The sequence below is a fragment of the Pseudarthrobacter sp. MEB009 genome (assembly GCF_030208875.1).
Classification (GTDB): domain Bacteria; phylum Actinomycetota; class Actinomycetes; order Actinomycetales; family Micrococcaceae; genus Arthrobacter.
The window spans coordinates 56,415-167,460 of the sequence record NZ_JARVTC010000013.1 but is presented as its reverse complement, the minus strand read 5'-3'; the positions used below and the strand labels follow the sequence as shown (position 1 = coordinate 167,460).

Below are 111,046 nucleotides of genomic sequence, written 5' to 3'. Positions count from 1 at the left end.
GTTCCGCCGTCGTCGAAAACCTCCTGGGCGGACTTGCTGTCCAGGCCCGGGGCGACCAGGTCCTGGCCGTTGCCGGCGCTGCCGTCTGCCTGGAAGTCCGCGACGCCGACAACCAGTTGCTGCGGACGCCAGCCCTGCACACACCTTTTGCCCTGCTCGACGGCGAGACGCTGAGCCTCGGCGCCCCCGGAACCGGTGTGCGGAGCTACTTGGGCGTCCGTGGCGGGCTGGCGGTGGAGCCCGTGCTGGGCAGCCGGTCCAGCGACTCGATGTCCGGCATCGGACCGCCGCCGCTTGCTGCCGGCATGTTCCTGCCCATCGCTCCGGTGACCGGCGTCCATCCCGTGGGCCCGGCGGAAAGCACCCTGCTGCCCGTCGCGGACGGCCCCACAGAGCTGCGCGTCACCCTCGGCCCCCGCGATGACTGGTTCGGTCCGGCCGCCTTCACGGCCCTGGCCGGGCAGGACTGGCTGGTCAGTGAACAATCCAACCGGATCGGGGTCCGGCTCACGCCCGGACCTTCCGGCGGGGCCTGGCCGGCTGGTGAAGCAGCCACGCCGGGAGCTCCCGGCGCCGCGCTGGTCCGGACCCGCGAGGGTGAGCTCCCCAGTGAAGGAACGGTACCCGGCGCGTTGCAGGTCCCGCCCAACGGCCACCCCGTCCTTTTCCTGGCCGACCATCCGGTGACCGGCGGCTACCCGGTGATTGCCGTGGTTGTGCCCGGCGACCTGCCGTTGGCGGCGCAGCTGCAGCCCGGCCACCCTGTCCGGTTCACCGTTGTGGACCCCACCACCCTCGCACCGGCAAACCAGGAACCTCCCCACCATGGTGAACCGGACCAGACCGCTTCAGAAGGAACCCAGCCATGAAAAAAGTCCTGATTGCCAACCGCGGCGAGATCGCCGTGCGGATCGCCCGCGCCTGCGCCGACGAGGGGCTGCAGTCCGTGGCCGTCTACTCCGACCCGGACGCTGACGCCCTGCACGTGCGGCTGGCGGACGAGGCGTACGCACTCGGCGGCAGCACAGGCGCCGAAACGTACCTGGACATCGGCAAGATCCTGGCGGCCGCCGGCCGCGCCGGTGCCGACGCCGTGCACCCCGGCTATGGCTTCCTGTCCGAGAACGCAGAATTCGCGGAAGCTGTGATCGGGGCCGGCCTCACCTGGATCGGCCCGTCACCGGATTCCATCCGCTCCCTGGGCAACAAAGTCACCGCACGTGCCATCGCCGTACGGGCCGGGGCGCCGCTGGTGCCCGGCAGCGACGGCCCGGTGGAAAACGCCGAGGACGTGCTCGCGTTCGCCCGGGCACACGGACTTCCGGTGGCCATCAAAGCAGCATTTGGCGGCGGCGGCCGCGGCCTGAAGGTGGCGCGCCGGATGGAGGACGTGGCGGATGCGTTCGAATCGGCTGTCCGCGAATCCACCGTGGCTTTTGGCCGCGGCGAGTGCTTTGTGGAGCGGTTCCTGGACCGGCCGCGGCATGTGGAAGCCCAGGTCCTGGCCGATACCCACGGGAACGTGGTGGTGGTGGGGACCCGGGACTGCTCACTGCAGCGCCGGAACCAGAAACTGGTGGAGGAAGCCCCCGCGCCGTTCCTGACAGCAGGGCAGCGCGCGCAGATCCACGAATCGGCCAAGGCCATCTGCCGCGAGGCGGAGTACCACGGCGCCGGAACCGTGGAATACCTGGTGGGCACGGACGGGATCATCTCCTTCCTGGAGGTCAACACCAGGCTCCAGGTGGAGCACCCGGTCACCGAGGAAACCTCCGGCGTGGACCTGGTCCGCCAGCAGTTCCGCATTGCCGCCGGCGGCGCCCTTGACCTTGCGGCGGACCCCGAACCGAAGGGCCACGCCATCGAGTTCCGGCTCAATGCGGAAGATCCCGCCCGGGGGTTCCTGCCCGGGCCCGGCACTGTGGTGGCCTTCGAACCGCCCACCGGCGCCGGCATCCGCGTGGACACCGGCGTCCGCTCCGGGTCGGTGGTGCCCGGCGAATACGACTCGCTGCTGGCCAAGCTCATTGTCCACGGTGAAGACCGGCCGCAGGCGCTCCGGCGGGCAGCGGCTGCGCTGGCCGAGATGCGGATCGAGGGCCTGCCCACCGTCCTGCCATTCCACCGGGCAGTGGTGCGCCACCCCGCGTTCACGGCTGAGGAGGGACTGGGCATCCACACCACCTGGATCGAAAACGACTTCGCCGGAGAGCTGGCGGCGTCCCCCGAGATCGCCCGCACCAACCCCGGTGCGGCACGGCGGACCCTGACCGTGGAGATTGACGGCAAAGCCGTGCAGTTGGGCCTGCCGGAGCAGTTTTACGCGGCGCTCCTCACCGGCGGCGGCGCGGGCGGCCAGGCAGCGGCGGACGCTGCGGAGCAGGACGACGCCGGCCTGGCCTCGCCAATGTCCGGGTCACTGGTGAAATGGGTGGCCGAAGATGGCCAGGTCGAAGCCGGCCAGGCCGTCGCCGTGCTGGAGGCCATGAAGATGGAAACCGCGGTAACGGCCCACCGGAGCGGCACCTGGACGCGAGGCGCACAGGAGGCGGGTGCCGCCGTCGGACGTGGTGATCTTCTGGGCCGGATCTCGTAGCCGGCCTTCGACGGCCTGGCGGTCCCGGAACGTTGAGTAGATTGGACGGATGCCCATGAACGAAGCACTCCAGGGGATCGCCGACGGCGGCCACGCAGCCCACGCCCATACCGGGGCGTGGGTTGCCGGCGTGCTCCGCGCCCGGATTTCGGCCGGCCAGTTGCCGCCCGGGTCAAAACTGTCCGAACAGAAGCTCTCGGAGGCCCTCGGGGTTTCCCGCAACACCCTCCGTGAGGCGTTTACGGTGCTGGCCGGCGAGTCCGTGGTGCAGCGGATCCCGAACCGGGGCGTCTACGTTGCGGCCCCGGGGCCGGACGATGTGCGCGAGATTTACCGGGTCCGCCGCCTGATCGAACCCGCCGCCGTGCTGTGGGGCGATATTGACGAAGCCGCTTTGGCCGGCCTCGAAGCCATTATGGCCAAGGCGCAAGCCGCCAGGGTTACGGCTTCGGTGCAGGGGATGGCGGACGCCAACCAGGACCTCCACAAGGCGCTGGTGGAACTTTCCGGCAGTGCATCCCTCAGCGATCTGATGGAAAAGGTCCTGGCCGAGATGCGGCTGGTCTTCCACGCCATGGGCCCCACGCCGGACTTCCACAGCCACTACGTGGACAGAAATGTGGCCCTGGTGGCGCAGCTTCGCGCAGGGCAGCGGGACGAGGCGGCGGCCGGGCTCCGGCGGTATCTGGACGATTCCGAACAGGAACTGCTGGTGCACCTTGGGGTTGCACCGTCATCCGGCAGGTGAACCCGGATTAAAGCGATGTGTGCGGCGGCCCTTCCGGGGCCACCGCACACATGCTGACAGGCTGGTGCTGGAAAATCAGTTTTTGAAAACGTCCTTGACGTTCTCGCCGGCCTTCTTCGCCGAAGCACCGGCCTGATCGGCCTTGCCCTCGGCTTCAAGCTTGTCGTTGTCCGTTGCCTTGCCGGCAGCTTCCTTGACCTTGCCTACAGCGCTCTCGGCTGCGTTCTGGATCTTGTCTCCGATACCCATGTCTGCATTCCTTCCTGTTGCTGCGTTTACTTTTCCATTTGGCCACCCATTGCTGGGAGGATCCTGGACAATCGTCATACGTTGTCCAGAAATTTTGTGGGACCGTGCTGTCCCGGTCAGGGCCGTCCGGGCGGTCTGGTGTTTTTCCTTGCCGACAGGCGGCCACGGAGCCACCCGGCCACGGCGGTGACGACGACGGTAATGATCTTGTTCCTCATACCAGGTTCCTTCCTATGACGTTGGGCGGGGTGTTGACAGGCAGGTGTGGGGCTACAGAACCGCGGCTTTGTCGTTGCCCCGCTGGGTGCTGATGTTGAAAAGTACTGCCACTTTGCGGAGCGGAACCTCAAGGGCCGTCTCGAGGTTTGCTGTTACCTCGCCGTTGATCCGGGAGATGACGTCCTGGATGTCTGCCCGGTCCTCGACTTTGACGTCCAGGTTCAGCTCGGGCTGGTTCGCGCTGCCACGGATCAGTGCTGATGCCGAGGTGACGCCCGGCAACGCCTCAACTTCGTGGGCGACCGCGTCGGCCACAACCCGGGGTTCACACCTGGTATACCCGTCCCGGCCATGGTCGGAGTGCAGCCGCAGGGTGGAAGCCTGGTGGCGGCGGGGGATCTGGGCGCCGAGCCAGGAGAGCGCCAGCAGGGCGATGAGTGCTGCGCCGGCCAGGATCAAGGCTGCACCAACGGGATTCGACACAGCGTCGAGCGGGGGGCCGGCGAAGACCGGGTTTTCCGGTGCGGCAGGGACCAGTGCAAGGTTCGCGGCGGCGGCCAGGTCCTTACCCAGCCCACTGGCGAGCAGGACACCGGCACCGCCGGCGAGGAGCAGCACTACCGCGATGACCGCCAGCCATGCCCGGTTGAGCCTGCCTGCTGTTTCCCTCATGGTGTGTCCTTTTCTTTCTGCAACGGGGCCTCTGTTCTGCCCCGCCTGCCGACCTTGGCTGGCATCGAGTGGTTCGTGGTCCTGACCGGGCCAGGCGCTAATGCCTGGGAAAGTGGAGGGTTCATCCACTGCTCCTGACCCGGACGCTGACCCGTGGAGTCGGCGTCAGACCCACGGTGCGGAACTTCTCCTCCAGGGACTCCTTGATGTCACGGGACAACGATCCGGGTTCATTCAGGCTGGTGGATACCACGACGGAGACCGATTTACCGCTGGCCGTTGCCGAACTGGACTCGACGCCGTCGGTTTGGTCAGCATGTGCTGCCGCGAGCCTGGCAAGGCCCCGGCGGCTGATGACCGTCTCTGTCAGGCCGGTGGAGGAAGAGCCGGTGATGGCTGCTCCCGTGCGCCGGCCCGGAAGCACCGCAGCAAAGAGCAGGAACACCCCTGCCAGCAGTGCCACGACCGATACTGCCCACACGCCTGGGTTGTTCCAGGTCAGCCCACGGACGGCATCGCCGGACGCCACGATGAAGCCAGGCCAGGCCCCGCCTGCCAGGTAGGCAACGGCGCCCCAGATTGCCAGCCCCGCGAGGACCAGCAGGACAAGGGAGGTGGCGGCGGCAGGGACCGTGCGGCTGGACCGCCGCTGCAGCGACTGGGATACGGGTTGCGTGCTCATAGGAGTTCCCTTCGCCCGGAAGCGCCGGAAGTGGAGGTCAGTGATTCGAAGTCGATATCCACTTGCCGGACATCAATGCCGCAGGCGGCGCTGACTTTCTCCCTGACCTCGCTGCGGAGCCGGTCAGCCGTTGCCCGCAGCGGTGCGGGGTAGCGCACCCCGGCGCTGATGTGCAGCGCAGCGACTTTCCCGCTGAGCCGGACCTTGACCTTGGGCCGGGCATCGTCATCCCGGTGCGAGCCGATCCCAAGGAAACCGCCGGCCGTGCCGTTAATGCCGGGAACCCCCGCCGCTACCTGGCCGGCAATTTTTTCGATGGCCTTCTCCGAGATGGTGAGCGATCCCCGTACTGCGGGTTCCGCCAATCCGCCCGGATGGCTGTTAGTTGCCGCGCTCATCTGCGGGAGCTGGCTCGGCCGGTCAATGCGCTGAGGTCCAGCTTGCCCTCAATGATGCGGGCTGCGGCCAGTCCAAGGGCGCCGAAGACGGCAACCAGGAGGAACGCGGAGAACCCGCCGAAAGCTGCTGCGAATCCGAGGGCCAGGCCTGTCATCAGGCCAAGGGCTGTGGTGTTCATGGAATGCCTTTTCTGCTGCGGGGCTCCTGCACCTGACTGGCTTGCAGGAGGAGTGGCGGGGCGGCGGGGAAGACGCGGGGGCGGCGCCTTCCCCGCCTGTGGAGATCCGGCCGGCTCGGGGGGCCTGCCGGATCAGCTGGGTCCGGGACTGCTACTGGAGATCCTTGTGGTTTGAATCGTCCTTGTCCTGGTCGTCCTCGGGGAGGTGGACGTCGGTGACGTTGATGTTCACCTCAATGACCTCGAGGCCGGTGGCGTCTTCCACTGATGCGATGACGTTCTTCCGGATCATCTGGCTGACTTCGACGATGGAGGCGTCGTGCTCCACCACGATCGTCAGGTCGATCGCGGCCTGCCGCTCACCCTTTTCCACGCTGACACCGCCGCTGACGTTGGTCTGCGAACCGGGAATGCGTTCGGTGAGGCTGCTGAACGCCCGGCGGCCGGCGCTGCCCATGGCGTAGACGCCCGGGACTTCGCGGGTGGCGATACCGGCGATCTTCTGGACAACCGTTTCGGCGATGGTGGTGTTGCCCTTGTCGGTCTGCAGCGGGCCGACGTTCCTGGCCTTCTCGGTTTCCTTGGAGTGCTGCTCTGCGCGGCGTTCCTGCTCTTCGCCCGTAGCGGGGACAACTGCTGCGCGGCGGGAGTTCTGTTCGTCTGCCATGGGAATCCGGTCTCCTTCAAAGTTTTTTGCGTACACAGATAAAGACGCAACCGGTGGGCAATCCTCACGGCCTGTTTGGTAAATTTCTCAAATTCTTTTTCCGGCCCCGGAAGGGGAGCCCCGGAATCCCCTCCGGTGCCCGTTGAACCGGTCCGGCCGGTTAGGCAGGCTGCTTACCTTATGCTGGTGGTGGCCTGCTGCCTGCTGATCAGGGAACGCCGGCCACGGGGGATCGTTTAGCGGCAAGCGGTCGAGGAAGAGAACACATGGACGAGACAACGGAGCCGGACCTGCAGGCTGACCTGCATCCCGTGCCGCCGGAAGTGCCCGCCCCCTTCGGTGCAGAACCGCGGGACCCGGCGAACGGCTGGGACGACGGGGTGTGGACGCCGCTGGACGAACTTGATGCCCTGACGGTCGTTTCCAGGGCGCAGGACGGGGACGTTGAAGCCTTTGAATGGCTTCTGAACGCCTATCAGGGTGGCCTGTTCCGGTTGTGCCTGCGGATGCTTGACGACAGGACCGAAGCGGAGGACCTGGTCCAGGAGACGTTCATCAGCGCGTGGCGGGCCCTGCCCAACCTCACGGTCCCGCAGGCGTTCGTTCCCTGGCTGTACCGGACGGCCACCAATAAATGCCTGGACCTGCTCCGCCGCCGGAAGGGCCGCCCACCCGCGGGAACCGGCCAGGCCGGCGTGGCCGGGGACCGGGGCGACGCGGGACAAGACACCACTGCGGGCGCCCACGCTAGTATCGGACAAGGGGCCGGCGCCGATCCTGCGAAGGAGTACGAGAACCAGGCGCAGATGCGGGCACTGTCGGATTTGCTGCAGACGGTGCCGCCCGGGCCCAGGGCTTGCTGGCTGCTCAAGGAAGTCCATGAATTCTCATACCGGGAGATTGCGGCAATAGTGCAGCTCCCGGAGAGTACCGTCAGGGGCCGGATTGCACGGGCCAAACGCTTCCTTGCAGAGGGGATGGAACCATGGCGATGAACAGTGACCGTCCCCGGCTGGGATGCGGACGTGACCTTGATGAGTTCTGGGCCACCATCGACGAACCACCCACCAGCCATGAGCTCTCCTGCCCGGACTGCCAGAGCGCACGCAACGCCCTCTACCACCTGGCCAGTGTCACTGAATCAATGCGCGAGCGTGACCGGACGGAGCCGTCACTTCAGCCGGGTAACCGGGTGAAGGAGGCGGTGATGATGGTTGCCCGTGCGGAAATCCGGCGCGGCCGCAAAACAGCCCTCAAGGACACCCCGCTCGGCAGGATCGACATCAGCGAGCAGGCGTTGACAGCGCTGATCCGTTTCGCCGCGTCCACCCTTCCCGGGGTCCGCGCCCGGCGGTGCTCCATAGCCCCCATGCAACCAGGGACCACCGGTGTTCCGGTCCCCGAGGGAACCCAACTTACCGTCGAACTGCAGGTGGCGTTGGCTTCGACAGTGCGGATCCCGGACACCCTGGCGCAGGTACGCGAACGCGTCGGCGCCGTGGTGGAAGCCCAGACAGCACTGCTCGTCGGCTCGATCAATATCATTGTGGAGGACCTTTATGATCTCTGACCAGCCACTGGACGCCCGGGTGGTCAACCTCGATGTCCTCGCGGATGCGCTGACGGCTGCCCTCCTCAGCCAACCCGGGCTGCTCCGGCTCGAACCTACGGTGCGCAGCGTTATGCAGAAGTTCAAAATCACCTCGAAGGTGTTGCGCCAGGATACCGAAGCCGCGGGCGGCCAAACATCAACGGCCACGAGGGACGGGCTGCACATCACTGTTGACGACGGCCTGGTCCACGTCCAGGCCGATATCGCCACCGCAATTGACCACCGGGCCCTTGGCCTGGCGGAACACGCCCAGGAAATCATCGCAGATACGATCCGCCGCAACGGGCTGCGCGTGGGCGGCGTGGACGTCACCATCCTGGCCATCGAAGCCAGCCCCGGACACTGACCCCGGTCAGGGCACCAGGTAGGAACTGTCCCGGGCATCGGTGATCAGCATATGTCCCGGCGCGTGGCCGATCGCCAGTGGTGGCCCTGATTCCATCACGGCAGCCTGTGGGGTGACGCCGCAGGCCCAGAAGACCGGGATATGGCCCTCGGGGATCTCCACCGGATCGCCGAAGTGGGGCCGGGAGAGGTCGGTAATTCCCAGTTCCGCGGGGTTGCCCACGTGCACCGGGGCGCCGTGGACTGCCGGATACCGGGAGGTGATCCTCACGGCGTCGGCCACCTGGGAAGCGGGGATGGGCCGCATCGACACCACCATGGGCCCGGACATCCCGCCGGCAGGCTCGCATCGGAGGGACGTCCGGTACATTGGCACGTTGACCCCCTGATCGATGTGGGCCACGCGGATGCCACCTTCCTGCAGGGCGGCTTCAAACGTGAAGCTGCAGCCCACAATGAAAGTCACCAGGTCCTCGCGCCAGTAATCGAGGAGATGGGTGGGCTCGGCTGTCTTGATGCCGTTTTGGTACACCACATACCGGGCAACGTCGGTGCGGATGTCTCCGCCGGCAAGCAGCGCGCCGCTGGTTTCACCGGCGTCCAGCACCCCCAGGATGGGGCAGGGCTTCGGGTTCCGCTGCGCAAACAGCAGCACGTCGAAGGCCTGGGCCTTGGGCACGATAATCAGGTTGGCCTGCGCATAGCCGGCGCTCCAGCCGGCCGTGGGTGCCACCAGGCCGGCCCTGAACAGGGCGCGGGCTGCGGCAGGGGCCAGGCCGGCGGGATGCTGGGGGACGGCGCTGGCCAGGGAGGCGGTTGCGGCGGGCTGCGTGCGGTTCATGGTGTTCCATCCAGCTGGCGGTGATCCGGGTCACGGTGCCATTCCAGCTTAGTGACTGTCTGCAAAGCACGCAATAGATTGTTGAACAATATTTGAACGCCGTGACGCGTCGGCAGAGAGAACGACGGCGGCAGGGTACCCGCCGTCGCCGCCCTCCCGTCCTGCTTAGGCGTCCACGGCGGCCTTTTCCGCCAGTGTGGGTTGGCCGTTGATGAGGCGGTTGAGGTGCCAGGGGTTGGTGTTGTGGAGGGGGGTGGGGAGGAGTTCGGTGGGGAGGTTTTGGTAGGCGACGGGGCGGAGGAAGCGGTTGATGGCGAGGGTGCCGACGGAGGTGGTGCGGGTATCGGAGGTCGCGGGGTAGGGGCCGCCGTGGACCATGGCGTGGCCTACTTCGACGCCGGTGGGCCAGCCGTTGACGATGATGCGGCCGACTTTTTGTTCGAGGGCGGGGATGAGGGGCGCGGCGGTGGGGTAGTCGTGGTCGGTGAGGTGAAGGGTGGCGGTGAGTTGGCCTTCGAGGCGGGTGATTGCGTCGAGGAGGTCTTCGGTGGTGGTGTAGCGGATAACCAGGGAGGCTGCGCCGAAGATTTCCTGGTGCAGGATTTCGTTGGTGAGGAAGTCCTTGACCTGGGTCGCGTAGATGGCCGGGGCGGGGGCGTTGCGGGTTTGGCCGTCGGCGCCCTGTCCGAGGACGGTGACGCCGTCCGCAGAGCCCAGGGCCTGGGCTCCGGTGTGCCAGGATCCGGCGATGCTTTCGGTGAGCATGGTCTGCCCGGCGCAGGTGGTGATGGCGCGGCCGACGGCGGCGGCGAACTTATCGCCTGCGTCGCCGGTGGGGGCGAAGAGCAGTCCGGGGGAGGTGCAGAGCTGGCCTGAGCTGCCGGTGACCGCGGTGACATACTGCTGGGCGAGGGTGTCGATGTCGGCGGTGGGGCCGGTGAGGGCGCCTTCGAAGACGATGACGGGGTTCAGGGAGGACATTTCGGCGTAGACGGGGATGGGTTCGGGGCGGTTGGCGGCGGTCCGGGTCAGGGCGGTGCCGGCGGCCTGGGAGCCGGTGAAGCCGACGGCTTTGATGTTGGGGTCGGCCACGAGGGCTTGGCCGATGCTGGCGCCGGGGCCGTAGATGAGGGAGAACACGCCGGGGTGCAGGCCGGTGTCCTTGACGGCCTTAACAATGGCCTGGCCCACGAGTTCGCTGGTGCCGGGGTGGGCGTTGTGGGCCTTGAACACCACGGGGCAGCCGGCGGCGAGGGCGGAGGCGGTGTCACCACCCGCCGTCGAGAAGGCGAGCGGGAAATTGCTGGCACCGAAGACGGCGACGGGGCCCAGCGGGATTTGGCGTTGGCGGATGTCCGCCCGGGGTGCGGGGGTGCGGTCCGGAAGGGCCGGGTCGATGCGGATGCCGCGGAAATCGCCCTGGCGGACCACTGCAGCGAAGAGCCGGAGCTGGCCGGTGGTGCGGGCGCGTTCGCCGGTGAGGCGGACGGTGGGGAGGCCGGTTTCCTGGGTGGCGCGGGTGATGAGGTCTTCGCCGATGGCTTCGATGTTGTCCGCGATCGCTTCGAGGAAGGCGGCGTGGGTTTCGGGGTCCAGGGTGCTGAAGGAGGGGTACGCGTCAGCGGCGGCGGAGGTCGCCGTCGTCAGCTGTTCCTCGGTGATCAGCGAATACGCGGGCTCGAGCTGCTCATTCGTGGCGGGATTGAAACCGAAAGCGGTTTTGCCGCCGCCGACGACAGGCCGGCCGGCGATCAGGGAATGTCCGGTGAGTGTCACGGTATTTACTCCTAGAAGGAAGGTGGTCAGGAGAGGGTGGCGATGAGGGCTTTGAGGTCCGCGAGGTCCTGCGGCGCCAGGTTCTGCAGCGGGGTGCGGACCGGGCCTGCCGAACGGCCCACCGCGTCCAGGCCGCCCTTGACGATGGACACGGAGTAGCCCTTCACGCGGTCCCTGATATCCAGGTACGGGATAACAAAGTCGTTGAGCTTCCGGTTCACGGCGGCACGGTCGTTGTTGCGGACGTCCCGGTAGAAATCCAGGGCAAACTGCGGGACAAAGTTGTACATGGCGCTCGAGTAGGTGCTCATGCCCAGCTGCAGCAGGGGAAGTGCGAACGTCTCCGCCGTGGGGAGTCCGCCCAGGTAGAAGAGCCGGTCGCCAAGCTTGGCGTAAACCCGGGCGTCGTGCTCCAGGTCGCCCACGCCGTCTTTGAAGCCGATCAGGTTCTCGTGCCGGTCCGCCAGGAGGGCCACCGTGGTGTCCTTGTAGATCGCGTTGGCGCGGTTGTAGATGATGACGCCCAGTGAGGTGGACCTGCAGATGGCGCTGACGTGCTCGGCCAGTCCAGCCTGGTCCGCCTCGGTGAGGTAGGGGGGAAGCACCAGGATCCCGTCGGCCCCTGCGGCCTCGGCGGCTTGCGCGTTCTCGATGGCCTGGGCCGTGGAGCCGCCGGCCGAGGCGAGGACGGGAACCAGTGAACCCACTTCGTCGACGGCGGTACGCACCACGCGTGCCGATTCCGCCGGGGTCAGGGAGAATCCTTCGCCCGTGCCGCCTGCAGCGAACAGGCCGGCAACGGGAAAGCTGGCCTGCCAGGCAAGGTGCTTACGGTAGTTTTCCTCGTCGAACGCCAGCTCGGCGTCGAAGGACGTGACGGGGAAGGAGAGCAGTCCCTCCTTGAGTGTTGCGGCGAGTTCCTGGGGGGTGTACTTGGCCATGGTGTGTTCCTTTGATTGCGGCGCCGGCTGGCCGGCGGAGGGCTGTTTTCTCCCTTCAGCCTAGGAATGCTTTTGATGCCTGTCCAAGATTTTTAATGGATAGATTGATACCTTGCAGGTATCTACGATGTCAGACGGCTTAGCTGACCAGGACTGGGCGGTGCGGCCCGCGCTGGGCTACGGGCCGGCGTCGAACTCCAGGTCCTGCAGCAGCCGTGACAATGCCGGATTGCTGACCTTCCGGTTCCACAAGGCGTACAGCTCCACCTGGTTGCCGGGTGCGGGCGCCAAGGGAAGGAACTCGACGCCGCTGATGCCCAGCACCGTGGCGGAGGAGGGGACAAGCGCCACCCCGCGCTTGGCCGCCACCAGCGAAACCATCGTCACAATCTGGCTGACGGTGTGCACCACATTGCCGTGGCGGATGGGCAGGAGCCGGACCACCAGGTCGTAGAAGTAGCGGGCTTGCGTGGGGGAGTGCATGATCAGCGCCTCGTGACTGAAGTCTTCCGGCCCGATGGGCCGGTCCAGCGCCGTCAGGGGGTGCCCGGCCGGGACCGCCAGCATCACGGCTTCGTGGGAGAGCAACCGCGAATCGAAGGTCCGGCTGTCAAAGGGCGGGCGCGCCAGGCCCAGGTCCAGTTCGCCGGTCAGCAGTCCGTCCAGCTGCTCGCCGGTCACCAGTTCCTGCAGTTCGATGTCCACGTCCGGAATGATGCCGGAGATCTGCTCCAGGAGTGGGCCCAGGACGCTGAAGCCGCCGGCCGCCGTGAACCCGATCCGCAGGACCCCGGAACGACCGGAAGCGATTCTCCGGGCTGTGGCAGGAGCCCGCTCAGCCAGCGTGATCAGGCGGCGCGCCTCGTCAAGGAACGTCAGCCCGGCGGGGGTCAGCTGCACCTTCCGGTTGTCCCGCTCCAGCAACTCGGTGCCGACGATCCCCTCCAGTTTCTGGATCTGGCGGCTCAAGGGCGGTTGCGTCATGTTCAGGCGTTCGGCGGCCCTGCCGAAGTGCAGTTCCTCGGCGACGGCGACGAACCCTGCCAGCTGGTCGAAGGTGAACATAATGCCTTCCGGGTATCAACGGTGTACGGCCAAATCCTTGGAGGCATCATATCTGGCGGCGGCGGCGGCGGCGGCGGGCGGGCGGGCGGTCCGCGCGTCAATCCAGCCGGGCCAGCTCCACCAGCGCATCCAGGACCTGAAGCTGGCCCTTGACCAGCTTCAGCCGGGCCTCTTCGAGGGAAAACCAGCGGGCATCGTCGATCTCCGGGAAATCCCGGATGGTGCCCGAACCCCTGGGCCATTCCAACGGGAAGGTGTTGCTGGCGATAATTCCGGGGTTGAAGTCATGTTCGGCGACAAACACGGTGATGATCTTCCCGCTGGACTGGCGGAATTCCCCCAGGAGGCGGTACTCGGCGTCCGGTGCGTCCGTCCCCATCTCCTCCGCAAATTCCCGCAGCGCGGCCGCCAGCGGGTCTTCGTCCGGGGTGTATTCGCCTTTCGGGATGGACCAGGCATGGGCGTCCTTCCGGGCCCAGAAGGGGCCGCCCATGTGGCCGATCCAGACCTCCAGGCCGGCGGCACTGTCCCGCCGGTAGAGCAGGATCCCCGCACTTCGGACCGGCATCTGGCTCCTCCCTGTGCCGGCGCGCGGCCGGCCCTGATCCGCCGTCCGGCGTTAACCCCGAATTCATGGCGCTGATCTAGGTTAAGCCCTCAGGCACTTTGCTCGAAGGGACCCATCATGGCCAGCATCGAGAACGTATTGGGCCGGCTGACGCCGGAGGAGCACACCGAGCTCCGCAACCTGGGCCCGCAGGGGCACCTGCCGCGGCACCTGCTTGAAGCCATCGACCGGGCGGCCGGGGGACCGGGCGCCGGGCGCGGCTACTACGTGTCCACCGGCAACGTGAGCTCCACCGGTGGAACCCTGGTGGTGCTGCGGGACGACGTCTCCGGTTGGCTCTTCGCGGACGAATCCCCGGACCAGCCGCGGCAGTCGTGACGGCGTGGGCGGCCGGACACCAGGCTGCCGCTAGCCGATGAGCAGGCTCAAGGCCTCGGTCAGGTGCTCCACTTCCCGCACGGAGAAGCCCGGCGGTACAGGACCGGGCCCGTTGTGGCTTGCCGGCACCACGGCATGCGTGAAGCCCAGCCGGTGCGCCTCCTGGATCCGCTGGTTGATACCGGGAACAGGGCGGACTTCACCCGCCAACCCCACCTCGCCAAAGGCAATCAGCCGGATGGGCAAGGGTTTCCGGGCCTTCGCCGACGCCACGGCCAACGCCACGGCAAGGTCCGTGGCAGGCTCGCTGAGCTTCACGCCACCCACGGTGGCCACGTAGGAATCGTCCTTGTGGAGCAGGCAGCCGGCGCGTTGCTGGAGGACGGCAAGCAGCATTGACACCCGCGAGCTGTCCAGCCCGCTGGTGGCCCGGCGCGGCTGGGAGTTGGGGCTTTCGGCCAGCAGGGACTGCACCTCAGCCAGCAGCGGACGCCTGCCTTCCATGGTGACGGTGATGCAGGTGCCGGACACGGGTTCCTTGGTGCGGCTGACAAACAGTCCGCTGGGATCGGTGAGGCCCTCGATGCCGTTTTCGTTGAGGTCGAAGCAGCCGACGTCGTCCGTGGGGCCGTAGCGGTTCTTGACGGCGCGCAGCAGCCTCAGCCGGGAATGACGTTCACCTTCGAACTGGCACACCACATCCACCAGGTGCTCCAGCAGGCGGGGGCCGGCGATGGAGCCGTCCTTGGTGACATGGCCAACCAGGAGGGTGGTCATGTTGCGCCGTTTGGCTGCGGCGATGATGGAGGCTGCCACTTCGCGGACCTGGGACACGCCGCCGGCGCTGCCGTCCACGTCCGCACTGCTCAGTGTCTGGACCGAGTCAACAATCAGCAGCCGCGGCTCGATTTTCTCGACCTGTCCCAGCGCCTGGCCAAGGTCCGTCTCCGCCGAGAGGTACAGGGATTCGGCGACGGCGTCGATCCGCTCCGCGCGGAGCTTCACCTGCGCCGCGGACTCCTCACCCGTCACGTACAGGACGTCCTGGGCGGTGCGGGCAAATTTGGCCGCCACGTCCAGGAGCAGGGTGGATTTGCCGACGCCGGGCTCGCCCGCCAGCAGGATGACGGCGCCCGGAACCAGGCCGCCGCCCAGCACCCTGTCCAACTCGTCCACGCCGGTGGGGAGGAACGCGGCAGTGGTGGCATCGACGTCGGCGATGCGCCGTGCCGGTTCCAGAACCGTGGTGGCGGCCGTGGTCCGGGCCACCGCCGCGCCGGTTTCCTCCACGGATCCCCACGCCTGGCATTCGCCGCAGCGACCCACCCATTTGACGGTGGTCCAGCCGCATTCGGCGCATTTGTAGGCTGGCGCCTTGGACGCCCGGGAAGTCTTTGTTGCCATGCGTCCAACCCTAGCCGCGGGCACCGACATCCCCGTACCTGCAGGACGTCACCGCGAGCCCATGATTGGCCGGATGGAGACTGCACCGGCGGGTAAAAGAGCCGCTAATCTATTCCTTGAAGTTCGCGGTCCAGCAGGGGCCGGGACTAAGCCCGTCGAATGGCCCATCAGTGACATCCAGCAGCGAAACAGCAGACCAGCGGACCCCCGTGACGCCGCACAACACTTTCCTGGACTGCCCCACAGGGACCGTCAGGTATTACTTCGCGGAAGGCGTCTTCCACTGGTCGGCCGGGCTGTACCGTATCTATGGATACGAAAAAGGGGAGATTGTTCCCTCGATGGACATGGCGCTCGCCCACATCGAGCCTGCAGACCGCCCGACAGTCCTGGCGTATTGGGATCATGTTGCCTCCGTGGGGGGACCCGCATCGATTTACCTCTCCATCCGCGACGCCAAAAACCGTCAGCACAAGTTGTTGTTTTCCGCGGACTACATCCTTGAGGGAGATGCGCCGGTTGGCGTGTGGGGCGTTGTGGCGGACCTGACCCAATCGATTCACACGGACCGTCACCAGCTCGCCACGGAGGCCGTTGCCGCATCAGCCCGCAGCAGGGCGGCGATTGAGCAGGCCAAGGGCATTCTGATGGGCCGCACCGGCGTCGATGCGGACGGGGCATACGCCCTCATGAGCCAGTTGAGCAACGAATCAAACCGCAAGGTGTCCGTGATCGCCCTCGAAATCATCGAGCGTGCCACCGCTTCCGCCGCAAGCGGGACAACACCGGATCACCCGCTGCTCCAGTAGGGCCCACACGTCAACGCAGCAAACCAGCCCGCCTCCGCAGGAACTAGGGTCGGACGCCAAGGCCCGCCAGGTCCGGGACCAGCCACCGGTCGCCGGCCCGCTCCAGCGGAACCCGGGCCACCACTGCCGCGGACTCCGTGGGAATCGCGCCGAGGAGGCGTGGCACCGGGGGTGTCCCGCCGTCGGCCGGCCCTTCCGGATCCCAGGCGACGGCGACGCCCTCCGCGGCCAGCGCTTCCTCGTCGAGCACCACCAGGACCAGCGGAATGGCCAGGTCCGCATAGGTCCCCGTCAGTGCCCAGGCCAGCTGCGAGGCGGTGGCGGCGTGGATGAAGCCGGTGTCATCAAACATGGTGGCGCGGGTTGCCACGTCGTATTCGCCGAAGCGGGCGCAGGCCTCCCAGTCATCCTCGATGGCCACATGGACCAGGCGCTGTCCGCTCATGATGAATCCTTCCTCGTAATGAAACGCCATCGTGTCATTAAGTGCGTAGAATCGCTACTGCAGCCAAAGTGAAGGAGCGGTGCATGGAACTGGAACGCAAGCGCGGCAGGCCGAGCGCCGGCGAACGGGCAGAGCGGCAGCAGCGGATCCTCGATCTGGCCATCCGGCTCTTTGGCCACTGCGGTTTTGCGGGGACATCCCTGGACGCGCTGGCGGATCAGGCCGGGGTTACCAAGCGCACCATCTACGCCTATTTCACGGACAAGGAGGGGCTGTTCACCGCCGCGGTGGACCGCCAGCACGCGTACCTGGCGCAGGCGCTGGAGCCGGAAACTTCCCTGGCGGAGGCGGCCGCGCGGATTGTGGAGAGCCTGCATTCGGATGACGCCGTGACGCTGCACCGGATGGTCATCGCGGAGGCACCCCGCCTCCCCGGATTGGCTGCGGCCTTCTACCGGCACGGTCCGCAGCGGTCCATCAGCTTCCTGGCCGCGCTGATTGAGCGGACCCCATCGCCAGCCCCCCGGGAGGCCGCCGAAGCGCTCTACACGCTGCTGCTTGGCGAGGCGCACCGCCGGCGGCTCCTCGGCCTGGCGCCGGCACCCGACCAGGAGCAGGCGCGGGCCCACGCGCGCCGCGCCCTGGCCCTCATCTGCCCGGACGCCGCATAAACCGTATTCCAACCGGAAAAGCACTTGCCCGCAGCTTCCGCCAGCCTGTATAGTCAGGTCCCGAAGGCGATTTCGCCTACAGGATTGTTACTCGGCAACGAGGCAAGACCTGAGAAGCACACTCCGTGCATCTCGGGTCTTTTTTTGTGCCCAAAAATAGACAGAGAGGTCTGAGATGGCAAATGTGGACTACCGGTCGTTGGCCGGAGATATCCTCGAGGGGGTGGGTGGCGAAGCCAACATCGCCAGCGCCACGCACTGCGCCACCCGGCTCCGGCTCAAGCTGCGGGACGAATCCAAAGCGGATACCCCGGCAGTGGAGAAGCTGCCCGGCGTCATCACGGTGATGAAGGCCGGCGGCCAGTACCAGGTGGTCATCGGCGACAACGTCCCCACCGTCTACGCGGAACTGGGCAAGCTGACCCGGCTCGGCGATGACAGCGCGCAGGAGCAGGAAGCCGCCCCGCAGGGCAACCTGTTCAACCGATTCATCGACATGATCTCCGCGATCTTCTCACCCATCATCTGGCCCCTCGCCGGCGCCGGCCTGCTCAAGGCCTTCCACAGCCTGGCCACCCAGCTGGGCTGGCTGGACCCCGTTTCGCAGACCAGCATCGTCCTGGCAGCGGCAGCGGATTCCTTGTTCTACTTCCTGCCGGTCTTCCTGGCCGTCACCGCAGCCAAGCGGTTCAAGGCCAACCAGTTCACCTCCATGGCCATCGCCGGCGCCCTGGTCTACCCCAGCATCGTGGCCCTCGCCGCCGCGACGGAACCCCTGAGCTTCGCCGGCATCCCCATGGTGATGATGAACTACACCAGCTCCGTCATCCCCATCATCGTGGCCGTCTGGCTGCAGGGCTACCTGGAGCGTTTCCTGATCCGCGTGCTCCCCGCCGCCATCCGGAACTTCACCACCCCGCTGCTCACCATCGTTGTGATGGTCCCGCTGATCCTGCTCACCGTTGGCCCCGTCACCACCTTCGCCGCGCAGGGCCTCTCCTCCGGCATCAACGCCGCCTTCACCTTCGCCCCCTGGCTCGCCGGCGGCATCATGGGCGGATTCTGGCAGGTTTTTGTCCTCTTCGGCCTGCACTGGGGCCTGGTTCCGGGCATGCTCAACGAAATCAGCACCCAGGGCTACTCCCTCCTCATGGGTCCCCTGGTGGCCGCGGTCCTGGCCCAGGCTGCAGCCACCCTCGCGGTAATGTTCCGCACCCACAACAAGGCCCGCCGCGCGGTAGCCGGCCCCGCAGCGCTCTCCGGTTTCCTGGCCGGTATCACCGAACCCGGCATCTACGGCGTCAACCTGCCGCTGAAGAAGCCGTTCTACTTCGGTATCGCCGGCGGTGTGGTGGGCGGCGCCATCGCAGCAGCAGGCGGCAGCGGCGCCACCGCGTTTGTCTTCCCGTCACTGCTGGGCCTGCCCGCGTTCGGAACGGTGGGCAACTTCGGCCTGCAGCTCGCCGGCACCGGCGTCGCCGTTGCCATCGCCTTCGCCCTGACCTTCTTCTTCGGCCCCCGCGAAGCAGCGGCGCCTGAATCGGCCGACGCCGGCACTTCCGGCCCGTCGCCCGCAGAGGCTGCGCTGGAGGCGGCTTTGCCCGTCCCGGCTGCAGCGGTCACCGGCGCCGTGGATATCATCGCCCCGGTCGCCGGGCAGGCAATCGCCCTGGCCGACGTGCAGGACAAGGTCTTCGCCTCCGGCGCCATGGGCAAGGGCCTGGGCATCATCCCGGCCGACGGCCGCATCTACGCCCCGATCTCAGGCTCCATCAAGGCGGCCATGAAAACCGGCCACGCCTACGGCATCAAGTCGGACAGCGGCGTGGAAGTCCTGGTCCACATCGGCATCGACACCGTCCAGCTGGACGGCCGCGGCTTCGAAGCTGCCGTGACCCGCGGCCAGCAGGTCCGCGCCGGCGACCTGCTCGCCGTCGTCGACCTCGCCGCCGTCGCCGCGGCCGGGTACGACACCACCACCCTGGTGATGGTCACCAACACCGCCCAGCTCGCCAGCGTGGACGCCGTCACCGGCGGCACCCTGGCCCAGGGCGACACCGCCATCACCGTCCAGGTCTGACCGGCACCTGCCGGCTTCCCCATTCCCGCACTGCAAAGGAAACGTACTGTGACCACCACATTCCCCAAGGGCTTCCTCTGGGGCGGCGCCACCGCCGCCAACCAGATCGAGGGCGCGTACAACGAGGGCGGCAAGGGCCTCTCCATCCAGGACGTGATGCCCAAGGGCATCACCGAGACCCCCACCGAGGGCCCCACCCCGGACAACCTCAAGCAGGTGGCCATCGACTTCTACCACCGCTACGAGGAAGACATCGCAGCCTTCGCCGACCTGGGGTTCAAGGTCTTCCGCTTCTCCATCGCCTGGAGCCGCATCTTCCCCCTCGGCGATGAGGCCAGCCCCAACGCCCAAGGCCTCGCGTACTATTCGCGTCTCCTGGACGAGCTGGAAAAGCATGGCATCGAACCGATGGTCACCATCAGCCACTACGAGACGCCCCTGCACCTGGCCCGGAAGTACAACGGCTGGACCAACCGGCAACTGATCGGCTTCTACGAAAACTACTGCCGCGCCCTGTTCGAAAACTTCGGCGCCCGGGTGAAGTACTGGCTGACGTTCAACGAGATCAACTCGGTCATCCACGAGCCGTTCCTCTCCGGCGGCATCCCCACGCCCAAGGACCAGCTCACCCAGCAGGACCTGTACCAGGCCATCCACCACGAACTGGTGGCCTCGGCCCGCGCCACCAAGCTGGCCCGCGAACTGATGCCCGCCGCGCAGGTGGGCTGCATGATCATCGCGCTGCCCACCTACCCGCTGACCCCGGACCCCTCGGACGTGGTGGCAGCCATGCACACCGCCCAGGACAGCTACGCGTTCGGCGACATCCACTGCCGCGGCGAATACCCGGGCTACCTGCTGCGCAGGTTCCGGGACCAGGGCATCGAGCTGGAGATCACCGTCCAGGACAGGGAAGACCTCAAGCACACGGTGGACTTTGTCTCCTTCAGCTACTACATGAGCATCTGCGAGACAGCGGACCCGGCCAAAAAGATCAAGGGCGCCGGCAACATCATGGGTGGCGTCCCCAACCCCACCCTCAAGGCCTCCGAGTGGGGCTGGCAGATCGATCCGCAGGGCCTCCGCGTGGTCCTGAACGACTACTGGGACCGCTGGCAGAAGCCGCTGTTCATTGTGGAGAACGGCATCGGCGCCGTGGACACCCTGGTGGAGGTCGACGGCGGGAAGACGGTGGTTGACGACTACCGGATCGACTACTTCAACGACCACCTGGTCCAGGCCGGCGAAGCCATCGAGGACGGCGTCCAGCTGCTGGGCTACACCTCCTGGGGCTGCATCGACATTGTCAGCGCCTCGACGGCGCAGATGAGCAAGCGCTACGGTTTCATCTACGTGGACCGGAACGACGACGGCACCGGCTCGCTGGCCCGCTACCCCAAGAAGTCCTACGGCTGGTACAAGGAAGTCATCGCTTCGAACGGCGCCAGCCTGAAAAAGTAGTACCCCGCTGAAACCCGCTCAACGAAGAATGGAGGACGACATGGAAGTGTTGCGCGTATTCAACAACAACGTCGTCCTCGCCCGCGCGGCCGGTAAGGGCGAAGTCATCCTTACCGGCCGCGGCCTGGGCTTCCAGGCCAAGCCCGGCCAGCAGGTGGACGAGGCCAAAGTGGTTCAGGTGTTCGTCCCGGAGGATGGGCGCAACGCGGACAACTTCGGCGCCCTGGTGGCGGCCATCCCGCCCGAACACCTGGCCCTGGCGGACCAGGCCCTGGAAATAGCCCGCGCCGGAATGTCCGGGCCGCTGAACTCCACCACCGTGGTGGCGCTCGCGGACCACCTGAGCTTCGCCATCAAACGGCTCCGCCAGGGCCTGGCCATGGACTACCCGCTGCGGGCCGAAGTGGCCCACCTGTACCCGGACGAACTCCGGATGGCGCAGCAGATTGTTGACTACGTCAACCGGCAGCTGGCGGAGAACCTGCCGCCGGAAGAGGCCATCGCCATTGCCTTGCATCTGGTGAACGCCGGTTTTGCCAGTGGCGACCTCTCCCACACGTACCAGATGACAGGGGTGTTCGCGCAGCTGTTCGAGGTGCTGGAACAGGCTTACGGGCGGGCTTTCGACCGGGAAACGGTGAACGCGGCCCGCTTTATCACGCACCTTCGGTATTTCTTTGTCCGCGCCCACACCGGCAGGCAGCTCGCCGAAGGCGCCACCGGACTGGGCCTGGCCATCCGGCAGGCGTACCCGGATGCCTACGGCACGGCCCTGAAGCTCCAGGCGGTCCTGGAACTGCGGCTGGGGGAGCCGCTCACCGAGGACGAAGTCACTTACCTCACCCTGCATGTGGCCCGGATGGCGGACGATCTCCGCCTGTCCCAGCAGACGGCCGGCTAGAGCGCCGGCAGCACGTCCCGGGCTTCCTGCGCGTCCATTCCCGTGGCCTCCAGCAGGTCCACCATCAGCGGCCGGAACAGCATCACCACCGTTTCGCCCTCCAGCCGCTGCACCTGGAGCAGCTTAGGATGCAGGCGCAACGCGATTTCGCTCAGGTCGCGGCGGGCAGTGCGCAGGTGTGCGCGGCGGGCACCGTCCTGCTGTTCAGCCAGGCCAAGGGAGAGTTCCTCGATGGCGGCAGCGGTTTCCTGCAGCACCTCGGCGATGTTTTCCGTGGCCTCGTCGGAGAGGGCCGCGTGGTTGATGGCGCTGGTGAGCCTGCGCGCGAACACCCGGCTGTTGCGCAGCGCCAGGTCGATGAAGTCCAGCGATTCCTTCAGCCGGTCCAGCTCGTCGCGGTGCCTGCGGTAGGCGGGGGCCAGGGTGGCCACCTCGCCGGAGGTCCGCAGCGACTGGCGCATTCCGTCCACCAGCGGCTGGCAGTTGCGGCCCCGGATGAGCGCGTGCCAGGCCTGCGTGGAATCGCTGTTGGCCAGCGCGTCACCGCATTCGCGCAGCACCTCGGCCAGTTCGTGCAGCAGTTTCCGGACGTCCTTGCGCGGTTCCCGCCGGGGATCCTTGGGAATCAGCACCGTGATCAGCAGGGCGAAGAGGCCGCCCACTACGGCGTCGATGCTCCGGGTGAACGGTCCGCCGTCGGGCGCCGGCAGGAGCACCACCAGCAGTGACTGCAGCCCCAGTTGCGTGGTGAAGATGGTGCCGCTGTCCAGGAACCGGGCCAGGAGGATGGAGAAAAGAAGCACGACGGCGGCCTGCCAGATTCCGCCGCCCAGCCAGTGCAGGAGCAGGTCACCCACGGCGATGCCGATGGTGCAGCCCAGCCCCACCTCCACCACCCGACGCAGCCGGGGTTCGCGGGAGAAGCCCAGGGCGAGCAGCGAGGACGTGGCAGCGAACAGCGGCCCGGAATGCCCCAGCACGTATTCGGCAAACGCGTAGGCGCCCACCGCGCAGACCGTCATCTGGATGGCCGGGACCAGGGAGTTCCTGCTGCGGATCATCCCGGTCCTGATGCGGCCGTGCAGGAACCGCCTGCCTGCTGAAAGTCCTGCTGCGGAAGCCATGCGTTCCAGTCTATGGCGGGGGCGTGTACTACGGCCCGAAGTGTGATCTGCGCAATGGTGACCCGGCAGTTGTAAGCCAATATCCCGCGGTCGTTAATTCTCCGTTCACTTTGGGGCGCCCGTCCCGTTACCTGCACCCCATAGCTTTCTTGAAGGTACTGAACGTACGCATCGCGCAGCAGGGCTCTCCGTTCCCTGTCCGCACCTGAATCACCCTGGAAGGGGTACATCCTGTGAAGGCACTTCGCTTCGGCCGCCACGCGGCTCTCGCTGTTATTGCAGCCGGCGCTCTCGCGCTCACCGCCTGCGGTTCTGACAACGCCACCGGAACCACGCCCGCCGGCGACTCCACCTCAGCCGGCCCCAAGGTCACCGGCACCCTGACCGGCATCGGCGCCTCCTCCACCGGCGCAGCCATGGACGCCTGGAAGGCCGGCTTCACCGCCGCCAACTCCGGCGCCACCGTGCAGTACTCCCCGGATGGCTCCGGCGCAGGCCGCAAGGCCATCATCGACGGCTCCGCCCAGTTCGCCGGTTCCGACGCCTACCTCAAGGACGAAGAGCTCGAAGCCTCCAAGGCCCAGTGCGGTCCCGACGGCGCCATCAACATTCCCGTCTACATCTCGCCGATCGCCGTGGCCTTCAACGTCCCGAACGTCACCGAGCTCAAGCTCGACGCCGCCACCGTCGCCAAGATCTTCCGCGGCGAAATCACCAACTGGAACGATCCGGCCATCGCCGCCCTGAACGAGGGCACCACGCTTCCGGACCTCAAGGTCACCCCGGTGAACCGCTCCGACGACTCCGGCACCACGTCCAACTTCACTGACTACCTGGCCGCAGCAGCCCCCGAGGTCTGGACCGACAAGTCCGCAGGCGTCTGGCCCGCAGCCCTCCAGGGCGAAAACGCCAAGGGCACCTCCGGTGTGGTCAAGACCGTCACCGACACCCCGGGCGCCGTGACCTACGCCGATGACTCCGCCGTGGGCGGCAAGCTGGGTACCGCCGCCATCAAGGTCGGCGAGGAATTCGTCAAGATCTCCGCCGAAGCAGCAGCCAAGGCCGTTGAAGCAGGCAGCCCCGTCGAAGGCCGCTCGGCCACCGACGTTGCCATCAAGCTGGACCGCAAGACCACTGAAGCCGGCGCCTACCCGGTGGTCCTGGTTTCCTACCACGTGGTCTGCAGCACCTACGCCACCCAGGAAACGGCTGACCTGGTGAAGGCCTTCGAAAACTACGTGGTTTCCGACGCCGGCCAGCAGGCAGCAGCGGACTCCGCCAAGTCGGCGCCGCTCTCCGCCGCCCTCGCGGAGAAGGCCACCAAGGCGATCGAGTCCATCAAGGTCAAGTCCTAACCAAGCATTGACCCCACGTTCCCCGCTCCGCCAAAAAGCGGGGCGGGGAACGTGGTTGTGTCCGCTTCATCCGCCAGCTCCATTTCCCGATCGAAGGGCCGTCGAATGACCGCCACCTCCCTGACCAGCACCCAGGGCGCAGGCCGCGCCGGGGATAAAGTCTTCTCCGGCGCCGCGCTCGCCGCCGGTTGCCTCATCCTCGCCGTCCTTTTCGGCGTCGCACTCTTCCTTGTGGTCCAGGCCATCCCGGCCCTGACCGCCCCCGCCGACGAAATACAGGGCGGCGCAGGCTTCTTCACCTACATCGGGCCCATCGTGGTGGGCACGCTCATCGCCGCTGTCATCGCCTTGGTGATCGCCACCCCGATCGCCATCGGCGTGGCGCTGTTCATCTCGCACTTCGCCCCCCGCGGCCTCGCCGCCGGCCTGGGCTACGTGGTGGACCTGCTCGCTGCCATCCCCTCCGTGGTCTATGGCGCCTGGGGCGCAGCGTTCCTGGCCAAGGAAATCTCGCCGATCTACAACTGGCTGGCCGACAACATGGGCTGGCTGCCCATCTTCCAGGGCCCGGCGTCCGCCACCGGCAAAACCATCCTGACCGCAGGCATCGTCCTGTCCGTGATGGTGCTGCCCATCATCACGTCCCTGTCCCGCGAAATCTTCCTGCAGACCCCCAAACTGCATGAAGAGGCCGCCCTGGCGCTCGGCGCCACCCGCTGGGAAATGATCCGGATGTCCGTCCTGCCGTTTGCGCGGCCGGGAATCATCAGCGCCATCATGCTGGGCCTGGGCCGTGCCCTGGGCGAAACCATGGCCGTGGCCCTGGTGCTGTCCTCCGGGGCACTGACCGCCAGCCTGATCCAGTCCGGAAACCAGACCATCGCAGCGGAAATCGCCCTGAACTTCCCCGAGGCGAGCGGACTGAAGGTCAGCACGCTGATCGCCGCAGGCCTGGTCCTGTTTGTCATCACCCTGGCCGTGAACATGCTCGCGCGCTGGATCATCAGCCGGCACAAAGAATTCTCGGGAGCCAACTAAATGACCTCCACCCTCACCCCCGTGCGCAGCAAGCGCTCGGCGCTGACCAAGGGCCAGTTGCCCAAGTACGCCCCGCTGGTGGTCCTGGCGGCCGCATTGATCGTCGGCGCCGCCATCCTGGCACTGGTGGGCTTCAACGCTTTCGGCTGGGGCATCGTCTCGGCCGTCCTGTTCGCCGTGGGCCTGGTGTCCTGGAGCGCCGCCGTCGAAGGCAGCCGCCGCGCCAAGGACAAACTGGCCACCTGCCTGGTGGTTGGCTCGTTCCTCGTGGCGCTGCTGCCCCTGGTCTCGGTCATCTGGACTGTCCTGGTCAACGGAGTCCCCGGCCTGCTGGCCCCCGGCTTCCTCACCAGCTCCATGAACGGCGTCACCGGCGTCTATGACAACCGGGCGGTGGAGGACGGAGCCCCGGTGCTGGGCGGCATTTACCACGCCCTCCTCGGCACCATCCAGATCACCCTGCTGGCCACCATCATCTCCGTTCCCGTGGGCCTGCTCACCGCGATCTACCTGGTGGAATACGGCAATGACGGCCGGCTGGCCCGGGCCATCACGTTCTTTGTGGACGTGATGACCGGAATCCCGTCCATCGTTGCGGGCCTCTTCGCGGCCGCCTTCTTCTTCGCGGTGGTGGGGCCGGGCACCAAGACCGGCGCCGTGGCCGCCGTCGCGCTTTCCGTCCTGATGATCCCCGTAGTGGTGCGTTCCAGCGAGGAAATGCTGAAGATCGTGCCCAACGAACTCCGTGAGGCTGCCTACGCCCTGGGCGTGCGCAAGTGGCGGACCATCCTTAAGGTGGTCATCCCGACGGCGATCTCCGGCATCGCGTCCGGCGTCACCCTGGCGATCGCCCGCGTCATCGGCGAGACGGCCCCCATCCTGGTGACGGCCGGGTTTGCCACCAGCATCAACTCCAACGTTTTCGGCGGGTGGATGGCCTCGCTGCCCACCTTCATCTACACGCAGATCCTGAACCCCACCTCGCCGGCCAACCCGGACCCGTCCTCGCAGCGGGCGTGGGGCGCCGCCCTGGTGCTGATTATCCTGGTGATGGTGTTGAACCTCGCGGCCCGGCTGATCGCCCGCGTCTTCGCGCCCAAAGCCGGCCGCTGACCTCCAGCCGCCCCGCCCGGGCCACCCCCCATCAATTCATCCCAGTCAGTGAAGGAATACCATGTCTAAGCGCATCGACGTCAAGGACCTGAACGTGTACTACGGCGATTTCCTCGCCGTGGAGGACGTCACCATCAACATCGAGGCCAAGTCCGTCACCGCCTTCATCGGGCCTTCCGGCTGCGGCAAGTCCACGTTCCTGCGGACGCTGAACCGCATGCACGAGGTGCTCCCCGGCGCCCGCGTTGAAGGGGAAGTGCTGCTCGACGGCGACAACCTCTATGGCCCCGGCGTGGACCCGGTCACGGTCCGCTCGCAGATCGGCATGGTGTTCCAGCGGCCCAACCCGTTCCCCACCATGTCCATCCGGGACAACGTCCTGGCCGGCGTGAAACTGAACAACAAAAAGATCTCCAAGGGCGAAGCCGACGTCCTGGTGGAGCGTTCCCTGCAGGGCGCCAACCTGTGGAATGAGGTCAAGGACCGCCTCGAGAAGCCCGGCTCCGGGCTTTCCGGCGGCCAGCAGCAGCGACTCTGCATCGCCCGCGCCATCGCCGTGGAACCCCAGGTGATCCTGATGGATGAGCCCTGCTCCGCCCTGGATCCCATCTCCACGCTGGCCATCGAGGACCTCATCAACGAACTCAAGGACCAGTACACGGTGGTGATCGTGACCCACAACATGCAGCAGGCCGCGCGTGTGTCCGACAAAACCGCGTTCTTCAACATCGCCGGCACCGGCAAGCCCGGCAAGCTGATCGAGTTCGGCGAAACCCAGGGCATCTTCAGCAACCCCACCCAGAAGGCCACCGAAGACTACGTCTCCGGCCGCTTCGGATAAACCTCTGGTGCCGGCGGACCCAGGAGGCAGTTTTCCGTTTCCGGCAGGCCGTCGCCCGGGGGCCTGCCGTTATTCCGGGACCTCCAAGTGGAACCCGCAGCGGCACTTCAGCACCCGCGTTGGCAGCGAAATGGCGCTGAGCCCGGCGTTGGTGTTGGCGTTGCGGTAGCTGAGCCGTTCCACCTCGTGGTCCGTCCCTGCCATGGGAAATCCGCAGTGGATGAAATCCTCGCCAAAAACCATCACGCCGGCTATTCCGCGCACCTGGTTGAGGGCTGCTGAGACGTCCGCCGAGTATGCCGGGTGTTCATGGAACAGCCGGCAGCCGTCGCAGGTGTAGGACACCGTGACCAGGTCCCCGTCGGAACTGCCCAGGGCAATGACGGCGTGGATGGTCAGGTGGTGTTCGGTGCCGCAGTTGCCGCACCGGAGCTGCCGGGGTTGGGGCGGGAGCCGCCGTTGATTCGGGATGGACAAGGCGTGCGCTCTTTTCCATGTGGTGCATACGTAGCCGCCGATTCGCTGCAGCGGCACCCGTCCGCTGCCCTGCATACGACGTCGAACGGCAGTTCCGGCCCCCTTGCGGAACATATGCTCGAATTTACGTCACCCCGGATGCCCTGTACAGGGTCCCGCGGGTGTTCAGTGCTCCAGCGGCGTCAGCGCCAGGGCCAGCACGAACCCGAGGGCGGCCGCCGCCACGGGGGTCAGAAGCCACAGACCCAGGATCCGGATCACCAGGCGGCGGTTGGTGACGGAGAAGTTCTGGTTCTCCCCGGCGCCGAGGACCGATGCGGTCACCAGGTGCGTGGTGGACAGCGGCCAGTGCAGGCCGATGGCACCCACAAACAGCATCACGGCGCTGAAAATCTGCGCGACTGAACCCCGTAGCGGATCGATCCGGGTGATCTTGTGGCCAATGGTGTAGGAGATGCGCCAGCCGCCAAAGAGGGTCCCCGCGGTGATCATCACCGCGGAAAGCAGGGCAACCCACACCGGAATGGAGCCGCCGTCGGCATAACCGGCAGCCAGCAGTGCCAGCAGGAGGACGGCACTGACGCGCTGGCCGTCCTGGAGACCATGCCCAAAGGCCACCGCGCCGGCCGCAATGGCCTGGCTTCGCCGGAAGCGCTGGTTCACCACATTGGGCTGGGTGTAACGGGCGCCCCAGGTGGCCGGATAAACCAGCAGGAAAGCTCCGCTGTAAGCCACCACCGGCGACAGCAGCAGCGGCAGGATCACCTGGAACAGCAGCGACTGGTCCACCCCTCCCACGCCACCGCCGCCGACGGCCAGGCTCGCGAGCCCCGCGCCGGCCAGGCCGCCCACCAAAGCGTGGGTCGACGACGCCGGAATTCCGCGCCGCCACATCAGCAGCCCCCACGCACAGGAACTGACCAGGCCTGCAGTCAGGATCCCCAGGCCCTCAGGGCCGGGTGGAAGGCTGATCCAGGTCCTGGCGACAGCCACGGCGAGGCTGGCGCTCAGGAGCGCCCCCACCAGGTTGAAGAAGGCGGCCAGCAGCACGGCGACGCTGGGGGTCAGCGCCCTGGTCCGGGTGGCCAGGGCCACAGAGGTGGAAACATCGCGGAAGCCGTTGAGGAAAGCAAACGCGGCGGTGAGCACCACCACCGCGCCGAAGATAACAGCTGTCACTTCAGGATTCCTTGACGATGATGCTACCCACCTGGGTAGCGATGCGCCGCATGTCCTTGGTGACTTCCACCAGCTGGTTGGCAATGTCACGGTTGCGGGAGTACTGGGCCCACTTCATGTCGGCGATCATGTCCGCCACCCATACCCGGTGGGTCCGTTCCGCACGCTTGGCCAGCCGCAGGATCTCGATCCAGTAATCCTCGAGGTCATCGAGGTTGTTCAGCCGGCGCATGGCGTCCACGGTGAGCTCCGCCTGCCTGCTGATGATTTCCAGCTGGTCCGCGGCGCGCTTGGGCAGCCGGTCCAGCTTGTAGAGGCCCACCAGGTCCGCTGCCGCGTCCATCTTTTCCATGGCTTCGTTGAGGTAACGGGAAAGGGCGTACATGTCTTCGCGGGGGAGCGGGTTCACGAAGCTGGTGCGCATATGGGTCAGCAGCGCAAAGTGCAGTTCCGCGGACCTGGCTTCATGGTTATGCATGTCGTCCACGAGTTTGCCGTGCTCGGAGGCCGGAACGCCGAGGATTTCCGCCAGGGTGGCCGTGGCCAGCACAATCTGCTGCGCCATCTGGGAGAGGAGGTTCAGCCCGGCGGGCTCCTGGGGGAAAAGGCGCAGCTTCACGTGTTTACCGGTCTCCGGGGAAAGTACAGGGCAGGGTTTGCTGCCGTGTGACTTGACGCCGGCGCGCAACTGGGGCTAACTCTACCGGCCCGGGTCTGGTGCCTTGGAACGGGACCGGAAGAGGACAGAAAAATGGTGCCGAACCGGATACGCCTCTCGGCGGTAGGCCGCTCTAGGCGGCTGAATGTTGAAGCCCGGGGGTTTCGCGGCTCGGCACCGGTTTCAGTGTTCTACTTTGATTCGCGCAAGTCAACCTTGACAGATCCGGCGGCCCGGGTGCGGGCGGCCGTCAGTCCAGTTCGCCCAGCCGCCAGGCGTTGGCAGCGTGCTCTAGGTCCTCGGCCGTCTTCACCAGTTGGTGGGAATTGCGGGTCAGCTTGCTGGCATGGGCTTCGTTGGAGTGCTCGGCACCGTCGGCGATCGTGGCCTGGCCCAGCGCCACGACGCGGCAAAACGCGGCGGAACGTTCCAGCGCAACGTCGAACTCGCCGTCGAACGCCCCCGAAAGGATGGCGTCCGCCATGGCCGTCATTTCCTCGGCTCCGGGCGGCTCGGCAGCACCTGCCACCACGTTGGCCACCTGGGCCGTGTCCTTGCCGGCCCGGAAGTACACGGAAATCCGCTCGGGATCCTGGACCGTTGCCGCGCGGAGGGCGTAAAGCCGCCACAAGGCGCCGGGCAGGGACCGGGCGGGGCTTTCGGCCCACATTTCGGCGATTGCTTCCAGGCCCTGTTCGTCGGCGAGGCGGACCAGCCGTTCGGTGATGACGGGGTCGTCGCTGTCGCGGCCGTGCCGGACCAGCGCCTGGGCTGCAAGGTGGGCGGCCTCGGAGACCCGCGCCGGATCCGCGCCGCCGGCAAACGGCTCGAAATCGATGGGGGCGAAAGGCTTCGGCTTGTGGTGCCGATTTGCGCCGCCATAGGCAGTAGGTGCTGCTTGCTCGCTCATGCCCCCACGCTACTCCTGTGCCGCCGCTGAAATCGAGCGCCCCCCCGGCCTTCAGGCGTGGCGGGAGAGGCACGACGGCGGCGCCCGGGTCGCGTGCCCAGGCGCCGGATTCATGGGTTAGAGTATTAACGTCCAGAAATGGACTGGGCCGGAAGGTGCCGACGCTCTGCGTTTGGACCTCCGGTTGGGGCCTTTAGCTCAGTTGGTAGAGCATCGGACTTTTAATCCGTGGGTCGTGGGTTCGAACCCCACAGGGCCCACCCGCGAACGTGGAAATCCCCCGGCAGCCGCTCTGGTTGCCGGGGGATTTCTGCATTCCGGGACTACATGCCGGCAACCCGCGGCCCAGCGGAGGCCGGCAGCCACGCGGCACCCGCCGCAACGTCCGTGAAGCGCCGGCCGATCAGGGCGTACCCCGCCGGGTCCGGATGCAGCCGGTCCGGCAGGTGGGCGGCGTCGGCGGCGCCGAAGAGTTCCAGCCCGTCCACGTAGTGGAGGTTGCCGTCGTCGGCCTGCCGCTGCGCCACGGCGCCGGCGATGATGTCCCGGGCATCCTGCAGGGTGAGCAGCCCGTCATTGGGCCGGCGGGGAAGGTCCGTGGCCAGGAAGGCGCCGTCCACCAGCCGGGACGGGCCCGGTCCCTGCTCGTGCTCCGGGCAGTGAATGGGGGAGATCAGCACCAGCGGCGTCTCCGGGTGGCCGTCCCGGATGGTGTCCAGGAACCCGTGCAGGGCCGGGGCGAAGGTCCGGCGCCGCAGGCTGGCGCTGTTGATGATGTTGATGCCCACCTTCAGTGTGATGAGCCCGGCAGGCTGGTCCCGGATGGTCCGCGCCACGAACTGGTCGAGGTGCGCGGAGCCGGCCAGCCCCAGGTTGAACAGGTCCAGGCCCAGGTTCCGGGCGGCGATCACCGGCCACACGCCCAGTGGCGTGTCCGCATGCGAGGCCTGGCTGATGGAACTGCCGTAGTGGACCCATCGCGGTTCCCGGCGTGGCGCCGGCCGCAGCGGCTCCCCGGCGCGGACAGCATGGATCCTGAGCCGGCCGCGGTGCGGCAGCCAAACGGAAACGGTCCGGCGGCGGCGGGGGCCGGGGAGCTCGAACCGCAGCACTGAGGGGGCGCCCGGCGTCAGGACCGGAGGGCGGTCGGGAAAGGTTTCCACCACGTCCCCGTCGCTGACCAGGCGGCTTTCCTCGAACCCGTCCGGGCCGGTGACGCTGATGGCTGCGGGCTGCAGCGGACGCCACCGCCAGGCGGCGGACTCCCGGATGAAGGTAGCCTCGATTTCCAGCCAGGCCGCCTCCGTCTCAAAGTCGAGCCGGACCCCGGAGGCTGTGGAATTGGCGTTGTGCAGGGCAACGTCGCCACCGAACTGCGCCTGCGCCCAGGCCGGCAGCCGGCGGATCACGGTCCCCCCGGGCCCGTGGCTGACGTCCAGGGCGCCGCGGACCGCCACTGCCACGGCGGCGGGGGACAGGTCGGAGCTCACGCGCGGCCCCGCAAGATGGCGACGATGGCTTAGCTCCCCTGCCCGGCGCGGTACACGTGGACCAGCGCATTGGCGTGGCCGTGGCCCATGCCGTGCACGGACTTCAGCCAGGTCACCTGTTCCGCGTGCTTGAGCCCGGCCACGGCATCCAGCGCCGCCAGCCAATGCTCAGCAGGCTGGCCGTACTTGGCTTCAATGGAAGGGAAGTAGGACCGCGGGCCCTTGACGTTTTCGCTCATCCAGCCATTCCAGCACGGTCCGGCGGGGCGCGGGGAGCACCACGCCCCGCCGGCACCGGCAGAATAGGCACATGGCAAACAGCAGCAAGGGCAGGATGCCGCGTCTCGAGGACGTGGCTGACATCGCCGGGGTTTCGCACCAGACCGTCTCGCGGGTGGTCAACAACCACCCCAACGTCAGCAGCGCCACGCGGGAAAAGGTGGAAGCGGCAATAGCCCAGCTGGGCTACCGGCGGAACACGGCCGCCCGGAGCCTGGTCACCCGGCGCTCGCAGACCATCGGGGTGCTGGCCAGCGAGCTGTCCCAGTACGGTCCGGCCAACACGTTGCTGGGGGTGGAGCAGGCCGCCCGGGACGCCGGATATTTTGTCAGCATCGCCGCGCTGCGGGAGGTGGGCCGGGAGGCCATTTCCGACGCCGTGAACCACTTTATGGACCAGGCAGTGGATGGCATTGTGGTCCTGGTGCCGCACGCGGATACCCTGCTGACGCTGGAGGAACTGAACCTGCCCGTCCCGGTGGTGGCCGTGGGATCCGCGGGCAGCGGCGCGGTGAGCGGCGCCATGGTGGACCAGCGCCGGGGCGCCAGGATCGCCGTCGAGCATCTTATTGCGCAGGGGCACCGGCGGATCGGCCACGTGTCGGGGCCGCAGGACTGGACAGATGGGTCCGAACGCGCGGAAGGCTGGCGGGATGCCCTGCGCGACGCCGGCCTGCCGGACAATCTCCTGCTGGAGGGGGACTGGAGTGCCGGCAGCGGTTACGGGATCGGCCGGACCCTCGCTGCCGGGCTCACGGCGACGGCCCTTTTTGTGGGGAACGACCAGATGGCGCTGGGCCTGCTGCGTGCCTTCGCGGAGGCCGGGGTGAAAGTGCCCGACGACGTCTCCGTGGTGGGCTTCGACGACCAGCCCGAAGCGGGGTACTTCACGCCGCCGCTGTCCACCGTCCGGCAGGACTTCGAGGAGTTGGGCCGGCGCTGCATCGACGCCATGCTGAAGGAGATCGAAGCCGGCGCCGGCGTCAGCTCCATCGTGGTGACCCCCGAGCTGGTGCTGCGGGCCAGCACGGCACCTCCCGCCTGACCCGTTCCGGCAGCCCTGCCGCTGATATCCCCACCTTTGAGGCGGCCGACGGCGTGTCCCGGCGACCCGCCGTCGTCACCGGGGTGCCAGGCGGCAAAGGTGGGCAGATTCAGCGCCACCGGGCGCCCGATGCCCTTGACTCACATCTTGTTAGCGCTCACAATAGTTTCAGGCCGCGAAGTGGCGGCAGCAACTGAAGGAATCTTCTTATGGACGCTGTGGAAGGCCGGGACGCTTACGTCGTCGGCGTGGATTATGGGACCCTTTCGGGCCGCGCCGTGGTGGTCCGCGTGCGGGACGGCAAGGAACTGGGCAGCGGCGTATTCGACTACCCGCACGCGGTGGTCACCGACGCCCTGCCCGCAAGCACCGGCGGATCCGCCAGGCTTCCCGGCGAGTGGGCCCTCCAGGTCCCCAACGACTACCGCGATGTCCTGCGCAACGCCGTCCCGGCAGCCGTGGCCGACGCCGGGATCGATCCGGCCGCCGTCGTCGGAATCGCCACTGACTTCACTGCCTGCACCATGGTGCCCACCAAGGCCGATGGCACGCCCCTGAACGAGGTGGCCGGTTTCGCCAACCGGCCACACGCCTACGTGAAGCTCTGGCGGCACCACGCGGCCCAGCCCCAGGCGGACCGGATCAACCAGCTCGCCGCGGAACGCGGCGAGGCCTGGCTGCCGCGCTACGGCGGACTGATTTCCTCGGAATGGGAATTCGCCAAGGGCCTGCAGCTGCTGGAAGAGGACCCCGGGGCCTACGCCGAGATGGACCACTGGGTGGAAGCCGCCGACTGGATCGTATGGCAGCTCTGCGGCCAGTACGTCCGCAACGCCTGCACCGCCGGCTACAAGGGGATCTACCAGGACGGCCGCTACCCCTCCGGGGACTTCCTGGCCGCCCTCAACCCCGGGTTCGAGGACTTCGTCAGCACCAAACTCGAACACACCATTGGCCGGCTGGGTGACGCCGCCGGCTACCTCACCGCCGAAGCTGCGGCCTGGACCGGACTGCCGGAAGGCATCGCCGTGGCCGTGGGCAACGTTGACGCCCACGTCACCGCGCCCGCAGCCAGGGCCGTTGACCCGGGCCAGCTGGTGGCCATCATGGGTACCTCCACCTGCCACGTGATGAACGGCACCGAACTCCGCGAAGTACCCGGCATGTGCGGGGTGGTGGACGGCGGCATAGTGGACGGGCTCTGGGGCTACGAGGCAGGCCAGTCCGGCGTTGGCGACATCTTCGGCTGGTTCACCAAGCACGGCGTCCCGCCGGCCTACCACCAGGCCGCCGCGAAGGCCGGCCTGGGCATCCACGAATACCTCACCGAACTGGCCGCCGCACAGGCCATCGGCGGGCACGGGCTGATCGCCCTCGACTGGCACTCCGGCAACCGCTCGGTCCTGGTGGACCACGAACTCTCCGGCATCGTGGTGGGCCAAACCCTCGCCACCAAGCCCGAGGACACCTACCGGGCACTTCTTGAAGCCACGGCCTTCGGCACCCGCACCATCGTGGACGCCTTCCGGGACTCCGGAGTACCCGTCAAGGAGTTCATCGTGGCCGGCGGCCTGCTGAAGAACCGGCTCCTGATGCAGATCTACTCCGACGTCACCGGCCTGCAGCTCTCCACCATCGGCTCCACCCAGGGCCCGGCCCTCGGCTCAGCCATCCACGCCGCCGTGGCTGCCGGAAAGTACCCGGACATCCGCGTGGCCGCCGCCGCCATGGGCGCCGAACCCGGCGAGGTGTACACCCCGATCCCGGAAAACGTGGCTGCCTACGATGAGCTGTTCCAGGAATACCGGACCCTGCACGATTACTTCGGCCGCGGCACCAACAACGTGATGCACCGGCTCAAGGCCATCCAGCGGCGGGCCGCCGGCTCGCTCCCGGCAGCCGGGGCGGACACTGAGGCAGTTGCCGGGGTGAACGCATGAGCGCCGCCGGAATCCTGGACGCCATTGCCAAAGTCCGCGCCGACGTCTGCACCCTGCACGCCGAGCTGACCCGGTACCAGCTGGTGGTCTGGACGGCGGGGAACGTCTCCGCGCGGGTCCCCGGCGAGGACCTGATGGTCATTAAGCCTTCCGGCGTCTCCTACGACGGGCTGGCCCCCGAGCTGATGGTGGTCACCGACCTTTACGGGGTGCCCGTGGCTGGCAACGCCGGGGCGGAATGGGGCAACCCGGCGCTGTCGCCGTCGTCGGACACGGCAGCGCATGCCTACGTCTACCGGCACATGCCGGAGGTGGGCGGCGTGGTCCACACCCACTCCACCTACGCCACCGCCTGGGCCGCCCGCGGCGAGGCGATCCCGTGCGTACTCACCATGATGGGTGACGAGTTCGGCGGGTCCATCCCGGTGGGCCCCTTCGCGCTGATCGGCGACGACTCGATCGGGCAAGGCATCGTGGACACCCTCCGCGGCTCCAGCTCCCCGGCCGTGCTGATGCAGAACCATGGCCCGTTCACCATCGGCAAGGACGCCACCTCGGCCGTGAAGGCAGCCGTGATGTGCGAGGAAGTGGCACGCACCGTGCACATCTCGCGGCAGCTCGGCGAGCCGGTGTCCATCGACCAGGGCCACATCGACTCCCTTTACGCCCGCTACCAGAACGTTTACGGCCAGTAGTGGCCCGGCACCAACTTCCAGGAGAATCCATGTCCAACGCAGCAAGCACCTCCCTCAACGGCTTTGAGGTCTGGTTCCTCACCGGCAGCCAGCACCTCTACGGCGAGGATGTCCTCAAGCAGGTGGCGGCCCAGTCCCAGGAGATCGCCAACCAGCTCAACGCCAGCTCTTCGGTGCCGGTGCGGATCGTCTGGAAGCCGGTCCTGACCGATTCCGACGCCATCCGCCGGACCGCGCTGGAGGCCAATTCGAACGATTCGGTCATCGGCGTCACCGCCTGGATGCACACGTTCAGCCCCGCCAAGATGTGGATCCAGGGCCTGGACCTGCTCCGCAAGCCGCTGCTGCACCTCCACACGCAGGCCAACCGGGACCTGCCCTGGGCGGACATTGACTTCGACTTCATGAACCTCAACCAGGCCGCCCACGGCGACCGCGAGTTCGGCTACATCCAGTCCCGCCTGGGCATCGCCCGCAAGACCGTGGTGGGGCACGTCTCCAACCCCGAGGTGTCCCGGCAGGTGGGGTCCTGGCAGCGCGCCGCCGCCGGCTGGGCCGCCGTCCGCACCCTCAAGCTCACCCGATTCGGCGACAACATGCGCAACGTCGCCGTCACCGAAGGCGACAAGACCGAGGCCGAGCTGCGCTTCGGCGTCTCGGTCAACACCTGGTCCGTCAACGAACTCGCCGACGCCGTCCACGGGGCAGCGGAGGCCGACGTCGACTCCCTGGTGACGGAATACGAGGAGCTTTACGATGTGGTCCCGGAACTCCGCGCAGGCGCGGCCCGGCACGACTCGCTCCGCTACGGTGCGAGGATCGAACTTGGGCTGCGCAGCTTCCTGGAAGCCAACGGGTCCGCGGCGTTCACCACGTCCTTTGAGGACCTGGGCGCCCTCCGCCAACTGCCCGGCCTGGCCGTCCAGCGGCTGATGGCCGCCGGCTACGGCTTCGGCGCCGAGGGTGACTGGAAGACAGCCATCCTGGTCCGCGCCGCCAAGGTGATGGGCGGGGAACTCCCCGGCGGAGCCTCCCTGATGGAGGACTACACCTACCACCTGGAGCCGGGCTCGGAGAAGATCCTCGGCGCACACATGCTGGAGGTCTGCCCGTCGCTGACCGCCACCAAGCCCCGCCTGGAAATCCACCCGCTGGGCATCGGCGGCAAGGAAGATCCCGTCCGCCTGGTGTTCGACGCCGATGCCTCCGCTGGCGTCGTCGTCGCCCTGTCCGACATGCGCGACCGGTTCCGCCTGGTGGCCAACGCCGTGGACGTGGTGCCGCTGGACCAGCCCCTGCCCAACCTGCCCGTCGCCCGTGCCCTCTGGAAGCCCCAGCCGGACTTCGCCACCTCCGCCGCGGCCTGGCTCACGGCCGGCGCCGCGCACCACACGGTGCTGTCCACGCAGGTAGGGATGGACGTGTTTGAGGACTTCGCCGAAATCGCCAAGACCGAGCTGTTGACCATCGATGAGGACACCACCATCCGCCAGTTCAAGAAGGACCTGAACTGGAACGCCGCGTACTACAAGCTCGCCGGCGGGCTTTAGGGTCCGGTTTCGGCCCGGACGCCTAGCACCTCACCGGTGTGAGAGCGTCCGGGTGTCCGGCCAGTCGGCCAGGATCTCCGCGGCCACCATGGCTCCGGCGTTGTGCAGGTCGAGGGCCAGCTGCAGGCTCCTGCCGGCAAGGACCGCAAACGCGCGCGCCGCCGCTATCGCCGGCAGGGGAAACGCGGCGGGATCCGGCACAAAGAAAACCAAGGCGGCCGAAGCGCCCGGCCGGAGCCTGAGCCGGACCGCCAGCATGCTGCCGAACCCCGCCCCGGCCAGGCGGGTGGAGTAGCCGGGCCAGCGGATGTCGGCGGCACCCTGCAGGACCACCACCGGCGGCCCGCCGGCCAGGACCTCCGCCACCGGCCCCTCGCCCGTTCCCGTTCCGGCGGCGGTGGCGGGAACGCCCCGGTCCAGCAGCGCCGCGGCCCTGGCTGACGTGCCGTGGCGGGCAACCGGACGGCCGGACCCGCTTACCACCAGTCCGCAGTCGAGCGCCGTCACGGACGCGGGATGAGCGGAAGATCCACCACCAATTTCCAGGATCACGGCGCGGGCAGCAGCCGCCACCAGCAGCTCGATGGAGCCGGTTAGATCATCGGCATCCGCCACCGGGTCCAGGAGCGCTTCCATGCGCTGGGCGTCCGTGACGGTTGGGGCCGGACGAAAAAGAGGGCCGGCGACGGCTGGGGGAGAAGCCTCGGTCTCAAAGGCTTCCTCGTCGCCGGCCCCGTTCAGCACCCGGGCCAGATGGTCCGGGAAATCTGCGCGTACGTAGTGAGTCTGAATGGACCCCCACACCCCCTCGTGAGCCAGGTACTCAGGCTGGGGAAACATCCCTGCCCTGAGATAGAACCTAATGCGGTATCCGGCGCCGGTGAATGGGTAAGCGGTACTCGACTTTGCTGCGGGGGACTACTTGGTGCGTGTTCCGCCGGGCAGTGCTTGACTCCGTGCCGGGGACCGTCAACAATATTTCTATAACGTTGTAAAACACAGACAAGGAAGTTTTTTCGTGACCACAGCAGACCAGTCCGCAGCGAAGATCACCATGGATCCCGCGTTCGCGGTGGGACCCGTCCGGCGGCGCACCTTCGGATCCTTCGTCGAACACCTGGGCCGGTGCGTCTACACCGGCATCTTCGAACCGGAGCACCCCACCGCGGACGAGGACGGCTTCCGCGGCGATGTCCTGGACCTGACCCGCGAGCTGGGCGTCTCCACCATCCGCTACCCCGGCGGAAACTTTGTCTCCGGCTACCGCTGGGAAGACGGCGTGGGCCCGGCCGGCCAGCGTCCCGTGCGGCTGGACCTGGCCTGGCACTCCACCGACCCCAACCTGGTGGGTGTGGACGAGTTCGCCAAGTGGTCCGCCAAGGCCGGCGTTGAACCCATGATGGCCGTCAACCTGGGTACCAGGGGCACCCAGGAAGCCCTGGACCTGCTCGAATACTGCAACATCGACGGCGGAACGGACTTCTCCGAACAGCGCCGGAGCAACGGCGCCCCGGAGGGTTACGGCATCAAAATGTGGTGCCTGGGCAACGAAATGGACGGTCCCTGGCAGATCGGACACAAAAACGCGCAGGAATACGGCCGGCTGGCGGCCGACACGGCCCGCGGCATGCGCATGATCGACCCGGACCTTGAACTGGTTGCCTGCGGCAGCTCAGGCCCCACCATGGACACGTTCGGCGAATGGGAGCGGGTGGTGCTCACTGAAACCTACGACGTGGTGGACCTGATCTCCGCCCACATGTACTTCGAGGACTTCGGCGACCTGCAGGAACACCTGGCCTCCGGGCACCGGATGGAAACCTTCATCCGCGACATCGTCAGCCACATCGACCACGTGAAGTCGGTCCGGAAGTCCAGCCGTCAGGTCAACATCTCCTTCGACGAGTGGAACGTCTGGCACATGAGCCGCGACGAATCCAAGGTCCCCACCGGCAAGGACTGGCCCGTCGCCCCCGTCCTCCTGGAGGACACCTACACCGTGGCCGACGCCGTGGTGGTGGGCGACCTGCTGATCACCCTGCTCCGCAACACGGACCGCGTCCACTCGGCCAGCCTGGCCCAGTTGGTCAACGTCATCGCCCCCATCATGACCGAGCCGGGCGGCCGCGCCTGGAAGCAGACCACGTTCCACCCGTTTGCGCTGACCTCCCGGCACGCAGCCGGCACCGTGCTGCAGCTCGCCGTCGAATCCCCGCTGGTCAGCGGCGGAAAAACGGCCGACTTTGCCGCCGTCTCAGCCGTTGCCACCTACGACGCGGACAAGGGCGAGGCGGTGGTGTTCGCCGTCAACCGCTCCGCCACTGACGCGCTCAGCCTGGACGCCGTTGTGTCCGCGCTGGGGAACGTGAGCGTGGTGGAGGCGCTGACCTACACCAACAAGGACCCGTACTGGCAGGCCACCGCTGACGATTCCACCTCGGTGCTGCCCGCGGAAAACGTCACGGTCAAGGCCGACGGCGGCCGGCTCACGGCAGAGCTGCCCGCCGTGTCCTGGTCCATGATCAGGCTGTCCGTGGGTTCCTGACCCGGCACTGCACGGCCCGGCGCAGGCGTCCTCATGACGACGGCGGCCGCAGGTGGGAGGATGGACGGCATGGAGCTGTACATCACGGGGGATCCCGCCGCAGACAAGTTGTTGAGTGAGGACGCTTTTGCGTTGCTGACCGGAATGCTGCTGGACCAGCAGGTCACCATGGAATCCGCGTTTGCCGGGCCGGAAAAGATCCGGACCCGCCTGGGCTCGGTGGAACCGGCGGCCATCGCCGCCCACAACCCTGAGGCTTTTGTGGAGCTCTTCAAGGAACGCCCGGCTGTGCACCGGTTCCCCGGCTCCATGGCCGGCCGCGTCCAGGCGTTGGCGGAAGCCGTGCAGGGCGAGTGGGGCGGGGACGCCACCAATATCTGGACCCAGGACGGTCCCGACGGCGCAGAGGTGCTCCGACGGCTCAAGGCGCTGCCCGGATTCGGTGAGCAGAAAGCGCGGATCTTCCTGGCGCTGCTGGGTAAACAGTGCGGGCTTTCGGCGGCCGGGTGGCAGGAGGCTGCGGGCCATTACGGTGAGGCAGGTTCCTACCTTTCCGTGGCTGACATTGTGGATCCGGAATCCCTGGTCAAAGTCAGGGCCAGCAAGCAGGCCGCCAAGGCCGCAGCGAAGGCCGCCAAAGCCTGAGGACAGTGCCCGGGATGGGTGCCGGGCTGCCACTGTTGCGGCGGATTCGGTGCGGGCCCGCCGGTTCTGCAACGATGTATCCGGAACGCGGCAGGATCACACGAAGGAGCCCTTGATGGCGGTCACCATGAATGACGTTGCACGGGCGGCCGGTGTTTCGCTGAAAACTGTCTCCAACGTGTTGAACGACTACGAGTTCATCAGGCCCGCCACGAAGCAGCGGGTCGAGGATGCCATTGCCGAGCTGGGCTACGAAGCCAACCTCACCGCCCGGAGCCTGCGCTCCGGTAAGACCTCCATGCTGGGCCTGGTCCTGTCCGACCTTTCCGCGCCGTACTACGCGGAGCTGGCCTCCCGGCTGATGACGGCAGCCTCCCGGCGCGGCTACCGCGTCCTTGTGGAGCAGTCGGGCGCCGGGCAGGCCGCGGAACGCAAGGCCCTGCAGGGCCCCTTCCGGCAACTGACGGACGGCCTGTTGTTCACGCCGCTGGCGATGGACGCGGACGACATCTCCGCCCGGGTGGGCACCAAGCCCCTGGTGATGCTGGGCGAGCACGTGGTGGATCCGCGCTTTGACCTCGTGACCATGAAGAACCAGGAAGCCGCCGCCGCCCTCACCCGGCACCTGCTGGCGGGCGGCCGCCGCCGGATCGCCGTCCTCGGGGCACACGCGGACGAGACTGCCGGCGGTGGCGGGCTGCGGCTGACCGGCTACCGGGAAGCCCTCGCCGAGGCGGGTGTCCCCTTCGACCCCGCGCTTGTCACCAAGGGCGACTGGCGCCGCGACGCCGGGGCAGCCGCCGTGGCAGGCCTGCTGGATGCCGGGGTGGAGTTCGACGCCGTGTTCGGGCTGAACGATGCACTGGCCCTCGGCGCCATGCACGAACTGCTGATCCGGGGCGTGCGGGTGCCGCAGGATGTTGCGGTGGCAGGGTTCGACGACATCGACGAGGCCCGCTTCGCCTCACCCTCCCTGACCACCGTCTCGCCCGGCATGGACGAGATCGCCGAGCGGTCCATCAGCCTGCTGCTGGACCGGATCAGCGGGACCGAAACGGCGGCGTCCGGAGTCCACGTCGAGGCTGCGTTCGAGCTGAAGATCCGGGAATCTGCGCCCTAGCCGGGCCCTGGAGAGCGGCCCATTACACGCCTGAAACGTCCCCGAAACCTTTGACACTTAGTGTGGTGCCACCCACAGGCCGTTGAAGGGAAGTCCATGCATCTGATGCCGCGTGAGCAGGAGAAGCTCCTGATCGTGGTGGCCGCCGACCTGGCCCGGCGGCGCCAGGGCCGCGGACTCAAGCTCAACCATCCCGAAGCCGTGGCCATCATCAGCTACGAGCTGATCGAAGGGGCCCGGGACGGCCGCACGGTGGCCGACCTGATGAGCTACGGCACCACACTGCTGCGCCGGGAGGACGTGATGGAAGGTGTCCCGGAGATGATCCATGACGTGCAGATCGAGGCCACCTTCCCGGACGGCACCAAACTGGTCACCGTCCACGACCCCATCCGCTGAAGGGCACCGCCATGATTCCAGGAGAGTACATCCTCCGGCCTGAGCCGGTCACAGCAAACGCCGGCCGGGATGCGGTGGAGGCGCAGGTGGTCAACACCGGCGACCGGCCGGTCCAGGTTGGCTCGCACTTCCACTTCGCCGAAGCCAACGCCGCCCTCACCTTCGACCGCACGGCAGCATACGGCCGCCGCCTGGACATCCCCGCCGGCACCGCCGCACGGTTCGAACCCGGGGACTCACGGACCGTCCGGCTGATCGCCCTGGCCGGCGCACGCGAGGTGTTCGGGCTCAGCAACGCCGTCAACGGCCCGCTCGACGGCGGCCGGCCCGGAACCGTGAAGGAACCCGCATGAGCTTCGAGATTCCCCGCCGGCAATACGCCGACCTGTACGGGCCCACCACCGGCGACCGGATCCGCCTGGCGGACACCGAACTGTTCCTCGAAATCGAGCAGGACCGCACCGTTTACGGCGAGGAGGTGGTGTTTGGCGGCGGGAAAGTGATCCGCGACGGCATGGGCCAGAACGGCCAGGCCACCCGCGATGAGGACGTCCCGGACACCGTGATCACCAACGCCGTGATCCTGGACAGCACCGGAATCTACAAAGCGGATATTGCTCTCAAGGACGGCCACATCCTCAAAATCGGCAAGGCCGGCAACCCGCAGATCACGGACGGCGTGGACATTGTGATCGGCGCCAGCACCGAGATCATCGCCGGGGAACGGAAAATCCTCACCGCCGGCGGCGTGGACACCCACATCCACTTCATCTCCCCGGACCAGGTCCCCACCGCCCTCACCAGCGGCGTGACCACCATGATCGGCGGCGGCACCGGCCCGGCCGAAGGCACCAAAGCCACCACCGTGACCCCCGGTAAATGGCACATCCAGCGGATGCTGCAGGCGGCGGAGGGACTGCCCATCAATATCGGGCTGTTCGGCAAAGGCCACGCGTCCGCCGTCGAACCCCTCGCCGAGCAGATCCGGGCCGGCGCGATCGGGCTGAAAGTCCACGAGGACTGGGGCTCCACCACGTCCTCGATCGACATGTCCCTGACCGTGGCGGACCAGTACGACGTCCAGGTGGCCATCCACACCGACACCCTGAACGAATGCGGGTTTGTGGAGGACACCATCCGGGCCATCGGCGGCCGGGTCATCCACACCTTCCACACCGAAGGCGCCGGCGGCGGCCACGCCCCCGACATCATTAAAATCGCCGGCATGCCCAACGTCCTGCCCGCCTCCACCAACCCCACCCTGCCGTACACCCGCAACACCATCGAAGAGCACCTGGACATGCTGATGGTGTGCCACCACCTGAACCCGGACATCCCGGAGGACGTGGCCTTCGCCGATTCCCGCATCCGCGCCGAAACCATTGCCGCCGAGGACGTGCTGCAGGACCTGGGCGTCTTCGCCATCACCTCCTCCGACTCGCAGGCCATGGGCCGGGTGGGCGAGGTGATCACCCGCACCTGGCAGGTGGCGGACAAGATGAAAAAGCAGCGCGGCGTGCTCAAGGACCCCGCCGGCGGAGCCCACGGCGCCGCTGCGGGCCTGGGCGCGGAAAGCGACAACTTCCGGCTCAAGCGTTACGTGGCGAAATACACCATCAACCCCGCCATCGCCCAGGGCATCGCCGACTCCGTGGGTTCCGTGGAGGAAGGCAAATTCGCTGACCTGGTCCTGTGGGATCCAGCATTTTTCGGCGTCAAACCTGAACTGGTCCTCAAAGGCGGGCAGATTGCCTATGCCCTGATGGGTGACGCCAACGCCTCCATCCCCACCCCTCAGCCGCGCACCATGCGGCCCATGTTTGCCACCTTCGGGAAAGCCCTGCAGCAGTCCTCCATCACCTTCCTGTCCCAGGCCGCCATCGACGCCGGCGTCCCCGCGGAGCTGGGCCTGGAAAAGGTCATCCGGCCGGTCTCCGGCATCCGCACCCTCACCAAAGCCGACCTCAAGTACAACGACGCCACCCCCGACATCCAGGTGGACCCGGAAACGTACCAGGTGACGGTCGACGGCGAGGACGTCACCTGCGAGCCCTCCGACGTGCTGCCCATGGCGCAGCGATACTTCCTCTTCTAACCCCGGGAGCCCCCGCATGATCATCGAAAAAGTCCTCGGCAACCTGCACGAACTCCCCGACCCACACACCTACGCCGGCCTGCACCACGAAAAAGTGGTGCTGCCCAGCGCGCAGCTGGTCAAACGCATCCAGCGCGCCACCACCGACCACGGCAAGGAACTCGGCATCCGGCTGCCCTCCGGATCCGGGGACCTGCGCGACGGCGACATCCTGCACGTCTCCGGCAACAACCTGATTGTTGTCTCCGTCCTGCCCACCGACGTGCTGGTCATCGCACCCCGCACCCTCCACGAGATGGGCGTGGTGGCCCATTCCCTGGGCAACCGCCACCTCCAGGCCCAGTTCTTCGACTCGACCTCCGACTACGCGGCCGAGGTCATGGTGTGCGCCTACGACCACACCGTCGAGGACTACCTGCTCCACGTCGGCGTGCCATACTCCCGGCAGGAACGCGTTCTGCCCGTGCCATTCCGCCATGCTGAGCACAGTCACTAGGTCTTTCCGCTTTCCGGCGGCTTGGGACGCCGCGAGGGATATGGGGCCGTGCCCGTCCCCAGCCGCTCCCAACCCTCGCAAGCTCGGGTCGGGGCCCTCGCGGCAGTGGGCCCCCCGCGGTGCCCGCCACGCCGCGGCCCCATTTCCCTCGCGTCGCTTACGTTCCTCACCTTTGGCGGTGGTTCAGTGAGCGATTATCAGCTGGCCCTTCAGCAGCTCACTGACTCTGCCCTTCCTACCGGGGCTTTTGCCCACTCTTTGGGGTTTGAGGCTTATTTGGACCGGGAGCTTGTTTGGGATGAGGCTTCCTTTGGGGCCTGGCTTGGGGCGTTTATTTCACAGTCGCTGACTTATTCCGATGGGTTGGCCATCCGGTTTTTGTATGAGGGGTGGAATGTTGCGGAGTTGGATTCGCTGTTGTCCGCTTCGCTGCTGCCGCGGCAGGTCCGGGAGGCCAGCGCCAAGATGGGCGGCCGGCTTCTGGAAATCGGCGGCGAAATCTTTCCTTCCGCTGAACTGGCGCTGTACCGGGACCTGGTGGGCGGCGGCCGCGCGGTGGGGCACCAGCCGCTGGCGTTCGCCGTCGTCGCCCGCTCCCTGGACGTGCCGCTGGCGGAGGCGCTGGCCGCCTACCTTTTCGCCACGGTGACGTCGCTGACGCAAAATGCCGTCCGCGCCATCCCGCTGGGCCAGAACGCCGGGCAGCGGCTCCTGCGGGAGGCGGCCGACGGCGTTGCTGCCGCCGTCGAACGCGTCAAGCACCTCACACCTGACGACTTCGGCGCCGTCAGTCCCGGCCTGGAAATTTTTCAAATGCGGCACGAGCGTCAACGTGCCCGGATGTTCATGAGCTAGCAGGAGGAAACCCATGAGTGAACCCATCAAAATCGGCATCGGCGGACCGGTGGGCGCCGGCAAAACCCAGCTGGTGGAGCGCCTCACCCGGCACATGAGCGGCGACATTTCCATGGCCGCCATCACCAACGACATCTACACCATCGAGGACGCCAAAATCCTGGCCGCCAACGGCATCCTCCCCGTGGACCGCATCATCGGCGTGGAAACCGGCGGCTGCCCCCACACCGCCATCCGCGAAGACACCTCCATGAACACCGCGGCCATCGAGGAGCTCAAGGCCCGCCACCCCGACCTGCAGGTCATCTTCGTTGAATCCGGCGGTGACAACCTCTCCGCCACCTTCAGCCCCGAACTGGTGGACTTCTCGATCTACATCATCGACGTGGCCCAGGGCGAAAAGATCCCCCGCAAAGCCGGCCAGGGCATGATCAAGTCCGACCTCTTCATCATCAACAAAACCGACCTGGCCCCCCACGTCGGCGCGGACCTCAACGTCATGGAGCGGGACTCCCGCGAGTTCCGCGGCGCCAAACCCTTCTGCTTCACCAACCTCAAAACCGACGAAGGCCTGGACGCCGTCATCGAATGGGTGCGGCGCGACGTCCTGATGCTCGACCTCGCGACATGAGCACCGGCAGTTCCGTCGTTGACTCACCTTGGGCGGCGCCCGCGGATGAAGGGCGCCGTGCCCGCTCCGCGGTGCCCGCCACGCCGCGGCCCCCTTCATCCGCGGCCGCTAAGCGCCCGGCGAGGGGTCAACTGGAGCTGGGCATCGAGATGCGCGGAGGAAGGTCGATCGCGTCCAGTCAGTACCATCGAGGTGCTCTTCGCGTGTTGCGGCCGCATTACCTTGATGGCTCCGGGCAGGTTTGCTACGTCGTTGTGAATCCTGGTGGGGCTTACCTTGGGGCTGACCTATTTTTGCTGGATGTTGAGGTCCGGGCCGGGGCTGATCTTTTGCTGACCACTCAGTCGGCTACCAAGGTTTACCGGACTCCCGGGTCGTTTGCCGAGCAGCGGATGGCTGTGCGGCTGGGGGAGGGCGCCAGGCTGGAGCTGATGCCGGACCAGCTGATCGCCTACCGCGAGGCCAGCTACCGGCAACATTCCGCGTTTACGGTTCGGCCGTCGTCGGCCCTGGTGATGGCCGAGGTGGTGACCCCTGGCTGGTCGCCGGACGGCGCCGCGTTCGGCTACGAGGAAGTCCGGCTCCGGAACGAGGTGCGGGTCCTGGCTGACGACGGCGGCTTGGAACTTCTGCTGCTCGATAACCTGTTGATCCAGCCGCCGGCACGCGACGTCACGGGCCTGGGCTTTATGGAAGGCTTCAGCCATCTGGGCTCCCTTGTGGTGGTGGACGCCCGGGTTGACCAGGCGCTCGCCGACGAGCTGCACCTGCTCACCGCCGGGTTCGACGCCTTGGCCGGTGTCTCACTCACCCGGACCGTGGCGGGAACCACGGGCCTGGTGCTGCGGGCCTTGTCTGACAGTACCGGTGAGCTCAACCGGCTGCTCGCTGCCTGCACCAACCTGCTCCGTGCGCGCTGGCACGGACAGGAACCCCTGAACCTGAGGAAGCACTGATGACCGCCATGACCCACCTCGCCACCTTCTACCGCGAGCGGGAAGCCCTGCCCATCCGGACCCGGCTGATGTTTACCTTCGGCGCCGTGGCCCTGCTTCATGTTGCCGCCGTTGTGCTGTTGCTGGTGGGCGGCGGCGGCGCGCCCGGCGGGCAGGTCCTCACCTTGGGCCTGCTGCTCACCGCCTACCTGGCCGGCGTCAAGCACAGCTACGACTGGGACCACCTGGCTGCGATCGACAACTCCACCCGCAAGTTCGTGGCGCAGCGCCAGGACCCGGTCAGTGTCGGCTTCGCGTTCAGCCTGGGACACAGCTCGGTGGTTACCCTTGCGGGGATCCTGGTAATCGCGGGCGCCGCCGCGGTGGGCGAATCCATGCAGGAGGGGACAACCGGCAACCTGGTGCTCGGGTTGATCGGGAGCGGCGTCTCGGGCCTGTTCCTGCTGGCCATGGGCCTGTTCAACGGATCAGCGTTCACCCGCTCCGCGCGCGCCTACCGCAGGGCCCGGGCCGGGGGCGCCATTGAGGCGCGCGACCTGGAGCCCGCGGGCCTCGTGGCGAAGCTCCTGGCCCGGCCGCTGGCCAGGGTGCGGCGGCCACGGAACATCTACGTGATCGGATTCCTGTTCGGGCTGGGGTTCGACACCGCCACGACCATCGGGTTGCTGATGATGACCACTGCCGCGTCCCTGGCCGGGGTACCACCCATCGCCCTGCTGGCCCTGCCGCTCGCTTTCACGGCCGCGATGACCCTCTGCGACTCCCTCAACGGAGTGGCGATGATGCGGATGTACCGGTCCGCGCTTGATGACCCGCAGCGCAAACTGGGTTTCAACGCCGCGGTGACCGGCATTTCAGCCGTCTCGGCCCTGTTCATCGCCGTGATCACGCTGGGCGGCTTCTTCGACGCCGCGTTTGCCCTGGACGATCCGCTGACCGGATGGCTGGGGTCGATCGACCTGGGCGAAGCGGGCCTGCTCCTGGTGGCCCTGCTGCTGGCCGTGTGGGCTGCGGCGGCGTTGCTGGGCCGCTCCGGAAACTCCCCGGCCGCATGGCTCAGGCGGCCATCCCGTCCTTGACCTGGGAGCGGTGCTGCAGGGTGGCCGCTGCCTGCCGGGGTGCCGACCGGCGCAACGTGACCCGGCCGCCGTCCGGCACTGTCGCATCCGCCACCAGGTGCACGCCGTGCCCGATCAGCACTCCGGCGCCGATCCGGGAGTGGCTGCCCACTTGTGCCCGGTTCCCGACGATCGACCCCTGGCCCACGCGGACGCCGGCGCCCACCACGGCCCGGTCGCCGATCTCAGCGTCGCGGCCGATCCAGCTGCCGGCGCCGATCCTGGCGCCCGATCCCACGCGGGCGCCCTGCTCCACATAGGCCATGGCGCCGATGTGCGCGCTTTCGGCCACCATCGCGCCGGGCGCAACAAGCCCGCCGCCGTTGGCATGCCGGGCGTACCGGGTGATCTTGCCGGCGTCGTCTTCCACTGATTCAAATTTGGCGTTCATGTACTTCCTTGTCCATTCAATGGCGTACCAGACTCTCAGTTAACGGTCCGGAACCGTGAAGGATTCCCGGGACGGCAACGTTTTCCGGTGTCCGGCCCCACGGCGGGGGGTCTGTGTTTCCTGCGACGGGCTTCCTAGACTGGAGCCATGATCACTGTTGCCGGAAGCGTTGAAACCAAACTGTCCGCGGATAAGGCCTTTGCCTTCCTGAGCGAGTTCGAGAACACCAGCCAGTGGGACCCCAGCACGCCGGTCATGGACAAGCTGACACCCGGCCCGGTGGCAGTGGGCCACAAGTACCACGCAGAGGCCGAGTTCCGGGGAAAACGGCAGTCACTCGAGTACGTTGTGATTGAACTTTCCGCAGGCCATATCAAGCTCCGCGGCCACAACAAGACCGTCACCGCACTGGACACCATCGAGGTCCGGCCCGCCGGCACCGGGTCCGTGGTGGACTACAAGGCCGAGTTCAGCATCAACGGCCCGGCCAAAATCATCCAGCCACTCCTGAAACCGGCATTTATGTCGCTCCGGGACCCGGCGCTGGACGGAATCCGGGACAAACTCAACTCACTGGCCGGTGCCTGAGTCCCGCTGAGCCGGGCCGGTTAACCGCCGGGCCGCTTAACCTTCCAGTTGCCCGGCGGTCGCCGCCTCGAAAAATTCGCGGATCTCCCGGCGCGGGTCGAACGCCACGCTCACGTCGGCATCCAGGACCACGGTGGCGCGCTGGGCGCCGTATTCCGGCCACTCCGCTCCGGGCAGCACCGGGATCCCCGTCGCGGCGAAGGCTGCCCACGCGGAGCTCATCGTGTCGCCAAGGGCCTGCGGTGCCGTGCCCCTGGTGAGGAATGCCGACTCCGGTGAGTTGAGGTGCCGGAACACAAAGGCGATCTCCAACGCATGGCAGGAGCCCAGCCGGCCGCCCATGGCAGGGCTGGGCCAGGTAAACAGGTACGCATGGTTCCGGCCAGGGACAGTGCCGGCCGCAGCACTGCCGGCCCACTCCTCCCGGGCGGCCAGCAGGCGGTTGCTGGGCTGGCGGTACACCGAGTCCGCGATGGCAGCCTCCAGCAGCACCTTCCCGTCGGATGCTGGTGCAGCGCCGGGGGCCGCGGCATGGACCCGGCCCAGCGCTTCGGCGTAGCCCGCGGCGTGGGCACGCGGGATTCCCGCGCCGGCCAGAACGGATGCCACCCGATCAGTGAACGCGGGTCCGGCCGGGTTGTCGGGCCGCAGTTGCACACTGAAGGAGCCTTCATTCAGGTTGGTCCCGATCAGCAGGTCAACCCCGCCGTTCAGCCCGGCCCGGACCGCCTCCAGCGGCGGCCGCGGCAGGGCCGGCGTGCCCACCGTGGGCTGGAACGGCAACGGCACGGCATATGACGACGCTGCCGTGCGCTGCACCAGCTTTTCCTGCGCGGCAAGGAGCTCCGCCACCGGAAAATCCAGCAGTCCGGCAGCGGACCCGCTGTCCAGGCCGCACAAGGACAGGAATTCCGTGGTGAGCCGCGCGGAATCCGCCGGGGTGCGGTACCGCTCGGCCGTGCCGCTCTGCATCACGGCCCGCCGGAAAAGACCGTCCGACGCCGGCATGCCCAGCACGGTGCCGATGGCTGCGGCGCCCGCGGACTCGCCAAAGACGGTCACGTTCTGCGGGTCGCCGCCGAAACCGGCAATGTTCCGGCGCACCCAGCGCAGCGCTGCCAGGATGTCCAGCAGGCCAACGTGGGACGAATCGGCGTACTCAGGGCCCAACAGCTCCGGCAGATGCAGGAAACCCAGCGCACCCAGCCGGTAGTTGACGGCCACCACAACGGCACCCGCGGCGGCAGCCAGGGCGCCGCCGTCGTACATGGCATCGCTGTTGGCGCCGCTGAGGTAAGCGCCGCCGTGGACCCACACCAGCACTGGTCGGTCAGACCCGGCCCCGGATTCCGGCGTCCACACGTTGAGGTTGAGGCAGTCCTCGCTCCAACGCCTGGGCGTGGAGCCCGGCGGTGCCTGCAGGTCGGGGTTCTGCGGCGCGGCGGGGCCGGGGCCGGCAGCGTCCCTGATGCCCGGCCAGGCAGGGGCGGGAACAGGCGGACGGAAACGCTGCCCGCCGGTGGGCGCGGCGTAGGGAATTCCGAGGAACCGGTGGACCAGGGTGCCGTCCACAGTGGCGGTGGTGCCTTGGACAGTTCCCTGCTGCGTGTGGGCAAGCTTCATGGGTGCCACGTTACGGGGTGGCCGCGGGTAGGGTGGAGTCACCGTTTGGCAGTGAGCGGCCATAGTGATGTGGCTTTCCTTAAAGACGGAGGGGAAAAATTCTTGGCTGACGCCGAATGCCCGGACAGCGGGCTGTTTGCTGCTGTGGCGGCGCATGTGCAGGACCTGGTCCTTGCCGACACCGATGCCGAGGGCCTCCTCGCAGCTGTCGCCGGTCATGCGGCCACCGCGCTGGGGACCCCGGAGTGCGGCCTCTGGTGCGGGATCAGCCTGGCCCGCCCCAAGAAGCCCCTGGTGGTGGTGGGAAGCGATCCGCGCGCCCGGCTCCTGATGCTCCTGGAAGGCAGGAACGGCGACGGGCCGGGGGTGGACGCGGACCGTTCAGGCGCCGGCGTCCTGAGCCCGGACCTGTCCCTGGAAGAGCGGTGGCCCGATTATGCCGGCGCGGCCCGCCGGCAGGGGATCGCTTCTGTCCTCTGCCTGCCACTGCAGCTCGACGACGACGCCACCGGCTTGGTCAGCATCTACAGCAGGCGCCGGGATGGGTTCGCCGACGGCGGCTTTGAGCGGGCCGAAGGTTTTGTGGCCCAGGCATCCAAGGGCCTCACCCTGGCGCTGCGGATGACCAAACTGCGCGAGACCCGTGACGGCATGAGCGCCGCCATGAAGTCCCGCACCGTGATTGACCTTGCCACCGGCGCCATCATGGCCCAGAACAAGTGCGACCAGGATTCGGCGTTCCGGGTGCTGCTGAACGCCTCCAACAGCCGCAACCTGAAACTCCGGGACGTTGCGGGAGCGGTCATCACCTCAGTGGCAGGTGAAGGCCGGGTCATTACCTACTTCGACGAGTAGGGATCCTGGAAATCCGTGGGGCGGCCGGCCAACGGGAAATCGCTGAGCGGCACCCTGCCCAGCAGGCTGTTGGCTGCGCAGTGCTCGTTGATGGCCTGCGCCAGGGCGTCCCTGTCCTTGGCGGGCAGCTTCAGGTTCCCCGCCAGGTAGGACCGGAGGTCCTGTTCCGGGGCATCGCCACCCAACGCGATGTATTCCAGCCAAAGGTGCGTCGGATCCAGGCCGTGTTCGGTGATGACACCGCCGGTCAGTACCTGCTGGTCCGCCTCATCCATGGTCCCGTCCTCAGTCTTGGAAAGTATAGATCGCAAGGCATTCGGAGCGGACGGGCCGATGGATGGGTGGACTTCCAAACTTTTTTCAGACCGGCTGCGATACTTGGTCCTGGGCCATCCGGCCCAGCCAGCGCGCGCTTTCCTTGGGGGTGCGTTGCTGGGTGGTCCGGTCCACGGCAATGAGGCCGAACTTGGGCCCGTACCCGAAAATCCATTCGTAGTTATCAAACGCTGACCAGGCGATATACCCTCGGACATCGATCCCGTCCGCGAGGCAGGACGCTACCCCGGCCACCGCGGTTTCTAGGTATGCCACCCTCTGGGCGTCGTCATCGGTGGAGAGCCCGTTCTCCGTGACGATCACGGGAACCCCTGCCACCCGGGCAGCCTCCCGGATGGTGGCTTCGAGAGCCTGCGGATAAATTTCCTCACCGCTTTGGTTGGTCGGGGCGCCGGCCGGAGCCGGCGCCAGGCCCCCGGCGCTGAATACCGTCCGCCCGTAGGTCTGGATCCCCACAAAGTCGTCGCCCCGCGAGGCCAGCAGGAAGCGTTCGTTGACGTCCCGGCGCACCTGGTCGGCCCGTTCGGCGCCGCCGTCCACGGACTGGATGTCCGAGTTGGCAAGGGTCCAGCCCACCAGCAGGTCCGGCCGGTGGGCCTTGATGGCGGCCGTTCCGGCCCGGTGCGCAGCGACGCCCACCTCGAAGGCCGCCTCAGAGGCTGCGAACTGGAAGTAGGAGACCTGCTCCGCAGGGATGCCCAGCTTTTCGCCGGCAGAGACCCACATGGGCAGGGAGCCGCGCTGCCCGGGGGCTGCCACCGGAAGGCCGAAGTTCGCCAGGAGGGGGCCGAGGTTGGGTTCGTTCAGGGTGCAGGCCACGCCGATCAAATCACCCAGGTGGGCCATGACCCGGTCGCAGTAACGGGCAAAGAGTTCAGGGGTGCGGGAGTCCTCCCAGCCACCGGCCTGCAGCAGCCACCGGGGGGAGGTGAAGTGGTGGAACGTGACCACCGGTGTGAGGCCGTGCTCGTGGCAGGCCAGCAGGACCCGCCGGTAGTGCTCCAGTTCCGCGACGGAAAAGAGCCCCTCGGCGGGTTCAATCCGGGCCCATTCCAGCGAAAAGCGGTAGCTGGTGAAGCCCAGCCCGGCGATCAGGGCGATGTCCTCACGGTAGCGGTGGTAGTGGTCGATCGCATCGCCGGACGGCTCCGCGAAGGACGTTCCCGGCAGGTGTTCCAGGAACCAGGCGTCGCTGTTGACGTTGCCGCCGTCCACCTGGTGGCCGGCGGTGGCTACGCCCCAGAGGAAGTCCTGCGGGAACTGGGATTGGGTGGCCATGTTGATCCTTTCGTAAGGGGCGCCCGCTGACGGGCGCCGGGCGTCGCTGCCCTTTTATCCATCCTCCAGCCCGGCGTGACCGGCGCCACAATACATTTTCAATCAATGACATTGTCATGTCCGCGGGAATTCGCTGCGGCTGATCCTTGAGGGGAGCCAGGCAGCTGCCGGCACACCACATGTTTACTTTCTCCGTTGTCCAACACGAATGCGAAGGCGCACCAATGAGACTTCAGACCACCAAGAGCCGGGGGAGCGCCGCCGTCCTGGCCGGCGCCCTGCTGATGGGTTCCCTGGCTGCCTGTGGCGGCGGCACCCAGACTGCCAACACGGCCGTTGACAAAACCACCCTGACCATCGGCGTGGAGAGCGACTCCGCGTCGTTCGGCTACGACCCCATCCGGGTGGCTGACGCCCAGCGCCAGTTTATGGAAGGACTCTACGACACCCTCCTGGACCTGCAGCCGGACGGCTCCGCCGGCCCCGGCCTGGCGTCCGCCTTCGAATACAACGCGGACAGCACGGTGCTGACGCTGACCCTCAAGGAAGGTGTCACCTTCACCGACGGCTCCACCCTGGACGCCGCCCTGGTCAAGGCAAACCTGGACCGCCGCACGGACGCCGCGTTGAGCACCTACTCAGCCATCGCCAAGGGCGGGGCGCAGGAAATCAGCAGTGTCGACGTCGTCAGCCCCACCCAGGTGGCCATCACCTTCGCCAAGGCCCAGCCGGGCTTCGAGAAGAACCTGACCTCCACCATGGGCATGATCGTCGGCAAGACCGGCGTGGCCGACTCCGCCAGCTTGGCCACCAAGCCGGACGGCTCCGGCCCCTACACCCTTGATGCCAGCACAGTTAAGGGCAACAAGTACGTGCTGGTCAAAAACGACAAAAATGCCGACGCCGCCGATTACGCCTACAACAAGATCGTCTTCAGCGTCATCCTGGACCCGCAGGCCCGCGCCAACGCACTGGTCTCCGGCCAGGCCGACGTCGCCCAGCTGACCTCTCCCACGGTGGACTTCGCCAAGTCCAAGGGCGTGGGGGTGTCGCAGATCGGCGGCACCGTCCAGACCATGATTTCCTTCGACAAGACCGGCAAGACTGCTCCCGCCTTCGCAGAGGAGAAAGTCCGCCAGGCCATCCAGTACGCCATCAACCGCAAAGCCCTGGTGGACGCGCTCCACAAGGGTGACGTCCCGGCCTGGAACGCTTTGCCCAAGGATTCCGCCGGCTTCACCACGGAGCTGGACACCCGGTTTGCCTACTCCCCGGAAAAGGCCAAGAGCCTGCTCGCGGAAGCCGGCTACGCCAACGGCTTCGAGTTCACCATCATCGCCGGCGCCCAGACCCAGACCGACCTGCAGGCCATCCAGAAGGACCTCGCTGCCGTGGGCATCACCATGAACGTGAAGATGGCCGCCTCCACGGACGAGGCATTCGCCGCCGTCGCCACCACCCCGCTGGGCTACGCGCCGCTGACCTGGGACAACCCGCTGGGCCTGATGTACGGGGCCATCCTGAACGGCTTCACCAACGTCCAGAAGGCCACCGATGACCAGCTGTCCGCCGCCACCGGAGAGGTTGCCGCTGCCAAGGACGACGCTGCCCGGAAGACGGCACTGACCAAGCTCAACACCCGCCTGGTGGAGTCCGGCTGGATGATCCCGCTGTTCGAGTCCCTCTCCAATTGGGGCTACAACACCAAGAAGGTCTCGGAAGTGGAGTTCGCAGGCTCCAACTCCTACCCGCTGCTCTCGTCCTTCAAGCCCACCAACTGACACAACCCCGCCGGGCGCGGCTTCCGCGGAAGCCGCGCCCGGCCTGACCAACGGAGGTCACCATGGCATTGTTCGTCGCCAAGCGCCTGTTGATGGCGCTGGCCACCGTGCTGGTGGTTGCGGTACTGGCATTCCTGCTGGTGCACGCGATGCCCGGCAGTCCCGGAGCGGTTTCGCTGGGCGCCGGCGCCTCACAGGAAGCCATCGATGAGGTGAACCAGCGCCTCGGCTGGTCCGATCCGCTGTTCAGCCAGTTCTTCCGCTGGCTGGGGGACGCGGTTCAGGGCAACCTGGGCACCTCGCTGATCGACGGCCGGTCCGTCAGCGCGGACCTGGCGTCCCGACTGCCGGTTACCGCTTCCCTCGCCGCCGGCGCCACACTGCTCAGCGCCGTCCTGGGCATCGCCCTGGGCGTCACAGCCGCAGTCCGCGGCGGCCTGCTGGACCAGGTGATCGGCGGGTTCATGGGACTCCTCGTGGCCCTGCCGGCGTTCTGGATCGGCATCATCTTCGTCTACCTCTTCGCCGTCCAGTCCTCAGTCTTCCCCGCCACCGGCTACGTCCCGTTCGAGGTTTCCCCGCAGGACTGGGCGCTGTCCCTGGCGCTCCCGGTTATTACCCTCGCCGTAGGCGGGGCGGCGTTCATCGCCCGGCAGACCCGGGCCTCCATGCTCGAGGCGCTGCAGCAGGAACACATCCGGACCCTCCGCGCCACGGCCACGCCCACCTGGAAAATCCTCTATGTCCACGCTTTGCGCTACGCCTCGCTGCCCATCGTGGCCGGGATCGCGCTGCAGTTCATCGGCCTGTTCGGCGGTTCGGTCATCGCCGAGCAGCTGTTCGCCATGCCGGGCCTGGGCCAGGCCGTCCAGACCTCCGTCAGCACCCACGACGCCCCCGCCGTCCAGGGCGTGGTGGTGATCGCCACCGTGGTGGTGGTCGCCGTCAACCTGGTGCTGGAACTCGCCACCAAGTTCCTCGACCCGAAGTTGCGTGCCTCATGATCCCCAACGTTGCCCCCGCCCCAGCAGATTCCACCGCGACGCCGGCCCTTGCCCCGGCGGGCACCCCCGGAAAGGCAGCCCTCACCAGGTTCTCCCGGCACCGGCTTTTCGCCTCGCCGGGCGCCGTGGCCGGGCTCATCTGGCTGGCCGCCATAGTGGCCGCCTCCCTGACGGCGCCGCTCTGGCTGCCGTTCCGGACCGAGGACCAGGATTTCACCGCCGTCCTGTCCGGCCCCACCGCCGCGCACTGGCTGGGCACCGACGAACTGGGCCGCGACATCCTCAGCCGCATTTTCGCTGCCGCCGCCGGCACCCTGGGGACCTCAATGATCACGGTGCTGGTGGGCGTCGGCCTCGGGACCATCCTTGCGATGGCTGCGGCCGGGGCGGGCGACCGCGCCGAGGCGGTCATCAGCCGCGTCACGGAAGTCATGATGTCCCTGCCGGGAACCGTCATCATCCTGGCAGTGATCGGCGCCGTGGGCACCAACATCCCCCTCATCATGGCCATCCTGGGTGTCCTGATCTCCGCCGGCATCTACCGGGTGATGCTGGGCCAGGCGAAGTCCCTGCAGTCCCAGCTCTACGTGGATGCCGCCAAGGTGGACGGCATGGGTGCCCTGGGCATCAGCCTCCGCCACGTGTTCCCGGGCCTGGTCAACACCATCGTGGTCCAGGCCGCGCTGATCTTCGCCGTCGGCATGCTCATCCAGGCAGGCCTGGCGTTCATCGGCTTTGGCCCGCCCATCCCCGAGCCCAGCTGGGGCGGCATGATCCAGGGCGCTTCCCAGCACGTCTATGACGCGCCATGGATGATGGTCCCCACCGGCGTGGTGCTGGCACTGACAGTGCTGGCCGCCAACGCGATCGGCAACGCCCTGGGCAAGGCGCCCAACGCGGCCGCCTCCCACCTGCCCTCCGCCGCAGCGCGCCGCCAACGGGCCAAGGCAGTGTCCGCCGCGGGCGCCGCCGACGCGCCGGACGGCCTGGCGAAGGGCCTCCTCAGCGTCCGCAACCTCTCCGTAGGTGTGGACAACGGTGTCCGCCTGGTCACGGACGTCTCCTTCGACGTCGAGCAGGGCACCGTCCTGGGCCTGGTGGGCGAATCCGGTTGCGGCAAGACCATGACCGCGCTGGCGCTCCTGGGCCTGCTGCCCTCCGGCGTATCTGCAGCCGATGGCCGGATCCTTTGGAACGGCATGAACCTTGCCGCCGCCACGGACAAGGAAATGGAAGGCATCCGCGGCCGGGACATCGCCCTGATCTCGCAGGAACCCATGCGGGCGCTGGACCCCATGTTCACCGTGGGCTACCAGCTCACCGCCACCATCCGGCGGCTCCGCGGCATGGGCCGGAACGCTTCCCGCGCCGAAGCCCTCAGCCTGCTGGAGAAGGTGGGCATCGTGGACGCCGCCGGGATCCTGAAAACCTACCCGCACCAGATCAGCGGCGGCATGGCCCAGCGCGTTGCAATCGCCCTGGCCCTGGCCGGGAAACCCCGGCTGCTGGTGGCAGACGAGCCCACCACCGCCCTGGACGTCACCGTCCAGGCCGAGATTCTCTCCCTGCTCCGGGGCCTGGTCAAGGAAACGGGGATGTCCGTGGTGATGGTGACGCACGACCTTGGTGTGGTGGCGGACATCTGCGACCAGGTGGCAGTGATGTACGCCGGCCAGGTGGTGGAAAACGGCCGGACGGCCGACATCCTCGATGACCCGCGGCACCCGTACACCCTCGCGCTGCTCGCCGCCGACCCGCACGCCAACCACACGGACATGCCCGAGCGCCTCGCCACGATTCAAGGCCAGGTCCCGCAGCCCAAGGACTGGCCCTCCGGCTGCCGCTTCGCGGCCCGCTGCCAGTTTGCCGGCTCGGCGTGCCTGGCTCCGGTTCCGCTGCTGTCCTCCGGAACCGGCTCGGGCCTGGTCCGGTGCGTCAAGGCGGACGAACTTGCCGTCGAAGGCCTGGACTGGGTGGCCACCGACGTGGCACCCCACCGGCTGCTGGACCTGTCCCCGAAACAGCTGAACGTCACCGAAAAGGACCTGGCATGAGCATCGAAACACCGGCCCGGACCGGCACCACCACGGCGCCCATGCTGGCGGTCAAGGACCTTGTGGTCCGCTACGGCCGCGGCCGGAAAGCCGCGGCTTCGCCGGCAGCCGTCGATGGCGTCAGCTTCGACATCGCGCCCGGCGAAACCGTGGGCCTGGTGGGGGAGTCCGGCTCCGGAAAGTCCACCATCGGCAAAGCCATCCTGGGACTGCAGAAGGTCTCCGGCGGCTCCATCGCCTACCAGGGCACGGACATCACGGCCGCCGGGCCCGGCCAGCGCCGCGCGCTTGGCGGGGAACTCCGGGCCGTCTTCCAGGACCCCAACTCTTCCCTGAACCCGCGCAACACCGTGGGCGCTTCCCTGATGGAACCACTCAAGCTCCGCGGCGCCGCAGCGGCGGAGGCCCGGAGCAAGGCGGAAGACATGCTGGAACGTGTTGGCCTGCCGCGGGACGCGGTGGACCGCTACCCCAGCCAGTTTTCCGGCGGCCAGCGCCAGCGGATCTCCGTGGCCCGGGCCCTGATCTGCGATCCCAAGCTGGTGGTCTGCGATGAGGCCGTCAGCGCGCTGGACCTTTCCACCCAGGCCCAGGTGCTGAACCTGCTCGCGGACCTCAGGGACGAGCGGGGCCTGAGCTACCTCTTTATTGCCCACGACATCGCCGTGGTCCGGTTCCTCGCCGAACGGGTGGTGGTCCTCTACCGCGGCCAGGTGATGGAAAACGGCCCCGCCGATGAGGTCACCGGCAACCCGCGGCACCCCTTCACGCAGGCGCTTGTGGCGGCTTCGCCCGTACCCCGCCCCGCCGAACAGGCCGCCCGCCGCGAGGCACGTGAATCCCTGGGCATCCGGACCGGCGCGGCAGCCACTCCCGGGCCCGGCGGATGCCCGTTCCGGCTCCGCTGCCCCCTCGCCACGGACCTGTGCCGCGACGAACGCCCTGCCCTGCGCCGCGTCGGCGGCGCCGACGTAGCATGCCACTATGCCTGAACACCTTTTTCCACCCGCACTTTCAGAACGGATCCCCATGACGTCCACCCCGTGGCAGGCAGCCATGATCACGCCCACCCAGGAGTTCGACGGCGCCCCGCGGCTCCGGAAGGAGTTCGCCCTGGACACGGGCCACGGCGCCGTGGCCTCAGCCACCCTGCGGGCCACCGCCTTCGGCGTCTACGAGGCTTTCATCAACGGCAGCCCGGTGGGGGACGACGTCCTGAGCCCTGGCTGGAGCTCCTACGAATGGCGGCTCCGCTACCGCAGCTACGACGTCACCGCCCTGCTGGGACAGGAGAGCGTCCTCGGCGTGGAACTGGGCAACGGCTGGTACCGCGGCCGGCTGGCCTGGCACGGCGAGTCCAACCTGTACGGCAGTGAGCTGGGGTTTTTCGGCCAGCTGGACATCACCTTCGCGGACGGCCACGTCCAGACCGTCGCCTCCGATGACACCTGGCAGGCAGGCCCGTCCGCCACCACGTTCAACGACCTTTACGACGGGCAGGTTGTGGACGCCCGCCGGGTCCAGCCAGGCTGGTCGGCTCCCGGTTTCGCGGCAGCGTCCGACGGCGGGTGGGCCGGGGTACGGACCCTGGCGTTCGACGCCGGCCGGCTGGCAACGCCGGTTGGCCCGCCCGTGGTGCGCACCGGCGTCGTCCGTCCCGTGGAAATCCTCACCTCACCCACCGGCAAAACGCTGGTGGACTTCGGCCAGAACCTGGTGGGCTGGCTGAGGTTCACCGTCCAGGGCGAGGCCGGCGCCGCGATCACCCTGCGGCACGCAGAGGTCCTTGAAGACGGTGAACTGGGGGTCCGGCCGCTCCGCTCAGCCAAGGCGGCGGACACGTTGATCCTCTCCGGTGGCAGCGACTTCTTCGAGCCCACCAAAACATTCCACGGGTTCCGCTACGCCGAGGTCACGGGCTGGCCCGGCACCCTCACCACGGATTCGCTCGAAGCCGTGGTGGTGCACTCGGAGCTGGAGCGGATCGGTGAGTTCGAATGCTCCAACCCGCTGGTGAACCAGCTGCACAGCAACATCGTGTGGGGGCTGCGCGGGAACTTCCTCGACCTGCCCACCGACTGCCCGCAGCGGGACGAACGGCTTGGCTGGACCGGCGACATCGGTGTGTTCGCCCCCACCGCCGCGTTCCTCTACGACGTGCAGGGCTTCCTGCAGGACTGGCTGCTGGACCTCGCCGCGGAGCAGGAAGCCGCGGACGGGCTGGTCCCCATCACCGTCCCGGACGCGCTGAAATACTGCCCGCAGCCGCCCGAATTCCCCAAACCCGAGTCCTCCGCCCTGTGGAGCGAAGCGTCAGTCTGGGTGCCGTGGGCGCTGTGGGAAGCCTACGGCGACCTCGGCGTGCTGCGGAACCAGTACGCCTCGATGGCCTCGCACACCCGCCGGGTGGAAACGCTGCTGTCCCCCGAAGGGCTGTGGGACCAGGGCTTCCAGTTCGGCGACTGGCTGGACCCGGACGCCGCGCCGGACCAGCCGTGGGCTGCCAAGGCCGACACCGGTGTGGTGGCCACCGCCTGCCTGTACCGGACGGCCCGGATCACTGCGGAAACGGCCCGGCTGCTGGGCAAACCGGAGGAATCGGAGTACTTCGAAGCGCTCGCGGCCCGCGTGCAGCGGTCGTTCGCCAAGTACTACGTGGCCGCTGACGGCACCATCCACAGCGACTGCAGCACCGTGTACGCGCTGGCCATCGCGTTCGACGTGCTGGAAACCCCGGAACTGCGCGACTTCGCCGGCAACCGCCTGGCCCAGCTGGTCCAAAAGAACGGCTACCGCGTGTCCACTGGATTCGCCGGGACGCCGTTCATCACCCACGCGCTCACGGACACCGGCCACCTGGAAGACGCCTACCGGCTCCTCCTGGAGGAGGAGTGCCCGTCCTGGCTGTACCCCGTGACCATGGGCGCCACCACGGTGTGGGAACGCTGGGATTCGATGCTTCCGGACGGATCCATCAACCCCGGCGAGATGACCAGCTTCAACCACTACGCCCTGGGCGCCGTGGCGGACTGGATGCACAAGGTGGTGGGCGGCATCAGGCCGCTGGAGCCGGGCTACGCCAGGATCCTCATTGCCCCGCAGCCCGGCGCCGGCATCGACTGGGCCCGGACCAGCCTCGCGACGCCCGCGGGGCAGGTCCGGGTTGATTGGCGGATGGTGGACGGCCGGCTGGCCGTGGAGGCCACCGTCCCGGCCGGCGTGAGCGCCGACGTCGACCTGCCGGGCCGGGAACGGTTCACCATCCAGGGCGGCAGCCACGTGTTTTAGCCCTTGACGGCGCCCTGCGTGACACCTTCCATGACCCATCGCTGGCAGAACAGGTACACGATGATGGCCGGCGCCATGGCCATCAGGTACGACGCGAAGGACACGTTGTAGTTGTTGCTGAACTGCGTCTGGAAGATGCTCTGCACCACCGGAAGGGTCTGCAGGGCAGGGTCCGAGGTGATCAGCGACGGCATCATGAAGTCGTTCCAGGAGGCCAGGAAGGCGAAGATCCCCACCGTGGCGCTCATGGGCGCCAGCAGCGGGAAAATGAGCTGCCAGAACGTCTGCCAGGTGCTGGCGCCGTCGATCCTGGCGCTTTCCTCCAGTTCCGCCGGGATGGAACGGAGGAATGCCGTGAACAGCAGGATGCTGAAGCTGAGCTGGAACATGATGTGCAGCAGGACCACGCCGGCGGGGTTGTCCAGGCCCACCAGGCCGGTCAGCTGGATCTGGGGGAGTGCCACCACGGGGAACGGGATGAACATCGCAGCCAAAAGGTAGAAGAACGAATACCGGAACAGTTTGCGGTCCCAGTTCCGGGAAATGGCGAACGAGGCGAGGGCGCCCAGGATGACGGTACCGGCGACGGTGCCGGCCGTGATGAGCACGGTGACTGCGAAGGCTGCAGGGAAGTTGGTCAGGTTCCAGGCGGTGGTGAAGCCTTCGAGGCTGAAGGGCGCGGGCAGTGAGAAGGCGTTGCCGTCCACTGCCTGCGCCTGGGTTTTGAACGCCATGGAGATGGTCACGTACAGCGGCACCACAACGGTCAGCGCGCACAGCACCAGGATGGTGGTCAGCGGCCAATTGGCTTTGTCGCCGCGGCTCCGGGGTGACGCTGCGGCGCGGCGGGGTGCCTTGGTGCCGGCGGCCGTCGCGGTTTCGGCGCCCTCGATGGCGGGGGTGTTGAGGATGGTCATCAGAGCGCGTTCCTTCCGCGGGTGATCCGGAGCTGGAGCAGGGAAATGGCCACCACGATGATGAAGAACATGGCGGCGTTGGCCATCTGGTAGGCGTAGTCGCCGCCGGTGAACCCGGTGACGATGGTCATGGGGATGCTCCGGGTGGCGGTGCCCGGGCCGCCGTTGGTGAGGCCCACAATCACGTCATAGGCGTTAAGGAAGTTCTTGAAGCCCAGCAGGACGTTGATCACGATGTAGCCGGCCACCAGGGGCAGCGTGATCCGGACCAGCTGCGCGAACTTGCCGGCGCCGTCCAGGTCGGCGGCCTCATAAACGTCGCCGGGAATTGCCAGGAGGCCGGCGATGTAGATCAGCAGCGTTCCGGGAATGGCCTGCCAGGTGGTGACAAGGACGACGCCGATCCAGGCCAACTCAGGATTGGCAAGGATGCTTTCACTCAGCCAGCCCACACCGGCCGCCTGCCCCAGTTCCGGCAGCGAGTTGGAGAACAGGAAGTTGAAGACGTAGGCGATGATGATGCCGGAGATGACCATGGGGATCACGAAGACCGCGCGCAGGCTGGTCTTCAGCCTGATCTTGGCGGTGAGCCCCACCGCCAGGAGGAAGGCCAGGACGTTCACCAGGACCACCGTCACGGCCGCGAAGCCGAAGGTGAACAGGTAGCTGGCCAGGACGGCGGGGTCGGAGAACAGGGCAACGTAGTTGATCAGGCCCACAAAGTCCCAGTCGCCGAACCCGATGGAGTTGGTGAAGCTGAAGAAGATGCCGATGATGGCGGGCAATGTGATGGAGAGGGTGAAGAGCACCAGGCTCGGGACGAGGAACGCGTAGTAGATCTTCTCCACTTTGCGTTTGGGGCGGGGGGAAAGTGTTGTTGCTGTCATCGCCTGTTCTTTCTGTCCGTCAGCGGCGGAGCGCCAGGCGCGCCCAGTCCGCGTCCAGGGTGCTCAGGGCTTGGGTGGCATCGCCGCCAAGGGCGATTCCCTGGATGTAGTTCTCGGTGGGAATGGTGAGCGGGATGGCCTTGGAGGGTCCCTGGTAGAAGTCCCCGGCCTCGAAATAGTCCCTCATTCCGGTGATGCGGGGGTCCGTGGCCGGTGCAGCGTCGGTGGTGGTGCCGTAGCCCAGTTGGGCAGCGTTATATTTGTCCATCACGTCCTGCCGGAACAGGTAGCTGAGGAATTTCCGGGCTGCATCCTTGTGCTTGGATGCCTCGGGGATCCAGGCGGCGAGGTCGATGTTGACCCGCACTTCCAGATCCTCCGGGTTTTCCGTCATGGGCAGCGGGAACGTGCCCAGCTCCAGGGACGGGGCGGTCTTGGCGATCTCACCGAAAGCCCACGGGCCCTGCAGGTACATGGCCGACTCACCCTTGGCGAACGCCAGGTTCCCGTCGCCGTACCCCTTGCTGGCGGCGTCGGCGTTTGTGTAGTTGTCGATCAACTGCTTCATCCGGCTGACCGGCTCCTTGAAGTCCTTCTGGAAGGAGGCAGGGCTGTCCGGCCCAACCTCCGTGCCCAGTTCGTTCATGGCCTTGTAGAAATCCGCCACGTCCACTTCGCCGCCTACGGTGTAGTCGAACCAGCCCTGCGCCGCGGTCCAGGGGTCCTTGAACGTTCCATAGAAGGGGGTGATGCCGGCGGCCTTGAGCTTCTCGCAGGCAGCCGTAAGCTCCGCGTACGTGGTGGGGACTTCGATGCCCTGTTCCTTGAAGATCTGCTTGTTGTAGATCACCGATGCCGCCATCACGGAGTACGGCAGCACGCTGGTCCGGCCGGGGTAGGAGGCATACTGGGTCACCAGGTCCTGGACTTCGGGGAGGATCCGGCCTGCTTCGGGCATGTCGCTGAGGTCGCTGAGGGCGCCCCGCTCCATAAAGCGGGCCATTTCCATGTTGTAGTTCAGCAGGCCAAGATCCGGCGGGTTTCCCCGGAGGAAGCCTGCCTGCAGGTTGGAGGACGAATCGAGGACGATCTCGACGTCGTCGTTGGCGGCGTTGTACTCCTTGATGAGTTCGCGGAAGTACGGGATTGCCTCGGGTTTGGAGAGGTGGAACCTCACGGTTTCCGGGGCGTCCGCGCTGCTGCAGGCGGAGAGGCCTGTTCCGAGCATCAGGACGCCCAGGAGTGGGGCGAGGATTTTTGCGCTACGGCGTCGGGGCACGGGGAGGATCCTTTCGGGGGCCGGTGTCGGCTCAGGTGTTGTTTCGGCTATTAGATTTAGCTTGCGAATCAACTGTCCTGCGACAATGATGCAGTACAGAACCGACGCGGTCAAGGATTGGCAGTGATGACGGACACAGGAATTGCCGCCCCGCGCGCCAGCCTGCAGGCAATGCTGAATTTTGTGTGGGCGGCGGAAGCCTTCGTGAGTACGGACGCGATGGCGGCCACGGGACTGACGCGTTCCACAGCCATCGAGGCGTTGGACGGGCTAATCAGCCTTGGCCTCCTTGAGGAGCTTCCCAATGCCCGCGCCACCGGTGAATACAGCAAGGGCAGGCCGTCGCGGCGGTTCGCCTTCCGCCCCGGGGCTGCCGTGGTGGTGGGCCTGGACGCGGGCCGGACCCACCTCACCACCACCATCGCCGACCTTTCGGGAAACCCCCTGGCACGGCAGACCGTCCGGCTTGACGTTGACAGCGGCGCCGCGGAACGGCGGGTAGCCGTGGTGTCCGCCATCGATGCGGCCCTGCTCGAGGCCGGCCGGGAACGCAACGAGGTCCTTGCGGCCGGCGTCGGCGTCCCGGCGCCGGTGGATGCCGTTGGCGCATCGCCGCGCCAGGAGGGCGGCTTCTGGCAGCGGATGAATCCCGGCCTGCAGCAGCTGCTGGAGGAGTGGGTGCCCATTGTCCGGATCGAGAACGACGCATCGCTGGCCGCCATCGCCGAGGGCAGCGTGGGGGCGGCCGTAGGGCTGCGGCATTTTGTGGTGTTGCTCGCCGGGGACCGGCTGGGCGCGGGAGTAGTGGTGGATGGCCGCCTGCTGAAGGGCAAGCACGGCGGTGTGGGCGAGATGATGGCCTTCGACTACGTTTTTGGGGTTGAGTCGGTGGTGGGGATCGGCCTGCAGCTGGCCGACTGGGTCCGCGAAGCCAAGGCGGCCGGCGATCTTCCGTCCGGACATCCCCTGGCGCCGGTGGCGGCCGCGGACCTTACGGGCCGGATGGTCCTGGACCTTGCCCGATCCGGGGATGCCTGGACGCGGGCCCTGGTGGAGCGCGCGGGAGCGCTCCTCGCCCGGGTAACCGGCGTTTTTGGCAGCCTGTACGACCCGGAGCGGGTGATTGTGGCCGGGGCGGTGGTGGAGGGTTTGGATGAGGTGCTGGCCGTGGCGCAGGACTTGCTGCCCGGGGAAATCAACCTGCCAGCCCCGGAGCTGCTGCTGTCCGCGCTCGGCGCCACGTCTGTGGCCACCGGGGCCGTGCACGCAGCCCTCGAAGCGGCCCGCAGTGACGTCCTGCGATTGGGGCGCCCGGTCGCTTCCGCCCGGCCGCCCGGTGCGATGAACTAGGAGGAGGCGCGCCAACGGCCGGAACGCACGTTCCGGCCGCTGGACTTCGTGTTGACGTGCCGCCTGGGCTTAGGCGCGCGCTGATTCCTGAAGGTATTCCTCATCTTCGGCGACGTTTGAGTTCCGGCCCAGGGCCAGGCCCACCATGGTGAGGACACAGGCCACCGTCAGGTAGATGGCCACGGGCAGCCAGCTGTTGTAGGCGCCCATCAGGAGGGTGAACATAAATGGCGCCACGGCGCCGCCGATGATTCCGGCAAAGGTGTAAGCCAGCGAGCTGCCGGTGGAGCGGAGGCGCGGGCTGAACTGTTCCACCACGAACGCGGCCTGCGGGCCGTACATAAAGGAGTGGAACACCAGGCCCAGCACGGTGCCGATGATCAGGACCGTAGCGGACTTTCCCTCAAGGGCTATGAAAAAGACGAAGGCCCAGACGGAGGCGCCCACCGCGGCGACGCCGTAGACGAGGCGACGGTTGATCCGGTCTGAGACCGCGCCGGCCAGGGGCATGGTGAAGAGCTGGACGGCCGATCCGATCAGGACGGCCACCAAAACCTGGCCGCGGTCGAAGCCGAGCTTCTGGATGCCGTAGGTGAGTGTGAAAACGGTGCACAGGGCGTAGAGCACGTCCGGGCCGATGCGGCTGAGGATGGCTGCGGCGAGGGGCCGGCGCTGGGTGCGGAGGACTTCCTTTATGGGGGCGTTGGGCTTTTCGCCGCGGGCTTCGAGGGCCTTGAAAACGGGGGTGTCTTCCAGCCGCAGCCGGATCCAGAGTCCGAAGGCCACCAAAACTGCGGAGACCAGGAACGCAATCCGCCAGCCGTAATCCACGAAAGCTTCCTCGGACAGCATCAACGTCAGTACCGCCAGGGCGCCGTTGGCCATCAGGTTGCCGGCGGGCGGGCCGATCTGGGCGGCGGAGGCCCAGAAACCACGACGACGGGGATCACCGAATTCGCTGGACAGCAGCACGGCGCTGCCCCATTCGCCGCCCACGCCGACTCCCTGGGCGAAGCGGAGCAGCACCAGTGCGATCGGTGCGGCGATGCCGATGGTGCCGTAGGCGGGCAGCAGGCCGATCAGGAACGTGGCCACGCCGATCAGCATCAGTGTGATGACCAGGACCTTTTTCCGGCCGATCTCGTCACCCAGGCGGCCGAAGATGATGCCGCCGACGGGCCGGGAAATGTAGCCCACGGCGTAGGTGGAGAAAGCGAGGAGGGTGCCCGTAAGGGGATCTGCGGCGGGAAAGAAGATGAGCGGGAAAACGATGGCGGCCGCTGCCGAGTAGACGGCGAAATCGTAGAATTCAAGCGCGGTGCCCGTAAGGCTGGCGGCAAAGGCTTTGTGCATATCCTTGCGGCGCACCACGGGGGCTGTGGTCTCAGGCGCCGGGGCTGGGTTGGTGGCCATGGGTGTCCTCCAGGGTGGATGCGTTGCTGCGGACCGCCGGGGCGGGAAGGGTGCCTGCGCCGCGGGCCGGGGAGTGCCGAGGGGCAGCGGTGGGGCGTTCCCGGCGGAGTACGGCTGCCGGGCAGTGCTGGTCAGGTTGTTGAACAATCTGAGGTTGTTGAACAATCTAATGTGAAGTGGGCCACTACGTCAAGGGGGTGGCTCCTGGCAGTGGGCGGCGCTCCGGCACGTCACGTGAAGCCTTCGGGCCGGGAACAGCAAATGCCCATGCGTGCAGGACGACTTGGCCCCGCCTTAAGGCCGAGGCGAATCCACCCGCCCCCGTTAGCCGTGACTGTTCACGTGGCGGCGATCAGGCGCGCACCTGTAGGCCGATGGGCTTATCCGACTTGCCGCCCAGTCACAAAGCGATGTACCCGTTGCCTGAAGGCCTCAGGTTTTCGGGGCGCTCCGAGCCCGCTGCTCGCCGCCCCAGCGTTCCAGTGCGTTGATCGCCTCGCGCAGGGTGAGGCCCTTATCGGTCAACGCGTAGGCCCGCGTGTTGTGCCGAAGGGGTAGGCGGGACAATAGGCCGGCGGCCTCGAGCTCACGCAGGCGGGTCGCAAGCATGTTGGTTGGCACTCCCAGGTCGCGCTGCAGATCGCCGTAGCGCTGCGGCCCGTCGAGCAGCCGCTCCACGATAAGCAGGGCCCACCGCGCTCCGACGACGTCGAGGGCCGCGGCGAGGTCGCTCACGCGGTCGGATCGACGTCCGGCTTCATCCAAAACGGCGAATAGTGGTAGCCGTCGGGGTCGTCGAACTGGCGCTGGTACATGAAGGGGTAGTCGTCGGTGTCGCCGATCCGCCCGCCGGCGGCGCGGGCGCGTTCGATGAGCCCGTCCACTGCCTCCCGGCTGCCGAGGTCGAAGGAGACGGTGACCTTCGAGGGGGTGTCCGGCCCACCGACCAGCTCTTCGGCGCCACCGACGCTCGCGTACATCTCGCGGCTGCCGAGCATGACGTACTGCTCGGGCGCGATCGCGAAGCAGGACACGTTGTGGTCTGACATCTCGGTGTTGAGGTTCCAGCCAAGGGCGGTATAAAAGGCTGTGGAGCGCTCGACGTTCTCAACCGGGCAGGTGATGAAAAGGCTCATGACGCCATACTTGCATTTTGCAAGTATGGCGTCAAGACCCAGCCGCACTTTGCAACTTGCAACCGTAGCAGCCGGGCAGCCGTCGGCAACTATCAGCCCTGGCCGCGGAAGCTGCCCTCCGCTGACGGATCGGAGGAGAAAAGGCGAACCTCCGCTTTTGTCCCTCCGCGCACGGTGAGCAGGGTCGGGTCCCGCCATATTTCCCGGGCGCACCTATAGGCAACGCAACCGTTCCGGGGCGTGCTCTCAGCGCGCGGGGATCTCCGGGTACTGCTCCCGCGCGGCCCACGCGCTGCTCGTGGATATATTCCCCCGGATCGCCCACCGGCCCACGGCAGCGGCAGCCCCCACGGTTGCCCACAAACCCAGCAACCCCGGGTGCCAGCCCAGTCCCAGCAACCCGCCCAGCCCCCAAAAGACCAGGGTGGGCGCGGCAAAAAATGCTCCGACATGGATCCACTGGCGCCGCACGGGACGGAGCAGGAAGGCCAATACCCACGCGAGCGGAGCGCCCGTCAAAAGGGCGGTCCCATAACCGTAAAAGAGCGCCAGCGGCACGACTCCCCAGCCGGTCCACGCGTCGGTCCCGGAGCGGAAGGCTGTGACCACGTGGGATATGGCGATGATGGTGGCCAACAGGCCCACCCACAGAGTGGTGGTGATCAGCCAGCCCTTGATGAAGGCAGGCGCCTGCAGGACCACCTGCTCTTTCGCCGGCCCCGGCACGTCCCCCAACGTCATGGCTCCAGCCTAGTGCCGGCGCCGGGCTTCAGCCTTCCGAATGGGTCCGCACGTCTGCGCTGGCTTCCGCCTTGTAGCCCAGGTTCCTGGAGACGGCCCTGGCTGCCGCGCGCACCGCCGGGGCCAGGACGTTCGGGGGTGTGGCACCGTCCGGCACCACAATGGACAGCGCCGCCACCACGGTGCCCTGGGCGTCGAAGACCGGCGAGGCCACCGACACCGTGGTGGACGGCAAGGTCCGGCGGATCATGGCAATGCCCGTCCGGCGCACGTCGGACAATGTCCGGCGAACCTGCCCCTCCGGCATGACCGCCACGCCGGGTTCGAGTTCAGGTGGCTTGCGCAGCATGGTTTCCTGGAACTGCTGGTCAGCGCCGGCCAGCAGCACCAGCCCGATGGCCGTGGTCCGCAGCGGGGCCCGCCCGCCAACCCGGTAGGCCACCTCGGTGGCATCCTTTCCGGACAGCCGCTCGATCAGCACCGCCTGTTCGTTGTCCCGCACTGCCAACAGCACGTGGTGCCGGGTGACCTCAAAAAGGTCCTCCAGGTACGGCAGTGCGATTTCGCGTACCCCGTGCCCCCGCGGCGACAGGGATGCCACTTCCCAGAGCCTGACCCCCACAACGTACCGGCCGTCGTCGAGCCTCTCCAACGCGCCCCACGCCACCAGGCGGGCGATCAGCCGCAGCGCCGTGGGCGCCGGCATGTCCGCGTAGCGCGCCAGCTCAGAAAGAGTCAGCGCCCGACGCCGGTCCGAGAAGACGGCGAGCAGGCTCAGGGCGCGGTCCACCACCGGTTCGCCCTGCTTGGGCCGCTTGCCGCGGGCGGGAGGAGCGTCTGAATCCGGAGGGACTGCCATGGCCGCCTTCGATGCTGGGGGATACGTGAGCTGTCCCACAATACTATTCCAACCAATGAAAGCTCCCTGTGGTGAAGATGCTGCGGGAACGGAAGCTGGAACTCCCAGCACCCCACGCCCAGGAGCCAGCCGCATGACCGCCACGAGTCTCGACGCCGACGTCGAACACGCCCTTTCCACGCTGCCGCTTGAAGACAAGGTTGCGCTGATCAGCGGCGACGGGCTCTGGTCCACCCGCGCGGACGCCCGGCTGGGACTGCCCCGGGTGATCGTGTCGGACGGTCCCGTGGGCGTGCGCGGGCACAGGGAGAACGAACAGCACGGCTCGGCCAACTTCCCGTCCGGAACCGCACTGGCGGCGTCGTGGGACCGGAACCTCCTGGAGCGCATCGGACGCCAGCTCGCCGCCGAAGCCCGCCGCGCGGAGGTGGATGTGGTCCTGGGCCCCACCATCAACCTGCACCGTTCACCCCTGGCCGGCCGCAACTTCGAGTGCTATTCGGAGGATCCGCTGCTGACCGGCGACCTGGCCGCCGCGTACGTGACCGGCATCCAGTCCCTGGGGATCGGTGCCTGCCCGAAGCATTTTGTAGCCAACGAGGCCGAAACTGACCGGACGAAAGTGAACAACGTGCTCGCGGCCCGAACCCTTCGCGAGGCCTACCTGGCGCCGTTCGAAAATGTGGTCCGGAACGCGCGGCCGTGGATGGTCATGGCCGCGTACAACGGCGTCAACGGTGCGCCCATGACCGAGAACGCGCTGGTGGCGGAGCCGCTGAAGGGGGAGTGGGGCTTCGACGGTGCCGTGGTCTCCGACTGGCACGCCGTGTATTCCACCACCGGATCGGCGCTTGCGGCCACGGACCTGGCCATGCCCGGACCGGAGAAGCTGTGGGGTGCGGCGCTGGTTGAGGCCGTCCGGGGCGGGCAGGTCGCGGAGGCGGAGATCGACCGGAAAATCCGCCGCCTGCTGACGCTGGGCCGCAGGGTCACCGCCGGCCGGAACCAAGCGATTAACCCGTCCGACGCCGGTCCGCTGGCCCGGGCGACCGCCGCTGCAGGGACGGTCCTGCTGGAGAACCGGGACGGCATGCTGCCCTTGCGGCCGGCAGGGCCCACCTCGATCGCACTGATCGGGCCGGCAGCACTGGACCCCCGCACGCAGGGCGGCGGCAGCGCCTCGGTGTATCCCGACTACACGGTTCCACCCGCGGCAGGGCTCCGGAACGCGCTGGGCGAAGGCGTCCGGGTCACCACCACGCAGGGTGCCTGGCTCGCCGATGGCCTCCGCGAACCCCGGCCCGGTGAGTGCACCTTTGATGGCGCACCCGTGCAGCTGCGCTGGCTGGACGCTGCCGGTGCCGTCCTGGAAACGCAGGCAGGCCGGCTGACCACGCTGACGCGGGGCCGGACCGGCGTCCCCGCCGGGGCGGCCGCCGTCGAACTTTCCACCCTGTTCACCCCGCACCTGTCCGGGAGCTGGCAACTCGGCTACAAGGGGATCGGCCTGGGCGAGGTGACGGTGGACGGCGTTCCCGTAGCCACCGCCGATTCCAGGGACCGTGCCGGCAACCTCGAGGAGGTGCTCATTGGCGCCCCTGACGTCAGCGGCCCCGTTGAACTGACGGCGGGCACGGCCATCCACGTGGCCCTCCGCTTCACCTGGGCCGGCGACTTTATGCTGTTCCGCGTGGGGCTGGGTGTGGCCGAGCCCCGCCTCTCGCAGGACGCGGAAATTGCCGCCGCCGTGCAGGCCGCCCGGGAGGCTGAGGTGGCCGTGGTGATGGTGGGGACTTCCGGCGCCGTGGAAAGTGAGGGCTTCGACAGGACCTCCCTCCGGCTTCCCGGCGCCCAGGATGAATTGGTGGCCGCGGTGATCGCAGCCAATCCGCGCACCGTGGTGGTGGTAAATGCGGGCGCCCCGGTGGAAATGCCCTGGCGCCATGACGCGGCGGCGGTGCTGCTGGTCTGGTTCCCGGGCATGGAAATGGGCAACGCCCTGGCGGATGTTCTGCTGGGCGCAGTGGAGCCCGGCGGGCACCTGCCCACCACCTGGCCCGCGGTGCTGGCGGACGCGCCCGTCACCACTACCGCCCCCCGGGACGGCGAACTGGCTTATACGGAAGGAGTGCACCTGGGCCATCGCGGCTGGGCCCGGCAGGAGCCAGCCCCCGCGTACTGGTTCGGCCATGGGCTGTCCTACACCACGTTCGCCGTGTCCGCCTTTTCGCTGCGGCACGCGGGCGCCGGTGTTTCCGCTGTCCTCACCGTTAAGAACACCGGCACCAGGGCCGGCAAATACGTGGCGCAGGTTTACGCCTCGGCGCCCGGCTCCGCGGTTGACCGGCCGGCGTTCTGGCTGGCTGGTTTCGGGACCGTTCAGCTCGCCGCCGGGGAATCGGCCGACCTTGAGGTGCTCCTGCCCGTCCGGAGTTTCGAGTACTGGGACGAGGAAACGGGCTGGGTGCTGGAACCGACACTGTTCCAGCTGGCTCCGGCCTCCGACGCCGGCCAGGCCGCCGGCGCCCTGGCCGGACCTCTGGCCGCCCACTGGGACGGGGCCATCGCATGACCCGCCCGCCCGGGCTGCGGGGCGTTGCACGAAGCACCGCGCCGCGCCCGTCCCCGGCGCCTCGCCCCGGTTTTAGCCCCGGCACCCAGCCTTTCGTTGCCGCCGCCGGCGGCAACCGGACCACAGCACCCGCAAGGAGCACCCCATGACCCGCAGCGACACGACTGTTGACCCGGCCTTGAACGACCCGGCCCTGAATGACCCGGCCCGCCCCGGCGGGGCGCCGGTCCCGCCGTTCCCCGTCTTTGACGCCCCCGGAATCCCGGTGGAGGTGTCGGACGTTTCCGCGGTGCACAGCGAAGTGACCTACGCCCGCATCCTCGGTTTCCGGCCCCTGAAAATGGACATCTGGCTGCCCCGGCACGCCACCGGCCCCGTACCGCTGGTGCTGTGGGTGCACGGCGGCGCCTTCCAGCTGGGGGACCGGCGGGAACTGCCACCCACGTTCGCCCCGGACTCGGTGTTCCGGCTGCTCAACGAGGCAGGCATCGCCTGCGCCACGGTGGACTACCGGCACAGCCTCGAAGCACCGTTCCCTGCCCAGCTCCACGACCTCAAAGCCGCCGTCCGGTACCTCCGCGCCTTCGCCGGGGACCTGGGGGTGGATCCCGGCCGGTTCGGCGCCTGGGGCGAATCCGCCGGTGGGCACCTGGTGGCGCTGCTGGGCCTCACCGGCGACCGGGAGGACCTGCACGGCGGCCTTGGTGCGCAGGGGCACTCAAGCGCCGTGCACGCCGTCGTCGATTTCTACGGCGTCTCCTCGCTGGTGGACATCCCGCCCATGCACATGCCGGCCGGAATGTTCCCGGCGGCCCTGACCGCTGCCGTGCCGCCGGGCATGTCCCTGCAGCCCGAACAGATGCTGGTGGGGGGCTCCGCCGACCCGGCACTGCTGGCCGCTGCCAGCCCGGTCAGCTACGTGACCGCGGATTCAGCGCCGTTCCTGCTGGTCCACGGCGACAGTGACGGCCTGGTGCCGCATTCCCAGACGGACCTCCTGGCGGCTGCGCTCGCCGGCGCCGGGGTGGAGCACGAGGTGGTCACGGTCCAGGGTGGTGACCACTGCTTCTTCGGCGCCGAGGACCAGTTGGACGCCATCCTGGCCACCGCGGTGTCCTACTTCTCCCGGAAGCTCGGCCGGCAGTGACGGTGCCTGAGCCGTCGCGTCAACCGGAGCCTGACACCGGCCCGGCGCCCGATGCAGGCTTCGCCCAATACCTGGCCTCGCCGGCCGGCCCCCTGGTCCTGGACTCCGGCGCGCTCCGGCTGGCAGGGCCGGACGTCCCCATCCGCACCGTCACCGCCGAGGGCAGGCACGGCCCCGTCAACATCCGGATCTACGGCCATCCTGCCGGCTCCGGCGCCGCCGGGCTGGTGTGGCTGCACGGCGGCGGGTTCGTCAGCGGCACCGTGGACATGCCGGAATCCGACTACCTCGCCCGGGTTTTAGCGGCGGCCGGCACCCCGGTGCTGTCAGTGGATTACCGGCTGGCGCGCGATGGTGTGTGCTTCCCCGTCCCCCATGATGACGCCCTGGCCGGCTGGTTCTGGGCGCGCCGGAACGCCGAAAGCCTGGGTCTGGACCCCGGACTCCTATGCCTGGGCGGCGCCGGCGCCGGTGGCAACCTGGCGGTCGGGGCTGCGCTGTACCTGGTGGATGCAGGCAAACCGCTGCCCGCCAAGCTCCTGCTCGCGTACCCCTTCCTGCATCCGGACCTGCCCGCCCCGGCCGGCGGGCTGGCCGCGGACGTGATGGCCGGGCTGCCGCGCCAACTGCGGTTCACCCTGGAGGACTGCATCCGGACCGCCGAGAACTACGTGGGCGGACCGGTGAGCATGGCACCGTCCTACGCGATGCCCGGCTACGCGGACCCCGCGGGACTTCCACCCACCGCGCTGCTTGCCTGCGAGTTTGACGACGCCCGCGGCTCCGCCGAGGTGTTTGCCGCCGCCTTGGAACAGGCAGGCGTTCCAGTTTCCTACTTCCTGGCCCGCGGCGCCGTCCATGGCCACCTCAACCATGCGGCAGGTCTCCCCGAAGGTAGACCGGCGCTGGATTTCCTGGCTGCGGAACTGGCCCTGGCGGGCGCAGCGTGAGCCAGTCCGCGGCCGGCACCCCCGTGATCCCGGGGTTCTTTCCCGACCCCACCGTCTGCCGGGTGGGCGGGGACTACTACCTGGCCTCCTCAAGCTTCGAATACTTTCCCGGGGCGCCTGTCTTCCACAGCCGTGACCTCGTGGCGTGGGAGCAGGTGGGCAACATCCTGACCCGCCGCACCCAGTTCCCCGCGGGTGACCGCCGTGGGTCCGGCGGGATCTTCGGTTCAACGCTCCGCCACCACAACGGGCAGTTTTGGTTCATCACCACAAACATGAGCGACTTCGGCGGCGGCCACCTGCTGTTCCGTGCCACAGACCCGGCAGGGCCCTGGAGCGAGCCTGTCCAGATTGCCGGGACGCTGGGGATCGACCCGGACATCGCCTGGGACCAGGCGGGAAACTGCTACCTCACCTGGGTGGGTTTTGGCCCGGGTCCCGAAGCGTCGGGCATCGTCCAGGCCCGCCTCGACACTGCCGGCGGGCACCTGCTCGAAGCTCCCCGGAAGGTCTGGCAGGGCACCGGGCTGGCGTTCCCCGAAGGTCCGCACCTCTACCAGGTGGGGGACTGGTGGTACCTGATGCTGGCCGAAGGCGGCACCGAGCGGGGCCACGCGGTGTCCATCAGCCGCAGTACCTCACCTGCCGGGCCGTTCGAAGCCTGTCCCGGCAACCCCATCCTGAGCCACCGCAGCCTTGACACCCCGGTGCAGAACACCGGGCATGCGGACCTTGTGCAAAAGCCGGACGGGACCTGGGCTGCGGTGTACCTGGGCGTCCGGACCGGCGGGTCCAGCCCGGGATACCACGTCCTGGGCCGGGAAACGTTCCTTTCCGGCGTCACCTGGCAGGACGGTTGGCCCGGTTTCGACCAGGCCGGCTACCAGGTTCCGGCGTCGGACCATTCGTTTGTGGAGGACTTCGCCGCACCGGAACTGCACCCGCGCTGGGTATCACCGGGCGACGAACCGGCATCATTCATATCCCGCCCGGCGGCGGACGGCGGCCTGGAGTTGGCTGCCGGCGGGCCGGACAGCCCGCGACTGCTGGCAACCCGCCTCCGGGATGCGGACTGGACCTGCCGGGCCGCGTTCCGTGCCGTTGATGCCGGCGCCGAACTGGTGCTGCGGATCGACAGCAGGCACTGGTACGCGGTCCGGCTGGGGCAGGGCCTGGTGCAGGCCGTCGCCCGGATCGGGCCCCTCACGCAGGAACTCGCGACCGCGGCCCCCCGCCCGGGTGAAGCCCTGCAGTTGGAGATAAGCTCCGCGCCGCCCGCCCAGGCCGGGCAGCCCGGCCAAAACGTCGGACCCGACGAGGTGGTCCTCGGCTTCCGGCAGGCGGGGCACTTCACGGAGCTGGCCCGGCTGGATGGCCGCTATCTTTCCACGGAGGTGGCCGGCGGCTTCACGGGCAGGGTCATTGGTGTGTCCGCGCTGGGCGGGCCGGCGGTTCTTGACCGGTTCGAGTATCTGTCCGCGGCTGCTGCGCCCGGCACCTGATCCACTGGACTGCAGGCGGTGGGGTGCCCGCGGCCTGCAGGCAGGCAGCCGGTGGCATGCTTCGTGACCGGATGCCGTCATGAACTGGCGGCCGGTGCCCGGCAGTGGCACCATAATTTGATGCTTGAGGCAACTAAATCCCCGTCCCGGCCCGAAGAGGGACCCCTGAACCCCGCGTTGGCGGCCGAAGCCAAAATCGCCAGGATCGCGGTCACCGTGTTCCCCCTCCTGGTGGTGGCCGCCGGCCTGGCCGGGTTTTTTGTCCCGGGGGCCTTCAAGCCCATGGCGCCCAGTGTCCCGTACCTGCTGGGCATCATCATGTTCTGCATGGGCCTCACCCTGACGCCGCCGGACTTCGCTGCGGTGATCCGCCGCCCCTGGGCCGTGGCGCTGGGGATCGTGGCCCACTACGTGATCATGCCGGGTGCCGGCTGGCTGATTGCCACGGCCCTGAACCTGAGCCCCGAACTGGCGGTGGGCCTGATCCTGGTGGGCTGCGCACCGTCCGGCACCGCGTCGAATGTGATGGCTTTCCTTGCCAAGGGCGATGTGGCGCTTTCCGTGGCCGTGGCGTCGGTGTCCACCCTCATCGCCCCGATCGTCACCCCGCTGCTGGTCTTGTTCCTGGCCGGCTCCTACCTCCAGATCGATGCCGGCAGCATGGTCCTGGATATCCTGAAGACAGTGCTGCTGCCGGTGGTCGCCGGGCTGCTGGCCCGGCTGCTGCTCAGGGAAGCCGTGGCGAAGGTCCTCCCCGCACTGCCCTGGGCGTCCGCCGTCGTAATTTCACTGATTGTTGCCATTGTGGTGGCGGGCAGCGCGGACAAGATCGTGGCCGCGGGCGGGATCGTATTCCTTGCTGTGGTGCTGCATAACGGCTTCGGACTGGGGCTGGGCTACCTCGCCGGCAAGGTGGGCAGGCTCGATGCGCGGGCCCGCCGCGCCCTGGCGTTCGAGGTGGGGATGCAGAACTCCGGCCTCGCCGCCACGCTTGCCACCGCCCATTTCGGCGCCCTGGCCGCCCTGCCATCCGCCGTCTTCTCGCTGTGGCACAACGTTTCCGGCGCCGTTGTGGCTGCCTGGCTGGCGCGGCGTCCGCTGCCGGACCCGCAGGCCTGACGCAACAGCGGACGACGGCGGCCTGCGCAGGCGGTGCCGACGCTGCGGGAAGGATAACTCCAGGGTGGGGGCGAGGGTTGTGCCCTGACCATGTGGTGGCAGGCCAACCGCGGGCAGAGATGTTCGTCAGTGGACACGGAGAGCATTGGCGCGCTGGGGCTGACTATGTCATCCGCCATAAAGACGCCTGGAAACACGCCCTGGCCCAGAACGAAGGCTGGCGAGAGCAGCTCCCCGTGAAGGGCCGCTACCGGCGCGGCTCACTGTTCATCCGTTAGGCTCGATTTTGGTCCGCTGGGGGCCCTTGACTCTGCTATGGGGGCATAACCATCGTGGGAACTGTTAGTAGATCAACAACGTGGACAGGCCTGCGCCTGGTTCCGCCAGCGCTGCTTTTTGGGCTGCTGCTGGGGCTGGCGGGATGCACTTACGCGGGCGCGCCAACCCAGGAGGAGCCGGCCACCGTCCGGGCCACGAACGCTGCAGTTGCGTCTTCCGCCGCTACGCCTGCCCTGGGTGGAGAAACCGTGCGGGACTCGTTTGGCAACGCGGACTTCTACACCACCGTGCCAGGCGATACCCTCGCGGCGGTGGCGAAGACGTACGGGCTATCCGAGGCGAAGGTCGCCGGGTTCAACGGACTCCAGCCCGGAACTCCCCTCGCTCCGGGGACACGGCTCCGGCTAATTCCGGCCGGTCCCATGCCGGGCGCCCAGGGCACTGCCACGATTGACGCAAACGGCATTCCAACGGGATACACGATAGAGCCCGAAGACAGCTTGGCGGGCATCACCTACAGGTTCAATCTGACCGCTGAGCAGTTGGCGGAAGCGAACAAGGTCCCGTTCCCTACGAAAAGGGGAACGTCTTTTTCATCCAGGCCGGCAAGGTCATCCAGCTGCAGAAGAATCCCGTGGACAGCCGCTCAGGGGCCGGTACAGGGGTCACCAACTCGTTCGGCCAAACGGTCTTCTACACCACGGCAGACGGTGACTCATTCGACAGCCTGGGCTACAAGTTTCGCTCAACCACGGCACAGATCCTGATGTACAACCGCTCGCTGTCCGTGGATCAGCCCATCCCTGCCGGTACGAAGCTTCGCTTGATACCCGGCGAACTGAAGATCGAGGGCGCTCAGGGGACGTCCACCGCTGACGCCCAGGGCATTCCACTGACATACACCACCGCGCCGGGAGACATCGAACGCCAAGTTTCGTTCCGCTTCGGCGTGACTGACCTGCGCTCGGCCAATCGTCCCAGCACAGGCACCGCCGGGGCCTGGTATGACTTCTCAGACCTGCCCAACGGCGAACTTGCGCCCGGGCAGACCATCAGCGTGGCGCTGGACAAGCCCATTAACAAACCCGGCCCCTGACGTTCGCCCGTTTGCAGTGGGCGCCCTGGGGAAGCGTCCAAATCGGGGTAACGCGGGCGCCGCGCAGTAAGCAGCTACTGGGGCTCGGGGTCCCTCATATCAGCGGCCCTTCTCTCATCGGCGCTGAGGATGCCGTCACGAACAGCCGTTCTAATCACGAGGTAGAGAACATAGAAAAAGACGGCTGCAACCACCGCCGAGAGGATAACGAGATTCAGCGGACCAGCATCCATAATTTTCCCCCCAAGGATGTTCACATTCGTTCAGACCAGAATTAGCTTAGCGACAAGCGGGCTGACAGTAGCGTCAAAGCAACCAGGTGAGTGCCCGTTGAAGAATCTCCTCACCTGCATTTGGAAAGCGGCAACCGAGGCCTCGCTGCCTGCTCGGTAACCTAGGTAGAGGACAAAAAAGGGGGCATTGTGGACGAAAATATTCAGGACCGACGGCGGATCGTCCGGGATTTCGGGGTCCGCATATCGATTCCCGCCGTGCTTTTCGCCGGGTTGCTTGTCTTTCTCATCTCCTCCCTACCGCTTGGTGTGCTTCCGCCTGCAGTGTTGGTCGTAGGAGCTGCTCTCCTGATCGGGGGCACCATCGGATTCTTCACGGGCGTTCGCGGGCCGCACTGGCCGATCTACGCTTCGATCTTGACCGGAACGGCGGTACTTCTCCTGCTGCCCGACCCCTGGCAGGGGCTCGCTCTCCTGCCGATCCCTGCATCGGCAGTCGCCTACGCGTTGGGTAAGGAGACCGCGTTCTTCCGGCTAAACCTTGGGCAAGCTGTTTCGCTGGCCGGCAAGTGACACTTTCGCGTCCATGGGCCCGGTAAGACGCCCATTGCTCGTACGTTGAAATGAGAAGGAGTGGAACCTGCAGTAGGCATTTTTATGGTTATTGGTGTGGTCGGAATGATCTACGCAACGATGGCACATTACAAAAACCGGAAGTAGCACCCGCATCTGCTTGCTTGGCGCGTCCCCAACGCTGGCTAATCGTGAGCTGTTGTCAATCGAGTGAGAGATGGGGGTAATACCGGTTTGCTTGAATTGTTCAATTGGGCCGCACGATGACAGCAGCGTCCGGTAAGGATCCCTGAACGGACGCCGGAGCGTGCGTTGATTCCCCGGCTTACGGCCCACAGTCCAGTCGTGTACACATGGAACATGGGACTAGAGGTTCAAGAATCCGACCGGGAAAACTGTCTGTTCTGCGGCATCGTTGAGCGCGATCCTGGAGACCAAATTTTCTTTGCCGACAATGATGTGGTGGCTTTTCTCGATATCGCTCCAGCGACTCAAGGACACACCCTGGTCGTGCCCCGCATACACGCGGCCAACGTGTTCGATGTGGGAGGTGATGAATTTTCAGCCACAATGCGAGGCGTCTGGAGCGTTGCCAGCATCCTCAAGCGACAGCTGAATCCCCAAGGAATGACCCTGATTCAGAGCAGCGGCGAGGCGGCCTGGCAGGACGTTTCCCACCTGCATGTGCACCTCATTCCTCGATATCAAGGAGACGGTCTCGTCCGCCCTTGGGGTCAGGTTCCGAGCCAGCCGGAGGCGGTTGGACAGACAGCTGATTCCCGCGCTCTAACAGGGGAATTGCGCCGAGCAAGCGGCTACGAGGAGTAACCGCTTGCTGCTGAAGGATTGTCCACGGGAAAGGTCCAGTCCCATGCTGGTTTGTGCCACCTGGACAGCCGTCATGCGGCCGGGCTGAAACACTGGAGCTATGGACATGCCTCTCGCCCGTGACTCTGGACATGTGGACCAAAAGAACATCTGTAACGTCGCCCGAGCCTTCGTGGAGGAAAACCATCCTGAAGCATGTGCCTCGATTCTCGGCGGAAGCGCTGCGGCGGGAACAGCAACGTCGACCTCGGATCTCGACATCGCACTGCTGTATCCGACCGGTCACTCCAACTACGCCCAGACCACCCGGTACCGGGGCTGGCTGGTAGAAACCTTCGTACATACACCGGAGAGCCTCCAGTTCTGGTACCGCAAGGAAGCCCAGGATCGTAGACCGGTGATAGCAGCGATATGCGCGAAGGGACTGCTTCTAACAGACGACGGAAGCGGTGCTGCTTGGCAAGAGGGAGCTCAAGCTGAAATGGCCCGAGGGCCTGAACCGCTCACAGACCAAGAACGAGATTCCCGTCGCTACAACCTCAGCGCTCTTGTAGACGACCTCGAAGGCAGCGAGTCGGCAGCGGAAGATCTCATACTGACTGCAGAGGTGCTCCGCGAGGCGGCCGATCTGTTGCTCCTCGAGAACGGGAACTGGCTCGGCGCCGGTAAATGGGTCATTCGCAGGCTCGCCCAGAGTGACCATCACTTGGCGGTCCGCCTGCTGGCATGGGCGAGGGACCCGAACCGCGACCCAAAGAATCTCATAGCTCTCGCAAAGGAGGTACTCGGCATATCAGGTGGGTACCTCCAAGAAGGCTTTGTTCGAGGCGCCCTCTGACGAGACTCCCCAAATCATCCTCGCTGCCAATCCACATGGATGCCGGCCAGGGGCGCACAATTGCCTTGGAGCCAGGACGTGCTGAGGCGAAAGGTCACACGCGACAGCTCGGCGTCTTGGGGCATGGTTGGATAGTGCGACCGGAGGCCGGCAGCGTGATCCGCATCGAGGTCGATCAAACGGATCCGCTCCACTGAGAGAACCTCGCCCTCAGCGTGGGCAAAATCAGGGTGGTCCTCGAAGACGAATGTCGCAGGTCCCACCGTGATCGGGTCATCCCAGCGGATGGTTGTGGTCTTCTCGCCTGACATCACGGCGTCGTGATACCGCTTGTTGAATCGAACAATTCGTCGCTCATTAGCATCTGGGAAGAAGTACGTGTCCGGCAGGAGTTTGCGAACCGGCCGGACGACCGGACCGGATTCTGCCGGTACTGCGACCAGTATGTCGGGATGGTGATCGAGGAGCACCTGCCGGCATCGTCCGCACGGGGGGGATAAGACCGCGCCCCCTGTCGCCAGCCGCTGCTATCGTGAGCAGTTGCTTCGCCCCTGCGGTTGCCGCAACGCCCAGGGCGACCAGCTCGGCGCACGGGCCACCGTTGAAGTGGTAGACGTTGACTGCCTGATGAATGTTTCCGTCAATATCCATCGTGACCGCGGCGACGGTGTGATTGTCGCTCGCCCCGAGGGTTCGCGCTAAGGCCTCTGCGGCATCGATGACACGGCGCTCAGGTTCAAGTGGTTCCACAACTGATCACGCTAACAGGCGCGGTCCTGAGGAGCGGATGGATAGAAGCATTTACAGGAATTCTGGACGCCCGGTACAGATCCCCTTGCGGGCTGCCCGATGCGCCAAACAGCGCGGTGAAAACGCCGCCATTTACTGCTGAAAGTCACATTGGCGGCGGAACCAGAGTGATTAGAGGCTCGCGCCCTTTTTAGGTGACAGGAGAAAATGTTTGGCCGCCGCCCGATGGTCGGGCCGGGGGCAGGGCCTTTACCCAACCGTGAAGACCCGGTCCGGACAACCTCTTTCATTGAGTGAAACCAACGGGCGCCGGCAAGGCGCTGATGCCGCAAAGTTGAGTCAGGACGTGGCCCGCAACACAGGGCCCGCAGGACAGGACGGCGCGGTACACACATGGAGTCGACGACGACGGTAGGCCGGGTCATCAAGGGCCTTGAGTTTGCCCGTCCCGAGGGGGCGGCGCCGCTGCTGCTGGACCTTCACCTTCCGGCGGAGGCGCAGATCGGCGGCAGCAGCCCTGCCATCGTCCACTTCCACGGCGGGGGTTGGCGGACCGGCGAACGGTCCTCCCTGGGCCCGTCAGTGGACGGCACCGGCATCAACCCGATCGGTGCCCTGGTGGCGGCCGGTTTTGTGGTGGCCTCCGCGGACTACCGCCTCAGCGGAACCGCCGTCTTCCCCGCCCAGCTGCAGGACGCCAAAGCCGCCGTTGGCTGGCTGCGGACCAACGCCGCCGCCTATGGTGTGGACCCGGACCGGATCTACGCCTGGGGTGACTCCGCCGGCGGGCACCTGGCGAGCCTCGTCGCGCTCACTGCGGACGCCAACATCACCGCTGCAGACCGGGTCGCTGCCGTCGCCGCGTGGTACCCGCCCACCGATTTGGTGAAGATGGGCAGCCAGGCCCTGCCTGACGCCGTGGCCAGTGCCGACGATCCAGGCTCCCGCGAGGCGCTCCTGCTCGGCGCCCAACCCGCCGACGCGCCGGAGAAAGCCGCTGCAGCCAGCCCGCTCAGCTACGTCCATCGCGACGCCCCGCCGTTTTTCCTGGCCCACGGAACCGCCGACAGGTTCGTTCCGGCCGCCCAGTCCGCCAGCCTCGCCGAAGCGCTGGAAGCCGCGGGCGCCGCCGTCGAACTCCTCCTGATCGACGGGGCCGACCACATGTGGGGCGGACCCGACGGATCCACCGCCGCAGCCGCCCAGGCCACCGCCGCCACCGTTGACTTTTTCCGCCGCCAGGCGACCCACCACTGAACCAGCACGGCCGGCGCCCCGCCCGGCCACACCTGAAAGGCCCCCCATGCATTTCATCGGCATCACCCACCTCGGCACGCCCTGGGCCGCGGCCCTGGCCGGCGCCCGCGTCCTTCCCCTTGCCCCGGTGGCCGACTTCTGGGCCGACCCCACGGGTTGGCAGGACACGGCCGCCTCCCTGGTGACGGACACGGAAGCGGCCGACGGCGGCACTTTCCTTGAGCGCGCAGGCGTCACCGAAGTGCCTCTGGTCCCGGCCTCTGCCAGGGTCATCTGCGTGGGCCTGAACTACAAAGCCCATGTCGCCGAGGGCAGCTACAAGAACCAGGACCTGCCGCCGTATCCCACCCTGTTCGGGCGCTGGACGGCTTCCCTGTCCGTGGGCAACGTCCCTGTCCCGGTCCCCACCGGCGAAGCAGGCCTGGACTGGGAGGGTGAAGTCGCGGCGTACATCGGCCAGCGGGTGGAGTCCGTGGACGAGGAAACAGCTGCCGGCGCCGTTTTCGGCTACTCCACCTTCAACGACATCACCTCCCGGACCGCCCAGAAGCTCACCTCACAGTGGACCCTTGGCAAAAACGGCGACTTCAGCGGCCCGCTGGGCCCACTGGTGAGCCGCGATGAGGTGGGCGACCTGCGGGACGGCCTCCAGGTCCGCACCCGCGTCAACGGTGTGGAGGCCCAGAACGGCAACACCCGGGACATGATCTTCTCCGTGCCGGCCATCATCGCCCTGATCAGCCAAACGTTCACCCTGCATCCGGGCGATGTCATAGCCACCGGAACGCCGGAGGGTGTGGGCTATGCCCGCACACCGCAGTGGCTGCTCCAGCCCGGCGACACCGTCGAAGTGGAAATCGACAAGCTCGGCACCCTCACCACCCCCGTGGGCGACGTGTCCCTGCGGAGCCGTGCCTGATGGCTGACACGCCCATTGCCACCCCGGCCGGCCGGGCCGCCGTGGCCGGGCTGCCGGGGGAGGTGCAGGTCCTCATTTCCGGCGGCGGCCCCAGCGGACTCTTCCTGGCCCTGGACCTTGCCGGCCGCGGCATCCCCAGCCTGGTGATCGAGCCCCGGGACGCCGTGGACCACACCCGGCCCCGGGCCAAAACCACCAACGCCCGCACCATGACGCACTTGCGCCGCCTGGGCCTGGCGGACGCCGTCCGAGCCGCCGCACCCCTTCCCGTGGGGTACTCCCAGGATGTCGCGTTCTGCACCGGCCTCACCGGGCCCGCCGCCCATGAGCTGCGCCGGTTCCGCAACGCCTTCCAGCTGGTCCCCGGGCGGTACGGCCCGCAGCCTGAGGCGGGCCAGCAGATCCCGCAGCCAGCACTGGAGGAAGTCCTGCGCGCCGCAGCCGGCCGGCATCCGCTGATCACCCTGGCCTACGGCCTCACAGTGCAGCATGTCGAGGGGGCGCACGCGCCGCACTCCGTGCTGGTCGCGACCCCTGCCGGTGAGCAACGGACCGTCGTGGCCAACTACGTCATCGGGGCCGACGGCGGCACCTCCGCAGTACGCCGCAGCCTGGGGATCCGCCTGGCGGGAGGGTCCGCGGCGCTGTCCAACATCAGCGTCCTGTTCCGCTCCAGGCAGCTGGCCGGCGCCGTGGCGCTGGAACCGGCAGTCCATTACTGGGTGGTGGGGCAGGACGCCTCGGGCATGGTGGGTCCCATGGACCTGGCCAACACGTGGTGGGCCATCGTCCAGGGCGTGGATCCCGACGTTTCGGTGGACAACGCCGCCGCGGAAAAACTGGTCCATTCCCTGGTCGGCGCCGAAGTGGACGTGGAAGTCCTGGCCACCGACCCCTGGACGGCCCGGATGCTCCTGGCACCGGACTACAGCCGCGGCAACATCTTCCTGGTGGGCGACGCCGCCCACCTGAACCCGCCCTGGGGCGGCCACGGCTTCAACACCTGCATCGGCGACGCCGCCAACCTCGCCTGGAAACTGGCCGCCTCGATCAACGGCTGGGCCGGGCCCGGCCTCCTGGCCAGCTACGGCGCTGAACGCCGCCCGGTTGCTGCCCGGACCATCAGCGATGCCGCCGCCAACGGTCAGGCCCTGGCGTACCACTTCGCTGATCCGGCCCTCGCGGCGGCGGGCCCGGCCGGGGATGCCGCCCGTGCCGCAGCCCACCAGGCCCTCGCCGTGAAGCAGAGCGAGTTTGATTCCCTGGGCCTGGTGCTGGGCTACTCGTACGCGGGCTCGCCGGTGGTGGTCCCGGATGGCCTGCCCATCCCGCCGGAGGACCCCATCAGCTATGTCCCATCCGCCAATCCCGGCGCGCTGCTGCCGCACACCTGGCTGGCCGATGCCACCTCGGTGTACAGCAGCCTGGGCACCGGCTTCACCTTGCTGGCCGACGCCGGCACCTTGGCCGGGGTGCCGGAAACCGACGTTTTCGCCCCGGTCCTGGCAGCGGCCGCCCGGCAGGGCATTCCGGTGACCGTTGCCGCCGTCGGCCCGTCCGACGACGGGACCACCATGGCCGAACTCTGGGGCGCGGGCGCGGTGCTGGTCCGGCCCGACCAGCACGTGGCCTGGCGCGGGAACGCCGCAGAAGCCGCCGCGGCCGCCCTGTCCGTCGCGGCCGGTTTAAACGCCGACGCCGCTGCAACATCCCCCAACGACTCCAGGAGTGCCCGTGTCGACGCCGTCCTTCCGTGATTTCCTGTACGCCCCGAACCACCCACGGGTGGCGGCCATCAGGGGGCTGGACGCCCGCGGGTACGCCGAGGCGGCCACGCGGGATTCCTTCGCCGGGCCCATGATCGAGGGCTGGAAAAAGCTCTACCCCCGGCCGTTCCGCGGGATCACCAGTGACGGCGTGATGCAAGAAGGCCTGTTTCCGTTGGCCCCCGCCCGGCCCGGCGAAGAGGCGCCCACCGCGCAGATGGTGGCAGCGGCCGGGAAACTCCTGGCCGTGGTGAGTGATCAGCAGGCCGGGAAGCTCCGCTACGCCGTGGACGCGGTGGAGTGGCAGAGCTGGGCCAACCCCGAGTTTATGCAGCACGATACCGGGCTCCGGCTGGACGAACTGGACGCCCCCGTCCGGGATGCCGCACTGGCCCTGGTGGAAGCCACGCTCAGCCCGGAAGGCTTCGAGTTGGTGCGCGGGCTGATGCGGATCAACGGCTTCCTGGGCGACCTGGTGGAGCTGCCCCTGCTGATGAACGAGTTCAGCTACAACTTCTCCCTCTTCGGCGAACCGTCCGGGACGGAGCCGTGGGGGTGGCAGCTTTTTGGCCACCACGCGGCCGTGAACGCTTTGGTGGCAGGCACGCAGCTGGTCATCTCGCCCGTGTTCCTCGGCGCCGAACCGGACCTGATCGACGCCGGCCCGCACCGCGGCGTCCAGGTGTTCAAGGAGCGGATCGGGCTGGCCCGGCAGCTGATGGAAGCCTTGCCCGCTGAGCTACGCGACGCGGCCACGGTCTATGCGGCCATGGTTGACCCTGCCATGCCTGAGGGCCGGCTCCACTCCGGCGACGAGCGGCACCTTGGCGGCTGCTTCCAGGACAACCGGGTGATCCCGTACGAGGGGATCAAGGTCTCCGCCATGCCCACCGAAGCCCTCGAAGTGCTGGATGCCTTGGTGGCGGATTTCCTGGTGTACCTGCCGGCCGGGCCGCGTGCCGCCCGGCTCCGGGAGATCCGCAGTCATTACAGTGAGACCTTCTTCAGCTGGATCGGCGGCTGGGAGGGTGCGGAGGCGTTTTACCTGCGCGTGCAGAGTCCGGTGGTAATCCTGGAGCTTGACCATCACACCGGGGTGTTCCTGGACAATGACGAGCCGGCGCCATTCCACATGCACACGGTGGTCCGGACCCCCAACGGAAACGACTACGGCCGCGGGCTGGTCAAGCAGGCCCTGACCCCTTAAACCCAACTGACTCGCAGTTGTTGTCGTTTTGGGGGCTCAAAACGACAACAACTGCGAGTCAGTTGGGTGGGGGCACCGCGGGGCGGTTAGAGCTCCAGGGCGGCGCGGCGCTGCGGCGGGGGTCCCACCACGGTGAGGTCCATCTCCGCCTGGGCCCGGCCGAAGCCTTCCATGTCCATGTAGGGCTGGCCGCCTTCGGTGTACATGTAGTCCTCGGTGGGCTTGTTGAAGTATTCGAAGAACCCGTTGAACACCGAGGGAGTCAGGAAGCCCACCATCTGGGTGTTGTGCGCATCGAACGCGAAGGAATGGATGGTGCCGGCGGGGGCATGCACAAAGTCCCCCTTGGTCAGCAGCATTTCGCGGCCGTTGGCGTACAGCCACATCCGGCCCTCGGTGCACAGGAAGTTCTCGGTGTGTTCGGAGTGGAAGTGCAGCGGAATGTACGGTGATTTTGCACCCTTGGTGTGCACGGCGAAGTAGTTGGACCCGGTGTTGGCGGGCCGGGACAGGTAGGTGAACATGGTCTGGTAGCTGACCAGCCGCTCACCTTCGCCGGCGCTGAGGAAGTACGGGCTTTCCGACGGCGGCAGGCCGGCGTCGTGCTTGAAGGCGGGCGCCACCCGTTCCACGTCCGGGAAGGTGATGCCGAATTCGGCACCGATTTCCGCCTGCTCCTGCAGCCCCGCGGTGCGGCCGGCGCGGACCGGGGGCACGTGCGAGTCGATGGGGGTGCCCACGCGTTCGTAGTAGGCCTCGGCGCCACCGGGCGTCATCCAGTTCAGGAAGCGGGTGTAGTGGCTGGCCATGCGGTAGGCGTGCGGGGTTCCCGGCGGGATGACCACGGAGTCGCCCGGGGTCAGGATGCGGCTTTCGCCTGGGAGCCAGACGTGCAGGATCCCGTCGAAGACGTAGAGGGTCTTGTGCTCAACCTGGTGCGTGACGAAGGGCGACTCCGCGCCCATGCCGCCGGAGATGTAGGCCGCACTGAAGATCCCGCCGGTATCGGCTGCCCGCGCGATCACGGTGACCAGCTGGCCGTTGAGCTCGTAGCGCGCGCCTTCGCCTGATGCCATGTAATACGGCAGGGCCTCGCCGGGCAGGGCGTTGGCAACCGGGAGCTGCCTGTTCATTTCCTCAACGCTGAGGGACATGGGTTCCTTCTTTCCAGTCGGCCGGCCAGTGCCGGAGCGTGACCTACAGCATGGCTGGCCGCCGGTCCTGCTACGAGGCTGGATTCCAATGGTTGGAAGCCGAAGTGGGTCACGCCGTGCGGGGTCCTTAGGACTCGCACTCCCGGCAGTACTTCTTGCCGTCCTTTTCCCGGGCCAGTTGGCTGCGGTGGTGGACCAGGAAGCAGGACATGCACGTGAACTCGTCCAGCTGCACCGGGACCACCTGAACCTGCAGCTCCTCGTTGGAGAGGTCAGCGCCGGGCAGTTCGAAGCCTTCGGCAAGGTCTGTTTCGTCCACGTCCACCACCGCTTCGCGGCGGTTGGACTTGTCGTTCTTCAGCTCGTCCAGGGCGGTGTTCGGCTCGTCGCCGGGGGTCACCCGGGGGGCGTCGTAGTCAACTGACATTGGTGCTTTCTCCTGTCGGCTTTCACGCGCGGATTGTTCCGGACAGAGCCACAACGGGTCACGGTCTGCAGATATTCCCGCTACTCTACGCGATTGCGGTGCAGGGTAAGTAGACTGGTCTAACTACCTACGATTCCGGAGCCCCACATGCCTGCAACAATTCCCGCCGGTTCCACGCGGCGCCCCGCGCGCACGCTGCTCCTTGAAGCCGCCGCCCCGCTCTTTTACGCCCACGGAATCACGGCCACAGGGATCGATGCCATCACCGCCGGTGCGGGCGTGGCCAAAAAGAGCCTGTACAACAACTTCCGTTCCAAGGCGGACCTGGTGGCTGCCTACCTGGAGGCACGCCACGAGGAATGGCTGGACCTGTACCGTGCCCGCCTGGACGCCGCAGCGGACCCCGGGGAGCAGGTGCTGGCGGTGTTTGACGCGTACCGCGACCACGCCAACTTCGCCTACCAGGACGGGTTCCGCGGCTGCGGGCTCCTGAACGCCGCAGCCGAACTCCCGGCCGGTGATCCCGGCCGCCAGGCCGTCCGGCAACACAAGGAAGACGTGGAGGACCTCCTCCGCGGGCCACTGCAAACGTTGCTGCCGGGGGAGCCGGGCCGGGCAGCGCAACTGGCGCGGCACCTGGCGTTCCTCCTGGAGGGCGCCATGGCCCGCGCCGGGCTGCAGGGCGACGACGGCCCGCTCCTTGAAGCCCGGCAGCTTGCCGCCGGACTCCTGGAAGCCCTGTGACGGCCGCCCGGGTTCAGGCTCCGGCGGCCACAGCCCGGCCAACCGGCGGACACAGCCGCGGAGCCCTTGCCGTGGTGGCTGCCTCCGTCCTGTGGGGCACCACCGGGACAGCCGCCACCTTCGCCCCCGGCGCCGGTCCGCTGGCCATCGGCGCCGTGGCCATGGGGGTGGGTGGGCTGCTGCAGGCCCTTTTTGCGCTGTCATCGATCCGGCGCCACCGCACCGGGCTGTTGGCCCGCTGGCCGCTGCTGCTGATGGGCGCCGCAGCGGTGGCCGTCTATCCGCTGGCGTTCTATTCCGCCATGCACCTGTCCGGCGTGGCCGTTGGAACGGTGGTTTCCATCGGTTCCGCCCCCATTGCGGCCGCGCTGATCGAGCGGGTTGTGGATGGACAGCGGCTTCGCCGCCGGTGGATCGTGGGCGCGCTGCTGGGCATCTCCGGAGCCGCAGTGCTGTCGTTTGCGGGCCACGGTGGAGGGGCCGCAGCAGGCGGAGACGGGTCGCCGTGGCTGTCGACGGCGGGAATCCTGCTGGGCCTGCTCGCCGGCGCCACCTATGCCCTGTATTCCTGGGCCGCGCACCGCATCATCGGCACCGGCATCCCGTCCAAGGCGGCAATGGGCGCAGTTTTCGGGTTGGGCGGCCTGCTGCTGATGCCGGTGCTGGCCGTCACCGGAGGTGCCCTGCTGGAGTCGTGGACGGCTGCGGCGGTTGGCGCCTACATGGCCCTGGTCCCGATGTTTGCGGGCTACCTGCTGTTCGGCTGGGGCCTGGGGCGGGTCGGGGCCAGCACAGCTACCGGAATCTCGCTGCTGGAGACGGTGGTGGCGGCCGTCCTTGCCGTGCTGGTGGTGGGGGAACGGTTGCCGGCCGCGGGCTGGCTCGGGGCCGCAGTGGTCCTGGGGAGCCTCTTTATCCTGGGGCCGGGCAGGACGGCGGAGAAACAGGCCCCCATCCCGGCGACGGGCCTGCGCCGGTAGGCTGGGCGCATGACTTCGGGGGAAAGCAGCAATCCAGGACGCACCGCCAAAACGCTCCAACGGTGGCTGGTGCCCTTGCTGGCAGTGGCGGCCACGGTGGCGGGGCTGGTCATCCTCAATGCACCACGGGAAATCGGTTGGGTTGCCTACGCGCCCCTGAGCAATACATCCTTCGCCTCGTCAGGCCCTGAGCTGGTGGTGGTGGACGGCACGTCCCTGTCCGGCGTGGCCCTGGTGGGCGCCGGACTGCTGGCCCTGGCGTTCTGGGCCGGCTTCCGCGTGGGCCGGCAGCGCATAGCCCGGGCGTAACAAACCAGGTCCGGCAGGGGCTCAGTGCCGGCGCAGCTCAGCGAATTCGATGGACGGCACGATCGCACCGGCGTCGCGCTCCACAAAGTTGGTACCCGGCGGCACCAGCTCATCGATGGCGTCCAGGACGGCCTCGCTGAGCCGGACGTCCGCCGCGGCCAGGTACGCGGCGAGGTGTTCCCCGCTGCGCGGCCCGATGATGACGCTGCTGATGGCCGGGTGGGCCAGGGTGAACCCCACGGCGAGGTCCACGAGGGACAGCTCGAGCTTGTCGGCGAGCCGCGCCAGGGCGTCGGCGGCGTGCAGCTTGCGTTCACTGGTGGGGCCGGAGATGTCGTACCGGCCGGGCAGTGAGTGCACCTTGGACGCTGTGCCCTCCTTCAGCACAAAACTTCCGGACAGCCAGCCGCCCGCCAGTGGGCCGTACGCCAGGACACCCAGGCCGTACTGCTGCGCAATGGGCAGCACGTCGCGTTCGTTGCCGCGCACCAGCATGGAGTACGGCACCTGGTTGCCCAGCGGCGGAATGAGGTGGTTGGTGTTGGCCAGCCACTGCGCCTCCACCAGCTGCGCTGGGGTGAACACGGACGTGCCGTAGTAGAGGATCTTGCCCTGCCGGATGAGGTCGTTGAGGGTGGTAATGGTCTCCAGGACGTCGGTGTTGTAGTCCGGCCGGTGCGCCTGGTAGAGGTCGATCCGGTCGGTTTGCAGCCGGCGGAGGCTGCCTTCCACCGCCTGCGTGATCCAGCGCCGGGAGTTTCCGGAGTGCGCCGGGTTGGCGCTCATCTGGCCGTGGAACTTGGTGGCCAGGAAAACGTCGTCGCGGCGGCCGCGCAGCGCCCGGCCCACCACCTGCTCCGACTCGCCCTGGGAGTAGACGTCCGCGGTGTCCACGGCGGTGATTCCGGCATCCAGTGCGGCGTTGATGATGCGGATGCTTTCATCGGCGCCCGTGGGGGCGCCCTGCTGCCCGCCGGCGCCTTCGCCGAAGTTCATGGTGCCCAGGGTGAGTGGGCTGATGGGCGTGCCCGACCGCCCAAACACCCGCAGTTCGCTCAGGCTCATCCCGGGTTTCCTCCACAATCCGTGCCGTTTATGTCCTCGATCGTCACGACGCTACACAGATTGGCCGGGGGGCCGCAGAATCCCGCCTTAGTCCTTCTCTTTTCGTCGCACAAGGTAACGGGACGGGCCGGGCATGACGAAATGTGGCGGCCGGGCAGGGTATGCGGTGGAACGACCGACGGCGGGACACCGGGCAGGTGCCGGCGGAACCAGCAGCAGGGCCCGGCTTCGCCGTGCTGACCCCGGCGCCGTTGGGCAGGGAGGGCCGTGCCCATGCGGCCAGGTTTCGTCCCCGGCGCCTCCTGCCATAATCTGGAGCGACGGTTGTGCGCGGGGGTGCAGGCGCCCGGTGCGACACGCCAGCTTTTGTAAGTTCGGTCCCATCACACCAGGCGAGGCGGACATCCATGACGGCAACAGAGCAGCAGCAGTCCCACCCAGCGGGCGGCCCGGCGGCCCCTCCCGGAGCGGCTGCCGGCAGCGGATCCCCCCTGGCCGACGCCGTGGATCCTGCCCTCCTCCAGCAGCTGGCCGATGCGCACGGCGTTGGCACCACTTTCCAGGGCTGGGACGGCCTGCCCCATACTGTGGCGGCCGCGACGCTGATCAAGGTGCTGCATTCCCTGGGCGTCCAGGCGCAGACCAACCAGCAGATCCAGGCGGCGCTCGCCGCCGCGGAACTGGCGCCCTGGCAGCGGATGCTGCCGCCCGCCGTCGTTGTCAGGCAGGGCAAGGCGGCGGACGTTCCGGTCCACGTGCCGGACGGCGCTGCGGTCAGCCTGGCCATCAGCCTGGAGGACGGTGCCAGCAGGCAAGCCACCCAACAGGATGCCTGGGTCCAGCCGCGCGAGGTGGACGGCGTCCTGACGGGCCGCGCCACCTTCGCCCTGCCGGCGGACCTGCCGCTGGGCTGGCACACCCTGCACGCCACGTCAGGGGACGCCACCGCCACCGCAACACTGGTGGTGGTCCCCGAACGGCTGGAAACAGCCCGGCACCTGGAGGAACGCCGTGGCTGGGGGCTGGCCACGCAGCTGTACTCCGTGCGGTCCAAACGGTCCTGGGGGATTGGCGACTTTGCGGACCTGGCAGACCTCGCCGCCATCAGCGGGCAGCGCGGTGCCGACTACGTGCTGGTGAACCCGCTGCATGCGGCCGAACCGGTGCCGCCGGTCCAGCCCTCGCCGTACTCACCGTCCACCCGCCGTTTCTTCAACCCGCTCTACATCCGGGTGGAGGACATCCCCGAGCTGGCCTACCTGAAACCCCGCAAGCGGGCCACGGTGGAGCGGCTCCGCGAAGAAGTGGCGGGCCTGAACAACAACGCTGACCGCCTGGACCGGGACGCCGTTTACGCGGCCAAGCTGCAGGCGCTCGAGCTCCTCTACCACGCGCGCCGCGCGCCCGCCCGGCAGGCAGCCTTCGACGAATTCTGCCGGATCTCCGGTACCGGCCTGGACCATTTTGCGCTGTGGTCTGCGATCCGTGAGGACGCGGCACCCGATGATCCGTTGTGGACGGACCCCGGCTTCGCGGTGGGCACCTCCGGCGCTGCGGCCCTGCAGGAGAAGCTCGCGGACCGGATCGGGTTCCACCGCTGGCTGCAGTGGATCTGCGACGAACAGCTTGAATCGGCGCAGCAGTCGGCGCGCCGTGCGGGCATGCGGCTGGGCGTGGTCCACGACCTGGCCGTGGGCGTGGACCTGAACAGCGCCGATGCCTGGACGCTGCGCGGCGTCCTGGCGCCGGAGACCAGCGTGGGTGCGCCGCCGGACATGTACAACCAGCAGGGCCAGGACTGGGGCCAGCCGCCGTGGCACCCCTCCCGGTTGGCCGAGGCCGGCTACGCGCCGTTCCGGAACATGCTGGCCACCGTGCTCCGGCATGCGGGCGGTATCCGGGTGGACCACGTGCTGGGCCTGTTCCGGCTCTGGTGGGTTCCGGCCGGCAACGCGCCGGGGGATGGCGCCTACGTCCGCTATGACCATGAGGCGCTGATCGGCATCCTGGCGCTGGAGGCGCACCGCGCCGGCGCCGTGGTGATTGGTGAGGACCTGGGCACCTTCGAGCCGTGGGTCCGGGACTACCTGGCCGCGCGCGGCATCCTGGGAACATCCATCCTGTGGTTCGAGTACGACGGCGATTCGCCCCTTCCGCCGGAAAAGTACCGCGTGCAGGCGCTCGCCAGCGTCAACACCCACGACCTTCCACCTACCGCCGGCTACCTCGCGGGGGACCACGTGGCGCTCCGCAGCCGGCTGGGCCTGCTGGAACGGTCCGAGGCCGAGGAACGGGAAGAGCACAACGCCTCGCTGGAGAAGATGTTTGCGCTGCTCCGCGAACGGGGATACCTTTCCGGCGACGGTCCCGGCGGAACCGCCGGCCGTGGGGATTCCGAGGCCAAAACCATCGAGGCGCTGCACCTGCTGCTGACGGAGGCGCCGTCGGTCCTGCTGGGGGTGGCGCTGGTGGATGCGGTGGGGGAGCGGCGGGTCCAGAACCAGCCCGGAACCACCGAAGCGCTCTACCCGAATTGGCAGGTGCCGCTCGGCGGTCCGGACGGCAAACCGGTGTTCCTGGACGATCTGCCCAGCAACAGCCGCTTTACGTCGCTGCTCGACTCGGTGGAGCGCGCGTTGCGGAACCCCTAGGCCGAAGCGGGGACCAGCGCAGTGGGTGACGCCACGCGGACTGTCCGGACCAACGGTCCCGGCAGTCCCGTGGCGGGATCCAGGGCGAAGGTGGCCACAGTGTCTGAACGTTCGTGGGCCACATGCAGCCAGGGGCCCAGGACAACATGGTGGCGCGGCCAGTCGCCGCCGCAGTCCACGTCCTTGACGGGAACCAGGCCGGCGCCGCCATCCACCACCTCCAGGACACTGATGAGGTTGGACCCGCGGACACCGGCGTAGGCATGGCGGTCGCCGGGGCCAAGGCAGATCTCCGCGGCCGAATCGCCGGGCCCACTGCCGCCGGCAGTGGCCGGCCCCTGGAACGCCAGGGAAAAGGTGCCCGCAACGGGCCGGACCACAAAAACCTCAATGGAGTATTCGGACACCACAAAGACGCTGCCGCTGATGTGCTGGACCAGGTGGCGCGGTCCGCTCCCGAACGGCAGCACCACCTCCCCGTCTAAAACCAGCCCGGTGCCGGGCACATACTTCCAGATCCGCAGGATGTCGTGGCCCAGGTCGGTGGTCATGATCCGGCCGTCCGCCAGCATCAGGCTGGCGTGGGCGCGGCTCTGCCGCGGCGCGTCCACGGCCTGCCCGGCATACGGGTCGGTGCCGGCAGCGGCGGGGATCCGGCCGGTGATCGCCCCCGCCGGATCGAGTTCGTAGAGGATGACCTGGCCGTCGCCCCAACAGGTGGCGGTGAGGAACCTGCCCTGCGGGTCCACCGCCACGTGGCAGGTGGCATCGCCGGCCTCCACTGGTCCACCGGCCGGGGCCAGGCCAAAGCTGCCGGTGCGCGCATATGCCTGGACCATACGACGCTGCTCGGCCACGGCATACACCACCGGAAGCGTGGGATGGGCAGCCACAAACGACGGCGACTCTGCCGGCACCGCCGTTCCCAGCCATTCGAGTGTTCCGTCCCTGTTTGCCTTGAGCGCACCGATGCCCTCCGCCCGGCCGCCGCCGTCAGGGGTGTAGGTGCCGGTCCAGAGAATGGTGCTGGAATCGCTTAAGGTGTACGCCATGAACCCATCCTGCCAAGACAATGCGGGTTCCGGGGGCACCCGCGCGGTGTCCGATAGCATGGAATTCCCAGCCCGCGCCGATGGAGGAAGGGGGCGCCATTCCCACCCCGGAAGTTTTATCAGGTGAGGGCATCGCGTCCATGCTCCGCGGGGCCGGCTGCGTATTTGCCGAGGACGAGGCCCGGCTGCTCCTCGCTGAGGCGTCCGGGCCGGCCGAGCTGGCGGACTACGTCCGGCAACGGCTTGCCGGGATCCCGCTGGAGTACATCGTGGGGTGGGCCGACTTTGCGGGCCGGCGCATCGCCGTCGTCCCCGGTGTTTTTGTGCCGCGCCGCCGGACCGGGCTCCTGGTGCAGGAGGCAGCGGATTTCCTGGCCGCCAGGGGTGCCGCCGGGGCGGTGGTGGTTGACCTGTGCTGCGGTTCCGGGGCGGTAGGTGTGGGCATCGCCGCGAAGGTACGGGGCATCGAGCTGCACGCCGCGGACATCGACCAGGTTGCGGTGGACTGCGCCCGCCGCAATATCGGACCGCTGGGCGGGGAGGTTCACCAGGGTGACCTCTTTGAAGCGTTGCCGCCGGAGCTGCGGGGCAGGGTCAGGGTCCTCGCGGTTAACGCCCCCTATGTTCCCAGCGCGGCCATCGCGACCATGCCCCCGGAGGCGCGCCTGCACGAAACCCTGGCCTGCCTGGATGGCGGCGCCGACGGCCTGGACGTGCACCGGCGGGTTGCCGCGGGAGCGCTGGACTGGCTGGAACCGGGCGGCCGGCTGATCATGGAAACCAGTGGACGCCAGGCGGCCGGGACGGCATCGATCCTGGCCGCGGCAGGGCTGGCGGTCCGCACGGTCCGGTCCGCCGACGTGGACGGGACGGCTGTTGCGGGCACGGCACCGCTAGCATAAACAGGGCGGCCGCCGCCTGGCCGCGCAGACACCTCCGGAGCGAAAGGCACGTGTGCGAATCCTGCTGGTGGATGACGACGCCGGGATCCTGCTCGGCTTCAGCACTGCCCTCGGGCGGCGCGGCCATGAAGTCCTGGCCGCAGGAACGGTCGCAGCGGCCCTCGACTGCGCGCGGACGGGCCAGCCGGACATCGGGGTCATCGACGTGATGCTGCCCGACGGCGACGGGTTTGGCCTGTGCCGGCGCATCGCGGCCGAGTGGGGGTTCCCCACCGTCCTTCTCACGGCCCGCGATGATGATGCGGACGTGGTGGGCGGCCTCGAAGCCGGAGCCGACGACTATGTGGTGAAGCCGGTGGCGCCGGACGTTCTGGAAGCCCGGTTGCGGGCCGTGCTGCGGCGCGGGCGCCGGATGCAGGACACCGGCCCTGCAGGTCCGGTCCAACTGGGCCAGCTGCGCATTGACGATTCCGCCAAGGAAGTGCTCGCGGGGGATTCGGTCCTGTCCCTGTCCGCCACGGAATTCCGGCTGCTCCTGGAACTGGCCGGCAGGCCAGGCCATGCCCTGAGCCGGAGCCAGCTGATTGACTCCGTGTGGGCCGATTCGCCGCCCGAATCGCCGCGGGTGGTGGACACCACCATCCAACGCCTGCGTGCCAAACTCACCGAAGCGGAAGTGACGGAACCCGCGCTCGAAACTCTCCGGGGCATCGGATACCGGCTCCGGTGAGGCGGCTGAGCCTGCGGTGGGCGCTGGTGCTTGCCCTGACCACCACCGCCGTCCTGGTCAGTGTCCTGGTGACAGTGGTCCTGGTGGGCATCACCCGGGACGCCACGTATGCGTCCCGGCAGGAGGCGCTGCTGGCCGACTTCCGCGAAAGTACCGCGCCTTTCAGCCGGGCGGTCACCCTGGCCGCGCCCGATGCCGAGTGGGACCTGTACGGTGAGGTGCTGCCCGGCCGCACCGTCATCTTTGACCTGCAGGGCACCCGGAGCGCCGGGGACCTGGGCCGGGCAGACATCCCGGCTCCGTTCCTGGGCGCGTTGGGCCCGGAGACCACTGACTTGCAGTTCCGCCGCGGCACCCTGAACGGTGACGAGGTGTTTTTTGTGGGCGGAGTGCTGCCCGCCCGAGGCGAGGATCAGCAGCCCAGGCTTGCCGTTGTCACCGCCTATTCCCTGGAACCGGAACGCAGGCAGCTCCTCCAGCTGGTGGGCGCGGGCGTTGCGATCGGCGGCATCGCGGTTGCCCTGGCCATCGTCCTGGGCCTGTTCCTGGGTACCGCGCTGACCCGGCCGCTGCGGCGGCTGGCCCGGATGGCCCAGCAGGTGGGCGACGGCGCCGTCCCCGAGCCGGCAAGGTCAGCGTTTCCCGACATCGACAAGGTGGCCGGGACCCTGGCCGAGTCTTCGCGCAGCCTGTCCGTGAGCATGGCCCAGCTTGCCCGCCGTGAGCAGGAAGCCCGCCGGCTGGTGGGGGACGTGGCGCATGAACTCCGGACACCGCTGGCGTCCATGGCCGCCGTCAGCGAAATCCTGGCCGACTTCCGGCAGGCCACTCCGGAGGAGCAGGCCGCAGCCGTCCGGATCACCACCGACGGAACCCGGCGACTGTCCGTGCTGGTGGCGGAGGTCCTGGAGCTGTCCCGGATGGAAGCCGGCGCCGCGCGGATCAGCGTCTCCCGCGGCCGGCTCCTGGCTGCCCTACAGGAAGCAGTGCTCGACGCTGATCCGGAGCGCAGTGGCTCTGTGGAACTTTCCTGCCCCCGCAGCCTGGTCCTGGTCACCGACTTTGCCCGGGTGCGGACGGTGGTCAGCAACCTGCTCACCAACGCCCTCCGCTATGGTGCCGCCCCCATCCGGGTCAGCGCAGCGGAACGCGGCGGCGGCATCATCATCACGGTCCAGGACCACGGGCCAGGTATCCCCGCAGACCGGCGCGAGCACATCTTTGAGCGTTTCACGGTGCTTGACCCGGCCCGCCGCAGGCCGGACAGCAGCGGGCTGGGGCTCGCCATCGCCAGGGAAAACGCCAGGCTCCTTGGCGGGACGCTGGCCCTGGCAGGCACGGAAACGGGCGCCACCTTTGTCCTTGCGCTGCCCGCGGCACCCGCTTCCTGGACAGTAGACGCCGCGATGGTGTGACGGTCCTGTGACATAGCCGGGGAACCATGTGGAGCGACCTTTCGCCTGCACCCAGAATTGGAGGCCCGTTATGGACGGCTCCCCGCCCCACGTTCCCCCCTACCCGGACCGGTTGCCGCGCGGCGGACGGCCTGGCAGGCGGATGCGCAGGCTCGTGGCCCTCTCGGCGTTGGCGGTCGCGCTGATGGTCATTGCCGTTGTTGGGGTCGGTGCTGTCCGGCTGGCGGCCAATATCGACACAGTGGACCTGGCCGCCGGTCCAGGTGCCGCCGCTGAACACGCAGGCAGCTTCAACGTGCTGGTGGTGGGATCGGACGGCAGGGACGGCCAGGGGGAGTCCTTCGGCGAAGGAGACATCGAGGGAGCCCGTAACGACGTCACCATGGTCCTGCACGTCAATGAGGCCCATACCGAAGCCACTGTCCTGTCGATTCCCCGGGACCTGCTGGTTGACTTCCCGGACTGCCGGAACCCCCACACTGGCGCCGTGACGGCCGGCGGGGCCGGGGTGCCCTTCAACGAGGCGCTGGGCCGGGGCGGGCTGCCCTGCACCGTGGCGGTGGCCGAGTCGCTCACGGACCTGGACATCCAGTACGCGGCAAGTTTGTCCTTCCAGGGCATGATTGACCTTTCCAACGCCGTGGGCGGTGTGCCCATGTGCTTTGCGGGACCCATTGACGACCCCGATTCCGGGCTGGCCATCCCGGCGGCAGGAACCTACGACCTGCAGGGCGGGCAGGCACTTGCCGTCCTCCGTTCCCGGCACGGCGTGGGCGATGGCAGCGACCTGGCCCGGATCTCATCGCAGCAGGCATTCGCTTCCTCGCTGATGCGCAAACTGCAGGACGAGTCCACCCTCACCAACATCCCGCGCCTCTATGCCATCGCCGAGGCGGCCACGCGGAACACCACGCTCTCCAGCAGCCTGGCGGACCTGCCCGCTTTGGTCTCCCTGGCTGGCGCCTTCCGTGACATCCCGCTCCAGGACCTGAACCTGGTGACCTACCCGTACATCCCCGCCGGCAACCGGCTCCTGCCTGACACCGTGGCCGCGCAGGCGCTGATGGAGGTGGTGACTTCCAGCGAACAGCTGGTCCTTGGCGGGGACAACGCGGGCCGGGGCGTCCAGGCAGGAACGGATGGAGGGGATAACGACGACGGCGGCACGGCGGGTGCGTCCGTGGTCCCGGAGGACCCGGCGTCACCGTCGGACGGCTCAACCGGCCTCCCGTCCGCGCCCGAAAACGTCGAAGGACAAAGTGCGGCGCAGGACAACTGCATCGTTCCCTACTCCTGGTAGTGCCGCCGTCGTAATCCTGCTGGCGATGGCCGTTCCCGAACCTGGTTCAGGCCGGGACGGTAATCACCACCTTGCCGATCGCCAGGTGTTCCTCCACGCGGCGCATTCCCTCCGCGGTGCGGGCCAGCGGGTACGTCGAGTCGATGACCGGCCGGAGCGTGCCCATCTCCACCATGGTCCGCAACTGGAGCAGGTCCGCCTCCTTGGTCACGGAGATCAAACCCCTGATTTTCTGCTGCGAGAACAGGCCTGCGAACGGGGCCAGCAGTGAACGCCCGAACCCGCCCAGGATTCTGCCGCCACCTTCCCCGCCGACAATCACGATGGTTCCTGCTGGCCTCAGCGCGCGTCGCAGCTGTTTCACCGGCCGGCGGCCGCCCATGTCGATGATCAGGTCGTAGCGCTGTTCCATCGTGGTGAAGTCCTCGCGCTGGTAGTCCAGGACGCTGTCCGCCCCGAGGGACCGGACCAGGTCCAGTTTTGGCCCGCTGCACACGCCGGTGACGTGGCCGCCCAGCGCTTTGGCGATCTGCACGGCGAAGATCCCCACGCCGCCGGCCGCGCCGAGGACCAGGACCCGTTGGCCGGGCTGCAGGCCACCGGCGTCACGGACGGCGTGCAGTGCCGTGGCCGCCGACGTGGGGATGGCCGCCGCCTGGTTGGCTGTGGCATTGGACGGGGTCCGGACAACCGATCCCGCAGGTGCCACCGCGAACTCGGCGAAAGCCCCCTTGGCGACGCCAAACACCGCATCCCCCACCATGTGCCCGGTGACGGCGGAACCCGTCCCGACGATCCGCCCGGCAACGTCCATTCCGCGCACCCTGTCCCGGGGGACCCGGAATCCGAGGGCCAGCCGGGCCAGCAGCGGAAGGCCGGTCATCACGTGCCAGTCACCGATGTGGATGGACGCCGCCTCGACCTCGATCATGACGTCCCCGGGACCGGGTGAGGGCTTGCCGACGTCGTCCACCCGAAGGACGGCGGATGTTCCATAGGTATCCTGCAGCACAGCCTTCATGGGCATTTCTCCTCTGTTATGGAAACCCTGTCCCTAACGGAATGCCTTGTCCAGCATCGCCCGGCCCCGCGTGCGAAAATAACTGGATGCCCGCAGGACTCCAGCCCCCCACTGTTCGCAGGGCCCGCCTGGATGGCCCGGACGCGGCTGCGGTGAGGCGGTTGGTAGGGGATTACCTGGGCCAGACGGAACGGGAGAAAGCCCGGCATTTGGGCGGAATTGCCCATCCCGCGCACGGACTGCCGGCGGCGTATGGGCCGGAACTCCGGGATCCCGCCGCAGCCTACGCCGGCGCAGCGGTGTACCTCGCGGAAATCGACGGCGAACCCGTGGGCGTCGCCATCCTCAACCGCGTTGGCCCGTTCCTGGAGATCAAACGGCTCTGGGCCGATCCCGCTGCCCGCGGCCGGGGCGTGGGCGGGGCGCTGCTGGATACCGTCGTGGCAGCGGGCCCCGGTGTGGTCCGCTTATCCGTCTGGGACTGGCGTGAGGCGGCCATCAAACTCTACGCATCGCGCGGCTTCCGGGTTGTGGAGTCCTGGGATGGCCGCGGAAGGTTGCTGTGCATGGAACGCCACGGCCAGGTTCGGCTGCTTTAAATGCAGCTGGCCGACGCGTCCCCCAAGGATCGCGCCGGCCAGCAAGAATGTTCATTTGTAACCCAAAACCCTGCTGGTAAAACGTTCAGCGGGACAGTGCGCTCAGTCGCGCCTCGGGTCAACGTTGGTGGCCGCTCCCGCCGGGGTTGCGCCGCCTTCATCCGACCAGTCCTGCCCGGTGCTGTCGTTCAGCGCGGGGTCGGAGTCGACGTCCGAGGTGCCCAGGTTGACCGTTTCCGGGTGCGTGCTGTGGGCGGGGATGCTACCGCCCGCAGCACCTGCTGTTGCGGCCGGGGTCCCGGAATCCGCAGCACCGTCCTTATGCATGGCGGAGCCTATGACGGTGCCGGCCCGGCGGGCAGCTTCTCCGAGCTGGTCCACCATCCCGGGTGCCTTGTCCTTGACTGCCTCCGTGGCCACGGCGACTTTGTCCTGAACGGGTTTGCTGTCCCAGACGGCTGCAGCGCGTGCCTTGAGCTTGTCATAGGCTGCGCGTCCTGACCGTGAGCCGAGTACGTACCCGGCGGCGATGCCTACGCCCAAAAGAAGTTTGTTTTTCATGGTGAACTCCTGCTCCGTGAGAAGGTTTTCGTTTTGATCGGCCGGGAGGGCCGGATAGCCGAAACCGGCCTGGGGAAGGATTTCCCCAGACCGGTTTCCTGGCGTGTGCGCCGTGTTAGCTGCGCACGCCGCGCTTGGTGACCATGCCGTAAACCAGCAGGACGATCAGCGAACCGGCGATAGCCAGCAGCCAGGTCTGCAGCGAGAAGAACTCCTGCAGGCCCGTACCGAAGATCATGCCGCCGATCCAGCCGCCCAGTAGTGCGCCAACAACGCCCAGCAGAAGTGTGATCAGCCAGCCGCCGCCCTGCTTGCCCGGGAGGATCGCCTTGGCGATGGCGCCGGCGATAAGTCCAAGAATCAAAAAGCCAATGAAACCCATTTTTTGTTCCTCTTCCTAAGTAAAGGAGGCTTCCGGATTCCGGAAGCACTTCGTCCTTCTCCCTCAATAGTAATCATGCTTACTATCATTTTGCCAACCCCGGAAAGAAAACAGGTGGCCGGGACGGGGTGCGCTCAGTGCCCCGTGGTGTCTGAATCGTTGCCCGCAGCCGGGCCTTCATCAAGAGTGGACAAGTCTGCCAGATCCTGCGGGTCCAACGCGAAATCGAACACGTCCAGGTTCTCCTGCATCCGGTCCGGATCGCCGGTTTTGGGCACGGCAACCAGCCCGCGCTGGACATGCCAGCGAAGCACCAGCTGGCTGGGCGTCTTCCCGTATTTTTCGCCCAGATGCGCCAGGATTGGAGCGCCCCGCAGGCTTCCGCTGGAGCCGCCCAGCGGGCTGTAGGACTCTGTGATGATGCCGTGCCGGTGGTGGAATTCCTGCTCGGCGGTACGCGTGATGGCAGGGCTCAGCTGGATCTGGTTGACGGCCGGCACCACATCCGTCTCAGCCAGCAGCCGTTCCAGGTGGGCGGGCTTGAAGTTGGATACCCCGATGGAGCGGACCTTCCCGGCTGCCTGGAGTTCCTGGAAGGTCTTCCAGGTGGACACAAACTCGTTCCGGCCCGGGAGCGGCCAGTGGATCAGGAGCAGATCGACGTAGTCCAGGCCAAGGCGTTCCAGGGAGCCTGCCAGTCCTGCAGCGGCCTTGCCGTCCCCCTGGAATTCGCCGTCCAGCTTGGTGGTGATGAAAAGGTCGCCACGGTCCAGCCCCGCCGCGCGGATGCCTTGACCCACGCCCCGCTCGTTGCCGTATTTCACTGCCGTGTCGATGTGCCGGTATCCGGCGTCCAGGGCCTTGGCCACGGCAACGGCCGCCTGTTGGTCATCCAGCGGCCAGGTACCCAGCCCCAGTTGGGGGATGGCGTGTCCGTCGTTCAAGGGAATCAGCGGTGCAAGTGTCATGGCAACAGTCTCTCCCGGATCCCGTCAGTCCCGGAAGGCCCGGAGGATGTTGTCGGCGTTGTACTGCAGCGCCACCCGGGCGGCAGGGGACACCTGGTCCGGCCCCTTCTGCTGGGCCAGGAACTTAACGAACCGCTGCAGTGTCTTGGCGGCCTTGGCGGGGTCGCCGTCGGCAACGGAGCGGCCGGCCTGCTGGACGGTGGCGGTAAGCTGGCTGGCTACCGGCCCGCCGACGTCGCCCGATTCCACCAGGTCTTCCAGGACATGCTGCAGGGCCTTCACGCTGCCGGGCAGCCAGGCGGCCCGCAGGGGAACGCCGGCAAAGTCCATGTCCGAGGCCAGGTAGAAGTCCGTGTAGGACGGCTGGTTGTAAGTGGTGTTTTGCCGCGCTACCTCTGCGCGGTACTGCGGGTCGTGCATCAGGGTGTACAGCTTGTGGTTGGTGACCTCGGTGCTCATGTACATCCGCAGGGCGGAGCTGTCTGCGGTCCGGACCAGCATTTCCTCGCGCCAGTCGCCCACCACGTCCGCCACCAGGCTGGGGGTGCCCTTGGTGCCGTTGTTGGTGCGCGTGTCCGTGGCGGTGAGCAGCCGGCCCCGCTTCCAGTCATCAATCGTGGGGGTCTGGTCACCCGAGCCGTTGATCAGCTGGGTGGTCATGTCCGCGGCCCAGCGGATGCTCATGTTGGTCCCCGGCGTGGTGGCGGAAATTTTTTCGCCGGCGGCCGACTGCATCCCGATGGCCCAGTTTTCGATGCCCGGAACCGACGGGTCCACGTCGCCGATCATGCCGCGGCCGGTGTCCTTGCCCGAGTAGTCCCCGAACAGGACCTGCCCGGTGGCGGCGTCCCGCATGGCGTAGCCGAAGGGGGCGTAGGTGGCCCCTTCGTGGACGGTGAAGATCTCCTTGCCGGGCCGGGCAGGATCGATGTCGGCCACATGCATGGCGTCGCCGTGCCCCAGCCGCGCCTCCTGGCCGGGAGCGGCGCTGCCGGGCGGCAGGATGCCGGACGAGCTGTACAGCAGCGACCCGTCGTCGTCGAGCGTGGCGGAACCGTAGACAATCTCCTGCCGGCCGTCGCCGTCCACATCGGCGGCGCTGAGTGAGTGGAACCCCTGTGTGGTGAGTTTGCCGTACACAGGGTCGGTGCCGTCGCGGCCGTGCGGGGAATCGTTGAACGGGTTGGTCATGGGTGTCCAGCCCGAGTCGACGTCCCAGACGGGGGCCAGGTTCCGGCCGTCCCACGTATACGCCGCAACTGTGGTGCGCGTGTAGTAGCCGCGGGCAAACACGGCAGCTGGCTTTTTGCCGTCCAGGTAGGCGACGCCGGCCAGGAACCTGTCCACGCGGTTGCCCGGCTCAATGCGGGCCATGGCGTAATCGCCCCACATCAGGCCGTCGTCGTGCCGTCCCGGCTCGTAGGCAACCGTTTTGAGTTCCTTGCCCGTGGCACCTTCGAACACCGTGAGGTACTCGGGGCCCGAAACGATGAAGCCCTCGAAGGCGCGGAGGTTGTTCCGGGCGCTGCGGGCCGGCGCGTAGACGTCCATGAAGTAGTTGGTCAGCGACGCGGCGTCGGCTTCCGAGAGCGGGTACTGGTACCGCGCCGGGATCCCGAAGGCTTCCTCCAGGGTGGCGGGCCAGCGGCCGGACTTGACCTCGGGATGAGCGGTCCAGCCCTGGAACGTGGCCACCATGTGCCGGTAGTAGTCGGCCGCGCTCATGCGGTAGTCGTCAGCATTGGTGTGGCCGGCGGCCAGGTCCCCGGCCAGTAGGGTGATGAAGGATTCCGCGGCCACGCTGCCGTCCGCGTTGAAGTTGGTGCTTTTGGTGCCGGGAGCTGTTTTCATCATAAGTTCGGCGCGGCCGTCGCCGTCGAAGTCGTTGACCAGCAGCTGGGTGTAATGGGCGCCGGAGCGGATGTTCACGCCCAGGTCGATCCGGTGCAGGAGGGTGCCGTCCGCCTTGTAGGTGTCCACGTAGGTGTTCCCGGTGTAGCCCACCTGGGAGACGTCCTTTGAGTTGTTCGGGTCCCATTTGACGATGAATTCGTACTGCCCGTCACCGTCCACGTCGCCCACCGAGGCGTCATTTGCCGAGTAGGTGTAGGCCTGCCCCGCGGGGGTGACGCCGTCGGCCGGCTTTTTCAGGGGAATGTCGACGAAATTGCTGTTCCAAGCGGTGGCGGGGGCGCTGGCGTCCACTTCCACGCCGCCGACGACGGCCCGCACCGTATAGGCCGCACCGGAGGTTCCGCTGGGGTCGAGGTAGTTGGTGCTGTCCGTGACGGTGGCGAGCCTGGTGCCATCCCGGTAGACGTTGAAGTCGGCGCCGGTCAGGCCGGTTTCTGACGAGCCCGTGGCTTCGGGGCCCAGGAGCCGCCAGCTCAGGAACACACCTTCGGAGGTGCCCGCGGCCACCAGGCCGCGGTCCAGCTGGTCCAGTTGGATGCCGGGATTTCCCGTTGCGGTGGAGGGCCCGACGGCGGACGCCGGGGCTGCCAGGCAGCCAAGGGTCAGTGCGGCGCCGAGTGCGCCGACGGAGAGGAGGCGCGCGGGTGTCCTTATCGGATTCATCAGTGAATCCTTTCAATCCGGAAATGGGAAAACGCTTCCCCAGTAACCTAAGGGGCCTGCGGGCACAATGCAACCCTTGCCGCAGGTCCTCCGATGAGGTATGTAAAACGTTGTAGAAGCCCGGGGTCCCAGGCGACACATGACGTCGGAGGGTTTCCTACCGTGCTCCCGCTTCGGGGTGCAGGCTGACGTCCACGGCAGCCGTTCGCCAGGACGTGAAATGCACGGTGAGGTCATCGCGCGAAGGGGCGCAGCAGAACGGGCCCGCGGTGACGACAGCATCCGTCTCAAGCGGTGCCACCCGCACCAGGCGCCACGGCTCGTCGTCCACCCGGGCCCTGACAGTCAGAGCATCTCCGGACCTGCTGGCCCGGACAGTGACATGCCGGCCTTCCCAGCCAGGCACCGGAGACAGCGACCAGTCCGATGCTCCCCGCGTCACAACCGCGCCGAGGCTCTCCTCACCATCGCTCCACTCGATACCGGCCTTGATCCACGTTGCCTCATTGACACGGACAAAGATCCCGGCCTGGTCAAACTGGGCTGAAAAATCGAGATGAAAGGAGACCTCCACGGCCGTCTCCTGCTCAAAGGGCGCAAGGAGGGCGTGTTCGGTGTTGTGGATGAATCCATAGGAAGTGATGCGCCACGCATCACTTTTCTCGGCGGCGGTCACCCGCATGCCGTCCCCGGCAAACTCCACGCGGGCCGGTTTGGTTGTCCAGGTCCCCTCGGTCCAGGCAATATCAGTCATTGTGGCAACTCCTTTTTGGTGCGCAGCGAAGGCGTCAGGACGCACTGGAAAAAGCTGAGGATCTCCCGGCGGTTGGTACCAGGTGTTGCGGAGACCTCGATCCTAGGCGGACTCCCGGACCACCATTTCGGTGGGAATGGTGATGGCGGCGTGGTTTTTGCCGGCAATCACGTCCAGGAGCAGCCGGACCATTTCCCCGCTGATCCGTTCGAAGGGCTGACGGACCGTGGTGAGTGGGGGGGTGGCGCCCGCCGCGGCGGCGATGTCGTCAAACCCCACCACTGCCACGTCCTCGGGCGTGCGCCGGCCGGCGTCGTGCAGTACGTCCAGGGCGCCCAGCGCCATCAGGTCGTTTGCGGCAAAAACGGCGTCCACGTCCGGCACCCGTGCCAGGAGTTCCCGCATTGCCTTGGCGCCGCTTTCGCGGCTGTAGTCGCCGTTCGCCACCAGGGCGGCATCAAAGTGTTCCCCCTGGTGGGCGCGGTAGGCCTCCAGGCGCCGGATGCCGCCGGAGGTGTCCTGCGGCCCGGTGATGGTGGCAATCCGCTGCCGGCCGCCGTCGCGCAGGTACCGGAGGAGGTCAAGGGCTCCTTCGTAGTCGTCGGCCGCCACGTAGCCCATCTTCTTTTCGAACCCCAGGGGAACGCCGCAGGCAATGGCGGGGACGCCGGCGGCGATGATATCCGCGATGATGCCTTTCCTGCTGCCGTGTGAGGACACCAGCAGGACCCCATCCACATGGCCCGCGGTAAGGAAGTCGGTGGCCCGGCGCTGTTCGTCGTCCGTGCCGGCCATGATCAGGACCAGCGGGATGTCATGTTCGGCCAGGGCATCCGCGGCGCCGCGCATCAGGACGGCAAAATTGGGATCCTCGAACAGCCTGTCATGCGTTTCGGTCAGCAGGAACGCCACCGAGTTGGCCTTGTTGGTGGCCAGGTTCCGGGCATGCGGGTTAACCCGGTACCCGGTTTTTTTGATGGCGGCGTTGACGGCGGCCAGGGCCGGCGGGCTGACCCAGTGCCCGCCGTTGAGTACCCGCGAGACCGTCCCGCGGGACACTCCGGCTTCCCTGGCGACGTCGTCGATCTTGGGCCTGGGCCGGCCCTGCGGTTGGTTCATTGTCAGAGCCTATCCAGCCCTAGGCCTTCACGGCGCCAGCAGCGAGGTCAACGCGCCAGTAGCGCTGCAGGAACAGGAACATGATCACCAGCGGAATGATGGACAGCAGCGCACCGGCCAGCACCAGGGTGTAGAGCGCCGGGGCGGTGGCGCCCTGGTTCAGCAGCCCGTTCAGGCCCACTGTCAGCGGGAAGAGCGTGTCGTCGCCCAGCATGATGTACGGCAGCATGAAGTTGTTCCAGATGGCCACGAACTGGAAGAGGAAGATGGTCACCAGGCCGGGCAGCATCATGGGCAGGGCGATCCGGTTGAAGATGTACATCTCCTTGGCGCCTTCGGTCCTGGCTGCCTCGATCACGTCACCGGGCACCGAGGCGGCGGCGTAGATCCGAGCCAGGTAGATGCCGTAGGGGCTGATGATCTGCGGCAGCAGGACGGACCAGTAGGTGTTGGTCAGTCCCAGCTGGGCCAGCATGAGGTACTGCGGGATCGCGAGGATCACGCCGGGCACCAGGACGCCCATCAGCAGGACCTTGAAAACACCGTTCTTTCCGGGGAAATCGTATTTGGCCAGAACGTAGCCGGACAGCGCCGAAACCCAGGTGGAGAGGAGGGCGCCCACACCGGCGTAGAGGGCCGTGTTGAGCATCCAGCGCCAGAATACGCCGTCGCGGTAGGCGGTCAGCTCCACGATGTTGCTCCAGAGGTGCACGCTGGGGGTGAACGTGAAGGTGGAGAACAGTTCGTCGCTGCCCTTGGTGGCGGCGGCCACTACCCAGATCACGGGGAAGAGGCAGTAGAGCGCGCCGATGATCAGGATGCCGGTGGAAAGGTAACTCGGCTTCTCGCGGATTTCCGTGGGGGTGGACACGGTCAGTTCTCCTGTCCGAAGGCCCGCTTCTGCACGACGCGCAGGAAGAGGAAGGATATGGCAAAGGTGGCAAGGGCTATGACGATGCTGGTGGCGGCGGCGGAGTACACGTCATTGCGGGTGAAGGCGTCGCGGTACACCAGCATCAGCGGGGACCAGCTGGTGGAGAGGCTGTTGGCCAGCGGCCGGAGCGTGGTGGGTTCGGCGAAGACCTGCAGCGTGGCAATCATGGAGAACAGCGCCGTCATCACCACGGACGGGGCAATGATGGGGATCTTGATGCGCAGCGCGGTCTGGATCTCCGACGCACCGTCCAGCTTGGCGGCCTCGTAGATCTCCTGCGGCACTGCCTTCAGGGACGTGTACATAACGATCATGTTGAAGCCCACGCCGCCCCACAGGGCAATGTTGGCGATGGCGAAGATGATCAGGTCCGGGTTCAGCAGTGACGGCAGCGCGATGCCCAGTTTGTCCGCCACGAAGTGGAAGGGGCTGACGCCGGGCAGGTACAGGAAGCCCCACAGGAGCGAGCTGATCACGGCCGGGACGGCGTACGGCAGGAAGATGGCGGTCCGCGAGAAGCTGCCGGCCCGGGTCCGCCGGGAATCCAGGAGCAGCGCGAAAAGCAGGGCGAAGCCGAGCATCAGCGGGATCAGGATGGCCCCGTAGGTCAGCACGCGCAGCACGCTGGCCCCGAACTCGGGGTCCGTCAGGGACCGGACGTAGTTGTCGAACCCGGCAAACACCGTGCTCTGCGCGCCCTTGCCGAGGCCCAGGCCGCTGACCTTTTTCTGCTGGAAGCTCAGGACCAGCGTGTAGATGATGGGTGCTGCCATGAACAGCAGGAACAGGACAATGCCCGGTGCCAGCATCGCGTAGGGGGTCAGGACCCGCTGTTTGAAGTTCTTCGCCTGCCGGGGCCGCCCGGGGGCCGCGGTTTTTTCCGCACTTCCTGGCATGGTCGCTGTTGCCGCCATGATGCACTTCCTTGGGTTGTTGGGGCCAGTAAGCCGGGAGGACGCTGCTGCGTCCTCCCGGCCGGTGGGGTTACTTGACCGTGAAGCCGGTCTTCTTCAGGTCCTCGACGGTGACCTGCTGCATGCTGTCCACGGCCTCGAGGAAGGCGCTCCGGGATTTGGCCTGCGCGGCCTTGGCGAACTGGTCGTTGTAGGCGTTGAAAGCGACATTCACATTGGGGCCGTAGTTGAAGGAGCCCACGTTCTGGGCGGCCTTGCCGATCACGTCGTAGAAGTCAGGCTGGTTGCTGAAGAACTCCGGAGCAGCGGTCAGCGCCGTCTTGGCCCCTTCGGTGTCCGCCGGGTAGATGTTGGACACCTTGACCAGGGCGTCAACGGCTTCGGGGGAGGTGTTCAGCCACGTGGCGAACCTCGCGGCTGCGGCCACGTTCTTGGATTGGGTGGTGACGGCGGTGGAAGAGCCGCCCCAGTTGCCGGTGGCCGGCTTCGCGGCATCCCACTGCGGCATGGGGGCCACTTTCCACTTGCCGGCCGTGGCGCCGGCGTTGCCGGCGAGTACGCCCGGGGCCCAGGCCGCGCTCAGCCAGCCCACCTGCTTGCCGCTGTTCAGTGCGGCGTTCCACTCGGGGGTGTACATGGGCTTGTTGTCGATGGTGCCCTGCTCCACGAGGCCGCCCCAGTAGCCGGCGACTTTTTCGGTGGGCTCTTCGGCGATCTTGACGCTCCAGGCGTCACCGTCGATGCCCCACCAGGATGCGCCGGCCTGCTGGGCCATGCCGGTGAACCAGCCGGCGTCGTTGGAGGAGAACGTCCCCAGGTAGGCTTCGGGATCTGCGTCGTGGATGGTTTTGGCTGCCACGGCGTATTCATCCCAGGTGGTGGGCACGGCCAGGCCGAGGCCTTCAAAGATGTCGGCGCGGTAGTAGAACGCCATGGGGCCGGTGTCCTGGGGGACGGCGTAGAGGGCCTCGCCGCCCAGGGTCACGGAGTTCCACACGCCTTCGGGGAAGTTGTCCTTGGTCTCTTTGGCCTCGGTGTCAGCGAGGTCAACCAGCGCATCGGCGGCCACCAGGGTGGGGATCTTCTGGTATTCGGCCTGGATCAGGTCCGGCGCGCCGGAGCCGGCGTTGACGGCGGTCAGCAGCTTGGTGATGGCCGGGTCACCGCCGTCCTGCTTGTTGACGGTGACGTGGATGTTGGGGTTTTTCTCGTTCCAGAGGTCCACCACCTTGTCCAGGTTGGGGGCCCAGGCCCAGTAGGTCAGTTCGACCTTCTGGTTGGGGTCGGTGTTCTGCTCCGCCGAGCCGGTGCCTGATCCTGTGGAACAACCTGCAGTGAGCAGTGCTGCGGCGGCAATCATTGCCACGGCGCCTGCACGAAATGACCTGCGCATTCCGTCCTCCTTGTCGAA

At 67.5% G+C, this 111,046-nt stretch carries 110 protein-coding genes and 1 tRNA gene (1 of these 111 running past the window's edge); 62 read left to right on the top strand and 49 right to left on the bottom strand.

Annotation, left to right across the window (positions count from 1 at the left end):
- The 3 genes in view from QRN07_RS12020 to QRN07_RS12010 are tightly spaced (at most 49 nt apart) and all read left to right on the top strand, a layout consistent with a single transcriptional unit that may run on beyond the window.
- A protein-coding gene (locus tag QRN07_RS12020; protein ID WP_285241120.1) for a 5-oxoprolinase subunit B/C family protein crosses the window boundary here: on the top strand, positions 1-869 show its 3' portion. The gene continues 826 nt to the left of window position 1, outside the view; 869 of the gene's 1,695 nt are visible here — the last part of the coding sequence; its start codon lies off the left edge, out of view; its stop codon occupies positions 867-869.
- On the top strand, positions 866-2,596 hold the full coding sequence (locus QRN07_RS12015) for an acetyl/propionyl/methylcrotonyl-CoA carboxylase subunit alpha (RefSeq protein WP_285241119.1): 1,731 nt from the start codon (positions 866-868) through the stop codon (positions 2,594-2,596). The genes QRN07_RS12020 and QRN07_RS12015 overlap by 4 nt, the downstream gene beginning before the upstream one ends.
- A 49-nt stretch (positions 2,597-2,645) precedes the next feature.
- Positions 2,646-3,344 (top strand): GntR family transcriptional regulator, encoded by a 699-nt coding sequence (locus QRN07_RS12010; protein WP_285241118.1) that lies wholly within the window; start codon positions 2,646-2,648, stop codon positions 3,342-3,344.
- Positions 3,345-3,419: 75 nt separating this feature from the next.
- On the opposite strand, the gene QRN07_RS12005 is transcribed toward QRN07_RS12010, so the two are convergent.
- From QRN07_RS12005 to QRN07_RS11980, 6 genes are all read right to left on the bottom strand, one after another.
- Positions 3,420-3,593: a CsbD family protein gene (locus QRN07_RS12005; RefSeq protein ID WP_082178094.1), complete on the bottom strand. Its 174-nt coding sequence runs from the start codon at positions 3,591-3,593 to the stop codon at positions 3,420-3,422.
- Positions 3,594-3,863: 270 nt separating this feature from the next.
- Positions 3,864-4,484 (bottom strand): Asp23/Gls24 family envelope stress response protein, encoded by a 621-nt coding sequence (locus QRN07_RS12000; protein ID WP_056601652.1) that lies wholly within the window; start codon positions 4,482-4,484, stop codon positions 3,864-3,866.
- A gap of 121 nt (positions 4,485-4,605) precedes the next feature.
- The gene (locus QRN07_RS11995; protein ID WP_056601649.1) at positions 4,606-5,166 is read right to left on the bottom strand and encodes a DUF6286 domain-containing protein; all 561 of its coding nucleotides are present in this window, start codon (positions 5,164-5,166) and stop codon (positions 4,606-4,608) included.
- Positions 5,163-5,564, bottom strand: a complete 402-nt coding sequence (locus QRN07_RS11990) for an Asp23/Gls24 family envelope stress response protein (protein WP_082484591.1) — start codon at positions 5,562-5,564, stop codon at positions 5,163-5,165. The genes QRN07_RS11995 and QRN07_RS11990 overlap by 4 nt, the downstream gene beginning before the upstream one ends.
- On the bottom strand, positions 5,561-5,743 hold the full coding sequence (locus tag QRN07_RS11985; protein ID WP_050683553.1) for a hypothetical protein: 183 nt from the start codon (positions 5,741-5,743) through the stop codon (positions 5,561-5,563). Before QRN07_RS11985 ends, QRN07_RS11990 begins: the two co-directional genes overlap by 4 nt.
- Positions 5,744-5,894: 151 nt before the next feature.
- Positions 5,895-6,410 carry an Asp23/Gls24 family envelope stress response protein gene (locus QRN07_RS11980; protein ID WP_056601644.1) on the bottom strand — a complete coding sequence of 172 codons (516 nt, stop codon included), beginning with the start codon at positions 6,408-6,410 and terminating at the stop codon, positions 5,895-5,897.
- A 266-nt stretch (positions 6,411-6,676) separates the two neighbouring features.
- Between QRN07_RS11980 and QRN07_RS11975 the strand changes: the two genes are divergently transcribed.
- From QRN07_RS11975 to QRN07_RS11965, 3 genes are read left to right on the top strand one after another with little or no spacing between them, the layout of a single operon-like run.
- Entirely contained in the window at positions 6,677-7,405 is a 729-nt protein-coding gene (locus tag QRN07_RS11975; RefSeq protein WP_050683551.1) for an RNA polymerase sigma factor, read from the top strand.
- The gene (locus QRN07_RS11970) at positions 7,396-7,980 is read left to right on the top strand and encodes an Asp23/Gls24 family envelope stress response protein (RefSeq protein ID WP_285241117.1); all 585 of its coding nucleotides are present in this window, start codon (positions 7,396-7,398) and stop codon (positions 7,978-7,980) included. Before QRN07_RS11975 ends, QRN07_RS11970 begins: the two co-directional genes overlap by 10 nt.
- On the top strand, positions 7,970-8,368 hold the full coding sequence (locus QRN07_RS11965) for a hypothetical protein (RefSeq protein WP_050683549.1): 399 nt from the start codon (positions 7,970-7,972) through the stop codon (positions 8,366-8,368). The genes QRN07_RS11970 and QRN07_RS11965 overlap by 11 nt, the downstream gene beginning before the upstream one ends.
- A 6-nt stretch (positions 8,369-8,374) precedes the next feature.
- Here QRN07_RS11965 and QRN07_RS11960 read toward each other — a convergent pair whose 3' ends face one another.
- The 5 genes from QRN07_RS11960 to QRN07_RS11940 form a co-directional block, all read right to left on the bottom strand.
- Positions 8,375-9,208, bottom strand: a complete 834-nt coding sequence (locus tag QRN07_RS11960; protein ID WP_050683548.1) for a putative hydro-lyase — start codon at positions 9,206-9,208, stop codon at positions 8,375-8,377.
- 165 nt (positions 9,209-9,373) lie between these two features.
- Positions 9,374-10,984 (bottom strand): aldehyde dehydrogenase (NADP(+)), encoded by a 1,611-nt coding sequence (locus QRN07_RS11955; RefSeq protein ID WP_285241116.1) that lies wholly within the window; start codon positions 10,982-10,984, stop codon positions 9,374-9,376.
- Positions 10,985-11,010: 26 nt separating this feature from the next.
- Positions 11,011-11,925, bottom strand: a complete 915-nt coding sequence (gene kdgD / locus QRN07_RS11950) for a 5-dehydro-4-deoxyglucarate dehydratase (protein WP_056601637.1) — start codon at positions 11,923-11,925, stop codon at positions 11,011-11,013.
- A gap of 177 nt (positions 11,926-12,102) precedes the next feature.
- Positions 12,103-12,990, bottom strand: coding sequence for a LysR family transcriptional regulator (locus QRN07_RS11945; RefSeq protein WP_056601635.1), 888 nt, complete (start codon positions 12,988-12,990; stop codon positions 12,103-12,105).
- A gap of 97 nt (positions 12,991-13,087) precedes the next feature.
- Positions 13,088-13,558: an NUDIX hydrolase gene (locus tag QRN07_RS11940; protein ID WP_056601632.1), complete on the bottom strand. Its 471-nt coding sequence runs from the start codon at positions 13,556-13,558 to the stop codon at positions 13,088-13,090.
- 117 nt (positions 13,559-13,675) lie between these two features.
- On the opposite strand from QRN07_RS11940, the gene QRN07_RS11935 reads away from it, so the two are divergent.
- Positions 13,676-13,936, top strand: a complete 261-nt coding sequence (locus QRN07_RS11935; RefSeq protein WP_056601630.1) for a hypothetical protein — start codon at positions 13,676-13,678, stop codon at positions 13,934-13,936.
- A 30-nt stretch (positions 13,937-13,966) separates the two neighbouring features.
- Here QRN07_RS11935 and radA read toward each other — a convergent pair whose 3' ends face one another.
- On the bottom strand, positions 13,967-15,340 hold the full coding sequence (gene radA, locus QRN07_RS11930; RefSeq protein WP_050684183.1) for a DNA repair protein RadA: 1,374 nt from the start codon (positions 15,338-15,340) through the stop codon (positions 13,967-13,969).
- A 170-nt stretch (positions 15,341-15,510) separates the two neighbouring features.
- On the opposite strand from radA, the gene QRN07_RS11925 reads away from it, so the two are divergent.
- Positions 15,511-16,149, top strand: coding sequence for an ANTAR domain-containing protein (locus QRN07_RS11925; RefSeq protein ID WP_056601628.1), 639 nt, complete (start codon positions 15,511-15,513; stop codon positions 16,147-16,149).
- Between the two features lie 43 nt (positions 16,150-16,192).
- Here QRN07_RS11925 and QRN07_RS11920 read toward each other — a convergent pair whose 3' ends face one another.
- Complete coding sequence (locus QRN07_RS11920) at positions 16,193-16,594, bottom strand: DUF952 domain-containing protein (RefSeq protein WP_050684185.1); 402 nt, start codon at positions 16,592-16,594, stop codon at positions 16,193-16,195.
- Between the two features lie 83 nt (positions 16,595-16,677).
- Here QRN07_RS11920 and QRN07_RS11915 point away from each other — a divergent pair, with 83 nt between their 5' ends.
- The 4 genes from QRN07_RS11915 (at position 16,678) to QRN07_RS11900 (ending at position 21,707) form a co-directional block, all read left to right on the top strand.
- Positions 16,678-17,265, top strand: a complete 588-nt coding sequence (locus QRN07_RS11915; RefSeq protein WP_050684186.1) for a TetR/AcrR family transcriptional regulator — start codon at positions 16,678-16,680, stop codon at positions 17,263-17,265.
- Positions 17,266-17,440: 175 nt separating this feature from the next.
- On the top strand, positions 17,441-19,345 hold the full coding sequence (locus tag QRN07_RS11910; protein WP_056601625.1) for a beta-glucoside-specific PTS transporter subunit IIABC: 1,905 nt from the start codon (positions 17,441-17,443) through the stop codon (positions 19,343-19,345).
- Between the two features lie 48 nt (positions 19,346-19,393).
- On the top strand, positions 19,394-20,806 hold the full coding sequence (locus QRN07_RS11905; protein WP_285241115.1) for a glycoside hydrolase family 1 protein: 1,413 nt from the start codon (positions 19,394-19,396) through the stop codon (positions 20,804-20,806).
- Between the two features lie 40 nt (positions 20,807-20,846).
- On the top strand, positions 20,847-21,707 hold the full coding sequence (locus QRN07_RS11900; RefSeq protein WP_050684189.1) for a PRD domain-containing protein: 861 nt from the start codon (positions 20,847-20,849) through the stop codon (positions 21,705-21,707).
- Here the strand turns inward: QRN07_RS11900 and QRN07_RS11895 are convergent.
- The gene (locus tag QRN07_RS11895) at positions 21,704-22,831 is read right to left on the bottom strand and encodes an FUSC family protein (RefSeq protein WP_050684190.1); all 1,128 of its coding nucleotides are present in this window, start codon (positions 22,829-22,831) and stop codon (positions 21,704-21,706) included. The genes QRN07_RS11900 and QRN07_RS11895 overlap by 4 nt on opposite strands.
- Positions 22,832-23,064: 233 nt before the next feature.
- On the opposite strand from QRN07_RS11895, the gene pstS reads away from it, so the two are divergent.
- The 4 genes from pstS (at position 23,065) to pstB (ending at position 27,178) form a co-directional block, all read left to right on the top strand.
- Complete coding sequence (gene pstS, locus QRN07_RS11890; protein ID WP_050684191.1) at positions 23,065-24,186, top strand: phosphate ABC transporter substrate-binding protein PstS; 1,122 nt, start codon at positions 23,065-23,067, stop codon at positions 24,184-24,186.
- A 105-nt stretch (positions 24,187-24,291) separates the two neighbouring features.
- On the top strand, positions 24,292-25,224 hold the full coding sequence (gene pstC / locus QRN07_RS11885) for a phosphate ABC transporter permease subunit PstC (RefSeq protein WP_050684192.1): 933 nt from the start codon (positions 24,292-24,294) through the stop codon (positions 25,222-25,224).
- A complete protein-coding gene (gene pstA / locus QRN07_RS11880) occupies positions 25,225-26,337 on the top strand; it encodes a phosphate ABC transporter permease PstA (RefSeq protein WP_050684193.1) in 1,113 nt (370 codons plus the stop codon). It begins immediately after the preceding gene.
- A gap of 61 nt (positions 26,338-26,398) precedes the next feature.
- Positions 26,399-27,178: a phosphate ABC transporter ATP-binding protein PstB gene (gene pstB, locus QRN07_RS11875; RefSeq protein WP_050684194.1), complete on the top strand. Its 780-nt coding sequence runs from the start codon at positions 26,399-26,401 to the stop codon at positions 27,176-27,178.
- A 69-nt stretch (positions 27,179-27,247) separates the two neighbouring features.
- Here the strand turns inward: pstB and QRN07_RS11870 are convergent, their stop codons facing one another.
- The 4 genes from QRN07_RS11870 to QRN07_RS11855 form a co-directional block, all read right to left on the bottom strand.
- Positions 27,248-27,655: a hypothetical protein gene (locus QRN07_RS11870; protein WP_050684195.1), complete on the bottom strand. Its 408-nt coding sequence runs from the start codon at positions 27,653-27,655 to the stop codon at positions 27,248-27,250.
- A gap of 165 nt (positions 27,656-27,820) precedes the next feature.
- Positions 27,821-28,834, bottom strand: a complete 1,014-nt coding sequence (locus QRN07_RS11865) for an inorganic phosphate transporter (RefSeq protein ID WP_056601618.1) — start codon at positions 28,832-28,834, stop codon at positions 27,821-27,823.
- 1 nt (position 28,835) lies between these two features.
- Positions 28,836-29,453 carry a DUF47 domain-containing protein gene (locus QRN07_RS11860; protein ID WP_050684197.1) on the bottom strand — a complete coding sequence of 206 codons (618 nt, stop codon included), beginning with the start codon at positions 29,451-29,453 and terminating at the stop codon, positions 28,836-28,838.
- Between the two features lie 289 nt (positions 29,454-29,742).
- Entirely contained in the window at positions 29,743-30,402 is a 660-nt protein-coding gene (locus tag QRN07_RS11855) for a hypothetical protein (protein WP_285241114.1), read from the bottom strand.
- 187 nt (positions 30,403-30,589) lie between these two features.
- Here QRN07_RS11855 and QRN07_RS11850 point away from each other — a divergent pair.
- Positions 30,590-30,662: transfer RNA gene (locus QRN07_RS11850), tRNA-Lys, on the top strand.
- Positions 30,663-30,725: 63 nt separating this feature from the next.
- On the opposite strand, the gene QRN07_RS11845 is transcribed toward QRN07_RS11850, so the two are convergent.
- Complete coding sequence (locus tag QRN07_RS11845; RefSeq protein WP_050684199.1) at positions 30,726-31,892, bottom strand: SGNH/GDSL hydrolase family protein; 1,167 nt, start codon at positions 31,890-31,892, stop codon at positions 30,726-30,728.
- Between the two features lie 29 nt (positions 31,893-31,921).
- On the bottom strand, positions 31,922-32,131 hold the full coding sequence (locus QRN07_RS11840) for a DUF4287 domain-containing protein (RefSeq protein ID WP_050684200.1): 210 nt from the start codon (positions 32,129-32,131) through the stop codon (positions 31,922-31,924).
- Positions 32,132-32,202: 71 nt separating this feature from the next.
- On the opposite strand from QRN07_RS11840, the gene QRN07_RS11835 reads away from it, so the two are divergent.
- The 4 genes from QRN07_RS11835 (at position 32,203) to araA (ending at position 37,401) form a co-directional block, all read left to right on the top strand.
- A complete protein-coding gene (locus QRN07_RS11835) occupies positions 32,203-33,216 on the top strand; it encodes a LacI family DNA-binding transcriptional regulator (protein WP_285241113.1) in 1,014 nt (337 codons plus the stop codon).
- A 209-nt stretch (positions 33,217-33,425) separates the two neighbouring features.
- Entirely contained in the window at positions 33,426-35,156 is a 1,731-nt protein-coding gene (gene araB / locus QRN07_RS11830) for a ribulokinase (RefSeq protein WP_050684202.1), read from the top strand.
- Positions 35,153-35,851, top strand: a complete 699-nt coding sequence (locus QRN07_RS11825; RefSeq protein WP_285241112.1) for an L-ribulose-5-phosphate 4-epimerase — start codon at positions 35,153-35,155, stop codon at positions 35,849-35,851. Before araB ends, QRN07_RS11825 begins: the two co-directional genes overlap by 4 nt.
- 29 nt (positions 35,852-35,880) lie before the next feature.
- On the top strand, positions 35,881-37,401 hold the full coding sequence (gene araA / locus QRN07_RS11820; protein ID WP_050684204.1) for an L-arabinose isomerase: 1,521 nt from the start codon (positions 35,881-35,883) through the stop codon (positions 37,399-37,401).
- A 30-nt stretch (positions 37,402-37,431) separates the two neighbouring features.
- On the opposite strand, the gene QRN07_RS11815 is transcribed toward araA, so the two are convergent.
- The gene (locus QRN07_RS11815; protein WP_056601595.1) at positions 37,432-38,037 is read right to left on the bottom strand and encodes a hypothetical protein; all 606 of its coding nucleotides are present in this window, start codon (positions 38,035-38,037) and stop codon (positions 37,432-37,434) included.
- Between the two features lie 418 nt (positions 38,038-38,455).
- On the opposite strand from QRN07_RS11815, the gene arfA reads away from it, so the two are divergent.
- From arfA to QRN07_RS11760, 11 genes are all read left to right on the top strand, one after another.
- Positions 38,456-39,946, top strand: a complete 1,491-nt coding sequence (gene arfA / locus QRN07_RS11810; protein WP_056601767.1) for an arabinosylfuranosidase ArfA — start codon at positions 38,456-38,458, stop codon at positions 39,944-39,946.
- 60 nt (positions 39,947-40,006) lie between these two features.
- On the top strand, positions 40,007-40,591 hold the full coding sequence (locus tag QRN07_RS11805; protein ID WP_285241111.1) for an HhH-GPD-type base excision DNA repair protein: 585 nt from the start codon (positions 40,007-40,009) through the stop codon (positions 40,589-40,591).
- Between the two features lie 115 nt (positions 40,592-40,706).
- Positions 40,707-41,711, top strand: coding sequence for a LacI family DNA-binding transcriptional regulator (locus QRN07_RS11800; protein ID WP_050684207.1), 1,005 nt, complete (start codon positions 40,707-40,709; stop codon positions 41,709-41,711).
- Positions 41,712-41,807: 96 nt separating this feature from the next.
- Complete coding sequence (locus tag QRN07_RS11795; protein ID WP_050684208.1) at positions 41,808-42,110, top strand: urease subunit gamma; 303 nt, start codon at positions 41,808-41,810, stop codon at positions 42,108-42,110.
- Between the two features lie 11 nt (positions 42,111-42,121).
- Positions 42,122-42,463, top strand: coding sequence for an urease subunit beta (locus QRN07_RS11790; protein ID WP_050684209.1), 342 nt, complete (start codon positions 42,122-42,124; stop codon positions 42,461-42,463).
- Positions 42,460-44,205, top strand: a complete 1,746-nt coding sequence (gene ureC / locus QRN07_RS11785; RefSeq protein ID WP_050684210.1) for an urease subunit alpha — start codon at positions 42,460-42,462, stop codon at positions 44,203-44,205. Before QRN07_RS11790 ends, ureC begins: the two co-directional genes overlap by 4 nt.
- Before the next feature lie 16 nt (positions 44,206-44,221).
- Positions 44,222-44,701: an urease accessory protein UreE gene (ureE, locus tag QRN07_RS11780; RefSeq protein WP_050684211.1), complete on the top strand. Its 480-nt coding sequence runs from the start codon at positions 44,222-44,224 to the stop codon at positions 44,699-44,701.
- Positions 44,702-44,887: 186 nt separating this feature from the next.
- Positions 44,888-45,556, top strand: coding sequence for an urease accessory protein UreF (locus QRN07_RS11775; RefSeq protein WP_285241110.1), 669 nt, complete (start codon positions 44,888-44,890; stop codon positions 45,554-45,556).
- 13 nt (positions 45,557-45,569) lie between these two features.
- A complete protein-coding gene (gene ureG / locus QRN07_RS11770; protein ID WP_050684213.1) occupies positions 45,570-46,187 on the top strand; it encodes an urease accessory protein UreG in 618 nt (205 codons plus the stop codon).
- Entirely contained in the window at positions 46,184-47,143 is a 960-nt protein-coding gene (locus tag QRN07_RS11765) for an urease accessory protein UreD (RefSeq protein WP_432245438.1), read from the top strand. The genes ureG and QRN07_RS11765 overlap by 4 nt, the downstream gene beginning before the upstream one ends.
- Entirely contained in the window at positions 47,143-48,222 is a 1,080-nt protein-coding gene (locus QRN07_RS11760; protein WP_285241109.1) for a HoxN/HupN/NixA family nickel/cobalt transporter, read from the top strand. Before QRN07_RS11765 ends, QRN07_RS11760 begins: the two co-directional genes overlap by 1 nt.
- Here the strand turns inward: QRN07_RS11760 and QRN07_RS11755 are convergent.
- On the bottom strand, positions 48,200-48,652 hold the full coding sequence (locus QRN07_RS11755) for a DapH/DapD/GlmU-related protein (protein ID WP_285241108.1): 453 nt from the start codon (positions 48,650-48,652) through the stop codon (positions 48,200-48,202). The genes QRN07_RS11760 and QRN07_RS11755 overlap by 23 nt on opposite strands.
- Positions 48,653-48,799: 147 nt before the next feature.
- Here QRN07_RS11755 and QRN07_RS11750 point away from each other — a divergent pair, with 147 nt between their 5' ends.
- A complete protein-coding gene (locus tag QRN07_RS11750) occupies positions 48,800-49,240 on the top strand; it encodes an SRPBCC family protein (protein WP_056601578.1) in 441 nt (146 codons plus the stop codon).
- Between the two features lie 36 nt (positions 49,241-49,276).
- Here the strand turns inward: QRN07_RS11750 and QRN07_RS11745 are convergent, their stop codons facing one another.
- Entirely contained in the window at positions 49,277-50,863 is a 1,587-nt protein-coding gene (locus tag QRN07_RS11745) for a carboxylesterase/lipase family protein (RefSeq protein WP_285241107.1), read from the bottom strand.
- 102 nt (positions 50,864-50,965) lie between these two features.
- Here QRN07_RS11745 and QRN07_RS11740 point away from each other — a divergent pair, with 102 nt between their 5' ends.
- A complete protein-coding gene (locus QRN07_RS11740) occupies positions 50,966-51,718 on the top strand; it encodes a GAF and ANTAR domain-containing protein (RefSeq protein WP_050684275.1) in 753 nt (250 codons plus the stop codon).
- Here the strand turns inward: QRN07_RS11740 and QRN07_RS11735 are convergent.
- Both QRN07_RS11735 and QRN07_RS11730 read right to left on the bottom strand, forming a co-directional pair.
- Entirely contained in the window at positions 51,703-51,993 is a 291-nt protein-coding gene (locus QRN07_RS11735; RefSeq protein WP_056601572.1) for a hypothetical protein, read from the bottom strand. The two genes, QRN07_RS11740 and QRN07_RS11735, sit on opposite strands and share 16 nt — an antisense overlap.
- 85 nt (positions 51,994-52,078) lie before the next feature.
- A complete protein-coding gene (locus QRN07_RS11730; protein WP_056601569.1) occupies positions 52,079-53,332 on the bottom strand; it encodes a glycoside hydrolase family 1 protein in 1,254 nt (417 codons plus the stop codon).
- Between the two features lie 224 nt (positions 53,333-53,556).
- Between QRN07_RS11730 and QRN07_RS11725 the strand changes: the two genes are divergently transcribed.
- The 5 genes from QRN07_RS11725 (at position 53,557) to QRN07_RS11705 (ending at position 61,459) form a co-directional block, all read left to right on the top strand.
- Positions 53,557-55,113: an ABC transporter substrate-binding protein gene (locus QRN07_RS11725; RefSeq protein ID WP_285241106.1), complete on the top strand. Its 1,557-nt coding sequence runs from the start codon at positions 53,557-53,559 to the stop codon at positions 55,111-55,113.
- Between the two features lie 62 nt (positions 55,114-55,175).
- Positions 55,176-56,117 carry an ABC transporter permease gene (locus QRN07_RS11720; RefSeq protein WP_050684221.1) on the top strand — a complete coding sequence of 314 codons (942 nt, stop codon included), beginning with the start codon at positions 55,176-55,178 and terminating at the stop codon, positions 56,115-56,117.
- Positions 56,114-58,171, top strand: a complete 2,058-nt coding sequence (locus tag QRN07_RS11715; RefSeq protein WP_285241105.1) for a dipeptide/oligopeptide/nickel ABC transporter permease/ATP-binding protein — start codon at positions 56,114-56,116, stop codon at positions 58,169-58,171. The genes QRN07_RS11720 and QRN07_RS11715 overlap by 4 nt, the downstream gene beginning before the upstream one ends.
- Positions 58,168-59,163, top strand: coding sequence for an oligopeptide/dipeptide ABC transporter ATP-binding protein (locus tag QRN07_RS11710; protein ID WP_285241104.1), 996 nt, complete (start codon positions 58,168-58,170; stop codon positions 59,161-59,163). The genes QRN07_RS11715 and QRN07_RS11710 overlap by 4 nt, the downstream gene beginning before the upstream one ends.
- A gap of 37 nt (positions 59,164-59,200) precedes the next feature.
- Positions 59,201-61,459, top strand: a complete 2,259-nt coding sequence (locus QRN07_RS11705; RefSeq protein WP_285241103.1) for a glycoside hydrolase family 78 protein — start codon at positions 59,201-59,203, stop codon at positions 61,457-61,459.
- Here QRN07_RS11705 and QRN07_RS11700 read toward each other — a convergent pair.
- Genes QRN07_RS11700 through QRN07_RS11690 form a run of 3 tightly spaced genes read right to left on the bottom strand, consistent with a single transcriptional unit; the run spans position 61,456 to position 64,491 of the window.
- The gene (locus QRN07_RS11700; protein ID WP_056601552.1) at positions 61,456-62,376 is read right to left on the bottom strand and encodes a carbohydrate ABC transporter permease; all 921 of its coding nucleotides are present in this window, start codon (positions 62,374-62,376) and stop codon (positions 61,456-61,458) included. The genes QRN07_RS11705 and QRN07_RS11700 overlap by 4 nt on opposite strands.
- Complete coding sequence (locus tag QRN07_RS11695) at positions 62,376-63,263, bottom strand: carbohydrate ABC transporter permease (protein WP_285241102.1); 888 nt, start codon at positions 63,261-63,263, stop codon at positions 62,376-62,378. Before QRN07_RS11695 ends, QRN07_RS11700 begins: the two co-directional genes overlap by 1 nt.
- A 19-nt stretch (positions 63,264-63,282) precedes the next feature.
- Positions 63,283-64,491 carry an ABC transporter substrate-binding protein gene (locus QRN07_RS11690; RefSeq protein WP_050684276.1) on the bottom strand — a complete coding sequence of 403 codons (1,209 nt, stop codon included), beginning with the start codon at positions 64,489-64,491 and terminating at the stop codon, positions 63,283-63,285.
- Positions 64,492-64,668: 177 nt separating this feature from the next.
- On the opposite strand from QRN07_RS11690, the gene QRN07_RS11685 reads away from it, so the two are divergent.
- Positions 64,669-65,892, top strand: a complete 1,224-nt coding sequence (locus QRN07_RS11685; protein WP_050684227.1) for an ROK family protein — start codon at positions 64,669-64,671, stop codon at positions 65,890-65,892.
- 69 nt (positions 65,893-65,961) lie between these two features.
- Here QRN07_RS11685 and QRN07_RS11680 read toward each other — a convergent pair whose 3' ends face one another.
- The 5 genes from QRN07_RS11680 to QRN07_RS11660 all read right to left on the bottom strand — a co-directional run bounded on the left by QRN07_RS11680 (position 65,962) and on the right by QRN07_RS11660 (position 70,041).
- Positions 65,962-67,305, bottom strand: a complete 1,344-nt coding sequence (locus QRN07_RS11680; protein WP_285241101.1) for an MFS transporter — start codon at positions 67,303-67,305, stop codon at positions 65,962-65,964.
- A 432-nt stretch (positions 67,306-67,737) separates the two neighbouring features.
- Positions 67,738-68,040: a winged helix-turn-helix transcriptional regulator gene (locus QRN07_RS11675; protein WP_056601540.1), complete on the bottom strand. Its 303-nt coding sequence runs from the start codon at positions 68,038-68,040 to the stop codon at positions 67,738-67,740.
- A complete protein-coding gene (locus QRN07_RS11670; protein WP_285241100.1) occupies positions 68,037-68,441 on the bottom strand; it encodes a VOC family protein in 405 nt (134 codons plus the stop codon). Before QRN07_RS11670 ends, QRN07_RS11675 begins: the two co-directional genes overlap by 4 nt.
- Before the next feature lie 246 nt (positions 68,442-68,687).
- On the bottom strand, positions 68,688-69,182 hold the full coding sequence (locus QRN07_RS11665) for a hypothetical protein (RefSeq protein WP_285241099.1): 495 nt from the start codon (positions 69,180-69,182) through the stop codon (positions 68,688-68,690).
- 28 nt (positions 69,183-69,210) lie between these two features.
- On the bottom strand, positions 69,211-70,041 hold the full coding sequence (locus QRN07_RS11660; protein WP_285241098.1) for an IclR family transcriptional regulator: 831 nt from the start codon (positions 70,039-70,041) through the stop codon (positions 69,211-69,213).
- A gap of 133 nt (positions 70,042-70,174) precedes the next feature.
- On the opposite strand from QRN07_RS11660, the gene QRN07_RS11655 reads away from it, so the two are divergent.
- From QRN07_RS11655 to QRN07_RS11630, 6 genes are all read left to right on the top strand, one after another.
- Positions 70,175-72,613, top strand: a complete 2,439-nt coding sequence (locus tag QRN07_RS11655) for a beta-glucosidase family protein (protein ID WP_285241097.1) — start codon at positions 70,175-70,177, stop codon at positions 72,611-72,613.
- A gap of 145 nt (positions 72,614-72,758) precedes the next feature.
- Positions 72,759-73,760 (top strand): alpha/beta hydrolase, encoded by a 1,002-nt coding sequence (locus tag QRN07_RS11650; RefSeq protein WP_285241096.1) that lies wholly within the window; start codon positions 72,759-72,761, stop codon positions 73,758-73,760.
- Positions 73,757-74,710 (top strand): alpha/beta hydrolase fold domain-containing protein, encoded by a 954-nt coding sequence (locus QRN07_RS11645; protein WP_285241095.1) that lies wholly within the window; start codon positions 73,757-73,759, stop codon positions 74,708-74,710. The genes QRN07_RS11650 and QRN07_RS11645 overlap by 4 nt, the downstream gene beginning before the upstream one ends.
- Positions 74,707-76,212, top strand: coding sequence for a glycoside hydrolase family 43 protein (locus QRN07_RS11640; protein ID WP_285241094.1), 1,506 nt, complete (start codon positions 74,707-74,709; stop codon positions 76,210-76,212). The genes QRN07_RS11645 and QRN07_RS11640 overlap by 4 nt, the downstream gene beginning before the upstream one ends.
- 120 nt (positions 76,213-76,332) lie before the next feature.
- Positions 76,333-77,331, top strand: a complete 999-nt coding sequence (locus tag QRN07_RS11635; RefSeq protein WP_285241093.1) for a bile acid:sodium symporter family protein — start codon at positions 76,333-76,335, stop codon at positions 77,329-77,331.
- 913 nt (positions 77,332-78,244) lie between these two features.
- Positions 78,245-78,706: a LysM peptidoglycan-binding domain-containing protein gene (locus QRN07_RS11630; RefSeq protein WP_285241092.1), complete on the top strand. Its 462-nt coding sequence runs from the start codon at positions 78,245-78,247 to the stop codon at positions 78,704-78,706.
- 74 nt (positions 78,707-78,780) lie between these two features.
- Here QRN07_RS11630 and QRN07_RS11625 read toward each other — a convergent pair whose 3' ends face one another.
- Complete coding sequence (locus QRN07_RS11625) at positions 78,781-78,963, bottom strand: hypothetical protein (protein ID WP_050684238.1); 183 nt, start codon at positions 78,961-78,963, stop codon at positions 78,781-78,783.
- Positions 78,964-79,128: 165 nt separating this feature from the next.
- On the opposite strand from QRN07_RS11625, the gene QRN07_RS11620 reads away from it, so the two are divergent.
- The 3 genes from QRN07_RS11620 to QRN07_RS11610 all read left to right on the top strand — a co-directional run bounded on the left by QRN07_RS11620 (position 79,129) and on the right by QRN07_RS11610 (position 81,178).
- Entirely contained in the window at positions 79,129-79,512 is a 384-nt protein-coding gene (locus QRN07_RS11620) for a hypothetical protein (protein WP_050684239.1), read from the top strand.
- Positions 79,513-79,857: 345 nt separating this feature from the next.
- A complete protein-coding gene (locus QRN07_RS11615) occupies positions 79,858-80,340 on the top strand; it encodes an HIT family protein (protein ID WP_157407555.1) in 483 nt (160 codons plus the stop codon).
- A gap of 100 nt (positions 80,341-80,440) precedes the next feature.
- Positions 80,441-81,178 carry a nucleotidyltransferase domain-containing protein gene (locus QRN07_RS11610; RefSeq protein WP_285241091.1) on the top strand — a complete coding sequence of 246 codons (738 nt, stop codon included), beginning with the start codon at positions 80,441-80,443 and terminating at the stop codon, positions 81,176-81,178.
- A 14-nt stretch (positions 81,179-81,192) separates the two neighbouring features.
- Here the strand turns inward: QRN07_RS11610 and QRN07_RS11605 are convergent, their stop codons facing one another.
- The gene (locus tag QRN07_RS11605) at positions 81,193-81,648 is read right to left on the bottom strand and encodes an ASCH domain-containing protein (protein ID WP_285241090.1); all 456 of its coding nucleotides are present in this window, start codon (positions 81,646-81,648) and stop codon (positions 81,193-81,195) included.
- A gap of 673 nt (positions 81,649-82,321) precedes the next feature.
- On the opposite strand from QRN07_RS11605, the gene QRN07_RS11600 reads away from it, so the two are divergent.
- The 4 genes from QRN07_RS11600 to QRN07_RS11585 are packed head-to-tail and all read left to right on the top strand — an operon-like array spanning position 82,322 to position 87,077.
- A complete protein-coding gene (locus tag QRN07_RS11600; RefSeq protein ID WP_285241089.1) occupies positions 82,322-83,185 on the top strand; it encodes an alpha/beta hydrolase in 864 nt (287 codons plus the stop codon).
- 46 nt (positions 83,186-83,231) lie between these two features.
- Positions 83,232-84,104, top strand: coding sequence for a fumarylacetoacetate hydrolase family protein (locus QRN07_RS11595; RefSeq protein ID WP_285241088.1), 873 nt, complete (start codon positions 83,232-83,234; stop codon positions 84,102-84,104).
- Entirely contained in the window at positions 84,104-85,861 is a 1,758-nt protein-coding gene (locus tag QRN07_RS11590; protein ID WP_285241087.1) for an FAD-dependent monooxygenase, read from the top strand. The genes QRN07_RS11595 and QRN07_RS11590 overlap by 1 nt, the downstream gene beginning before the upstream one ends.
- Positions 85,839-87,077: a DUF3500 domain-containing protein gene (locus QRN07_RS11585; RefSeq protein WP_056601502.1), complete on the top strand. Its 1,239-nt coding sequence runs from the start codon at positions 85,839-85,841 to the stop codon at positions 87,075-87,077. The genes QRN07_RS11590 and QRN07_RS11585 overlap by 23 nt, the downstream gene beginning before the upstream one ends.
- 86 nt (positions 87,078-87,163) lie before the next feature.
- On the opposite strand, the gene QRN07_RS11580 is transcribed toward QRN07_RS11585, so the two are convergent.
- A complete protein-coding gene (locus tag QRN07_RS11580) occupies positions 87,164-88,231 on the bottom strand; it encodes a quercetin 2,3-dioxygenase (protein ID WP_050684245.1) in 1,068 nt (355 codons plus the stop codon).
- Between the two features lie 127 nt (positions 88,232-88,358).
- Positions 88,359-88,658 (bottom strand): DUF4193 domain-containing protein, encoded by a 300-nt coding sequence (locus tag QRN07_RS11575; RefSeq protein ID WP_050684246.1) that lies wholly within the window; start codon positions 88,656-88,658, stop codon positions 88,359-88,361.
- Positions 88,659-88,805: 147 nt separating this feature from the next.
- Here QRN07_RS11575 and QRN07_RS11570 point away from each other — a divergent pair, with 147 nt between their 5' ends.
- The 3 genes from QRN07_RS11570 to QRN07_RS11560 are packed head-to-tail and all read left to right on the top strand — an operon-like array spanning position 88,806 to position 90,691.
- Positions 88,806-89,402: a TetR/AcrR family transcriptional regulator gene (locus QRN07_RS11570; RefSeq protein ID WP_056601495.1), complete on the top strand. Its 597-nt coding sequence runs from the start codon at positions 88,806-88,808 to the stop codon at positions 89,400-89,402.
- The gene (locus tag QRN07_RS11565; protein WP_285241086.1) at positions 89,399-90,382 is read left to right on the top strand and encodes a DMT family transporter; all 984 of its coding nucleotides are present in this window, start codon (positions 89,399-89,401) and stop codon (positions 90,380-90,382) included. Before QRN07_RS11570 ends, QRN07_RS11565 begins: the two co-directional genes overlap by 4 nt.
- Positions 90,383-90,391: 9 nt before the next feature.
- A complete protein-coding gene (locus QRN07_RS11560) occupies positions 90,392-90,691 on the top strand; it encodes a hypothetical protein (RefSeq protein WP_050684248.1) in 300 nt (99 codons plus the stop codon).
- A 21-nt stretch (positions 90,692-90,712) separates the two neighbouring features.
- Here QRN07_RS11560 and QRN07_RS11555 read toward each other — a convergent pair whose 3' ends face one another.
- Positions 90,713-91,756, bottom strand: a complete 1,044-nt coding sequence (locus QRN07_RS11555) for an aldo/keto reductase (RefSeq protein ID WP_056601493.1) — start codon at positions 91,754-91,756, stop codon at positions 90,713-90,715.
- A gap of 407 nt (positions 91,757-92,163) precedes the next feature.
- Here QRN07_RS11555 and malQ point away from each other — a divergent pair, with 407 nt between their 5' ends.
- Positions 92,164-94,407, top strand: coding sequence for a 4-alpha-glucanotransferase (gene malQ / locus QRN07_RS11550; RefSeq protein WP_285241085.1), 2,244 nt, complete (start codon positions 92,164-92,166; stop codon positions 94,405-94,407).
- Here the strand turns inward: malQ and QRN07_RS11545 are convergent.
- Complete coding sequence (locus tag QRN07_RS11545; protein WP_285241084.1) at positions 94,404-95,459, bottom strand: lactonase family protein; 1,056 nt, start codon at positions 95,457-95,459, stop codon at positions 94,404-94,406. The two genes, malQ and QRN07_RS11545, sit on opposite strands and share 4 nt — an antisense overlap.
- Before the next feature lie 80 nt (positions 95,460-95,539).
- Here QRN07_RS11545 and QRN07_RS11540 point away from each other — a divergent pair, with 80 nt between their 5' ends.
- The 4 genes from QRN07_RS11540 (at position 95,540) to QRN07_RS11525 (ending at position 99,806) form a co-directional block, all read left to right on the top strand.
- Positions 95,540-96,361: a putative protein N(5)-glutamine methyltransferase gene (locus tag QRN07_RS11540; protein ID WP_285241083.1), complete on the top strand. Its 822-nt coding sequence runs from the start codon at positions 95,540-95,542 to the stop codon at positions 96,359-96,361.
- A gap of 52 nt (positions 96,362-96,413) precedes the next feature.
- The gene (locus QRN07_RS11535) at positions 96,414-97,091 is read left to right on the top strand and encodes a response regulator transcription factor (protein ID WP_050684252.1); all 678 of its coding nucleotides are present in this window, start codon (positions 96,414-96,416) and stop codon (positions 97,089-97,091) included.
- Complete coding sequence (locus QRN07_RS11530; RefSeq protein ID WP_056601481.1) at positions 97,088-98,506, top strand: HAMP domain-containing sensor histidine kinase; 1,419 nt, start codon at positions 97,088-97,090, stop codon at positions 98,504-98,506. The genes QRN07_RS11535 and QRN07_RS11530 overlap by 4 nt, the downstream gene beginning before the upstream one ends.
- A 70-nt stretch (positions 98,507-98,576) precedes the next feature.
- Positions 98,577-99,806: an LCP family protein gene (locus QRN07_RS11525; RefSeq protein WP_050684254.1), complete on the top strand. Its 1,230-nt coding sequence runs from the start codon at positions 98,577-98,579 to the stop codon at positions 99,804-99,806.
- Between the two features lie 46 nt (positions 99,807-99,852).
- Here QRN07_RS11525 and QRN07_RS11520 read toward each other — a convergent pair whose 3' ends face one another.
- Positions 99,853-100,833 carry an NAD(P)-dependent alcohol dehydrogenase gene (locus QRN07_RS11520; RefSeq protein ID WP_285241082.1) on the bottom strand — a complete coding sequence of 327 codons (981 nt, stop codon included), beginning with the start codon at positions 100,831-100,833 and terminating at the stop codon, positions 99,853-99,855.
- A gap of 80 nt (positions 100,834-100,913) precedes the next feature.
- Between QRN07_RS11520 and QRN07_RS11515 the strand changes: the two genes are divergently transcribed.
- On the top strand, positions 100,914-101,426 hold the full coding sequence (locus tag QRN07_RS11515; RefSeq protein WP_285241081.1) for a GNAT family N-acetyltransferase: 513 nt from the start codon (positions 100,914-100,916) through the stop codon (positions 101,424-101,426).
- A 102-nt stretch (positions 101,427-101,528) separates the two neighbouring features.
- Here the strand turns inward: QRN07_RS11515 and QRN07_RS11510 are convergent, their stop codons facing one another.
- The 9 genes from QRN07_RS11510 to QRN07_RS11470 form a co-directional block, all read right to left on the bottom strand.
- Positions 101,529-101,987, bottom strand: coding sequence for a hypothetical protein (locus tag QRN07_RS11510; protein ID WP_050684257.1), 459 nt, complete (start codon positions 101,985-101,987; stop codon positions 101,529-101,531).
- Positions 101,988-102,102: 115 nt separating this feature from the next.
- Complete coding sequence (locus tag QRN07_RS11505; RefSeq protein ID WP_056601470.1) at positions 102,103-102,369, bottom strand: GlsB/YeaQ/YmgE family stress response membrane protein; 267 nt, start codon at positions 102,367-102,369, stop codon at positions 102,103-102,105.
- Positions 102,370-102,503: 134 nt separating this feature from the next.
- Positions 102,504-103,337, bottom strand: coding sequence for an aldo/keto reductase (locus QRN07_RS11500; RefSeq protein ID WP_285241080.1), 834 nt, complete (start codon positions 103,335-103,337; stop codon positions 102,504-102,506).
- 24 nt (positions 103,338-103,361) lie between these two features.
- Positions 103,362-105,914: a rhamnogalacturonan lyase gene (locus QRN07_RS11495; RefSeq protein WP_285241079.1), complete on the bottom strand. Its 2,553-nt coding sequence runs from the start codon at positions 105,912-105,914 to the stop codon at positions 103,362-103,364.
- A 157-nt stretch (positions 105,915-106,071) separates the two neighbouring features.
- A complete protein-coding gene (locus tag QRN07_RS11490) occupies positions 106,072-106,668 on the bottom strand; it encodes a DUF1349 domain-containing protein (RefSeq protein WP_285241078.1) in 597 nt (198 codons plus the stop codon).
- Positions 106,669-106,770: 102 nt separating this feature from the next.
- Positions 106,771-107,787, bottom strand: a complete 1,017-nt coding sequence (locus tag QRN07_RS11485; protein ID WP_082484572.1) for a LacI family DNA-binding transcriptional regulator — start codon at positions 107,785-107,787, stop codon at positions 106,771-106,773.
- A gap of 19 nt (positions 107,788-107,806) precedes the next feature.
- Positions 107,807-108,658 (bottom strand): carbohydrate ABC transporter permease, encoded by an 852-nt coding sequence (locus tag QRN07_RS11480; RefSeq protein WP_432245471.1) that lies wholly within the window; start codon positions 108,656-108,658, stop codon positions 107,807-107,809.
- Positions 108,659-108,660: 2 nt separating this feature from the next.
- On the bottom strand, positions 108,661-109,635 hold the full coding sequence (locus QRN07_RS11475; RefSeq protein WP_235504796.1) for a carbohydrate ABC transporter permease: 975 nt from the start codon (positions 109,633-109,635) through the stop codon (positions 108,661-108,663).
- A gap of 70 nt (positions 109,636-109,705) precedes the next feature.
- On the bottom strand, positions 109,706-111,028 hold the full coding sequence (locus QRN07_RS11470) for an ABC transporter substrate-binding protein (protein ID WP_285241077.1): 1,323 nt from the start codon (positions 111,026-111,028) through the stop codon (positions 109,706-109,708).
- Positions 111,029-111,046: the final 18 nt, after the last annotated feature.

What these genes read in the sequence shown, in the direction of transcription:
- QRN07_RS11650 (WP_285241096.1), top strand. Translation starts at nt 72,759, where the DNA reads ATGACCCGCAGCGACACGACTGTTGACCCGGCCTTGAACGACCCGGCC.
- QRN07_RS11510 (WP_050684257.1), bottom strand. Translation starts at nt 101,987, where the DNA reads ATGAAAAACAAACTTCTTTTGGGCGTAGGCATCGCCGCCGGGTACGTA.
- QRN07_RS11805 (WP_285241111.1), top strand. Translation starts at nt 40,007, where the DNA reads ATGGACGGCATGGAGCTGTACATCACGGGGGATCCCGCCGCAGACAAG.
- QRN07_RS11660 (WP_285241098.1), bottom strand. Translation starts at nt 70,041, where the DNA reads ATGGCAGTCCCTCCGGATTCAGACGCTCCTCCCGCCCGCGGCAAGCGG.
- QRN07_RS11525 (WP_050684254.1), top strand. Translation starts at nt 98,577, where the DNA reads ATGGACGGCTCCCCGCCCCACGTTCCCCCCTACCCGGACCGGTTGCCG.
- QRN07_RS11895 (WP_050684190.1), bottom strand. Translation starts at nt 22,831, where the DNA reads ATGGCTTCCGCAGCAGGACTTTCAGCAGGCAGGCGGTTCCTGCACGGC.
- QRN07_RS11670 (WP_285241100.1), bottom strand. Translation starts at nt 68,441, where the DNA reads ATGAGCCTTTTCATCACCTGCCCGGTTGAGAACGTCGAGCGCTCCACA.
- QRN07_RS12015 (WP_285241119.1), top strand. Translation starts at nt 866, where the DNA reads ATGAAAAAAGTCCTGATTGCCAACCGCGGCGAGATCGCCGTGCGGATC.
- QRN07_RS11600 (WP_285241089.1), top strand. Translation starts at nt 82,322, where the DNA reads ATGGAGTCGACGACGACGGTAGGCCGGGTCATCAAGGGCCTTGAGTTT.
- QRN07_RS11580 (WP_050684245.1), bottom strand. Translation starts at nt 88,231, where the DNA reads ATGTCCCTCAGCGTTGAGGAAATGAACAGGCAGCTCCCGGTTGCCAAC.
- QRN07_RS12010 (WP_285241118.1), top strand. Translation starts at nt 2,646, where the DNA reads ATGCCCATGAACGAAGCACTCCAGGGGATCGCCGACGGCGGCCACGCA.
- QRN07_RS11990 (WP_082484591.1), bottom strand. Translation starts at nt 5,564, where the DNA reads ATGAGCGCGGCAACTAACAGCCATCCGGGCGGATTGGCGGAACCCGCA.
- QRN07_RS11750 (WP_056601578.1), top strand. Translation starts at nt 48,800, where the DNA reads ATGATCACTGTTGCCGGAAGCGTTGAAACCAAACTGTCCGCGGATAAG.
- QRN07_RS11790 (WP_050684209.1), top strand. Translation starts at nt 42,122, where the DNA reads ATGATTCCAGGAGAGTACATCCTCCGGCCTGAGCCGGTCACAGCAAAC.
- QRN07_RS11985 (WP_050683553.1), bottom strand. Translation starts at nt 5,743, where the DNA reads ATGAACACCACAGCCCTTGGCCTGATGACAGGCCTGGCCCTCGGATTC.
- QRN07_RS11765 (WP_432245438.1), top strand. Translation starts at nt 46,184, where the DNA reads ATGAGCACCGGCAGTTCCGTCGTTGACTCACCTTGGGCGGCGCCCGCG.
- QRN07_RS11900 (WP_050684189.1), top strand. Translation starts at nt 20,847, where the DNA reads ATGGAAGTGTTGCGCGTATTCAACAACAACGTCGTCCTCGCCCGCGCG.
- QRN07_RS11520 (WP_285241082.1), bottom strand. Translation starts at nt 100,833, where the DNA reads ATGCCCATGAAGGCTGTGCTGCAGGATACCTATGGAACATCCGCCGTC.
- QRN07_RS11935 (WP_056601630.1), top strand. Translation starts at nt 13,676, where the DNA reads ATGGCCAGCATCGAGAACGTATTGGGCCGGCTGACGCCGGAGGAGCAC.
- QRN07_RS11980 (WP_056601644.1), bottom strand. Translation starts at nt 6,410, where the DNA reads ATGGCAGACGAACAGAACTCCCGCCGCGCAGCAGTTGTCCCCGCTACG.
- QRN07_RS11590 (WP_285241087.1), top strand. Translation starts at nt 84,104, where the DNA reads ATGGCTGACACGCCCATTGCCACCCCGGCCGGCCGGGCCGCCGTGGCC.
- QRN07_RS11555 (WP_056601493.1), bottom strand. Translation starts at nt 91,756, where the DNA reads ATGAGCCTGAGCGAACTGCGGGTGTTTGGGCGGTCGGGCACGCCCATC.
- QRN07_RS11800 (WP_050684207.1), top strand. Translation starts at nt 40,707, where the DNA reads ATGGCGGTCACCATGAATGACGTTGCACGGGCGGCCGGTGTTTCGCTG.
- QRN07_RS11855 (WP_285241114.1), bottom strand. Translation starts at nt 30,402, where the DNA reads ATGAGCGAGCAAGCAGCACCTACTGCCTATGGCGGCGCAAATCGGCAC.
- QRN07_RS11700 (WP_056601552.1), bottom strand. Translation starts at nt 62,376, where the DNA reads ATGACCATCCTCAACACCCCCGCCATCGAGGGCGCCGAAACCGCGACG.
- QRN07_RS11560 (WP_050684248.1), top strand. Translation starts at nt 90,392, where the DNA reads ATGACTTCGGGGGAAAGCAGCAATCCAGGACGCACCGCCAAAACGCTC.
- QRN07_RS11570 (WP_056601495.1), top strand. Translation starts at nt 88,806, where the DNA reads ATGCCTGCAACAATTCCCGCCGGTTCCACGCGGCGCCCCGCGCGCACG.
- QRN07_RS11720 (WP_050684221.1), top strand. Translation starts at nt 55,176, where the DNA reads ATGGCATTGTTCGTCGCCAAGCGCCTGTTGATGGCGCTGGCCACCGTG.
- QRN07_RS11505 (WP_056601470.1), bottom strand. Translation starts at nt 102,369, where the DNA reads ATGGGTTTCATTGGCTTTTTGATTCTTGGACTTATCGCCGGCGCCATC.
- QRN07_RS11825 (WP_285241112.1), top strand. Translation starts at nt 35,153, where the DNA reads ATGAGCGCCGCCGGAATCCTGGACGCCATTGCCAAAGTCCGCGCCGAC.
- ureE (WP_050684211.1), top strand. Translation starts at nt 44,222, where the DNA reads ATGATCATCGAAAAAGTCCTCGGCAACCTGCACGAACTCCCCGACCCA.
- malQ (WP_285241085.1), top strand. Translation starts at nt 92,164, where the DNA reads ATGACGGCAACAGAGCAGCAGCAGTCCCACCCAGCGGGCGGCCCGGCG.
- QRN07_RS11815 (WP_056601595.1), bottom strand. Translation starts at nt 38,037, where the DNA reads ATGGAAGCGCTCCTGGACCCGGTGGCGGATGCCGATGATCTAACCGGC.
- QRN07_RS11915 (WP_050684186.1), top strand. Translation starts at nt 16,678, where the DNA reads ATGGAACTGGAACGCAAGCGCGGCAGGCCGAGCGCCGGCGAACGGGCA.
- QRN07_RS11475 (WP_235504796.1), bottom strand. Translation starts at nt 109,635, where the DNA reads ATGGCGGCAACAGCGACCATGCCAGGAAGTGCGGAAAAAACCGCGGCC.
- QRN07_RS11760 (WP_285241109.1), top strand. Translation starts at nt 47,143, where the DNA reads ATGACCGCCATGACCCACCTCGCCACCTTCTACCGCGAGCGGGAAGCC.
- QRN07_RS11485 (WP_082484572.1), bottom strand. Translation starts at nt 107,787, where the DNA reads ATGAACCAACCGCAGGGCCGGCCCAGGCCCAAGATCGACGACGTCGCC.
- QRN07_RS11795 (WP_050684208.1), top strand. Translation starts at nt 41,808, where the DNA reads ATGCATCTGATGCCGCGTGAGCAGGAGAAGCTCCTGATCGTGGTGGCC.
- QRN07_RS11945 (WP_056601635.1), bottom strand. Translation starts at nt 12,990, where the DNA reads ATGTTCACCTTCGACCAGCTGGCAGGGTTCGTCGCCGTCGCCGAGGAA.
- QRN07_RS11655 (WP_285241097.1), top strand. Translation starts at nt 70,175, where the DNA reads ATGACCGCCACGAGTCTCGACGCCGACGTCGAACACGCCCTTTCCACG.
- pstA (WP_050684193.1), top strand. Translation starts at nt 25,225, where the DNA reads ATGACCTCCACCCTCACCCCCGTGCGCAGCAAGCGCTCGGCGCTGACC.
- kdgD (WP_056601637.1), bottom strand. Translation starts at nt 11,925, where the DNA reads ATGGCCAAGTACACCCCCCAGGAACTCGCCGCAACACTCAAGGAGGGA.
- arfA (WP_056601767.1), top strand. Translation starts at nt 38,456, where the DNA reads ATGGATCCCGCGTTCGCGGTGGGACCCGTCCGGCGGCGCACCTTCGGA.
- QRN07_RS11575 (WP_050684246.1), bottom strand. Translation starts at nt 88,658, where the DNA reads ATGTCAGTTGACTACGACGCCCCCCGGGTGACCCCCGGCGACGAGCCG.
- QRN07_RS11960 (WP_050683548.1), bottom strand. Translation starts at nt 9,208, where the DNA reads ATGAACCGCACGCAGCCCGCCGCAACCGCCTCCCTGGCCAGCGCCGTC.
- QRN07_RS11710 (WP_285241104.1), top strand. Translation starts at nt 58,168, where the DNA reads ATGAGCATCGAAACACCGGCCCGGACCGGCACCACCACGGCGCCCATG.
- QRN07_RS11515 (WP_285241081.1), top strand. Translation starts at nt 100,914, where the DNA reads ATGCCCGCAGGACTCCAGCCCCCCACTGTTCGCAGGGCCCGCCTGGAT.
- pstC (WP_050684192.1), top strand. Translation starts at nt 24,292, where the DNA reads ATGACCGCCACCTCCCTGACCAGCACCCAGGGCGCAGGCCGCGCCGGG.
- QRN07_RS11725 (WP_285241106.1), top strand. Translation starts at nt 53,557, where the DNA reads ATGAGACTTCAGACCACCAAGAGCCGGGGGAGCGCCGCCGTCCTGGCC.
- QRN07_RS11970 (WP_285241117.1), top strand. Translation starts at nt 7,396, where the DNA reads ATGGCGATGAACAGTGACCGTCCCCGGCTGGGATGCGGACGTGACCTT.
- ureG (WP_050684213.1), top strand. Translation starts at nt 45,570, where the DNA reads ATGAGTGAACCCATCAAAATCGGCATCGGCGGACCGGTGGGCGCCGGC.
- QRN07_RS11975 (WP_050683551.1), top strand. Translation starts at nt 6,677, where the DNA reads ATGGACGAGACAACGGAGCCGGACCTGCAGGCTGACCTGCATCCCGTG.
- QRN07_RS11470 (WP_285241077.1), bottom strand. Translation starts at nt 111,028, where the DNA reads ATGCGCAGGTCATTTCGTGCAGGCGCCGTGGCAATGATTGCCGCCGCA.
- QRN07_RS11745 (WP_285241107.1), bottom strand. Translation starts at nt 50,863, where the DNA reads ATGAAGCTTGCCCACACGCAGCAGGGAACTGTCCAAGGCACCACCGCC.
- QRN07_RS11705 (WP_285241103.1), top strand. Translation starts at nt 59,201, where the DNA reads ATGACGTCCACCCCGTGGCAGGCAGCCATGATCACGCCCACCCAGGAG.
- QRN07_RS12000 (WP_056601652.1), bottom strand. Translation starts at nt 4,484, where the DNA reads ATGAGGGAAACAGCAGGCAGGCTCAACCGGGCATGGCTGGCGGTCATC.
- QRN07_RS11755 (WP_285241108.1), bottom strand. Translation starts at nt 48,652, where the DNA reads ATGAACGCCAAATTTGAATCAGTGGAAGACGACGCCGGCAAGATCACC.
- QRN07_RS11690 (WP_050684276.1), bottom strand. Translation starts at nt 64,491, where the DNA reads ATGCTCGGAACAGGCCTCTCCGCCTGCAGCAGCGCGGACGCCCCGGAA.
- QRN07_RS11680 (WP_285241101.1), bottom strand. Translation starts at nt 67,305, where the DNA reads ATGGCCACCAACCCAGCCCCGGCGCCTGAGACCACAGCCCCCGTGGTG.
- QRN07_RS11835 (WP_285241113.1), top strand. Translation starts at nt 32,203, where the DNA reads ATGGCAAACAGCAGCAAGGGCAGGATGCCGCGTCTCGAGGACGTGGCT.
- QRN07_RS11735 (WP_056601572.1), bottom strand. Translation starts at nt 51,993, where the DNA reads ATGGATGAGGCGGACCAGCAGGTACTGACCGGCGGTGTCATCACCGAA.
- QRN07_RS11495 (WP_285241079.1), bottom strand. Translation starts at nt 105,914, where the DNA reads ATGAATCCGATAAGGACACCCGCGCGCCTCCTCTCCGTCGGCGCACTC.
- araA (WP_050684204.1), top strand. Translation starts at nt 35,881, where the DNA reads ATGTCCAACGCAGCAAGCACCTCCCTCAACGGCTTTGAGGTCTGGTTC.
- ureC (WP_050684210.1), top strand. Translation starts at nt 42,460, where the DNA reads ATGAGCTTCGAGATTCCCCGCCGGCAATACGCCGACCTGTACGGGCCC.
- QRN07_RS11995 (WP_056601649.1), bottom strand. Translation starts at nt 5,166, where the DNA reads ATGAGCACGCAACCCGTATCCCAGTCGCTGCAGCGGCGGTCCAGCCGC.
- QRN07_RS11490 (WP_285241078.1), bottom strand. Translation starts at nt 106,668, where the DNA reads ATGACTGATATTGCCTGGACCGAGGGGACCTGGACAACCAAACCGGCC.
- QRN07_RS12005 (WP_082178094.1), bottom strand. Translation starts at nt 3,593, where the DNA reads ATGGGTATCGGAGACAAGATCCAGAACGCAGCCGAGAGCGCTGTAGGC.
- QRN07_RS11610 (WP_285241091.1), top strand. Translation starts at nt 80,441, where the DNA reads ATGGACATGCCTCTCGCCCGTGACTCTGGACATGTGGACCAAAAGAAC.
- QRN07_RS11665 (WP_285241099.1), bottom strand. Translation starts at nt 69,182, where the DNA reads ATGACGTTGGGGGACGTGCCGGGGCCGGCGAAAGAGCAGGTGGTCCTG.
- araB (WP_050684202.1), top strand. Translation starts at nt 33,426, where the DNA reads ATGGACGCTGTGGAAGGCCGGGACGCTTACGTCGTCGGCGTGGATTAT.
- pstB (WP_050684194.1), top strand. Translation starts at nt 26,399, where the DNA reads ATGTCTAAGCGCATCGACGTCAAGGACCTGAACGTGTACTACGGCGAT.
- QRN07_RS11715 (WP_285241105.1), top strand. Translation starts at nt 56,114, where the DNA reads ATGATCCCCAACGTTGCCCCCGCCCCAGCAGATTCCACCGCGACGCCG.
- radA (WP_050684183.1), bottom strand. Translation starts at nt 15,340, where the DNA reads ATGGCAACAAAGACTTCCCGGGCGTCCAAGGCGCCAGCCTACAAATGC.
- QRN07_RS11545 (WP_285241084.1), bottom strand. Translation starts at nt 95,459, where the DNA reads ATGGCGTACACCTTAAGCGATTCCAGCACCATTCTCTGGACCGGCACC.
- QRN07_RS11695 (WP_285241102.1), bottom strand. Translation starts at nt 63,263, where the DNA reads ATGACAGCAACAACACTTTCCCCCCGCCCCAAACGCAAAGTGGAGAAG.
- QRN07_RS11920 (WP_050684185.1), bottom strand. Translation starts at nt 16,594, where the DNA reads ATGAGCGGACAGCGCCTGGTCCATGTGGCCATCGAGGATGACTGGGAG.
- QRN07_RS11595 (WP_285241088.1), top strand. Translation starts at nt 83,232, where the DNA reads ATGCATTTCATCGGCATCACCCACCTCGGCACGCCCTGGGCCGCGGCC.
- QRN07_RS11635 (WP_285241093.1), top strand. Translation starts at nt 76,333, where the DNA reads ATGCTTGAGGCAACTAAATCCCCGTCCCGGCCCGAAGAGGGACCCCTG.
- QRN07_RS11685 (WP_050684227.1), top strand. Translation starts at nt 64,669, where the DNA reads ATGACGGACACAGGAATTGCCGCCCCGCGCGCCAGCCTGCAGGCAATG.
- QRN07_RS11540 (WP_285241083.1), top strand. Translation starts at nt 95,540, where the DNA reads ATGGAGGAAGGGGGCGCCATTCCCACCCCGGAAGTTTTATCAGGTGAG.
- QRN07_RS11730 (WP_056601569.1), bottom strand. Translation starts at nt 53,332, where the DNA reads ATGGCCACCCAATCCCAGTTCCCGCAGGACTTCCTCTGGGGCGTAGCC.
- QRN07_RS11910 (WP_056601625.1), top strand. Translation starts at nt 17,441, where the DNA reads ATGGCAAATGTGGACTACCGGTCGTTGGCCGGAGATATCCTCGAGGGG.
- QRN07_RS11500 (WP_285241080.1), bottom strand. Translation starts at nt 103,337, where the DNA reads ATGACACTTGCACCGCTGATTCCCTTGAACGACGGACACGCCATCCCC.
- QRN07_RS11940 (WP_056601632.1), bottom strand. Translation starts at nt 13,558, where the DNA reads ATGCCGGTCCGAAGTGCGGGGATCCTGCTCTACCGGCGGGACAGTGCC.
- QRN07_RS11965 (WP_050683549.1), top strand. Translation starts at nt 7,970, where the DNA reads ATGATCTCTGACCAGCCACTGGACGCCCGGGTGGTCAACCTCGATGTC.
- QRN07_RS11840 (WP_050684200.1), bottom strand. Translation starts at nt 32,131, where the DNA reads ATGAGCGAAAACGTCAAGGGCCCGCGGTCCTACTTCCCTTCCATTGAA.